Origin of the sequence: Neomegalonema perideroedes DSM 15528 (genome assembly GCF_000374145.1) — a bacterium.
Classification (GTDB): Bacteria; Pseudomonadota; Alphaproteobacteria; order Rhodobacterales; family Rhodobacteraceae; genus Neomegalonema; species Neomegalonema perideroedes.
In genome coordinates this window covers 662,155-777,151 of the sequence record NZ_KB893654.1, presented here as the reverse complement: position 1 = coordinate 777,151, position 114,997 = coordinate 662,155, and the positions used below count along the sequence as shown (strand labels likewise).

Here is a 114,997-nt window from a genome sequence, read left to right as displayed (position 1 = left end):
CTGCGCGATTCGCCGCCGAGGCGGATTTCAATCTCGCCCTCCATGACGAAAAGCGCGGTCTGAGCTTCGGGATCGGGCTCCGGGCGCTCCGAGCCGCCGCCCGGCTGAACCTCCATGACATATTGCGAAAAGGTCTCGGCGAAGCCCGTCAGAGGCCGCGCGAGAACCCAGAGCCGCGTCTTCTCCCAGAAAGGGAGATAGCTCGTCACGATGTCGCGCATCACGCCGCGCGGAATCACGGCGTAGGCCTCTTTGAACACCGCGCGGTCGGTCAGAAGCTGAGTTTGGGGCGGATGGCCGCCGGTGGGAGCGAAATAACCGGACATTTCAGACCTCAGGACATAAAATCGCGCAGACGCGGCAAAAGACGCGCCTCAAGCTCGGCGAGGGCGGCGGCGGAATCGGATTTCTGAATCAGCGCCAATTCCGGCTGGCCCTCCAGAGCCGCCCGCAGCTCGACCGCAGGCGCGGCCCGCAGCACCCGCATGAAGGCGCTCAGCAGGCCGACGGGCGCGTCATGGGCCGGCCCCAGCTCCAGCTGAAAGGCGCGCTCGGCCACCCAAGGCGCGCCGAAGAGTCCGCCGAACCAAGCCACGAACTCCGCCCGGTCCATCCGCGAGGGGCGCATATGCGGCGGACGATAAGGATGGACCTCGCGCCAATGGCGGGCGATCTCCAGACGGGTGGGAATCCAGACGCCCTGATGTTTGCGGATATATTCAAGGAACTTCCGCAAGGCCACGATGCGTCCCGGACGCCCGATCAGGCGGCAATGCAGCCCGAGGCTCATCATGGAGGCCCGCCCCTCGACGCCCTCGGCGTAAAGCGCGTCGAAGCTGTCGCGGAGATAAGCGAAGAACTGATCGCCCGAATTGAAGCCCTGCGGCGTGGCGAAGCGCATGTCGTTGGCGTCGAGGGTGTAGGGGATCACAAGCTGCGGCTTCAGCGGATTCCCGTGGCCGTCATGATCCAGCCAATAAGGCAGGTCGTCGTCATAAGTGTCGGAGATGTAGTCGAGGCCCTCCGCCGCCGTCAGACGCACCGTGTTGACGGAGGCCCGGCCCGTATACCAGCCGCGCGGAGGCTCGCCGACGACCTCCGCATGCAGCCGGATCGCCTCGCGGATCTGGCGGGCCTCCTCTTCGGGGGGCATGTCGCGGTGGTCGATCCATTTCAGCCCGTGGGACGCGATCTCCCAGCCCGCCGCCTTCATCGCCGCCACCTGCTCGGGCGAGCGCGCCAGAGCCGTCGCCACGCCATAGACGGTGGCGGGGATCTCCATCTCGGTCAGCAGACGATGGACCCGCCAAAAGCCCGCCCGCGCGCCGTACTCGTAAATCGACTCCATATTCCAGTGGCGCTGTCCCGGCCATGGGACGGCGCCCGGAATCTCGGAAAGGAAGCCTTCGGAGGCGGCGTCGCCATGCAGGAGGCTGTTTTCGCCGCCCTCCTCGTAATTCACCACGATCTGCACGCAGACCCGCGCGCCGCCCGGCCATTGCGGATCAGGCTTTTCGGGTCCGTAGCCGCGCATGTCGCGGATGTAACGCTTGGGCGCCTTCATGACTCTCCTGACTCCAGACTCAAGAGCTGCGCCGCGACCGCGACCGCCACGACCGCCGGCGCCTTGCCCTTCACCTCGGGCAGCCCGATGGGACAGGCCACGCGGGCCAGATCATCATCAGAGAACCCTTCGGCGCGCAAGCGCCCGAAGAAGCGCGCCCGCTTGGTCGCCGAGCCGATCAACCCGATGAACCGCGCCGGAGAGGCCAAAGCCGCCCGCAGAAGCTCGTAATCAAGGGCGTGGTCATGAGTCAGAATCAGCACATGGCCCCGCGCCGCGCGGGCTTCGGCGCAGAGAGTCGCGCGGTCGGCGGCGAAGACGCCGGGCGGCGATTCCGTCCGCTCGTCGAACCAGCTCAGCCGGAAGGGCAGATCCTCCAGAATCCGCGCCAGAGCCTCGCCGACATGGCCCGCCCCGAAGAGCGCCACCGGCGCGAAGGGCGGCGCGAGGGATTCCACGAAGGCCTCTCCGGCCTTGGGCGCAGGGCTGCGCGCGGAGAGCGGCGCGGAGGCGCCTTCCGTGAAGGCGCGGCGCAGGCCGCCTTCCGCAAGCTCGGTGCGCAGGCCCGGAAAGGGCGGCGGATCGCGCAGGGCCTCCAGCCAGGGCCTTTGCGCCGGATCCACATGCTCGATCAGCACCCGCACCCGGCCCCCGCAACATTGCCCGAGCAAAGGCCCGAGCGGATAATCCTGAATCCGCCAGCTCCCCGGCGAAAGCCCAAGGATGCGCCGCGCCTGCTCCATGGCCTGATATTCGAAATTCCCGCCGCCGATGGTGCCGAAGGCCTCGCCTGAAGCCCCCAGAGCCATGCGCGTTCCCGCCTCGCGCGGAGTCGAGCCCTCCGCCGCCAAAAGCGAGATCAGAGCGCAAGGCTGGCCGTCCATGCGCTCCAGCAGCCAATCCGCCCAAGGATAAGGCTTCATGCCCCCTCCCGAGGCCCCGCCTCTCCGCGTCCGGCCGCCAAAGCCTTCAGGATGCGCTCAGGCGTGGCCGGAGCCTCCAGCGTGGCGCAGGCGGCGCCCGTCGCCGAGGCCACGGCGTGAGTCAGCGCCGAAAACACCGAGATTCCCAGCATGAAAGGCGGCTCGCCCACCGCTTTGGAGCGATGGATGGTCGGCTCGCGATTCTCGCCGCCGCGCCAAAGCTCCATATTGAGGATCTCGGGACGGTCGGAGGCGCAGGGGATCTTATAGGTCGAAGGGGCGTGGGTGGTCAGGCGGCCTTTGGCGTCATAGACCAATTCCTCGATGGTCAGCCAGCCGACGCCCTGCACGAAGGCGCCCTCCACCTGTCCGAGGTCGATGGCCGGATTCAGCGAACGCCCCACGTCGTGAATAAGATCCGTGCGCAGGGTTTTGAATTCGCCCGTGAAGGTGTCTAGCACCACCTCCGAGACCGCCGCGCCATAGCAGAAATAGAGGAAGGGCCGCCCGCTATGGGTGGCGCGGTCGTAATGGATCTTCGGCGTGGCGTAGAAGCCCGCCGCCGAGAGCTGCGTCCGCGCGAGATAGGCCAGACGGCAAAGCTCCGGGAAGGGAAGATCCAGATCTCCCGCCCGCACGCGCCCGCCCTCGAAGACCGCCTCTTCCGGCGGAACCCCCGCCTTCTTCGCCATGACCTCGGCGAGACGCAGCCGGATGGTCTCGGCGCCGTTCCATGCGGCCCAGCCGTTCATATCGGCCCCGCTGGAGGCCGCCGTGGCCGAGGTGTTGGGCACTTTATCCGTGCGGGTGGAGGTCACGCGGATGGATTCCAGCCCCAAGCCGAAAACGTCGGCGGTGATCTGGGCGACTTTGGTGTTCAGCCCCTGCCCCATCTCGGTGCCGCCGTGGTTCAGATGCACCGAGCCGTCGGCGTAGACATGCACCAGAGCCCCCGCCTGATTGAGATGGGTCGTGGTGAAGGAGATGCCGAACTTCACCGGAGTCAGGCTGATCCCGCGCTTCAGATAAGGATGTTCGCGGTTGAAGACCTCGACGGCGGCGCGGCGGGACTCGTAATCGGCGCGGCGGCGCAGATCCTCCACGATGCGGTCCGCGACGAAATCCGTGACCGGCATCTGATATTGCGTCACGTCGCGGCCCGAGCCGGGCGGCCCGTAGAAATTCGCCTTGCGCACCGCCAGAGGATCAAGCCCCAAATGCAGGGCTATGTCGTCCATCACGCGCTCGATGGCGAGCATCCCCTGAGGCCCGCCGAAGCCGCGAAAGGCCGTGTTCGAGACCGTATGGGTCTTGAAGCGATGAGAAATCAGCTCGACGTTTTCGAGGAAATAGCAGTTGTCGGCGTGGAACAGCGCGCGGTCGTTGATGGCTGGGGAAAGATCCGTCGAGCAGCCGCAGCGCGAGGCCAAATCCATCTTCAGAGCCAGCAGCCGCCCTGTTTCATCCACGCCCGCCTCATAGGCGATTTCAAATTCATGGCGCTTGCCGGTGATCTCCATGTCTTCGTCGCGGTCGGCGCGATATTTCGCCGGACGCCCCGTCTTGGCCGCCACCAGAGCCGCCGCCGCCGCGAAAAGCGCGGGCTGAGTCTCTTTGCCGCCGAAGCCTCCGCCCATGCGGCGCAATTCAATGACCACGTCGGCGCTGTTCACATGCAGGGCATGGGCGACGAGATGCTGGACCTCGGAGGGATGCTGCGTCGAGGAGAGGATATGCATCCCCCCTTGCTCCATGGGAGTCGCGACGGCGATCTGGCCCTCAAGATAGAAATGATCCTGTCCGCCCATCTCGAAGCGTCCCGAGACGCGGCGCGGCGCGGATTCAAGGCGACTGACGTCGCCCCGGCGCATGATCTGCGAAGCCTCGATGAAGCTGCCCGCCGCCCGCGCCTCGGCGATGGTGACATAGGCCGGAAGCGGCTCATATTCGATCTTCCCGAGCAAAGCCGCCTTGCGCGCCGCCGTCGCGCTCTCGGCCGCCACGAGGAAGATCGGCTGACCGAGGAAGATCACTTCGTCTTCGGCCAGAATCCGGTCGTCGCCCGCGAAGGGGGCCACGTTATTGGCGCCGGGGATGTCCGCCGCCGTATAGACGCCCACCACGCCCGGCGCCGCCCGCACCGCGCTCAGATCCACGCTTTTGATCTTCGCATGGGCGAGCGTCGATTTCCCGAAGGCCAGATGCAGCAGATTGCGCGGCTCGGCCACGTCGTCGGCGTAGAGCGCCCGCCCGGAGACATGCAGCTTCGCGCTTTCGTGGGGAATCGGCGCGTTCACCCGCGTCGAAGACGCCGGGGGGGAGACAGGAGCCGAGTCAGCCATGGAAAGCTCCTTCCATCAAAGGTTTCTGAGGCAGAACGCCCCCCGCGCCCGCGCGCTCGAACCAGAAGCGCCGCAGCAGATTCCCCGCCGCCTCAAGGCGATAGGCGCTGGAGCCGCGCATGTCGGTGAGGGGCGCGAAATCCTGCGCCAGAGCCTGAGCCGCCGCCTCAAGGCTATCCTGAGATAAGGGTTTTCCGGTCAAGGCGGCCTCGGCGGCGGCGGCGCGTTTGGGAGTCCCGGCCATGCCGCCGAAGGCCAGACGCGCCGAAGCGACCCTCTCGCCCTCCATGCGCAGACGCAGCCCCATGCAGACCGCCGAAATATCGGAATCGAAGCGTTTGGTGAGCTTCACGATGCGGATGAAGTCTTCGGGCGCCGGGCGCGGAATGAAGACCGATTCCACGAATTCCCCGGAGCGGATGTCCTGCTTGCCATATTCGAGGAAATAGCTCTCCAGCGGGAGGCTGCGGCGCTCATCCCCGCGCCGGAGGGTCAAAACCGCGTCGAGGGCGATCAGCGCCGGAGGCGTGTCGCCGATGGGGGATCCATTGGCGATGTTCGCCCCCACCGCGCCGGAATTGCGCACCTGAGTCGCGCCGATGCGCCGGACCAGCTCGCCGAGATCGGCGTGGATCCGCTTCATGGGCGCATGGGCTTCGGCGTAGCGGACGCCCGCCCCGAGCTTCAAGCCTTCCGGGGTTTCTTCAATCTCGCGCATGAGGTCGCCGATATGGAGGATCTCCGGCAGGACGCGATGACGCTTCGTCACCCAAAGCCCGACGTCCGTGGCCCCGGCGACGATCCGCGCCTCCGGGCTCTCCAGACGCGCCCGCGCCAGATCCGCGACGTCATGGGGCTTGATCCAGCGGCGCGCGACGCCCGTGGCGGGATCGGTCCACGCCAGCGTGAGGCGCTCCTTGCGACGCAGCTCCCTGAGCTGGGCGACCAATTCAGGATCGGCGGCGGGTTTCTGAGGATTGCGCCGCGCGGCCTCCAGAATCGGGCCGTAGCCGGTGCAGCGGCAGAGATTCCCCGCCAGCACGTCGCGCGGATCGGCTTCTTGGGTTCCGGCGGCGCCCATCGCCCGCCCCGCCAGAGACATGACGATCCCCGGCGTGCAGAATCCGCATTGCGAGCCGTGCAGCTCCACCATGTCGCGCTGAACGGGATGCTCGCCGCCGAGGGACTCCACGGTCATCAGCGCCTTGCCGTCGAGCATGGGCAGGAAATAGATGCAGGCGTTCACCGCCCGCCAGAGGACTCCTTCGCCCTCCAGCTCGCCGACGAGAACCGTGCAGGCGCCGCAATCGCCTTCGGCGCAGCCCTCCTTGGTCCCCATGCGCCCCGCCGGGCCGCGCAGCCATTCCAGCAAGGTCAGCGTGGGGTCGAAGCCGGAAAGCCTCTCCATCCGGCCGTCGAGGAGAAAGCGGATCGCGTCGGACATATGGAGCCTCCCGCCTGAGGGGCGGCGCGGAGGTCCGCCCCTTGGGTTCCTGAGCATGAGGCCAGACTTTCGGCTGATCCGCCTCAGCCCTTGAGACTTGCGGAAATCCCCGCGCTTGGCGAGAGGAAAAGCGCGTCCCGGAAGGAAATCCATTCAGCGCATAAAGAGGGCGAAGAGGCTCCGCGCAATTTTCCATCTTTTCGCAGCTGCGAAAACTTAGAATCTCGCCGCTCAGATCAATTGAAAGCGGTCCACGTCCACCAGACCGAGATCCGTGATCTTCAGATGGGGAATCACCGGCAGAGCCAGAAAGGCCAGTTGGAGGAAAGGCTCCTCCAGCGTGATTCCGAGGCCCTTCGCGGCGGCGCGCAGCTTCACGAGGGAATCGCGGACGGCCTCAAAGCTCTTCAGGCTCATCAGCCCCGCCACGGGAAGCGGCAATTCCGCGAGGATCTCGCCCCCCGCCGCCACGACGAAGCCGCCTTCGATCTCGGCGAGGCGGTTCGCCGCAAGGGCCATGTCGGCGTAATCGGCGCCCACCACCGCGATATTGTGATGGTCGTGGCAGACCGTCGAGGCCACGGCGCCGCGCTGAATCCCGAAACCTTTCACGAAGCCGCAGGCGCCGCCTCCCCCAGACTCCCAATTGACGCCATGACGCTCGATCACCGCGATGCGCGCGAGGTCGCGGGCGGGATCGGGGCGCTGGTCGCCTTCGGCGGCTTCGACGGCTTCGGTCAAATGCTCGGTGATGATCTTGCCGGGGATCACCCCGATCACCGGAGTCGCATTGCTCCCCGGAGCGCGGGGGGCATGGCGGAAGAACTCCGGCGCGACGGGTCGCGCCTTCACCGAGCGCCGGGCGGGCGGAGATATGGCCTCGCGGGCGGCGAAGGCGGCTTCGTCGGCGATCACGCCGCCGCAAAGCACGAGGCTCGCGCGGCAATCCTCAAGGCTGTCCAAAACCACGAGATCGGCGCGTTTGCCCGGCGCGATCAGGCCGCGGTCCTTCAGCCCGAAGGCCTCCGCCGCTGAAAGACTCGCGGCGCGATAGACCCCCAGCACAGGCCGCCCCATGGCGATCAGGCTGCGGATCATATAGTCGAGATGCCCATGTTCGGCGATGTCCAGCGGATTGCGGTCGTCGGTGCAGAGGCAGAGATAAGGCGCGGTGAGGTCGTTCAGAATCGGCGCGAGGGCGACCATGTCCTTGGAGACGGAGCCTTCGCGGATGAGAACGCGCATGCCCTTGCGCAGCTTCTCCAAGGCTTCCTCGGGGCTGGTGGCTTCATGCTCGGTGCGGATTCCCGCCGAGATATAGGCGTTGAGATCGCGGCCCGAGAGCAAGGGCGCATGGCCGTCGACATGTTGGCCCTCGAAGGCGCGGAGCTTGGCCATGCAGCCCGGATCCCGATGAATCACGCCGGGATAATTCATGAATTCCGCGAGGCCGATCACGCGCGGATGATCCTTCAGCGGCTCCAGATCCGCCGCCTCCAGCCGGGCGCCCGCCGTCTCCATATGGGTCGAGGGGACGCAGGAGGAGAGCTGAACCCGCAGATCCATCACCAGCCGCCCCGAGGCTTCGAGGAAATAGCGGATCCCCTCCAGCCCGACGACGTTGGCGATTTCATGCGGATCGCAAATGGCGGTGGTCACGCCGCGCGGCGCCACGCAGCGGTCGAATTCGAAGGGCGTCACCAGTGAGGATTCGACATGCAGATGGGTGTCGATGAAGCCCGGAACGAGGATCTTGCCCGTCACGTCGATCACCCGCGCGGCTTCATAGCTCTCGCCGACGCCGATGATCACATCCTCGCAGATCGCCACGTCGCCGGAGATCATCCCGCCCGTGATCAGGTCGAAGACCCGCCCGCCCCGCAAGACCAGATCGGCAGGTTCTTCGCCCCGCGCCTGCCGGATGCGCCGCTCAAGATCCGCCATATCTTCCCCCGTTCAGATTCTGCCCAGAGCCTTTTCGCTCGCGGCGTCGAAAAGGTGAAGCGTCCCCGGCGCGGCGCGGACCGGAACCATGGACCCCACCTCCGGCAAGACCCGCCCTGGCGCCGTGGCGACGGCCTGAGCCTCGCCGATGCGGATATGGGTCAGAGTCTCGGCGCCGAGCGGCTCCACGGCCTCGACGAGGCCCATGGCGCGGAATCCCGCGCCCGGCTCTCCCGCGCCGACCTCCAGATCATGGGGGCGGACTCCGACCAGAACCGGCCCGGAGGCGCGGGCGGGGACGCGGCCTGAGATCTCCGCCCCCGCGACGCGCAAAGCCCCGCCCGAGACCTCGCCCTTCAGCAGGGCCATGGAGGGGCTGCCGATGAATCGCGCGGTGAAGACGTCGGCGGGGTTTTCGTAAAGCTCCAGCGGCGAGCCGGTTTGCAGAATCCGCCCCTCCTTCATGACCACGATCTGATCGGCCATGGTCATGGCCTCGATCTGGTCATGGGTCACGTAAACGATGGTCGAGCCGAGCCGCCGATGCAGGCTTTTGATCTCCATGCGCATTTGCGCGCGCAATTGGGCGTCGAGATTCGACAAGGGTTCGTCGAAGAGGAAAGCGGCCGGATCGCGCACCATGGCCCGGCCTATGGCCACGCGCTGACGCTGGCCGCCCGACAAGGCCGCCGGACGCCGGTTCAGCAGAGGCTCAAGCCCGAGGGTTTTCGCCGCTTCGAGGATGCGGGCCTGTTTCTCGGCCTTGCTCAGTTTCGCGGTGTAGAGCCCGAAGCCGATGTTCTGGCCGACGGTCATATGCGGGTAGATCGCGTAATTCTGAAAGACCATCGCGATGTTGCGCTGTTTGGGCTCGCGCTGGTTGACCATCTCCCCGCCGATGAGCAAGCGGCCTTCGGAAATCTCCTCAAGGCCCGCGATCATGCGCAAAGTGGTGGATTTCCCGCAGCCCGAAGGCCCGACGAACACCGTGAATTCGCCGTCTTCGATGGTCAGATCCAGCGCATGGACCACCTGCGCCGAGCCGTAACGCTTGCCGAGGCCCTGAAGCTCGATTTTCGCCATTCAGGCTTCTCCCTTCAGAGCCGCGAGCGCCGCCGCGAGCTTGCGGACGGCCTCTTCGCGGCGCGCGACAGAGGCCGCATGTTCGGCGCGGAAAGCCGCCGCCTGCGCTTTATAGGCCGCCAGAGCCTCGGCCATGGGCTCCGGCGCGGGGCCGCCATAGCGGGCGCGGAGGGAGACGAAATGCTCCGGCGAGACGATTTCGCGGAAGGCGGCTTCGTCCAGCGCCGAGTCGCGGCCCGTCGCGGCGCGGAAGGCGGCGCGGAAGGGTTCGTAGCCCTCCTGCTCCAGCCCCCCGCCTTTGGCGACCACCGCCCGCGCCACGGCGGCGGCGATCTCATGGGCCTCCCGGAAGGACAGGCCCTCGCGGCGCACGAGGCTGTCCGCAAGCTCGGTGATCGTCACGCAGGAGCGGCGGAGATTCTCCCGCACCCGCGCCGGATCGATGCGGATCTGCGAAATCAGCGCCGCCAGAAGCTCCAGAACCCGCCCGGCGCTCGCGAAAGCCTGATAGCCCATGGCCTGAGTCTCGCCTTCGCTGTCGTTCATATCGGTGAAGGGCGTGTTCTGCATCACGTCGAGCATGGCGCGGGCGCGGGCGCGGCTCTGGCTGGCGAGATGGCGCAAATGCTCGATGGGCACCGGATTGCGCTTCTGCGGCATGATCGAGGAGATCTGCACGAGACTGTTCGGAACATAGATTTGCCCGACCTCAAAACTGCTCCAGAATTGCAGATCCTGAATCAGCCGCCCCAGATGCAGGAAGGTCAGATCCAGAGCGCCATAGACGCTGGTGATGTAATCCACGCCCGCGATGCAGCTATAGGAATTGCGCAGAGGCGCCGAGAATCCCAGAAGCTCCGCCACCCGCGCCCGGTCGATGGGAAAGCCCGTAGTGGTGATGGCCGCCGCCCCCATGGGGCTGAGGTCCACGATCTTCAGAGCCTCGAAGATGCGGGTCATGTCGCGGCTAAGGATCTCCACCGCGGCGGAGAGGTAATGGCCGAAGGTGGTCGGCTGGGCGGGTTGGCCATGGGTGTAGGCCACGATGAGCGTGGATTGCTCGCGTTCGGCGGCGGCGGTCATCGCCTCCAGCAGGTTCAGCGCCTGAGCGAGCAGGAGCTCAAGCCGCGCCTTCAGGGCCAGCTTGAAGAGCGTATGATCAATGTCGTTGCGCGAACGCGCCGTATGCAGCCGCCCGCCCAGATCCGGCCCGAGCCGCGTCTTCAACTCCTTTTCGATGAGGAAGAAGAAATCCTCCACTTCGCCGGTGTAGACGAGCTTGGCCGGGTCGATCTCGGCGTCGATGGCGTCCAGCGCCAGAGCCAAGGCGCGAGCTTGATCTTGAGGCAGAATCCCCGTCTCGGCCAGCATGACGAGATGCGCGCGGTCGATGGCCCGGAAACCCTCGACGTAATGGGTTTTGGCGCCGTCGAAGAGCGGCGCGAGAACCGTCCGCTTATAGACCGGATCCGGAAAGACGGAATCATCGGCGAGACGCGGGTCCGTCATCAGGGTCAGCCTTTCAGTCCGGCGAGCATCACGCCGCGCACGATATAGCGTTGAAGCAGCAGGAAGAGGATCAGCGTCGGGATGGTCCCGAGCGCCGCGCCGGTCATGATCATCTCCCAGCGGATGGAGGATTCCGCCGAGAAGCTCGAAATCCCCACCGGCAGCGTATAGAGGTCGCGCGAGGTGGTGACGATCAGCGGCCAGAAGAAGGCCGTCCAGTTCCCGAGGAAGCTGAAGATCGCCAATGCCGACAAAGCCGGCGCCACCATCGGCATGGCGATCCGCCACCAGATCGCGAATTCGCTCAGGCCGTCCACGCGGGCGGCTTCGAGGAAGTCGTCCGGCACGGTCTCGAAGAACTGCTTCATGAGGAAGGCCCCGAAGGCGCTCATCATGCCGGGGAACATGATGCCCCAGTAACTATCCAACCAGCCGAATTGGCTCGACATGAGATACCACGGAATCACCAGCATCTCGGTGGGGATCATCAGCGTGGACAAGATCGCGATGAAGACCAAGGCCCGTCCCCGAAAGCGGAATTTCGCCAGCGTATAGCCCACCAGCGAGTCGAAGATCAGGTTCGAGAGCGTCACCGCCGTGGCGATCAGCATGGAGTTCAGAAACCAGCGCAGAAAGCGCCCGTCCTTGAGCACCTCGACATAATTCTTCAGCGTCGGATCGGCGGGGATCAGCCGCAGATCATAGACTTGCCCGGAGGTCTTCAGCGACGTCGAGAACATATAGAGCAGCGGCGTCGCCATGATCAGCCCGCCGATGAAGAGCAGAGTCCAAGCCAGAATCCGCCCCGGACGGATCAGGCGTCCGCTCGCCTCAAGCCCGGCGCTCATGTCTTCTCCCTCATCACATAAAGCTGGATCAGCGAGACGATGAGCAAAATCGTGAAGAGAATCACCGTCTGCGCGGCGGCGTAGCCCATCTGATAGGAGGAGAAGGCCGTCTGATAGATCATCAAAACCAAAGGCTTGGTGGCGTTCAGCGGCCCGCCGGGATCATTCGTGGTCATATTATAGACCTGATCGAAGATCCGCAGAAAGCCGATGGAGGAGAAGACCACGAGGAAAACCGTCGTCGGCTTGAGCAAAGGCAAGGTGATCTTGCGCAAGATCGCCCATTCGCCGAGCCCGTCGATGCGGGCGGCTTCATAATAGGTCTGCGGAATCGCCCGCAAGCCCGCGAGAAAAATAATGATCTGGAATCCGAGCCCCGCCCAGATCGCCGGAACCAGCACCGCCGGAAGCGCCTGAGTCGTCGAGCGCAGGAAGGGTTGTTGAGCCAATCCGAGCCAACTCAGAAAGCCGTTGATCGCCCCAATCGGCAGAGGCTGATAAAACCAGCGCCAGACCCAGCCCATGGCCGCCGCCGTGGTCAGGAAGGGCAGGAAGTAAAGCGCCCGGATGAATCCATGCATGAACCGCACGCGGTCCAGATGCCAGGCGATGAAGAAGGCCAGCACGAGGCTGATCGGCGTGCCGAGGATCAGATAAAGAAAGGTGTTCTGAAACACCTTCCAGAAGACCGGATCCGCGAACATCTTCGCGTAATTCTCCAGCCCGATGAAGCGCGGCGTCCTGAGCAGATTCCAATCCGTCAGCGAGAGCCAAAAGGCCTGCGCGGTGGGGTAAAACCGAATCCCGACGTAAAAGGCGATGGGCAGGGCGAGGAAGATCCACGCCCAGACCGCCTGTTTCGTCTTGATCCCGAGACGATCCCAGAAGCGAAGACTCTTCGCCTCCGGGACCAAACCTTCCGCCGCGCGCGCAGGCTCCATGGCGCGGCGCTTACTTGCGCGCCGCGTCGATGATGGCCTGTTCGGCCTTGGCGGCTTCGGCGACCGCTTCCGCCACGGGCTGTTTCTGCAGCAGCACGCGGTTCACCATGTCGATGGCGGTCTGACGCTGAGCGGCCTCGTCGTAAAAGCGGGTGGTGTGGGCGTATTCGAGGCCCTTCAGGAAAGGCGCGCGGATGGGATCGTTGAGGTTCTCTTCAGTCAGCGCGACTTCGCGGCGGGCGGGCAATTCGCCGACCGTCTCCAGCCAGATCCCCATCGCCTCGGGCGAGGCGATATAGGCGAGGAATTTCTGCGCCGCCTCAAGCTCTTCTCCCTGAGCCGTCGCGCCGATGGCGTTGGCGAAATAGCTGGAGTAGTTCGAGCGCTCGCCCTTGGCGTCGGCGGGCAACTCGACCACGCCCCAAGCGAAGGGATTGGCCGCGAAGGCGCCGAGCCGGAAAGTGCCGTCGATGGTCATGGCCGCGAGTCCGGCGCGGAAAGCCGCCTGACCTTCATCCATGAAGCCGAGCAGGCCGACGTTCTGTTCAGTCTGGAGATCGGTGTAGAATTTCAGCGCCGCCGCGCCCGCCTCGGAATCATAGGCGACGTTTCCTTCGGCGTCATAAGGCTCGCCGCCGTTCTGACGGATCAGAACCTCGCGCCACCAATGATGATCCTGCCCGGCCATGTCGAGCGTCACGCCCGCCGAGAGGATGTTCCCCGAGCGGTCGCGCTGGGTGGTCGCCTCGGCGACTTTCAGGAAGTCTTCGAGATTGGCCGGGGGCTCGACGCCCGCCTTCTCCAGAAGATCCTTGTTGTAGAACAGCGCCAGAGAGCGCACGGCGGTCGGCAGGCCGTAATAATCCTCGCCGCGCTTCATGGCCTCGACGATGGGGAAGAATTCGCCTTCGATCTCGGCGTGCGGGAAGACCGCCGGGTCTAGGGGCTGAATCAGCTGGCCGGCGACGAAATTATCCAGCCAGCCATAGAAGAGCTGCACCACGTCCGGCCCTTGTCCGGCGGCTTTGGCGGCCACCACGCGGGTCTGATAATCGGCGTAAGGGAAGGTGGTGTGTTTGACGGTGATTCCGGGATTGGCGGCCTCGAAATTCTGGATCAGCTGGTCCATCGCTTTGACGCGGCTGTCGAAGACATATTGCCAATATTCGATCTCGACCGCCTGAGCCGAACCCATGGCCATGAAGCCGACGCCCAAGGCCAGAGCCGCCGCTTTCGCCGTTTTGAACATGCGCGAACCTCTTTTAGGCCGAGGCTGTCCCTGCGGCCGGGTGATCTGGGTTCAGCCTGAGCCGGAAGCCGCGCGCTTGTCAAGGAAACCGCGCGCTTGTTTTTCCGGAAAGCTTTCCCGCTTTGCGCATAAGCGCGCTGTCTGGACTTGCGCCTTGAGGGGCCTATGCTGGCCCGATCATGACCGATTCCCGACGCCTTCGTCTGCAAGCCGCCGCGCCGCGCCTCGTCGCCCTGAGATGGGCCCTCGGACGGCTGGCCTCTCCGCTCACGCTGATGCATGCGGGCGCCCATCCCGACGACGAGCAAAGCGGCCTCGTCGCGCTTTTGCGCCATCAATTCGGGATGCGGGTGGTCCTCGCCTGCTCCACGCGCGGCGAGGGCGGACAAAACATCCTCGGCCCGGAGCGCGGCGGCGCGCTCGGCGTGATCCGCTCGCGGGAGATGGAGGAGGCGGCGCGGATTCTGGATGCGGATCTGCTCTGGCTCGGCCATGGGCCGGAGGATCGGGTGCGGGATTTCGGCTTTTCGAAATCCGGCGAGGACACGCTCGCCCGCTGGGGCCGGGAGCGGATTCTCGAGCGCCTCGTCCGGGCCTATCGGCGCTATAGGCCGGACATCGTGCTGCCGACCTTCCTCGACGTGCCGGGCCAGCATGGGCATCACCGCGCCATGACCGAAACGGTCGAGGAGGCCCTCGGCCTCGCCGCCGATCCCGCCGCCTTCCCGGATCAGGCGCTGAGCGGGCTCAAGCCCTGGCGGGTCGCGAAATTCTATCTGCCGGGCTGGTCGGGGTCGGGGGCGGCCTATGGCGGGGCCTATGACGACGAAGAGCCGCCGCCGCCCGCCACTCTGATCGTCAGGGCGGAAGGCTCCGAGCCCGCCACGGGTCTGGCCTATGACCGGCTCGGCGAGGTCTCGCGCAGCCTCCACGCCACGCAGGGCATGGGGACATGGCGCGCGCCGCGTCTGGAATGGCCGCTGCATCTGCGGGGCGGCGGCGCGGAATCCGATCTCCGCGAGGGCCTGCCGCGTCGTCTCGCGGATCTCGGGGCGAGTCCGGCTTTGGCCGGGGCGGATGAGGCCATAGCCCGCGCCTTCGCAGCCTTCCCGCATGAGGCGCCGCTGATCGAGGCTCTGGCGGCGGCGAAATCCGCTCTGCGGCGCGCGCAGGCCGAAGCTTCGCCGGGAGAACGCGAGGCCCATGGCCATCGGCTGACGCGCAAGCAGCTCGAACTCGACGCGGCTTTAGCGCTGGCGGCGGGATTGCGGGCGGAAGTCGAGGTCGATCCGCCCCGCCCCGCCCCGGGGGCTTCGGCGCGTCTGAGCTTCCGTCTGGAGCCGGGGCTCGCCGAGGAGATCCGGGTTTCGGCGGAGGTCGATCCCTCTCTTGCCGAGGCGGATCCCGAGGGCGAAGAGGGTTTTCTCCTGCGGATGCGTCCGCAAGCGCCGATCCTCAACGACCTCCACCCCCATTGGAGTCCCTTGGGCGAGGGCGAGCCTCTGGCTTTGCGCCTCAAGGCCCGGATCGGCGGAGAAGAAGTCTCGGTTCTTCAGACGCCCGAAAGGCGCTTCGGGGCCTCGCCCGACCGCGTGGCGCGGCTGGAGCCGAAAGCTCTGCTCTTTCGGCTGAGCCGGCCCGGATCGCAGCGCCTGACGATCTCCGCGGCGGAGGGCGCGCGGGTCGAGATCGACCGCACTTATGGCGTGACGGCCGAAGCCGTCGAGGGCGGCCTGATCCTCACGCATATCGCCGATCAGCCCGAGGGCCTCATGCGGCCGGGCGTCAAGATCGACGGCGAAAAGGCTTGGTCCCGCGAGACGTTCTCTTTTCCCCATATCGGCGAAGCGGCATATGTCGCGCCTCTGGTTCTGGAGGCTCTGGCGCTGAAGCTGGAGCTTCCCGAAACCCGCGTCGGCTTTATCGGCGGCGGCGCGGATCAGGTCGGCTTCTGGCTGGAGCGCATGGGCCTCGCGCCGAAGATCCTCGGGCCGGAGGATCTGGCGGGCGATCTCTCGGCCTATGACGCGCTGGTCGTGGGCGTCTTCGCCTATGGGCTGCGGCCGGATCTGCGGGCGGCTCAGCCGCGTCTGCGGCGCTGGATGGAGGCGGGCGGCCATCTGCTGACGCTCTATCATCGCCCCTCGGATCGCTGGGAGGCCTCGGGCCTGCCGCTGACCATCGGAACGCCTTCTCTGCGCTGGCGCGTGACCGATCCCGCCGCCCCGGCGGAGATCCTCCGGCCGGAGCATCCTTTCTTCACCCGCCCGAACCTCATCCGCCCGGAGGACTGGGAGGGTTGGGACAAGGAGCGCGGGCTTTATTTCGCCTCCGGCTGGGACGAGGCTTATGAACCGCTGCTCTCCATGAGCGACCCCGGCGAGGCGCCCCTACGCGGCGCCCTGCTGACGGGGCGTTTCGGAAAAGGCCGCCACACCCATCTCGCCCTGACGCTGCATCACCAGATGGAGAAGCTGACCATCGGCGCCTTCCGGCTTTTCGCCAATCTGCTTCAGCCCGCATGGGAGAAGCCATGACTCGGGCCGTGATCCTCATGGGGCCTTCGGGCGTGGGCAAGACCACCCTCGGCGAGGCCCTCGCGGCGCGTCTGGGCTGGCCCTTCCTCGAAGGCGACGACCTGCATCCGCCGGAGAACCGCGCGAAGATGACGCGCGGAATTCCCCTCGACGACGCCGACCGCGCGCCTTGGCTCGCCGCCCTGCGCGACCGGATTTCAGAAGAGGCCGCGCGGGCTCCGGGGCTGATCCTCGCCTGTTCGGCGCTGAAGCGGCGCTATCGCGACCTCTTGCGCGAAGCGAGGGCCGAGGTCCGCTTTCTGGAGCTGACCGCCGATCCGGCTCTGATCGGCGAGCGCCTGTCCCAAAGGCGCGGACATTTCATGCCCGCCTCTCTGCTGGCCTCGCAACTCGCCGCTCTGGAGCCCCTCGCCCCCGATGAGCCGGGCGCGCGGATCAGCGTCTCAGGCTCTGCGGAGGCGGTCATGGCGCGCGCCTGCGCGGCTTTGGGCCTCTAAACGCTCTAAGTTTTTGTCTGGTCGCCCCAAACCCGCCCGAGCAGCGCCAGCCAATTGCGCGAAGCCAGCTTCTCGATCAGCTCCTCGCCATAGCCATGGCGGCGGCAAGCCTCCCAGAGCCTCGGCAGGCCGGAGACGTCGCGGATCTCGGCCGGAATCTCGGCGCCGTCGAAATCCGAACCGAGCCCCACGCGATCCTCGCCGAGAATCCCAATGAGGTGATCCAGATGGCGCAGCATGTCCTCAAGGGGCGTGTCGGCGTCCTGCCGCCCGTCGGGACGCAGGAAGGCCACCGCGAAATTCAGGCCCACCATGCCGTCGCGCTCGGCGATCTGGCGCAATTGGCGGTCGGTCAAATTCCGGCTCGACGGCGTGATCGCATGGGCGTTGGAATGAGTCGCCACCAGAGGTCCTGAAGTCAGGCGGGCGACGTCGTCGAAGCCCTTCTCGTTGATATGCGAGAGGTCGATCATGATCTTCAGCTCGTCGCAGAGCCGCGCCAGATCCCGACCCGCCGGTGTCAGCCCCGGCCCGGTGTCCGGCGAGGAGGGAAAGGCGAAGGGCACGCCATGGCCGAAGGCCGTCGGGCGCGACCAGACCGGCCCTAAAGAGCGCAGGCCCGCTTCATGCCAGACGTAAAGCGCGTCGAGATCGGGACCTATGGCCTCGGCGCCCTCCATATGGGCCACGGCGGCGATGCGACCCGCGGCTATGGCTTCGCGGATCTCCGAAACCTTGCGGCAGATCTTCAGGTCGCCCGTGCGCTCCAGCCAGAGCAGATGGCCCATCATGGCCAGAGCCATGGGCTGCGCCGTCTCCAGAGGCAATTGCGCGGGCAGAGGCACCTCATAAGGCGGATTGCGCATCATGCGCTGAAAGGCTTCGTCGTCGAAGGCTTCAGGCGAGGGCATGTAAATGGCGAAAAAGCCCCCGACGAAGCCCCCCGCCTTCATGCGCGGAAGATCGAGCTGGCCATGGCCTTCGCCCTCGCGCCAGATGCGGTCCCGCAGATGGGGCGCGCGCAGCAGCCGCAAAAGAAAGTCGTTATGGCCGTCGAAGCTCTGAGGAAGGGGGGTCGTCATGGGGTCTCCTGCGCGGGATAGCCTTCGGAGGCGGCCAGAAGCCGCCGCGTGTAATCCTGCGTCGCGTCGCGGCGCCGGAGGGCGTCGCGGGTCAGAGTCTCGACCTCAAGCCCCTGGCTCATCACCAGAAGCCGGTCGCACATATGCGCCACCACCGCAAGGTCGTGGCTGACCATCAGATAGGTCAGCCCGCGCCGGGCGCGCAGATCGTCGAGCAGATTCAGAACCTCGGCTTGAATCGAAGCGTCCAGCGCGGAGGTGGGTTCGTCGAGCAGCAGAATCTTCGGCTCCAGAATCAGCGCCCGCGCGATGGCCACGCGCTGACGCTGTCCGCCCGAAAGCTGATGCGGATAACGGAAGCGGAAGCTCGGCCCGAGCCCCACCGCCTCCAGAACCCGGCGGATGCGCCCTTCGCGGTCGTCGAAGCGATGGATGGCCAGAGGCTCCGAGAGCACGCGGTCCACCGTATGGCGCGGATGGAGCGAACCATAGGGATCCTGAAAGACCATCTGGACGCTGCGATGGAACTCCGCCGAGCGGGCGGTCTTGCGCAATTCCTCGCCCGCCACCCGGACGCGCCCGCCTGAGATCGGCGCCAGACCGCAGATCGCCCGCAGCACGGTGGATTTCCCCGAGCCCGATTCCCCGACGACGCCGAAGCTCTCGCCCTCGGCGACCCTCAGCGAGACGCCCCGCACCGCCTTCACCCGCCCGAAGGCGACCTCCAGATCCTCGACTTCGATCATTTCGCCCACTCCGCGTCGCGCCGGAGGGTCGGGAGGGGGCGCAGGTCATGGTCGAGATCCGGCGTGCAGCGCATGAGCCCCTGCGTATAGGGATGTTTCGCCGAAGCCAGATCCGCAGCGGCCAGCTCCTCGACCACCCGCCCCGCATACATCACCAGCACCCGGTCGCAGAATTGCGAGACGAGCTTCAGATCATGGCTGATGAAGATCAGGCCCATCCCGCGCTCGGAGACGAGGCGGTCCATGATGCGCAGCACCTCGATGCGCACGGTCACGTCCAGCGCGGAGGTGGGTTCGTCGGCGATGAGCAGATCCGGGTCCGGCACCAGCATCATGGCGATCATCGCGCGCTGGCCCATGCCGCCCGAAAGCTCATGGGGATAGGAATCATACACCCGCTCCGGATCGCGGATCATCACCGCCTCCAGCATGGCGAGCGCCTTCGCGCGCTTCTCGCGGCGGCTCAGGCCCCCCACCCGCCCGAGGGCCTCGGAGATCTGGCGGCCCACGGTCATCACCGGATTGAGCGAATATTTCGGATCCTGCATCACCATGGCGATGCGCCTGCCGCGCAGAGCCCGCCATTGGCGTTTCCCCGCGCCGCGCAGATCCTGACCGTCGAAGCTCAGGGTTTTGGCCGTGGCCACGCCCGGCGGCGGCGTCAGGCCCATGAGCGCCCGCCCCGTCTGGGATTTCCCCGAGCCCGATTCCCCCACCACCCCCAGACGCTCGCGGCCGAGCGTGAAGCTCACGCCGCGCACCGCCTCGCGGGGGCCTTGGCGCGTGGGAAACGTGATCCGCAGATCCTCGACTTTCAAAAGCTCCGTCATCTCGCGGCCTTGGGATCGAGCGCGTCGCGCAGCCCGTCGCCGAGCAGGTTGAAGCCGAGCGAGACCACGAAGATCGCCAGACCCGGCATGGCCGCCACCCACCATTGATCGACGATGAAGCGGCGCCCCGTGGCGACCATCGCGCCCCATTCGGGTTCGGGGGGCTGGGCGCCGAGTCCGAGGAAGCCGAGGCCCGCCGCCGTCAGGATGATGCCCGCCATGTCGAGCGTCACGCGGATCACCACCGATGGCAGACAAAGCGGCGCCACATGGCCCCAGAGAATCCGCGCCGAACTCGCGCCCTGAAGCCGCGCGGCGCTGATGAAGTCGCTATGGCGGATGGTCATCGTCTCGGCGCGGGCGAGCCGGGCGTATTGCGGCCATGAGGTCAGAGCGATGGCGATCACCGCGTTCTCGATCCCCGGCCCCAGAGCCGCCACGAAGGCCAGAGCCAAAATCAGCCTCGGGAAGGCCAGAAAGATGTCGGTGATCCGCATCAGCACGGCGTCGACCCAGCCGCCGAAATAACCCGCCGTGGTCCCGACCAAAAGTCCGATGGGCGTGGCCGTCGCCACCACGAGCGCCACCACCTGAAGCGTCAGGCGGGCGCCGTGGATCACGCGGGTGAAGATGTCGCGCGCCTGATCGTCGGTGCCCATCCAATGAGCCGCCGAGGGCGGCAAAAGCCGCTCCGTCCGCAGATCGCCGCCCATGCGCGGATTCCCCGGCGCGATGACGTCGGCGAGGATCGCGACCAGCGCCAGCCCGACCACCACCGCCAGACCCACCATCGCCAGAGGATTCTCGCGCAGCGCCAGCCAGCCCCGGTAAAAAGAGCCGAGCCGGGCTTGTCGGCGCGAACTGGGCTCCTCGGAGAGCAGCCAAGCGCGGCGTCCGGCCCAAGTGAAGGGCTGCGGTTCGAAAGGCGTCGTCATGAGCGCCTCCTCACGCGCGGATCCAGCAGACGATAGAGCAGATCCGAAATCAGATTGATCAAGACGAAGGCGATGCCGATCACGAAGGTCGCGCCTAAAACCGCGTTCATATCCGCGTTCTGGAGCGAATTCGTGAGATATTGCCCGAGCCCCGGCCAAGCGAAGATCGTCTCGGTCAGCACGGAGCCCTCCAGCAGATTGATGTAGGAGAGGCCGATCACCGTGATCAGCGGCACGGCGGCGTTGCGCAGCGCATGGCGCCAGATGATCCGCGCCTCAGAGACTCCCTTGACCCGCGCCGCCGTCACATATTCCTGAGACAGCTCATGCAGCATGAAGCTGCGCGTCATGCGGCAGATGTAAGCCATGGAGAAATAGCCCAAAATGCAGGCGGGCAGGATGATATGCGAGAAGACGTTGCGGAAGACGTCCCATCGCCCTTGCAAGGCGCTGTCGAGCAGCAGAATCCCCGTGCGGGGCTGGAAGCTGAACTCATAGGCGATGCCGATGCGTCCCGGCCCCGAGACCCAGCCTAAATTCGCATAGAAGATCAAAAGCCCCATCAGCCCGAGCCAGAAGATCGGCGCGGAATAGCCCACGAGGCACAGCACCCGGATGGTCTGATCGATCCAGCTTCCTTTATAAGCCGCCGCCGCCACGCCCATCGGCGCCCCGAAGGCCACCCCGAGGATCAGCCCCAGAGTCGCCAATTCGAAGGTGGCCGGAAAGACCCGCCGCAGATCGTCCAGAATCGGGCGTTTGGTGAGGAAGCTTTCGCCGAAATCCCCCGTGAGGATCTTCTTTAGGTAAATCCAAAATTGCTCGACCAAAGGCCGATCGAGCCCCAATTCCCGATAGACCCGATCATAGGTCGAGGCGGGCGCCCGGTCGCCGATGATCGAGAGCACCGGATCCACCGGCACCACCCGCCCGATGAAGAAGGTGACGACCAAAAGCCCCAACAGCGTCAGAGCCAGCGAAAACGCCAGCTTGCCCGCGCCCCAGACAAAACGGAGCGCGCGCGCCTGCGCGCTCTCCGCCTCAAGCTCCGGCCTCTCCGGCGCCTGTGGGGGCGCCGGGGCCTCTTGTCGCGCCTGCATGGCGCGTCAGTCCTTCGTCACGCCGGCGATGGAGTTGTCGTTGAACGAGGGGCCGATGACGAAGCCGTGCACGTTCGCCCGCAGAGCGATCCCCTCGACCTCCTGAAACATGATCACGAAGGGCGACACCTGCTGATGCTCGCGCTGGAGGCTCAGATACATCTCGGCGCGTTTGGCGCCGTCGGATTCCAGCATGGCGGCGTCGGCCTCCTTGGTCATCTCGGGGATGTCCCAGGCGTTGCGCCAGGCGAGGGGCTTGGCGGCGGCCTCGTCGGAGTTGTCGGCGTTGCGGGCGAAGGTGTCGGCGTTGGTGTGGGGATCCTGATAATCGGCGCCCCAGCGGCCGATGTAGATGTCATGGGTGCGGGCGCGATATTTGGTCAGGGTCTGGCCGCCGTCGCCGGGGATGATCTCCAGCTTCACCCCGCCGAGGGCGAAGGTCTGCTGGATGGCGGTCGCCATGCCGGTGATCTCGTTGGTGTTGCGGGTGTCCATGGTGACGGTGAAGCCGTCGGCCAGACCCGCCTCCGCGAGCAGCTCCTTGGCCTTCGCCACGTCCAGCGAGAAGGGGGTCTCGGTCAGAGCCCCGAGGAATCCGTCCGGCAGGAAGGCCTGATGCACCCGCACGCGGCCTTTCATGAGGGTGTCGGCGATGGCGCCGTAATCCACCAGATATTTCAGCGCCTGACGCACCTCGGGCTTGGCGAGGTTCGGATTCTTCTGGTTCAGGCCGAGATAATAAATCGAGCCCTTCACGCCCTCCTGAATCCGGATGTCCGGATTGGAGGCGAGAGCCGCCATCTCCTCAGGCCCGAGATTGCGGGCGACGTCCACGTCGCCGGCCTCCAGAAGCAGGCGCTGGGCGGCGGGCTCGGGGATATGCCGGTAGATGGCGCGGGCCATGGCGGGCGCCGCGCCCGCATAATGCGGATTGCGCTCCAGAATGATCGCCTCGTTCGGGCGCCATTCGCGCAGGCTGAAGGGGCCGGAGCCCGCGTAATTGGTCTTCAGCCAGCCATAGCCGTAATCTCCATCCGCGACATGCTCCTCGACGAGCTTCTTATCGACCACCGCCGCCACGGTGGCGGTCAGGCAATAGAGCACCAGAGTCGGGGCGTAAGCCTTGTCGGTCTCGAATTCGAAGGCGTAGTCGCCGGTCTGGCGGATCTTCGCCTCGACGTTCTCGGCGGTGAAGCCGAGCTGTCCGAGGATGAAGGCGGGGGATTTGTCGAGCTTCACCGCCCGCACCAGCGAATAGACCGCATCCTCGGCGGTCATCGGATTCCCGGAGGCGAAGACGCGGTCTTCGCGCATTTTGAAGGTGAAGGTCTTGCCGTCCTCGGAGACGGTCCAGCTTTCGGCGGCGCGGCCGAAGATCTTCGAAACGTCCTCCAGCTCATAGCCGATCAGAGTCTCGTAGGTGTTGCCGATGATCTCGGAGGAGGTGAATTCGAAGACCTCCGCCGGATCGAGCGAAATCACGTCGTCGATGGACCAGGCGGCCACCAGAGTGTCCGGCGGGGTGGCGGCCATGAGCGCCGAAGGCGAGGCGCTCCAGGCGAAGGCCGCCAGAGCCGCAGCCGCGATCCAAGTCTTGCCGCGTCTTCCGAAATGCAACATGCCGAACCTCTCCCGTTCTCCCCGCGTCGTTTCGACGTCGGCTTTCATCTCTTCGTCAAGAATTAGCGGACGCCCAAGCGCCGAAGTCAAGGCCGTTGCCGAGCCTTTTCCGGCGCGCGGAAGGCGTGGGGCCCTCAAAGCCGCCTTCTGAAAAGATTCGGGCGCCGCATCGCAAAAAAACCTCAGGCGGGATGTGGCGCCGCGAACGGAACTGTGAAAAAAATACGAATCCGCCCCAGCGCCGGAGAGCTTCGCCATGTCGATCAAAGCCGCCATCCGTCACGTCACGCATTACGCTTACGACCGCCCGGTCACGCTCGGGCCGCAGATCATCCGGCTTCGTCCGGCGCCCCACAGCCGCACGCGGGTGATCTCGCATAGCCTGAAAGTGGAGCCTCGCCCGCATTTCGTGAACCACCAGCAAGACGTCTACGGCAACTGGCTGGCGCGCTTCGTCTTTCCGGAGCCGGTGCGCGAGTTCAAGATCACGGTCGATCTCGTCGCCGACATGACCGTCTATAATCCCTTCGACTTCTTCGTCGAGGAATCGGGCGAGTTCTGGCCCTTCCGATATTCCGAGGACATCGCGCCGGATCTGGCGGCCTATCTTCAGGCCGAAGAGGGCGGGCCGCTCTTCGAGGCCCTCTTCGAGAGCCTGCCTAAAACGCGCGAACGCACCATCGACATGCTCGTCGGGCTGAACCGGCTGGTGTCGAACAAGGTCTCCTACGTCATCCGCATGGAGCCGGGCGTGCAAACCCCGGAGCAGACCTGCGAAATCGGCTCCGGCTCCTGCCGCGATTCGAGCTGGCTTCTGGTGAATCTGCTGCGGCGGCTCGGGATCGCGGCGCGCTTCGTCTCGGGCTATCTGATCCAGCTCAAGCCGGATCGTCAGGCGCTGGACGGGCCCTCCGGCACGGATCACGACTTCACCGACCTCCACGCATGGGTCGAGGCCTATCTGCCCGGCGCGGGCTGGATCGGGTTCGATCCGACCTCCGGGCTTCTGGCGGGCGAGAGCCATATTCCCCTCGCCGCCACGCCCCATTACCGCAACGCCGCCCCCATCGCGGGTCTGGCCAGCTACGCCGAAGTGAAGTTCGACTTCGACATGCAGGTCTCGCGCGTGGCGGAGCATCCGCGCATCAGCAAGCCCTTCTCGGAGGAATCCTGGAAGGCGCTGGATTCCCTCGGGCGCAAGGTGGACGAGGCCCTCAAGGCCGGAGACGTGCGGCTCACCATGGGCGGAGAGCCCACCTTCGTCTCCATCGACGATTTCGAGAGCCCCGAATGGAACGCCGCCGCGGTGGGTCCGCAGAAGCGCGCCCTCGCCGACGTGCTGATCCGGCGTCTGCGCGACCGCTTCGCGCCGGGGGGCTTCCTCCATTACGGACAGGGCAAGTGGTATCCCGGCGAGAGTCTGCCGCGATGGACCTTCTCGCTCTACTGGCGCGGCGACGGCCTGCCCATCTGGCGCGAGGCCGAGCTCATCGCGCGGGAGAAGCCCGGACCGGAGGCCCCCAAAGCCACGCCCGAATCCGCGCGCAGGCTGCTGGAGGCCGTGGCGGAGAATCTGGGCCTCGGGACGGATTACGTCGCCCCCGCCTATGAGGATCCCGCCGATTGGATCCTCAAGGAGGGCAAGCTTCCCGAGAACGTCACCCCGGAGAACTCCAAGCTCAAAGACCCCGAGGAGCGCTTGCGCCTCGCGCAGGTCTTCGGGCGCGGGCTGACCAATCCCACCGGCTACGTGCTGCCGGTCCAGCGCTGGCAGGCTCAAGCCGGGCGCTGGGTCTCGGAGAAATGGCGCACCCGGCGCGGCAAGCTCTTCCTCGCCCCCGGCGACAGCCCCGTGGGCTATCGTCTGCCGCTCGGCTCGCTGCGCCACATCTCGGCCTCGAATTATCCCTACATCAACACGGCGGATCCCACCGCGCCCCGCGCGCCTCTGCCGGATTACGCCGCCGAGATCGACAAGGCGCGGGCCGCGCGGAACGCCGAGGCCGCGCCCGGCTTCGACCCCTCCGGCGCCGGACAGCCCGTCGCCAGCTTCGCCGCCGCCGAGCCCGGCCAGACCCAGACCGAGCAGCAGCTTTCCGAAATCGAGGGGCTGGTGCGCACGGCCATGTCCGTGGAGCCGCGCGAGGGGCGTCTTTGCGTCTTCCTGCCGCCGACCGCCCAGATCGAGGATTATCTCGAACTGGTCGCCGCCACCGAGGCCGCCGCCGCCAAACTCGGGACTCCGGTCCATATCGAGGGCTACGCCCCGCCGCAGGATTCGCGGCTCAACGTCATCCGCGTGGCACCCGACCCCGGCGTCATCGAGGTCAACATCCACCCGGCCCATTCTTGGGGCGACTGCGTCGCCATCACCGAAGCCGTCTATGAGGAGGCGCGGCTCTCGCGGCTCGGGGCGGATAAGTTCATGCTCGACGGCAAACATGCGGGCACGGGCGGCGGGAATCATGTCGTCGTCGGGGGCGCGACCACCCTCGACAGCCCTTTCCTGCGCCGTCCGGATCTGCTGCGCAGCCTGATCCTGCATTGGCAGCGCCATCCGTCGATGTCCTATCTCTTTTCGGGGCTCTTCATCGGCCCGACCTCTCAGGCGCCGCGCCTCGACGAGGCCCGCCATGACGCGCTTTACGAAATGGAGACCGCCTTCGCGCAGATTCCCAATCCCGGCGAGGGCTCGCCGCCCCTGCCTTGGCTGACGGATCGTCTGCTGCGCAACTTCCTCACCGACGTGACCGGCAACACCCATCGCGCCGAAATCTGCATCGACAAGCTTTATTCCCCCGACGGTCCGACCGGGCGGCTCGGGCTGGTGGAGTTCCGCGGCTTCGAGATGCCCCCCGACGCCCGCATGAGCCTCGCGCAGCAGGTGCTGATCCGCGCCTTGATCGCGCGCTATTGGGCGGCGCCGCTCAAAGGCGAGCTGACGCGCTGGGGGACCACGCTCCACGACCGCTTCATGCTGCCTGAATTCGTCTGGGCCGACTTCATGGACGTCCTGCGCGACCTCAGGGACCACGGCTTCGATCTGCGCTCCGAATGGTACGAGGCTCAGGCCGAGTTCCGCTTCCCCTTCTGCGGCGAGGTCGAATATGAAGGCGCCAAGCTGGAGATCCGCCAAGCTCTGGAGCCTTGGCCGGTCCTCGGCGAGACGGGCGCCATCGGCGGCACGGTGCGCTTCGCGGATAGTTCGGTCGAAAGGCTTCAGGTCAAGCTGACCGCCGCCGATCCGGGCCGCTATCTCGTGACCTGCAACGGCCGCAGGACGCCCCTGACCGAGACGGCGCCGGGCGTCCGGGTGGCGGGGGTGCGCTATAAGGCATGGCGTCCCGCCGAGTCGCTGCACCCGGTCTTGCCGGTGAACGCGCCTCTGACCTTCGACCTTTACGACGCATGGTCCGGGCGGGCTCTCGGGGGCTGCGTCTATCACGCGGCCCATCCGGGCGGGCGCAATTACGAGACCTTCCCCGTCAACGCCAACGAAGCCGAAGCGCGCCGTCTTGCGCGTTTCGAACCGAGCGGCCATAATCCGGGCCTCTATGAGCCCCCCCCCGAACGTCCGAGCCGCGAATTCCCTCTGACGCTCGATTTGCGCCGCGCGCCGGGAATATAAGTCATGAGCGAGCCTGTGACGGAGGGAGGAGCCATGGGCGGCTCGGCTTTGGATCGTCTGGACGCCCTGCTGAGGGAGTATAAGCCCCTGCCCGGCGTTCCGGACGAGCTTCTGGACCGGCGCGGCGAGATCCGCCCGCTCTGGAGGCCCTTCATGCGGCGCATCGCCGACATGACGCCCGAGGATCTGGAGGAGCGCAAAGCCCGCGCCGACCAATATCTGCGCGACACCGGCATGTATCAGCGCCAATACGGCGCCGAAGCCGTGGAGCGCGATTGGCCGCTCAGCCATATGCCCATGCTCATGGACGAAGCGGAATGGCGCGAAATCACCACCGCGCTGATGCAGCGGGCCGATCTGCTCGAAGAGGTCATGGCCGATCTCTACGGCCCCAATCGCCTCGTGGCGGAGGGCTGGCTGCCGCCGCAGCTCGTGGCCGAGAATCCGGAATGGCTGAGGCCCATGGTGGGCGTCAAGCCGCGCTCGGGCCGCTATCTGCATTACGTCGCCTTCGACGTCGGGCGCGGGCCGGACGGCGCATGGTGGGTGCTGGGCGACCGCACGCAGGCGCCTTCGGGCTCGGGCTTCGCGCTGGAGACCCGAATCGCCACCACCCGCGCCTTCTCCGACGTCTATAATCAGGCGCGGGTGCATCGTCTGGCGGGGTTCTACCGGGCCGTCCGCGAGAGCCTTCAGACCCTGCGCGGGCCGGAGAACGGGCGAATCGCCATCCTCACGCCCGGCGGCATGAACGAAAACCACTTCGAACATGCCTATATCGCGCGCTATCTCGGCCTGCTGCTGGTGGAGGGCGAGGATCTCGTCGTGCGCCATGGCAAGGTCATGGTGCGCACCATCTCCGGGCTGGAGCCGGTTTCGGTGCTCTGGCGGCGGATGGATTCCGACTGGGTCGATCCTCTGGAGCTGAATCCGGCCTCGCGGCTGGGGGCGGCGGGCATGGTCGGGGCTCTGCGCGCCGAGGGGGTGACCATGGTCAACGCCCTCGGCTCGGGGGTGCTGGAGACGCGGGCCATGCTGGCCTTCCTGCCGCGCATCTGTCGGGCCCTGCGCGGCGAGACCCTGCGCATGCCCAACATCGCGACCTGGTGGTGCGGACACGCCGCGGAACGCGATTACGTCAAAACCCACGCCGAGCGTATGGCGGTCAGCCGGGCGCTCTCGACCAGCCTGCCCTTCGACCTCGTGGACACGGCGGCGGTCGGCGGCGAGTTCCGCGGCGAATTCGCCAAGCGGGCGAAGGGCCTCTCCCTCGCCGACTGGATCGACGCCAACGGCTCGGGCCTCGTGGGTCAGGAGGCGGTGACGCTCTCCACGGCGCCCGCCTTCGTCGAAGGCGTGCTCCAGCCGCGGCCGATCAGCCTGCGCATCTTCCTCATCCGCACGCCCGAGGGCTGGCGCGCCATGCAGGGCGGCTTCCTGCGGGTGGGCGGCTCGCCGGATCCGGGCGCTCTGGCGCTGCGTCAGGGCGGCGCGGTGGCGGATCTCTGGGTGGTGGCGCGCGGCGCTCCCGACATCCAGACGCTTTACGCCCCCGCTCAGGGCCTGCGGCGCGAGACGCCCATGCTCTCGGCGCGGGCGGCGGACAACTTCTTCTGGCTCGGGCGCTATGTGGAGCGGGCGGAGGATCTCATCCGCCTGCTGCGGGCCCGGCATGTGCGCCTCGCCGAAACCGACGATCCCGAAGCGCCGCTGCTGGCCTACGCCGCCGAATTGCTCAAGGAGCGCGGCGCCGAGACGGATCGTCCGATTCCGCAAGGCTTGATCTCCGCCCTCTCCTCGGCGCTGATCAGCGCCGGACAGGTGCGCGAGCGGTTTTCCTCCGACGGCTGGATGGCGCTCTCCGATCTTCAGAAAAGCGCCCGCCGTCTGGCCGCCAAGGTCGAGCCCGGCGCCGACGCCGCCCACGCCCTGAGCATTCTGCTGCGCAAGCTGACCGGCTTCTCCGGCCTCGTCCATGAGAACATGCACCGCAACCAAGGCTGGCGATTCTTGCGGACGGGCCGGGCTCTGGAGCGCACCCTCTCCATGACCGAGGCCCTCGCGTGGTTTGGCGCGCCGGAGGCTCCGGAGGGGGCGCTCGACCTGCTGATCGAGGTCGGCGACAGCTCCATCACCCACCGCATGCGCTTTTCGATGGGCGCCACGCGGGAATCAGCGCTGGATTTATTGGCTTTGGACCCCCTCAACCCAAGATCGGTGCTTTACGAACTCGCGCAATTGCGCGAGCATGTGGCTGCGCTGCCCGGCGCGCGGCCCGAAGCGCCGCAAACGCCGCTGGAGCGCGCCGTGGTGCGGCTGCACGCCGAGGTGGCCACCGCCGCGCCGGAGGAATTGACCCCCGAGAAGCTCGCGGAGTTGTCCGAGCGCATTGGGAGCTTGTTCGGCTTCATCGCGTCGGCTTATCTGCGCTGACGCGGCCGGTCGAAGATCGACGCGCGGAGCCTCCGCGCGCCAAGGCCGGAGACGCGGGATTCCTGTGAGGAGGAAGCACGATGGATCGCCATGCGACCGCAATCTGGAAAGGAAGCCTCAAAGAGGGAGCGGGGACGCTCGCCACGCAGAGCGGCGCGCTCTCCGCTTTGCCCTATTCCTTCAAAACCCGCTTCGAGGACGCCGAAGGAAAATCCGGGACCAATCCTGAAGAGCTGATCGCGGCGGCTCATGCGGGCTGCTTCGCCATGCAGCTCTCGCATTTCCTCGCCGAGAACGGGACCCCCGCCGAAAGCCTCGACGCCAAGGCCACGGTGACGCTGGTTCCCGGAACCGGGCTCACGCAAAGCGCGCTCGTCCTGCGGGCGAAGGTTCCGGGCCTCGATGCGGCGAAATTTCAGGAGCTCGCGACCAAGGCCAAGGAGAATTGTCCCGTCTCCAAGGCCCTCGGCGGAGCCCTGAAGCTCTCGCTCGACGCGCAGCTGGTCTGAGCGCGCGCCGGAGGCCGGACCCCGGCCTTCGGCCGGCAAGCGCGCGAAAGCGCGACAGGATCGGAGCGCCCGAAGATCTGCAGGATCGACAGGCGCGCCCAGATCCGGGGGCGGCCGCCTCCTCCGGACAGGAGACGGCCGAACCCGGGCGCGACGCGGAAGTCTCCGTCGTCGCGCGTCCTCCGCAGACAGGGCGGCCCGCCCGACGCCGAGCGTCGAAAGGCCGCCCCTGCGGAGCGACGTCCTCCCCCCGAGCGCCGGACCGCCGGGGAGAGAAGATCACGCCGGGGGAGTCCCCGGCGGGATGAGCGCAGGCGCAGGCTTCGGAGCCTCGCCGCCTCGGAGCGCGCGCAGCGCGCGATCCGCGATCTCCTCCGGCTTCGCAGGGCGCTTCCCGCCCTCTCAAGCCGCCGCATTCTCGGTGCGGAGCGCCGTTTCGTCGCGGGCGGGGGCGCGCCGCTGCTCTGAGCGGCCGCCTTCGCCCGGATCTTCGCGTGAAGCTCCGCCGAAGCGTTCCCCTATTGAAGAAACGACCCGGGGCCTCTGGCAACCCATGAAATGGCTTCGGCTTTTTCCAATCGCCGGATTGGCGCGCCCTGCATGATTTTTGGCGCGCGCCATGCGGCTTTTGGCGCTTGGGGCATGATCTCGCCCAAGGAGGGGAGCCGAAACCCTGAATTCGGCCCCCAGATGGAAATGAGACTGATTCTCCGATTCCATCTATTTATCTTCATGTCGCACAAAGATTATTTCACGCCGAAAGGGCAGTCCGCATCCCTCTTAGACTGTTGCGAGAATTCACTGGGGGAAACTCCATTCTCCTTTTTAAACTGTCGGGAAAAGCTGGCGAAGTTGCGATAGCCGGAGGCTTCGGCGACTTCGCCCACGCCGAGCCCCTCCGTCAGGAGCCGCCGGGCCCGCTCCATGCGCGCGAGGGTCAGAAGCGCGGAGAAGCTCTTCCCATAAAGAGCGTTCAGCTTGCGCTGAAAGCTGCGCTCGCTCATCAGGCAGGCCGCCGCCGCCTGAGCCAGATCCGCGGTCGGATCTTTCAGACGCTCATTGAGGAAATTTTCGAAGGCGCGCCGCAAGCGCTCCTCTTGAGGCGTCAGGCGGGGCGCCTCCTCCTCCGCTTCGGCGCCGGGGGCCTCCTCCTGAGCGCCGGGCTGAGCGCCGGGCTGAGCGCCGGGCTGAGCGCCGGGCTGAGCGCCGGGCGGGGTTTGGAGATTCTTCAGCATCCAGGCGCGCGTCGCCTCCTGAGCCCGCAGGCGGATGCCGATCTTCGCCACAAGCTCCTCCGCGTCGAAAGGCTTGGTGAGATAATCATCCGCCCAGACGTCGAGCGCCTTGCGGTAGGATTCGAGATCCTTCAGGGCGGTGAGGAAGATCAGCGGCGTATGGGAAAAATCCTCATGGGTCTTGAGACGGCGCGCGAAGTCGAAGCCTGAGCCGTCCGGCAGCATCACGTCGCAGATCACGAGATCGACCGGCGCCTCTTCGAGGGCGCGCTCCGCAGCCGCCAGAGAGGCCGCCGTCCGCACCGGCCCCAGACGCTCCGCGACCAAAGAAGCCAGATAGCTCCGCAGATCCCGGTCGTCCTCGATGACGAGGATGCGCCCCGGCTCGGCTTCGCCCGCCTCCGGCTCCAGATCCTCCGGCGCGGATCCGGCTTCGTCCTCCGGCTCGGGGACGCGCCGCGCGCCCTGCGCATGGGCGGGCAGAAAGACAGCGATTTCATTGCGGTCGCGGTCGATCTTCAACTCTCCTCCGGCTTTGCGGAGGGTCGCCGCGATGAGGTCCACCCCCCGATGCGGCGGAGATTCCGAAGACGAATCCGGCGGCTCCTTGCGGAATTCCTCCAGACGCCGCAGCGCCTCCTCAGGCAGGGGCGGGCCGTCGTCCGAGACGCGGATCTCCAGCCGCTCGCCGTTCAGATCCGTCTCCAGCTTCAGGCGGGTCGGCGGCGCGCGGTGCTTCACCGCGTTGGAGAGCAGATTATGCAGGATGGTCTCCGCCGCTTCGAGGTCGAAGGTGGCGGCCTGAGGCCCGCGGATCTCGCAAGCCAGCTCCAGCCCCTTGGCCCGCGCGGAATCGGCGTAAAGGGCGCAGATGGGATCCAGAAAGGCGCGCAGATCCACCGCCGACCGTCCCGAGCCCATCGGCGCCCCCGCCTGAGCGACTGCGATCATCTCGTCGCTGAGCTGAATCAGACGGTCGGAGGCCCGCCGCACCACCTGCGCCAGATCCCGGCGCTCCTCCTCCTCCACGCCCTCGCCGAGCAGCCTCTGGACCGGCGCCTTGATCAAAGCGAGCGGCGTGCGGATCTCATGGGCGGCGCGGGCGTAGAAGCGGGCGCGTTCGTCGGCGCTTTCCTGAAGCGCCTGATGGCTTTCGCGCAATGCGCGGGTCTTCTCGACGACGGTCTCCTCCAGCTCGGCGTTGATGAGGCGGATCTGACGCGCCCGCAGCAGCGCCAGCCCCGCCAAAGCCAGAGCCCCGAGCAGAACGTAGACGGCGGCCCTGTGCCAACCCTGCACGCCGGGGCGCACGACGAAGCTCTGGACGCGGGTTTCGGTGCGCAGGCCGGAGGCGCTCACGCCGTAATAGCTGAGCTGATATTCTCCGGCCGGCAGGTTGTCGCGGTGCAGGTCGTGGCTGGAGCCGGCGTATTCCTGAAAATCGGCGTCGGCGGGGGCGAAGCGCAGCCGCAGGATGTTGCTCTGGGGCTCGTCGAAATGGCGCACGCCGATCTGAAACCCGAGGCTCTGCGGCTCCACGCCGAGATCCTGCGGCCCTTCCTCCGTCGCCTCGGGGCGTCCGGACAGCCGCATGGAGAGGACCGGCGGATAGCCGTCGCCGGAAGCGACCTCCTGCGGATCGAAGATCGTGACGCCCCGCACGCCGCCCACGGCGATTCGTCCGTCGCTCAGGGTTTTGAAGGCGTTGAAGTTGAACTCCCGGCTTTGCAAACCGTCGCTGGTGCGGAAGGCGCGCTCCTCTCCGTCGGAGAGGCGATAGCGCACGAGGCCGTTGTTGGTCGTGATCCACAGGCAGCCGAGCGCGTCGGGGATCAGGCTGTAGAGCATCTTGCTCTGAAAGGCCTTGGACTGGCGGATGAATTTATCCGGCCGCAGATCCGCGGAGAGGATTCCCAATCCGCCGCCGGTGGCCGTGAAGATTCGCCCGTCCTCCGCTTCATAGACCGCGCGCACGTTGTCGTCGGGCAGGCGCTCCGGCCCGGCGAGGGTCTCGAAGCTTCCGGTTTTGGGGTCATGCAGGACCAATCCGGCCTCGGTGCCGATCCAGAGGCGTCCGTCCCGCCTCTGGGAGAGGCTGCGGATCTGCGCGCCCGGCAGGACCGAAGGCCCCTCCTCGCCCGGCGCCCGACGCGTATGATGGGCGAGGATCCGCAGATCCGCCGAGAGGCGGTAAAGGCCGTTCGCATTGGTGCCCGCCCAGAGGCTCCCTTCGGCGTCGCGCATCAGAACCCGGATCGTGGCGCCCTTCAGCAGAGTTTCGCCGTCCTCTCCGGGGACCGGATAGCTCTCCTTGGTCCGGGGCTCATAGGCGAAGAGGCCGGATCTGCCGCCCACCCCGAACAGCAGACGCCCTTCATGATGGAGGATGGCCCAGACGTCCTTCCCCCAAGCCTCCTCATGGATCTCCACCTCCTCGACCCGTCTTTCGCGCAGATCCAGACGCCCGAGCCCGCCTTGTCCGCCGATCCAGAGCGCCCCGTCCGCCTCCTCCAGAGCCTAGGTCATGGCGGGCAGGCTGCGGCTGCCGGTCGTCGGGGCGGGATAATAGGTCTCGAAGGCGTCGGGCAGCATGGAGAAGCTGTTGACGCCGCCGTTCCAGGTGCCGGCCCACATGCGCCCCGTGCTGTCGGGCATGAGGGCGCGCACGTCGGAATCGCTCAGCCGGTGCGGCTCCCAGTCATGGGCCTGATAATTCTCCAGACGCCCCGAGGAATCGGCGGCGGCGACGAAGATCCCCATCCTGCGGGAGCCGAACCACAGCCGCCCGTCGTCGCCCTGCGCCGCAGCCATGACGCCGTCGATCCCCTCGGGAAAGGAGAAGGGCGAGGGAATCAGCGCCTTGCGGACGGGGTCGTAGATCCTCAGCCCGCCCGGCAGCTCGTCGCCTTCATGGCTGAAGCCGACCCAGACGCGGCCCTCGCGATCCCGGAAGAGCGCGCGCGCCTCCTCGCCCAAGCCCTCGGGCGCCTCGGCGTCGGCGGAGCTGAGGGCGACCAGCTCCGGCGCGCCCGGCTCATAGAGCAGAAGCCCGCGCCGGGAGGAGCCGATCAGAAAGGCCCCATCCTCCAGAGGCAGGAGGGAGAGGATCGTCTCGCCCTTCAGAGCGCGCAAAGCCGGGGCCTCGGCGGCGGCGTCGGAGATCAGGCTCCCGCCCTCCTTGCGGACGACGAAGAGGCCCCGCGAGGAGCCGATCCAGACGCGCCCCTGCGCGTCCTGAGCGAAGGCGAAGACGTCGAGCGACTCCAGCCCCTCGCCGGGGGCGTGTCCGAGGAAGCGCGGCGCGTCGGCGTAGAGCGAGGCGCCCCCGCCCGAGGTTCCAAGCCAGATCTCCCCGTCGCGGTCGACGAAGACGGCGTAGAAATAATCGCTGCGCAGACCCTTCCGCGGATCCTCTTCGCGGAAGAGATATTCCGGCGGGCCGCCGCCGTAGATGGTCACGCCTTCGCCGGTCGCCATCCAGATGCGGCCGTCCGCCGTCTGGGCCAGACCGACGACGGTGGATTGCGACAGCCCTTCGTCGAGGCCGAAGCGCACCGCGCGTTTCGGGGTCTCCGCCAGAGCCGGGGCGCCCAAGAGCGCGCTCCATAAAGCTCCGAGGATCGCCAGCAGGAGCAGAAGCGGCGACGCCCGCCTCCCGCGCCGCTTCGCAGGAAAGCCGCCTGATTCGCCGCGCCGCATATGTCCCCTCCGCTCTCGCCGTCTCCGCTCCGGAAGGAGCCCTCGCGCCGGGCATCCTTCACGCCGAAGAGCGCAGGCGCAAGAAATTTCGCGCGCGGAAGGCGGTCGGGCGCGCGGACTCGCCCTTCAGGAAGCCTTCCCCTGCGCGACGGAGACGAAGCTCAGACCGGAGGCTTCTCGAATACAGCCTCCAGAAGCGGCGAATCCGGACGCCTCAGCCCTTCGAGGATGGAGAAATGATTCCGCTCCGGCTCCTCGACCAGATCGGTCCTCGCGTCGAGCCCCGCCCAGATCATCGCCATCAGCCGCGACTGGCGCAGAAACTCCGGACGCTCCGCCGCTCCGACCCAGCAGGTCAGACGCGGCGCGCCCAGCGGATCGCGCAGGACGGGACTCTCGGCGGCGGCCTCCTCGGGAGTCAGGCGCAGCTTCTCGTTCATCTTCGTGCGGCGCAGAGGCCGCAGGTCATGCACGCCGCTGATGGAGAGGACTTTCTCCACCCGCGCCAGAACGTCGGCGGACAAGGGGCTGTCGTCGCAGATCATGCGGGTCGCGAGATGCCCGCCCGCCGAATGGCCCGTCAGCCGGATCGGCCCCTCGACCAGAGCCGCCGCCGCGCCCAGAGCCTCGCCGATCTCGCGGGTCGTCTGCGAGATCCGGGCCTCCGGGGCCAGCGTGTAGCCCGGCAGAGCCACGGCCCAGCCGCGCGCCCGCGCGCCCTCCGCGAGATGGGTCCAGTCGGCTTTCCCGAAGGCCAGCCAAAAGCCGCCATGGATGAAGACGGCCAGACCCTTCGGCCGCCCCTCCGGGAGAATCAGATCCAGCCGGCGCCTTTCGCCCGCGCCATAGGAAATCTCCCGCAGAGCCCCCCCGAGCCGCGCGCGATATTCCGCCGCCTGCGCCGCCCAGAGGCCCGGCAGAGCCTCCGAGCCGGGGATATGGGCCATATTCGAAAAAGCGTCGTCCCAGTCGATGCGATCCGCGGCCATGCGCCGTCTCCTTGTCAGGCTCCGCGGGTCACAGCCGCGAGCGCAGGCCCCAGAGTTCGGGGAAAAGCTCCACCTCCAGCATGCGGCGCAGATAGCTGACGCCCGCCGTGCCGCCCGTGCCGCGCTTGAAGCCGATGATCCTTTCGACCGTCGTGACGTGGTTGAAGCGCCAGCGACGGAAATAATCCTCGAAATCCACCAGCTTCTCGCCCAATTCATAGCCCGCCCAATGGGTCGCGGGATCGCGGTAAACCGTCTCCCAGACCGCCATGACCCCCTCGTCGGTGGTCCATGTCCGGCGCAGATCGCGGTTCAGCGCCGTCTCGGGGACGGGCAGCCCGCGCCGCGCCAGAAAGCGCAAAACCTCGTCGTAAAGCGAGGGCCGGGCCAATTCCGCCTCCAGCGGCGCCAGAAGATCGGGTCGATGGGCGTGGGGCTTCAGCATGGCGAGGTTGCGGTTGCCCACGGCGTATTCGATCAGCCGATATTGATGCGACTGAAAGCCGGAGCTTTGCGCCAGATCCTCGCGAAAGCCGCCGTACTCCACCGGAGTCAGGGTGCGCAGCACGTCCCATGCGGAATTGAGCTGCTCGAAGATCCGCGAAACGCGCGCGAGGATCTTCGCCGCCTCCGGGGCGCGGTCTCCCGCGACGGCGGCCCGCGCCGCGTCGATCTCATGCAGCGCCAGCTTCATCCACAGCTCGGAGGTCTGATGCTGGACGATGAAAAGCATCTCGTCATGCGCGCGGGAGAGCGGGCGCTGCGCGCTCAGAATCTGGTCGAGCCGAAGGTAGTCGCCATAGGACATCCGGCTTTGGAAATCCGTCTGGGCGCCGTCTTTGGCGGGATCATAGCTCATGGTCTTCTCGTGTTCCGGAATGGCGGGATGCGGGCTCAGAGCGCGCGCGAATCCAGCTGGCGGAAGAGCGAGAACAGGCCGAGCCGCCGCAAAACGGCGATCCATCCCGCCGGACGGCAGACAGGAGGAAGCTCGGCGCGGCGCCTCATGTCACGACGGCCCGGGTTTTGAACTCGGGGCGGTCCCAGAGCTTTTCAGCCATGATCCGCGCGAGGATCTCCACGGCGCGGTCGACCTCCTCAAGCCCGAGATACAGCGGCGTGAAGCCGAAGCGCAGGATGTCGGGGGCGCGGAAATCGCCGATCACGCCTTCGGCGATCAGGGCCTGCATGACGGCGTAGCCCTCGGGATGGCGGAAGCTGACCTGACTCCCGCGCTCCTCATGGACGCGGGGCGTGGCGAGGACCAGATCCGGACAAGCCGCCTCGACTCCGGCGATGAAGCGGTCGCCCAGCTCCAGAGAGCGGGCGCGGAGATCCCGCATGTCCACATGGTCCCAGACCTCCAGCGCGGCCTCCAGAGCCGCCAACTGAAGAATCGGCGGCGTGCCCACCCGCATCCGCTCGATTCCCCGGCCCGGCCGGTAATCGGGATCGAAGGCGAAAGGCGCCTCATGGCCCATCCAGCCCGCCAGAGCCGGACGCGCCGTCTCGGCGTGGCGCGGCGCGACGTAGATGAAGGCCGGGCCTCCGGGGCCGGAATTGAGATATTTATAGGTGCAGCCCACGGCGAAATCGGCGCGGGCCTCCGCCAGACGCACCGGCAGAGCCCCGGCGGAATGGGCCAGATCCCAGAGGGCCAAGGCGCCGACCTCATGGGCTCGGGCGGTCAGAGCCGCCATGTCGTATTTGCGGCCGGTGCGGTAATCCACCTCGGTGAGCATCAGAGCGGCCACGTCGTCGTCCAAAGCGCCCGGCACCTCTTCGGGCGCGACCACCCGCAGCTGATAATCCGGCCCGAGGCTGCGCAGAAGCCCCTGCGCCATATAGAGATCCGAGGGGAAATTCCCCGAATCCGACACGACGACCCGGCGCCCGGCGTTCATCTCCAGCGCCGAGGCCAGGGCCTGATAGACCTTGATCGACAAAGTGTCGCCCATGACCACGGATCCGGGCTCGGCGCCGATCAGCCGGGCGATCCGGTCGCCCAGGCGGCGCGGCTGCTCCATCCATCCGGCCTGAGTCCAGCCGCGGATCAGCATCCCGCCCCATTCCCTCCCGACGACCTCGGCGACGCGCGCCTGCGCCGCCTTCGGCAGGGGGCCGAGGGAGTTGCCGTCCAGATAGATCACGCCTTCAGGCAGATCGAACATCGCGCGCGTGGCTGAGAAATCCGTCTTCATGCGGCTGTCGCTCCCTCCCGAAAACGCTCTTCAGAGACGAATGGGGATCCATCCGTTCCCGGACGCTAGAGGATATTTCCGGCTTCGTCAAAACGCCTCATGCGCCGCCCCCCTGTCCTTGCGCGCCTCTCCCGCTTTCCGCGCAGGAGCGCCGACTTCTCCTTGACTTCGGCGCAGGATCAAGCGCAGGTGCGGTCCTGAGCGCGCCGAAGGCGGAGCCTCGCGGAATTCGGGGTCGAATGCGCGAAAGCTTCCTCCCGATGGGGAAACGGCCGTCTCCGGCGGAGACCTGTCGAGGCTGCGGCCTTCGCGTTCCGGTCGCGGCTTCCGCGACGCTCCCGCTCGATCTCAGGCTTCGACCTCGCGCCCGAAGCCCCGCTTTGCTTTTTTAGGAGTGGTTAAAACGGCATGACGACCTCCAATGACGAGATTCGCGCCCTTCTCCTCGCGCTCGACCAACGTCTGGATCGCCTGACGGTCGAGGTCGCGAGTCTGAAGACGGCCTTAGCCGCCGCCAAACCCTCGGCCCCCAAAACCCCCGAAGCCCCCAAGGCCCCCGAAGCCCCCAAGGCCCCCGAGAAGGCCCCCGCGCCTCAAGCCTCCAAAAGCGCGGCGGGGGCCAAGCCCCCCGCAAAAGCCTCCGAACCCAAAACCTCCGGGCCTAAAGCTCAGGCCCCCGCCCCGGGCGCCAAGCCGAAAAAACCCGCCGAGGCCAAAGGCCCCGAGCCGCTGCGGCTGGTCTTCATCGGCGGCGGCATGCATGGGACCAAGTCGCTCTCGGGCTGGGCGAAGCTGCCGGACAGCCGCATCGCCTATGTCGCCGACGTGGACTCCAAGCGCGGCGCCGCCCGGGCGAAGGAGCTCAAGGCCCTGACCGGCGAGACGCCCGAAGTCGTCGTCGATTTCCGCGAGGCCCTTCTGGATCCGCAGGTGGACGCGGCGGTCGTCTGCACGCCGCATCACTGGCATGCTCTGGCCGCCGTCGAGGCGCTGAAGGCGGGCAAGCACGTCTATGTCGAGAAGCCGGTCACGCACGCCTTCTTCGAAGGGCCGATCCTCAGAGCCGCGGCGGCGAAATCCGGCAAGGTGGTCATGCCGGGCACGCAATTGCGCTCGAACGCCTCTCTGGCGGCGGCGGGCGAATTCATGCGCTCGGGCGGATTGGGCAAGGTCACGCTGGCCCATTGCGTCATCCACAAGAACCGCGCGCCCCTGCCCTTGTCGAACGACATGCAGGTGCCCGAGAGCGTGGATTACGACCTCTGGCTGGGCCCCCGCCCCGACCGCCCGCTGACGCGCTCCAAATTCCATTATCACTGGCATTGGTTCTGGGATTTCGGCAACGGCGCGCTCGGCAACAACGGCGTGCACCGCATCGACGCGGTCCGCATGGCGCTGGGCCTCGAAGGGCGCGGCGATCTCGCGCTGAGCGTCGGCGGCCGATTCGGTCGGCCCGACCCCTCCGAAACGCCCAACAACCAGCTCGCGCTGCATCGTTACGGCGATCTCTGGATTCTGCAGGACGTGCTCGGCGTGGAGCCCCAGCCCTATCGGGGCATGGAGAACGCCGTGGTCTTCCACGGCGAGAAGGGCGTGATCGTCTATAAGTCGGGCGCGGCCACGCTCTGCGCGCCGGACTTCACCCCGATCTCGGTCTTCGAGGGCAAACAGGGCAATCACGCCGCCGCCTTCCTCAGGGCGATCCGCAAGAATCAGGCGGCGGAGGCGCTCGCCGCTCTGGACGACGCCATCGTCTCCGGGGATCTCTGCCATTTCGGCAATATCTCGCATCGCGTCGGCGCCGAGGCGACGGACGCCAAGATCCTCGCCGAGTTCAAAAAGCTGAAGGTTCCCGAATTCGTTCTCGAACGCTTCGCGGCCCTGCGCGAGAACATCCGCGCCGCCGGCGACGGGGAAGCGCCTCTGACGCTCGGCAAGCTTCTGAATCTGCAGGAGGGGCCCAATCCCTTCCTCAAGGCGCCCGCCGCCGCGACGAAGCTGCTCCGGGCGGAGGAGCGTCCGCCCTTCAAACTGCCCGAGATTTCGGAGCTCTGAGCGCGCCCGGAGACGGCTTTGCGCAAACTCCTCGTCTCAGGAATCTCCGCGCCCTCCCCCTCCGCCGGCCTCTGGTCCGGCGGAGGCTTCGGCGCTTTTAGACGGCTTGCGCCCCTCCTTCGGGCTGGCTAACCTCTTCGCGCAAGTCGCGGCTTGCGGGCGCAGAGGGTTGAGCGAAGGACGTCTCCCATCACCGACACACGCCGATATGAGGCGACGCGGAAGAACCGCGCGCCAGCCCCTCGCCTCCGCGCCCTCTGGGCGAGGCTGCGGCGAAGACCGCGTTTTCGTCCATCGCGTTCCCTGTTTCTTCTTTCCGTTCGCGTTCCCCCCGGCGCTTTATGGACGGCGCCGCAACGAAAGTTCTCCCTATGCAGCCTCCCGCCCCCATCGCCGTGCTCGGCGCAGGCGCTTTCGGCACGGCTCTGGCCATGGTCGTCGCCGAGAGCGGAGCCTCTCCCGTCCTTTGGGGCCGCGCCCCGGAGCGCATGAGGGAGATGCGGAGGGTCCGAGAGAACGCCGCCCATCTGCCGGGCCTGCGTTTTCCGGCCTCTCTGCGAATCACGGAAGAGATCGGCGAGGCCCTCGGCGCGGAGGGCGCCGAAGGGGGCGTCGCGCTTCTGGCCGTCCCGACTCAGGCGCTGAGGGGCCTGTTGCGGACCCATCGCGCGGCGCTCGCCGGGCATATGCTCGTGACCTGCTGCAAAGGCGTGGAGCGCGGCACCGGACTTCTGCCGACCGAAGTGGTCGAAAGCGAGATCCCCGGCGCGCGCACGGCGGTTCTGACCGGGCCGAGCTTCGCCGCAGACATCGCCTCCGGCAAGCCCACGGCCCTGACCCTCGCCACGCGGGATCCGGAGGGCGAATCCCTGCAGGCGGCGCTCTCCGCCGGCGCGCTGCGGCTTTATCTGAGCGACGACCCCGTCGGGGCGCAATTGGGCGGCGCGCTCAAGAACGTGGTGGCCATCGGGGCGGGCATGGCCATCGGCGGCGGCTTCGGCGAAAGCGCCCGCTCGGCGCTCATGACGCGCGGCTTCGCCGAGATGGTGCGCTACGCCGCGCGCAAGAAGGCCCGCCGGGAGACGCTCTTCGGCCTTTCGGGCTTCGGAGATCTCGTCCTCACCTGCACCTCGACCCAATCGCGCAATTATCGCCATGGTCTGGCCTTCGGCGCCGGCCGCCTCTCGCAGGAGAACGCCACGGTGGAGGGCGTGATGACCGCCTACGCCGTCTCGGAGGCGGCGGCGGACGAAGACCTGCCCGTGACCCATATGGTTTCGGCTTTGCTGAAAGGCGCGCTGCCGATGGAGGAGGCCGTGGAGCGCCTTTTATCGCGTCCGCTGCGGCGCGAAGCTTAGCCCGGGGCGAAGCTATTGCATCGCACAAAAAATCAATCTGAGGTTGTCTTCGCGGAGAGAATGGCTGAAATCTAGAAATTTACCGATATAAGCCAATTAGAACGTAAATTCTCTCTTCAATCCGCGACTGTTTTGTGACATGGATTGGCATACGGACTTGCTTAGGAGTTTTCATCATCATGCGGCGCGTCATCACCTACGGAACCTTCGACACTCTGCATTACGGCCACATCCGTCTTCTGCGGCGCGCTCGCGCTCTGGGCGACTATCTGATCGTGGCTCTCTCCACGGACGAGTTCAACGCGCAGAAGGGCAAAAAGGCCCTGCTCAGCTATGAAGAGCGCAAAGCCGACCTCGAAGCTTTGCGCCTCGTCGATCTGGTGATCCCCGAACGGGAATGGGTCCAAAAGATCTCCGACGTTCAGACTCATCGCGCCGATGTTTTCGCTATGGGCGACGATTGGGTGGGAAAATTCGATTTTCTTAAGGATTACTGCGAAGTCACTTACTTCCAGCGCACCCCCGGCATTTCCAGCACGCAGATCCGCGACGCGCTCGCCGCGGCGGAGCGCGCCGCCGGACGGTCCTCCTCCATCGCCGCCGAGTGATCGCGAGGCGCCGCGCGCCTCCTTTCAAGGCTGATGATTCCCAAAAAACGCAAAGCGCCCTCAGGCTCTTTGCGTTTTTTGACGTCCTCCCCCCTCCTCCGCCGCCTCTCAGGCCGCCGAACCTCCTGCGCCGCTCTTGCGAGGGCTCATCGGCGATGGGTCAAAATGAGGCGAATTATGGCGAACGCGCGGCGGCCCCTCATTCTTAAAATCCTCCAGTTTTCCACGCCTTTTGTTTGGCGTCCCGCGCATTCCGGGAAGGAAAGCCGCCGCGACGCCGACAAACCTTCAGGTTGCAGAGCCGAAGACGACGCCTGAAGGCGGGCGTCATAAGCCCTCCCGCCGCGCCCGCGCGATCAGATGCAGGAAGAAAGGCGCCCCCACCAGCGCCGTCATCACGCCCAGCTTGAGGTCCCGATCCGGCGCGATCACGCGCACCGCCACGTCGGCGGCCAGCACGAGGACCGCGCCTCCGAGCGCCGCCGCCGGAATCAGCCGCGAGGGCGCGCCGCCCACCGCCCGCCGCAACAAATGCGGCGCCGCCAGCCCGACGAAGCCGATCCCGCCCGCCACCGCCGTGGCGGAGCCGACCAGCGCCGCCGTCGCCGCCACGAGCGTCAGACGCAGACGCCGCAGGCTCACGCCCATGGCCTCGGCGGCGTCCTCGCCGAGGGTGAGCGCGTCCAGCCCCCGCCCGAGCGGCGCCAGAAGCGCCAGCCCGATCAGGAAGAAAGGCGCCATCAGCCCCACATGGACCATCGAGCGGTCCGCCAGAGATCCCATCGTCCAAAAGACGATCTCGGCGGCGGCGAAGGGATTGGGCGAGAGGCTCAGAACCAAAGCGCTCGCGGCCCCGCCCAGAGCCGAAATCGCCACCCCGCCGAGAATCAGCGTCAGCGCCGCCCCGCGCGGCCCCGCCATGACGAGAATCAGCAAGGCCGCCGCCAGAGCCCCCGCCAGAGCCGCCAAAGGCAAGGCCAGAGCGAAAGCCGCCGCCAGCCCCGTCTGCAACGAGATCACCGCCCCGAGGCTCGCCATGGCGGAGACGCCGATCAATCCGGGCTCGGCGAGGGGATTGCGCAAAAAGCCCTGCAAGGCCGCGCCGGAGGCTCCGAGCGCCGCCCCCACCATGACCCCGAGCAAAGCCCTCGGCAGGCGGATCTCGCGCATGACCAGCGTCACGGCCTCGCCGCGTCCGCGCAAAAGCGCGTCGAGGCTGTCCGCCAGACCTATGGCCCCCGGCCCGATCAGCAGAGAGGCGCAGAACAGCGCCGCGACCAAGGCGGCTAAAGCCGCCATGAGTCCGCCATAGCTCATTTCCCGACCTCCAGAGCCCGCCGCGCCGCCTCCAGCCGCCCCGCCGCCCGCAGAGTCGCGGGCAGACCGCAGATCCAGTCGCGATCCGGCAGAACCTCGACGCCTCTGCGCGCCCGCAGAGCCTCCAGCGCGGGATGAACGAGGATCTCCTCGCCCCGCGCGGCGCCTTCGGCGCGCGGACGCCCGGCGATCACCACGTCCGGCTCCGCCAGAACCAGAAGCTCCAAAGGCACGAAGCCGCCGTAATCCAGCCCGAACTCAGCCGCCACCGAGGCGAAGCCCGCCGTCCTCAAAAGATCCGCCGCGAGGCTTTTTTCGCCGGGCGCATAGCCGTTGGCTTCGTAAAGCGCCGCGCGGGGCCGGGTCGACTCCGCCGCTCCGGCGCGCAGAACCGCGAGATCGGCTTCGAACTCCGCCGCCATGGCCTCGGCTTGGGCCTCGCGCCCGAGCAGCCCGCCCATCCGGCGGATCAGAGCGGCGATCTCCTCCAGATCATAGGCGGGCGCGAGGCGCTCCACCCGCAGCCCGAGCCGCTCCAGCATCCCGACCGTGGCCGCGCTGGTGAAAGTCCCCGCCAGCACGAGATCGGGGTTCAGAAGGAAAACCTGCTCGGCCAGCCCATGATTGATCGGCAGAGCCTGCGCCTCTTCGGCCATGACCGAAGAGCGCGGATCGCGGGCCAGCATGGAGACCGAAATCAATTGTCCCGGCGCGGCCAACAGCATGGCGAGTTGATCCGTGCAGAGGTTGATCGAGACCACCCTGCGCGGGGCCTCTCCCGCCGCGGCGGGAGAGGAGGAGCGCGGCGCCGGAGCGGGCATGTCATGGGCGCCCGCCGCAGCCGCGCCCATCAGAAAAGCCCCCGCCCAAAGAAGGGAGGCGAAGCCTGCCCCCCGGCGCTTCATCTCGGCGGCCTCACCAATTCGCCCTCAGGCCGAGGGCGCCCGTGATCCCCGGCGCGGCGTAGCCCCAGACGTCGGAGTAATCCTTGTCGAAGAGGTTGTCGACGCGGCCGAAGAGCTGAAGATTCTCGGTCAGATCATAGGTTCCGGCGAGATCGACCACCGCATAATTGGGCAGCTTGGCGCGGGCGTAGGCGCCCCAGAATTGATCGTCGTGATTCCCCGCCACATAGCGCAGATCCGCCGAAACCGAGGCCCGGCCTTCAAGGAATCTCTGGGTCGCGCCGAGGCTCAATTCATGTTTCGGGCGGCGCACTTCAATGCGGCCGTCCGCCTCTTTGGCGTCGAGATAGGTGTAGGAGAGACGCAGATCCGTGTCCGGAGTCAGCGCCAGAGAGCCCGAGACCTCCACGCCCTGACGCGGGCTGTCGCCGTCGCGGTTGACGTAGGTTCCCTTCCAAGTCACGGGATCGGTCACGTAGGCGATTTCATTCTTCAGCCGCTCGTTGAAATAAGTGACGTCGACCACGCCGCGCCCGTCGAGGAAGCTCGCCTCCACGCCGAAATCAAAGCTGCGGTTGCGCTCAGGCGTGAGGTTCGGATTGCCGTCGGTCCAGGCGTCTTTGGCGTAAAGCTCGTAATAGGTCGGGTTGACCGAGCCGGTCCCCGCCGAGCCATGCAGGCGCAAAGGCGTGTTCGGCACCAGATAGGAGAGGCCGAGCGTCCAAGTGGTCGCGTCTTTGAAGACGCTGTTGAAATCATGGCGCAGGCCCGCCTGAACGTCGAGGCCGAAGCTCAGAGAGCCGCGATACTCCAGCGCCAGAGAAGTGGCGTCGCGGTCGTAATCGGGATTGGCGCTGCTGGAGTCGCGATGATGCTCGGCGAGGAAGTTCACGAGATGCCGCGCCTGCTCCGCCGCTCCGTCCAGCCCGTAGCTGGCGCGATATTTAAAGGCGTCGGTCTTTTGATCGGTCCAATCCGAGCCGGTGGTCTTGCGGTCGAGTTCGCTATGGGTCCAGGCGAGGCGATGGTTCAGACGCCCGTCGAGCATGGCGTATTCGCCGTAAAGCTCGCCGGTCAGCTCGCGGCGGTCGGCGCGCTGATTCGGATCGTCCACGACATAGCTCGCGGCGTCGACGGGGGTCCAATTCGTGGAGTCGAAATCCGAGCGCTCCCGCGCCCCGCGGACCGTGAAGCCGAACTTCAGATCCTCGGTCGCGCGCCAGTCGCCCGCGAGTCCGAGGCTTCCGCGCTCGATGCCGTCCTTTTCGCCGCCGTCGCCGGAATAATCATAACCCCGGTCGTCGCGGCCGCTGAAGTTGAAGCTGAGGCCGCCGCGCTCCGTGCGGGCCGAGCCGTGCAGCGCTCCGGCGTAGCCGTTTCCGACCTCGACTTCGCCGCCGTAACGGACGCCGGGCGTCGTCCCCTTCTTGGTGACGATGTTGATCACGCCCGAGGAGGCGTTGGAGCCGTAAAAGGTCGATTGCGGACCACGCAGCACCTCGATGCGCTCGATATTGGCGGTCTCCAGCCCGGAGAAGGAATATTCGCCGTCGCCCGCGCCCGCCGGAACGCCGTCGATCAGCACGAGGGTGTGGTTGGCCTCGCCGCCGCGGATGCGCACCTGAGTGAAGTCGCGTCCGGCGCCGCTCACCGCCACGCCGGGCACGCTGCGCAGAGCGTCCTGAACGGTCGTGATTCCGCGCGCCTCGATCTCGGCGGCGGTGACGACCGTATAGGCGCGGGCGTAGGTCGCGGCCTCGGCGGGGGTCAGGCCGCCCGAGAGGATGATGGGATCGAGCTGAATGGCGGTTTGCTGGCCGAAGGCGGCGCCCGTCCACAGGGCGGCGCAGCCGACGGCTATGGCCGTGGCGCTGGCTTGTCGAATCATCGTCGTCCCTCTCTCGCGCGGGCTTGCGCCCCCCGCGATTCCCAAACTAGGGCCTGAGCCCGAAAACCTGAGAAGGGAGTCCCTCCCGCAGGCGGCGTGATCTTCACCGCTGCGGAATCTCCGCTTTCGGCCGCGCCCCGCGCCCGAAATGGGTGAGCGCTCCGGGCGGTCTCCTGGCTTGCGGGTCAGGGCTTCGGTCCGCCTTCCCGGAGTCGCCTCCAGTGGCTTTGAGGATCGAAGCTCGCCGCTTACAGTTGCGGGGGCAGCCGCGGAATTGGCCCCTTGAGGGGCCGCACCGACGTTCCCTGAAATCCTGCGTCGCCGAAATGCGGCGCCGCCGAAATCCGGAGCCCTCGTCTCTTGGGGCTGGCGCGGCCCGGAGTCAAGACGGAGTCGGGCGAGCGCTCGGGCGGCTTTTCGCCGCGAAAAGCGGTTTCCAGAGGCGAAGCCGGGCTTTATGAAGCCGAAACGGCCCGCCGCCGGGGCGGAGCTTCAAGGCGGAGCCTCGCGATATGACCTCATCCCCTTCTCAAGCGGCGCAGGAGCTTGAGCGCCTGATCGCGATCATGGCGCGTCTGCGCGACCCCGAGACGGGATGTCCATGGGACCGCGAGCAGAATTTCGCCAGCATCGCGCCTTACACCATCGAAGAGGCTTATGAAGTCGCCGACGCCGTGGCCCGCGCGGACATGCCGGGGCTGAAGTCGGAGTTGGGGGATCTGCTGCTTCAGGTGGCCTATCACAGCCGCATGGCCGAAGAACAAGGCGAATTCGCTTTCGGCGACGTCGCCCGCGCCATTAATGAGAAGATGATCTCCCGCCATCCGCATGTCTTCGGCGAGGCCGCCGCCCGCTCCGCCGGAGAGCAGACCGCGCTCTGGGAGGCGCAGAAGGCTCAGGAGCGCGCCGCCCGCGCCCAGACCGGCGCCCTCGACGACGTGCCGCTGGCCCTGCCCGCCCTCACCCGCGCCGAGAAGATCCAGAAGCGCGCCGCCCGCGTCGGCTTCGACTGGCCCGATCCCGAAGGCGCCCGGGACAAGATCATGGAGGAGATCGAGGAGGTCCGCGCCGAGATCGCGCCCCCCGGAGACCAGAGCCCGCCCTCTGCGGCGCTCGTCGACGAAATGGGCGATCTGCTGTTTTCGGTGGTGAACTGGAGCCGGATGCTCGGGGTGGATCCGGAGGCGGCGCTCCGCGAGGCCACGCGGAAATTCGAGGCGCGCTTTCGCCGCGTCGAGGCCATCGCCGCCGCGCAGGGCGCAAACATGAAAGGCCAGCATCTCGACGTGCTCGAAGATTGGTGGCGTCAGGCCAAGCGCGAGACCCAGAGCTGACCCTCAGGGGATCTTCTTCGCAAGCCGTTCATATTTTTGCGGAATTCCTTTAGGCATGTCCCCTTTCCCCGAATCGGGCGCAGGCGAGAGAGGCCGCATGGAGTTTCAGGAAGGCGCGCAGGGTCGGCTTTGGGAGCGGCTGGGGTCTCTGGCCGCCGAGCCGGAGACGGCTTGGTTTTTGGCGGACGCGGTGATTCTGCTCGCGCTCTGGGCTCTGGGGCGGGCCTTCTGGCTGGAGCTGCGGCCGCCGCCGATCAAAGGCGCCCTCGCGGTCGAGGGGGCGCATCTCACCGACGGCGACAGCCTGCGTCTGAACGGCGAATCCTACCGCCTCACCGGGCGCGACGGTCCTTTCAACGCGCCCGAGACCCGCGCCGGCGCCCGCGGCCGCGACGGCGTGGCCGTCACGCCGCGCGAGGCGGAATGGGGCGCGAAGGCTCTGGCCCATGGGCGCAAGCTGCTCAAGCCGGGCTCGGTGCTGGTCCCGACGGGAAAGCGCGAGCGCTATGGCCGCCCTCTGGCGGCGATCCGCCTGCCGAACGGCCGCGACTACGGCGCCGAGATGATCCGCGCGGGCCTCGCCACCCCCACCGAGCGCCGCGAACACGACCATTGGAACGCCCGCCGCCCCTGATCCGAGGGGGAGTCCCATGGGGCGCCAAGACCTTAGTCGAACCCATTTAGCACCAAAGGCCAATAGGAGGCCCTCCCTCCCGGCTGTTAATTTTCGTCCCGATAGCCTTGACGCAACTCACCACGGCCTCGGGATAAGACATCATGAAGATCAATCTGAGCGCGAAACTGGCCCTGATGGGGCTGGCCCTGTCTTTTGCGGCCTTTCCGGCCTCGCGCGGCTTCAGCCACGGCGACACGGCGCCTCAGGCCGTCGACACCGAAGGTCTGGATTCTCTGGGCGAAGGCGACGAGTGGCTGACCGTCAATCCCTATCGGATCGAGGAAGGCGAGGAGCCCAACGCTCAGCAGACCCGCGCTATCGAGGTCGGGACGGTCGGCTATAGCCAGAACTGCGCGCGCTGCCATGGCCTTGAGGGCGTTTCAGGAGGCATGGCCCCGGATCTGCGCTATCTCGACGCCGACGAATGGGGCGACGAATGGTATCTGGACCGCATCCGCAACGGCGTCACGCAGAACGGCGGCGTGAAGATGCCCCCCTTCGCGGACATCCTGAACCAAGAGGCCGCCTGGGCCATCCGCACCTATCTTGAGACCCGTCCGCAGGACTGAACGCCGCCCGCAAGCCGAAGATCGGCGGCGGGAGCGGATGCGAAGCTCCCGGCCTCTCGAAGGCCTTGAACGAAGATGTGAAGCTTCTCCCCCCGAAGCGGCTTTCCCGCCGCTCCGGCTCTCTCCCCGCCCTGATCTCAAGGCGGACCTTCAGGGCGTCGGCTCCCTTCGGGGACCGGCGCCTTTTTTTCATGCGTCGTCCTTGCGGCGAGGCTCTGAGGACATAGACCTGAACCACGTCGAATTTTCTCGTTCGTAGGCGTTGCCTTCCTCGGGCGAAGTCGGACATATTGCCGGCGACCTCAAAGCCTTCCTCCCGATCCCGCACGGATTCCCGTCCGCACCATACGCCCGCCCCGAAGGAGCAGAGCCCGTGGCCGTAGAGCAATTGTCGCTCATCCTCCTGATCCTCTCGCCGTTCGTCGGCTCCGTGGTCGCGGCCTTTCTGCCCGCCACGGCGCGCAATTCCGAAGCGATCTTCGCGGGCGCCATCGCCTTGATCAATCTGGGAATCGCGATCTGGCTGGGACCCTCGGTGCGCGACGGCGGCGTGGTGCGGATGGAGGCGCCCTGGATTCCTTTGCTCGGCCTTGATTTCGTCCTGCGGCTCGACGGGCTCGCCTGGGCCTTCGTCTGCCTGATCTCGGGCATCGGCCTGCTGGTGACGATCTACGCGCGCTATTACATGTCGCCGCAAGATCCGGTGCCGCGCTTCTTCTCCTTCCTGCTCGGCTTCATGGGCGCGATGCTCGGAGTGGTGGTTTCGGGCAATCTGATTCAGATCGTGTTCTTCTGGGAGTTGACGAGCCTCTTCTCCTTCCTGCTCATCGGCTATTGGCACCACAGCCAGAGCGCCCGGACAGGCGCCCGGCGCGCTCTGCTGACCACCGGCGCGGGCGGGCTCTGCCTCTTCGCGGGCATGCTGGTGCTGGGGCAGATCGTCGGGAGCTACGACCTCGACGTGGTGCTTTTCTCCGGCGAGGTCATCGCCGCCAGCCCGCTTTATCCGGCGGCCCTGATCCTGATCCTGCTCGGCGCTCTGACCAAAAGCGCGCAATTCCCGTTTCATTTCTGGCTCCCCGGCGCCATGTCGGCCCCGACGCCCGTTTCGGCCTATCTGCATTCGGCCACCATGGTGAAGGCGGGAGTCTTCCTGCTGGCGCGGCTCTGGCCGGCCATGGCGGACCATGATCTCTGGTTCTACATTCTGGCGCCCATCGGGGCGATCACGCTGCTCATGGGCGCGGCTCTGGCGCTGTTCCAGCAGGATCTGAAGGGGCTTCTGGCCTATTCGACCATCAGCCATCTGGGTCTGATCACGCTGCTTCTGGCGCTCAACAGCAAGACGGCCGCCGTCGCCGCCGTCTTCCACATCATGAATCACGCGGTGTTCAAGGCCTCGCTCTTCATGGCCGCGGGCATCATCGACCATGAGGCGGGGACGAGAGACATCCGAAGGCTCGGGGGCCTCGCCAAAGCCATGCCGATCACGGCGGCTTTGGCGATGGTGGCGGCCGCCGCCATGGCGGGCGTGCCGCTGATGAACGGCTTCCTCTCCAAGGAGATGTTCTTCGCCGAGACGGTGGAGACCCATGTGCAGGGCTCCTTCCTCGATTCCCTGCTGCCTTACGTGGCGACTCTGGCGGGCCTGTTCAGCGTGGCCTATTCGCTGCGCCTGATCGATCAGGTGTTTTTCGGCCCCAAAGCGACCGATCTGCCGAAAAAACCGCATGATCCGGTGATCTGGATGCTGCTGCCGGTGGGCTGCCTCGTGCTGATCTGTCTGCTGGTCGGCCTCTTCCCCGGCCCGGTGATCGGCGAGTTCCTCGAAACCGCCGTGCGCGGCATGCTGCTGGGCGAAAAGCCGTATTACAGCCTCGCCATCTGGCATGGCGTGAACACGGCGCTGATCATGAGCGTGGTGGCCATGATCGGCGGAATCATCGCCTATGTCGCCCTGCGCGACTGGCTTTCAGGAGATTTCGAGGGCGCGCGCATGCCCGGACGCCTCGCTCTGCGCAAACGCGTCGAGCGGGCGCAGACGGCCCTCGGCCGCGCCTGGGCGCGCAGCGAGGTCTGGTTGGGCCTCTCGCATCTCCAGCCGCAATTGCGCTGGATCGTCTGCGTGGCGATCCTCACCATCGCCTGGCCTTTCCTCTTCCGCTCCTGGGCCATCCAGCCCGGCGCCGCCGAGCAGCCGGACACGGCCTTGCTCTTCGTCTGGCTCATCGGCGGCGCCTGCGCCATAGGCGCGGCCTATCAGGCGAAATACCATCGCCTCGCCGCGCTGATCATGACCGGCGGCGCGGGTCTGGCGGTCTGCATCACCTTCGCCTGGCTCTCGGCGCCGGATCTGGCGCTGACCCAGGTGCTGGTCGAGGTGGTGACCACGGTGCTTCTGCTGCTGGGCCTGCGCTGGCTGCCCAAGCGCAAGGAGGACATCCGCGAGGCCGCCGACCTCAACGCCAAGCGCCGCCGCGCGGCCGACGCGGTGATCGCCTGCCTTGGCGGCGTGGGTCTGGCGGCGCTCTCCTACGCGGTGATGACCGCCCCGACCAACCCCGACGGAATCGCGCGCTGGCTGCTGACCTACGCCTATTCCGAGGGCGGCGGACGCAACGTGGTCAACGTCATCCTCGTGGATTTCCGCGGCTTCGACACTCTGGGCGAGATCACGGTGCTCGGCATCGTGGCTTTGAGCGTCTATGCGCTGCTGCGCCGCTTCCGCCCGGCGGTGGAGAGCGTCCAGGCGCCCACGCAGAAGACCTTCCAGGACAAATACGACGCGCAGCGCCATGAGAGCCACGCCGACGACCGGCAGATCGACGCCCATTATCTGCTGACGCCGGGCCTCATCATGCGGCTGCTCTTCCCGCTGATCGCGATGATGGCGATGTTCCTGTTCCTGCGCGGCCATGATCTGCCGGGCGGCGGCTTCGTGGCGGGCCTGACCTTCGCCGTGGCCTTCCTGCTGCAATATATGGCGGGCGGCGCGCGCTGGGTGGAGGAGCGGCTGACCATCCTGCCGACGCTCTGGATCGGCGGCGGCCTTCTGATGGCCCTCGGGACGGGCGCGGCGGCCTGGATCTGGGATCTGCCCTTCCTCTCGACCTATTTCTCCTACAAGGAGCTGCCCGTGGTCGGGAAAATCCCCGTGGCCAGCGCGCTGATCTTCGATTTCGGCGTCTTCACTCTGGTGACGGGCGCGACGGTGCTGATCCTCGTGGCCTTGGCGCATCAGGCGGTCCGTTGGCAGCGCATGACCGGCAAAGGCGAGAAGATCGCGCTTGAGGAGGACCGCTGATGGAGATCGTCATCGCCATCGCCATAGGCATCCTGACCGCTTCGGGAATCTGGCTGATCCTGCGTCCGCGCAGCTTTCAGGTGATCATCGGGCTTTCGCTGCTGTCTTACGCGATCAATCTGTTCATCTTCAGCATGGGCGGGATCAAGGTCGGCTCTCCGCCGCTTCTGGATCCCTCTCAGACGGATCTGACGATCTACGCCGATCCGGTGCCGCAGGCGCTGGTGCTGACGGCCATCGTGATCGGCTTCGCCACCACGGCGCTGTTTCTGGTGGTGCTGCTGGCCTCGCGCGGCCTGACCGGCGGCGACCATGTCGACGGACGGGAGGACCGCTGAGCCATGACCTGGAGCGATCATCTCGTCATTCTGCCGATTCTGCTGCCTCTGGCGGCGGGGGCTCTGTCGATCCTGCTGGACGGCCGCGTGCGCCATGGGCCGGCGACGGTCAATCTGCTCTCGACGCTCGGCCTTCTGGCGATCGCCTGGATTCTCGCCTGGCGGACGCTCGGCCCCGGCTCGCTCGCCGACGGCGCGCAGGTCGTGCGGGTCTATCTGCTCGGCGACTGGCCTTCGAGCTTCGGCATCGTTCTGGTGCTGGACCGGCTCTCGGCGACCATGCTGGCGCTGTCGGCCACGCTTTCGGTGGGCGCTCTGGTCTTCTCGCTGGCGCGCTGGCACCGGATGGGACAGCATTTCCATCCGCTGTTTCAATTTCTGCTGATGGGCGTCAACGGCGCCTTCCTCACCGGCGACATCTTCAACCTCTTCGTGTTCTTCGAGGTGATGCTGGCGGCCTCCTATGGTCTGGCGCTGCACGGCTCGGGCAAGGCGAGGGTCAAGGCGGGGATGCATTACATCGCCGTGAACCTCGTGGCCTCTCTGGTGCTGCTGATCGGCGCGAGCCTCGTCTACGCGGCCGCCGGAACGCTCGGCATGGCCGATCTCGCCATGCGCGCGCCGCTGCTCGACGAGCGCAGCCGCACGCTGCTGGAGATGGGCGGCGCGGCGCTCAGCGTGGCCTTTCTGGTGAAGGCGGCCATGTGGCCGCTGGGCCTCTGGCTGCCTGCGGCCTATTCGACCGCCGCCGCGCCCATCGCGGCCATGTTCGCCATCATGACCAAGGTGGGCGTCTACGCGCTGCTGCGCTTCGGCTGGCTGCTCTCGGATTCGCGTTCGCCGGATTTCTTCAACGCCCAATGGCTGATGATCGGCGGCTTGGCGACCATCGCCTTCGGCGCGCTCGGCGCGCTCGCCTCCAAAGAGACTCCGCGCGCGGCGGCCTTTCTGACCATGGTCTCCTCGGGCACGCTGCTGACGGTGATCTCCATCGGCGATCTCTCGCTGGTCTCGGCGGCGCTCTATTACCTCATCACCTCGACTTTGGCGGCGGGCGCGCTCTTCTGCCTCGCCGAACTGGCCGAGCGGGATCTCGACGAGAAAAAGCCCGCGGCTGAGGATCAAGGCGAATTGGCCGTGCCGCTGCTCGAAGCCTATGGGCTTCAGGAGGACGAGCCGCAGGACGAAGAGGTCGGCGTGCCGGTGCCCGCGGTTCTGGCGGTGCTGGGAATCGGCTTCCTCGCCTGCACGCTGCTGATGGCGGGTCTGCCGCCGCTTTCGGGCTTCATCGCCAAATTCGCCATTCTGCGCGCCATGTTCGAGAGCGGGCATATGGGCCGGGCGTGGATCGTCACGGCGGCGCTGATGCTCTCGGGCTTCGCGACTCTGGCGGCCATGACGCGGATCGGCATGCGGCTCTTCTGGTCCGACGCCGAGCGCCCGCCGCCGAAGGTGCGGTTCATCGAGGTCGCGCCGGTGGCGATGCTGCTGCTCTGCTGCGTGGCTCTGACGGCGCAGGCCGGGCCCGCCATGGCCTATCTGCGGGGCGTGGCCGAGGGCCTGAGCGCGCCCTCCTCCTATATCGAGGCCGTGCGCAACGCGCCCCGCATGCGCGAGCCGCTCGCCGAGCCGCCGCCGCTCGGAAGCCGGACGCATCAGGAGGGGGCCGCCGTCGCGCCGCTGATCGTGCCCGCTCTCGCGCCCGCCGCGTCGGCGCCTTCCCCGGCTTCGGCGCTCCCCGCCCCGCCCGCCGCCCTTCCCTCCGCTCCGGCCGCAGGAGGCGCGCCATGATCCGACGCATCTTTCCTTATCCGGTCCTCTCCGTCGGATTCTTCGCGACCTGGCTTTTGTTCAATCAGAGCGTCACGCCGGGGCAGCTCATCCTTGCGACCTTCTTCGGCGTGACGAGCCCCTGGCTGCTGCTCCGGCTGGACGTCCCGCCCATTCGGATGCGGCGGCCCCTCACGATCCTCAAGGTGATCTGGACCTTCGCCAAGGACATCGTGCAGTCCAATCTGCGGGTGGCCAAAACCATCGTCGCCTCGCCCCATCCGCCGCCTTCGGGCTTCGTGCGAATCGTGCTGGAGATGCGTTCGCCCTATGGTCTGGCGGCTTTGGCCTGCATCATCACCGGCGCGCCCGGCACCGCCTGGATCAGCTATGATCCGGTGGATAACGTGGTGGTGCTGCATATCCTCGACCTCATGGCCGAGGACGATTGGGCCGCCAGCATCAAGACCCGCTATGAAAAACCGCTGATGGAGATTTTCGAATGATCCTGACTCTCCTGAATCTCAGTCTGACGGTGAGCAAGCTGTTTTTGGCCATGGCGATGATGGCGGCGGGCTATCGCCTGATCGTGGGGCCGCGCGCGCAGGACCGCGTGGCGGCCATGGACGCCTTTTATCTCAACGGGCTTTTGCTGCTGATCGTCTTCGGCATCTCGACGGCCAACGCCTTCTATTTCGAGATCGCGCTGGCCATCGGCCTTTTGGGCTTCGTCTCGACGGTGGCGCTGGCGAAGTTCCTGCTGCGCGGCGAGGTGATCGAATGACCGATCTTCCCATCGACATCCCCGCATGGGCCGCGCTGGTCACCGCCGCGCTGGTGCTCTTCGGCTCGACTCTGGCGCTGATCGGCTGCGTCGGATTGCTGAAGTTCTCGACCTTCTACGAGCGGCTGCACGCCCCCACCCTCGGCTCGACGCTGGGGCTCTGGTCGATTCTGATCGGCTCGATGATCTTCTTCTCGACCTCTCAGGAGCGCCCGGTGGTCTATGAGCTGCTGATCGGGGTCTTCGTCACGGTGACGACGCCCGTGACCATGCTGCTGCTCAGCCAGACCACGCTCTATCGCGACCGTCTGGAGGGCCGCGATCCGCTCTCGGAAAACCCCGATCCCATCGACAAGACGGGCTGAAGCCGCCGCGCAAGCCGATAGAGGGAAGCCGCCTTTCCGAACCGAAAGGCGGCTTTTCCCATGGCCTCAGGAGATCCGGCGCGCGGCCTCCTCCGCGGCGGCCGGGACCGGCGCGGCGAGCGGAAAGACCCGCGCTCCGGCCGAAGCCTCCTTCAGCGCCGTGAGGATGCGCTCGGCGGCGCGGCCGTCGCCATAGGGATTGCGGGCGCAGGTCATGGCGGCGTAGGCCGCCGGATCGTCGAGCAGGCGCGTGGCCTCGGCGAAGACCCGCTCCGCCGAAGTCCCGACCAGCCGCACGGCGCCTTCCGCCACGGCCTCGGGGCGTTCGGTGACTTCGCGCGTGACCAGAACCGGCTTTTTAATCGAAGGCGCCTCTTCCTGAATCCCGCCGGAATCGGTCACGATCAGCGAAGCGCGGGTCATGAGATAGACGAAGGGCAGATAATCCTGCGGCTCGATGAGATGGACCGAAGGCAGATCCCCGAGCGTCCGCCCCACCGCGCCGCGCACCTTCGGATTGAGATGCACCGCATAGACGATCTGCACGTCGGGGCGCTCGGCCAGACGGCGCAGCCCCTGACAGACCCGCTCCAGCCCGCCGTCGAAATTCTCGCGCCGATGCCCCGTGACGAGAATCAGCCGCCGCGCCGGATCAAGGAAGGGGAAGCGCGCCGCCATTTCATCCGCCAGCTTGGAAGCGTCCTCCGCCAGGCGCCCCGAGACGTGCTGAAGCGCGTCGATGACGGTGTTGCCGGTGACGTGGATATGTCCGGCGGGGACGTTCTCGGCGAGGAGATTGGCCCGCGCCTGCTCGGTGGGGGCGAAATGCAGCCGCGCCAAAGGCGTGATGAGGCGGCGGTTGCCCTCCTCGGGCCAAGGGGCGGCGAGGTCGCCGGTGCGCAGGCCCGCCTCGATATGTCCGACCATGGCGCGATTATAGAAGGCCGAGAGCGCTCCGGCGAAAGCCGTGGTGGTGTCGCCCTGCACCAAAACCCAATCGGGCTTCTCCGCGACCATCGCGCGCTCCAGCCCTTCGATCAGGCGGCGGGTCATGGAGGGCAGGCTCTGACCGGCGGTCATCACCGCGAGGTCATGATCAGGACGCAGCGAAAAGGCCTCCAGCACCTGATCGAGCATCTGGCGATGCTGGCCCGTCACGCAGACGCGGCTTTCGATTTGCGGATCCGCGCCCAAAGCCCGAACCACCATGGCCATTTTAATGGCCTCGGGGCGGGTGCCGAAGACGCTCAGGACTTTGATCGGCGCTCCCGAATCCGTCTGAGGCCGCGCGGGCCAGGAAGAGGGGAAAGCCCCGTATGTCGCCGTCATCTCCAGAACCTCCGCGAGCCGTCCGCTAGATCTGAAGAAGTTTTGTCGCCGCGCGCCTTGAATTTAAGTGAACGAGACGGCGAAATTTCAGGATTCGCCTGAAAATTCAATTCTATATACAAGGTTTGACATAGAATTCAGAAAAATCTCGTGAGATTTTCGCCGTAAATTCTTGAGGATGGCCCTGATTTCAGGGCGAATTCTTCATCCTTTCCCTCCGAAGCCGCGCAGGAAGAAGGCCACGCGATAAGCTTTTTCGGCCCGCAGCCGGGCTTGAATCGCGACATGCTCCTGCGGCTCCATCGCGGGGGTGGGCGGCGGCGGCGCGAAAAGCTGAAGGAAGATTTCGGCGTCGCGCATCAGCTCCTCGCCGCCGCGGCCCGCCGCCTCCGGCGCCGAAGCCAGCAGATTCCGCACGCGCTCCACGCCGCGCCTTCTGCCCTCGTCGCGCAGCAAAAGGCCGAGCGAGGGGAATCGCTCGCTCTCCAGCAGCAGAGCGCGGATCAGGGCCTGCACCTCCGGAACGGTCTGAACCTGAATGATCTGCTCGGCGAGGGCCTCCAGCCGGACCCGGAGCGGCAGCCGAACCGCCGAAATCTCCGGCGCCTCCGCGCGCTTCATCAGAGTCTCCAGCACGTCGAGGGCCAGCGCCTGAAACAGCGCCTCCTTATCCTGATGCCGCGCGTAAAGCGTGGCTTTGGAGACCTGAGCCTCGGCGGCCACGGCGTCCATGCTGGTTCCGGCGAAGCCGTGGACGAGGAAGAGCTTGCGCGAAGCCGCCATGATCCGCCGCCCGATCTCCTCGGCGGAGCGGCGCGTGGGGCGCCCTCCCTTGCGGCGAGGAGGGGCGGCGGCGGGGGGCGCGGAGACGTCGTCCATCGGCGATCCTGAAATCTAAACCAAACTAGACCGTATGGTAGGATTTTCAGCCGCGAAACACAAGTCCGCCGGAGCTTAAGCCGAAGAAGGCGGCGGCGGACGCTCCGCGCGACGCCGGGCGAAGTCGCGCAGCATCGGCAGAGAATAGAGGACCAGCGCCGCCCAGATCAGAGCGAAGGCGAAAAAGCGCTCGCGGCTGAAGGGCTCTTTGAAGACGAAGATCGCCAGCAAGAAGATCATCGTCGGGGCGATGTATTGCATGATCCCGATGGTCGAGAGCCGCAGGAGCTTGGCGCCGTTGCCGTAGAGGATCAGCGGAACGGCGGTGGCCACGCCCGAAGCCAGCAGCAGCCAGAAGTCGCCCCACGTCCCGCCCGCCAGCAGATGCCCGCGCCCCGTCGCCTCCAGCCAGACCACATAGGCCGTCGCCAGAGGCAGCAGGATCAGCACCTCCAGCAGAAAGCCCTGATTAGGCCCGATGGGCAGAGTCTTGCGGAAGAAGGCGTAAAAGCCCCAGCTGAAGGTCAGGGCCAGAGCCGTCCAGGGCAGCCCCCCGCCCTCCCAAGTCAGCAAAGCCACCCCCGCCGCCGCGCAGCCGAGCGCCGCGATCTGCAAAGGCTGAAGCTTCTCGCGCAGCAGAACCGCGCCGAGGAAGATGCTGAAGAGCGGATTGATGAAATAGCCGAGGGCGGCGTCCAGCGCCCGGTCGTTCGCGATGGCCCAGATGTAGATTCCCCAATTCACCGCGATCAGCGCGGCGGTGAGGCTCGCCATGGCGAGCATGCGGCGGTCGCGCAAAGCGGCCTTGAGGTCGGACATCCGCCCCAGCGCGTAAAGCAGGGCCGCCGCCAAAGGCGCCGACCAGATCACGCGATGGGCCAGAACCTCGGTGGGGGAGATATGGGCCACCGCCTTCATGTAAAGCGGCAGGAATCCCCAAAGGAAATAGGCTCCGAAGGCGAAGGCGAATCCGCGCAGGGAATCGCCTTGCTGCGCCGGAGGCGCGGCGGCGTCGAGGCTCATGAGACAGCTCGCTGGAGAAAAAAGGGCCCCTCAGCCATAAGCCCGCCCGCGCCGAAGGGCAAGCCGCCTCAGAGGCGGAGCCTCGGACGGGGACCGGAGGCCCCGGCGAGATCCTTCAAAGGCTCTCAGGTTTCGTCCGGCCGCCCCTTCACGACATGGAGCCCTTCCGGCTTCGCTGGTCGCCGTTCATGGACAGCCGCGAAGAGCGCCGCCGCCGCGACCGCGCCCCGAAGCGCCAGACGCGCCCCCAAAACCCCGGACCTCACCTCTCGAAGACCAAAGCTCCGCCGACCCAAGTCGCCTTGACCAGCCCCTGCATGCGGCGGTCGTGGAAGGCCGAATTCTTCGATTTCGAGCGCAAAGCCTTGCGGTCCACGATCCAAGGCGCGCCGAGATCCACGAGGATCAGGTCGCCGGGCGCGCCGGGGGTCAGACGCCCGGTCTCGAAGCCCAGAAGCTCCGCCGGGCGCAGCGCCAGCATCCGCCAGAGCGCTGGAAGCCCGATCAGCTCCTTATGATGAAGATTCAGAGCCGCCGCGAGGCTGGTCTCCAGCCCCACGGAGCCCGTCGCCGCCTGAGCGTAAGGCAGGCGTTTGGATTCCTCGTCCTGCGGGCGATGGGAGGAGGTCAGGGCGTCGATCAGCCCCTCGGCCACGGCCTCTTCGAGGGCGGCGCGGTCGGCCTCCTCGCGGAGCGGCGGCGAGACTTTGCAGAAGCTGCGGAAATCGCCGATGTCGTATTCGTTCAGCGCGTAGTGATGGGCGCTGGCCGAGGCGCTCACCGGGAGGCCCTTCTCCTTGGCCCGCCGCAGAGCCTCCAGAGCCGCCGCCGTGGAGATCTGCCCCGCGTGATAACGCGCGCCGGTCAGCTCCACGAGCCGCAGATCGCGCTCAAGAGCCATGACCTCCGCCGCCGCCGGAGCCTCCGGCAGGCCGAGCTTGCCCGCGAAGAGGCTCTCCGTGGCGCAGCCCTGAGCCGCAAGCGCCGAGTCCTGAATATGATGGACCGTCAGCGCCCCCACGGAGCGCGCGTATTGCAGACAACGGCGCGTCACCACCGGATCGGAGATCTGGCGGTCGCCGTCGGTGAGCGCCACGGCGCCCGCGTCGAGGAGGAATTTATATTCGGCCATCTCGCGGCCTGCGCGGCCTTTGGTCATGGCGGCCATGGGATGGGCCCGCACTTTGCAGACCTCCGCCGCGCGCCGCCGCACGAAGGCCACCAAAGCCGGATCGTCGAGCGGCGGATCCGTGTCGGGCTGGACGACGATGGTGGTGACTCCGCCCGCCGCCGCCGCCTCGCCCACGCTGCGGTAGCTCTCCTTATGCCGCGCGCCCGGCTCGCCGACGTAGACCCGCAGATCCACCAGCCCCGGCGCGAGCGCATGGCCGCCCGCGTCGCGCAGATCGGCGCCTTCGGGGCCGGACCCGGCCTCGCGCAGATGCGGCCCCCGATCCAGAATCCGGCCGTCCTCGCCGAGGATCAGGCCGCCCTCGGCGTCGAGATCGGCGGCGGGGTCGATCAGGCGGGCGTGATGGATGTGCAGCGGCTTCATGAAGGCCTCGGAGGATTTTAGAGAGCGCGTCCCTGCTGGATGTCGAGGATCAGACGATAGACGCTTTCGCCCTCCTCGATGAATTCGAAGCCGTAGCCGCCCTGCCGCATGTTGATCGTCTTCGAGCCGTTCAGAACGGTGAATTCGGCGGGGCTTTTGAACATGATCGTGGAGAGAGGGCCGGAACGGATTTCGACCCCCGTCCCGGAGGCGATGGGGATCGACCCGAATTGAGGGCGGCGTCCGTCCTCGACGATCAGCGCCCGGCGGTCGGTCAGGGCGTAGCGGGTGCGGGCGCGTCTCCGGGCGTCGGTGAAGAAGCGCCCGATGGCGATCTGAAAGCCCACGACGACGAAGGGAACGCCCCAAAGCGTCATAATTCCGCCGCCCCCGTACCAGGCGAGGCCCGTCCAGACCAGAGCAAAGGCGAAGAACACAAGGCCGAAGGGAAGATGAAACCAGTCTTCGCCGCGCCATTTCAGCCCGCGCGCGGGTTCGCCGGTCCAGAGCAGCCGCTCGCCCGATCCGAGGACCGGCGCCCAGAGCGCCGCCTCCTCGCCGTAGCGCGGCGGCGCCCTCAGACGACGATCCGCAGGCGCCGTCACGCGAGGGCCCCGGCGCCGCGCCAGTTCGGCAGGCGCTCGGCGAGGGTCTCCAGCACGGCCATGCGCACGGCCACGCCCATCTCGACCTGCTCCTGAATCACCGAGCGGTTGATGTCGTCGGCCAGTTCGGAATCGATCTCGACGCCCCGGTTCATCGGCCCCGGATGCATGACGATCACGTCCTCCTTCGCGCGGGCGAGCTTTTCGGCGTTGAGGCCGTAGCGGTGGAAATATTCGCGCACCGAAGGCACGAAGGCGCCGCTCATGCGCTCCAGCTGAAGGCGCAGCATCATGACGACGTCGCAGCCTTCGAGGCCCTGCTCCATATCCTCGAAGACCTCGACGCCGAAGCGCTCGATTCCCGTGGGCAGCAGCGTCGGCGGGGCGATGACCCGGATGCGGTTCTCCAGCTTGCCGAGCAGCCACATGTTCGAGCGCGCCACGCGGCTATGCAGGATGTCGCCGCAGATGGCGACGTTCAGCCGATGCAGACGCCCCTTGCGCCGACGGATGGTCAGAGCGTCGAGCAAAGCTTGGGTGGGATGCTCGCGGCGGCCGTCTCCGGCGTTGACCACGGCGCAATTGACCTTCTGCGCCAGCAGGTTCACCGCGCCGGAATCGGCGTGGCGCACCACGAGCAGATCCGGCCGCATGGCGTTGAGCGTCATGGCGGTGTCGATGAGGGTCTCGCCCTTGGAGAGCGAGGAGCTTTTCACCGGCATGTTCATGACGTCGGCGCCGAGCCGCTTTCCGGCCAGCTCGAAGCTCATCTGGGTGCGGGTGGAGCTTTCGAAAAAGAGGTTGATCTGGGTCAGCCCCTTGAGGATGTCGCGTTTCTTTCGCGCTTCCCGGTTCATCTCGACATAGCCGTCGGCGCGGTCGAGCAGCTGGAGGATCGCCTCGGGCGCGAGATCCTCGACGCCGAGCAGATGTCGCTGCGGAAAGGGAATGTCGGTCATGAGGCGGCCTTTGCGGAGAGTCGCGCTTGTATAGGGGCGCCCGCCCATCAGGGCAAGCGCCCCGCCCTTCCGGGCGGGCGCCGAGATCCCGACAGGGCGAGCGCCCCGCCCCATCGGGCGGGCGCCGGAAGATCCCGGCGGGGCGGGCGCTCCGCCGGAAGGCTGAGACCTGCTAAATTTCTCTGGCGGGCGGCGGCGCGCGCCCTTAGACCGAAGCGGACAGCGCGAAAAGGGGCGAGCATGGAGATGGCGGCGAATCCGGGCCCGGAGGCTCTCGGCGCGGCGCAGGCGGCGGCGGCTTTTCTGCTCGCCTATCTGCTCGGCTCGATTCCTTTCGGGGTGCTGCTGACGCGGGCTTTGAATCTGGGCGATCTGCGCAAGATCGGCTCGGGCAACATCGGCGCGACCAACGTTCTGCGCACCGGCCATAAGGGCGCCGCCGCCGCCACGCTCCTGCTCGACGCCCTGAAGGGCGCGGCGGCGGTCTGGATCTGCGGCGCCTTCTGGGGGCCTCAGGCGGCGGCTCTGGCGGCTTTCGGATCTCTGGTCGGGCATTGCTGGCCGGTCTGGCTGAACTTCCGCGGCGGCAAAGGCGCGGCCACCTTTCTCGGCGCGACGCTGGGTCTGGCGCCTTGGGCGGGTCTGGCGGCCTGCGCGATCTGGCTGATCATGGCCGCGATCTTCCGGATCTCCTCGCTGTCGGCTCTGGCCGCGGCGGCGGCCACGCCTTTCGTCGCGGCGGGTCTGGGCGCTTCGCGGACGGTCCTCTGGGCGACGGCGGCCATGGCCCTGCTGACGATCCTCCGGCATCATGCGAACATCCGCCGCCTGCTGAAAGGCGAAGAGCCGCGCATCGGCGCGCGCAAATCCTGAGGCCCCGGTGAAGCCCCCCCGGACTCCGGAGGAATGGCGCGACTGGCTGCGGCTGGCGCGCTCGCAGAACGTGGGGCCTGTGGCCTTTCAGCGGCTTCTGGCGCGCTGCGGCTCGGCGGCGGCGGCTCTGGAGGCGGCGCCTCGTCTGGCGGCGCGGGGCGGACGACGCATTTCCTTAGCTCCGCGCGGCGCGGCCGAGGCCGAGCTTGAGGCGGGGGCGAAGCTCGGGGCGAAGCCTCTGGCGCTGGGCGGGCCGGATTATCCGCCGCTTCTGGCGCAGATCCCCGATCCGCCGCCTTTTCTCTGGCTGCTGGGCCGTCCGGAGCTGCTGAGCCGCCGCGCTCTGGCGGTGGTGGGCACGCGCAACGCCTCGGCTTTGGGGATGCGCTTCACGCAAGGTCTTTCGCGGGCGCTTTCGGAGGCGGGATTCGTGATCGTCTCGGGCATGGCCGAGGGGATCGACCGCGCCGCCCACGCCGGAGGGCTCGAAGGCGGGACCGTCGCGGTTCTCGGCGGCGGGCCGGACGACGTTTATCCGCGCCGCAACGCCGACGTCTACGCCAAGCTGATCGAGCAAGGCGCGGTGCTCTCCGAGGCGCCGCCCGGCTTCAAGGCCCGGGCTCAGGATTTCCCCCGCCGCAACCGCATCGTTTCGGGGATCTGCCTCGGCGCCATCGTGACCGAGGCGGCGGAGCGCTCCGGCTCGCTCATCACGGCGCGTCTGGCCGCCGAGCAGGGCCGCGAGGTGATGGCCGCGCCCGGCGCGCCTCTGGACGGACGCGCGGCGGGCTGCAATCTTCTGATTCGGGAAGGCGCGACGCTGATCCGCCACGCCGCCGACGTGATCGAGGCTCTGGAGGGGATCGGCGGAGCGGTCGAGCCCCCGCCCGCCCCTCTCTCTTTTCCGGAGAGCTTCGGGGCGGCGGCGGAGAGCCCCCCGGAAGACGCCGCGGAAGCCCCCGAAGCCGAAGACGCCCGTTCGGCGCTTTTGCGGCTTTTAGGGCCGGTTCCCGTGGAGATGGACGAAATCCGCCGCCGCACGGGCTTGCCGCCGGGGGTTCTGGCTCTGGCGGCTCTGGAGCTGGAGCTGGCGGGGCGGCTCCGGCGTTCGGCGGGCGACCGCGTGGCCCTCGCGCCTTAGCCGGCCATATGTCGGCCTCCCTATGTTGACGGGGAAGAGTCGGTGGAGTATATCGCGCCTTCACTCTTCAACGCCCTGCCGAACGGTTTCAAGAAACATGGCCAACACGTCCTCCGCCCGCAAGCGCATCCGTCAGACCCAGCGCCGCACCGCCGTCAACGCGGCCCGCAAGAGCCGCATCCGCACCTTCCTGCGCAAGGTCGAGTCCGCGCTCGCCTCCGGCGACGCCGCCGCCGCTCAGGAGGCCTTCCGCGCCGCCCAGCCCGAGATTCAGCGCGGCGTGACCAAGGGCGTGCTGCACAAGAACACCGCCAGCCGCAAGGTTTCGCGCCTCGCCGGCCGCGTGAAGGCCCTCTCCGCTCCTGCGGTCTGAGATGGCTTCGGGAGCGCCGAAGCGCTCCCTTCGATCTCCTGCGACATCGCGAATCCTGACCGGGAGCCGGGCTTGGCGCGGGCGTGAGCCTGTTGCCTCTCGGACGGGGTTCGTCTATGCTCCGGCCCTCGTTCAGCGAGGAGGCGACGGCGCGCCGTCCTGAATTTTCGGCGCCCCGAACGTCCTGCAGCCGTCGCGGATCGGCGTTTTCCCTGAAGACGCAAGATCGCGCGCGATCTCCGAGGCTTTCGGAGTCGCGCGAAGGCGTTTCTCGCCTTGGGCGGTCGCTCCGTCCCCAAAAATGCGGGCTCTGCGTTCGGCGGGGCTCGGGCGTTTTGCAAGGCGGGAGCGAAGCGTGACGGCGCGAAACCTCGATTCCGGCGACGAAGGCTCCGGGGAGCCCGCCCGCGACTCCGCCGTCGAGGCTTGGGCCTCGATTCGCCTCACGCTGCGCGAAGATCTGGGCGAAGCCGTCTTTAAAAGCTGGATCGACCCTCTGATTCTGGCCGAGGCCGGCGAAGGCTGGATCCGCCTCGGCGCGCCCTCGCGCTTCCTGCGCGACGGCGCCGAAGCCCGTTATGGCGATCTTCTCCGCGAGATCTGGCGCGATCACGGCGCCGCCCGGGTGGAATGGGCGCTCGCCGCGCCTCAGGCCGCGGCCGCGCGCCGCGCGTCCGAACCGGGGCCTGCGGCCAAATCCGCGAAATCCTCGGCTCCGGGCGGCAAGCGCCGGGTGGTTCCGGCGGATTCCGACGACGTCGGCCCGCTTTTCGAGGCGGCTTCCGCTTCGGCGGCGGCGGGCGAGGAGGATCCGAGCTTCCTGTCGCCCAAGCTGGACGGGCGCTTCACCTTCGATAATTTCGTGGTCGGCAAATCCAACGAACTGGCCCACGCCGCCGCGCGCCGCGTGGCCGAGGCCGACGGCGCCGCGCCCTTCAATCCGCTGTTTCTCTATGGCGGCGTGGGTCTGGGCAAGACCCATCTCATGCACGCCATCGCCTGGGAGGTGAAGCGGGCCCGGCCGGAGCGGCGGGTGGCCTATCTCTCGGCCGAGAAGTTCATGTATCAATTCGTCAGCGCGCTGCGCTACAAGGAGACGATCAACTTCAAGCAGCAATTCCGCTCGGTGGACGTGCTGCTGATCGACGACGTGCAATTCATCGCGGGCAAGGATTCCACGCAGGAGGAGTTCTTCCACACCTTCAACGCGCTGATCGACCAGAACCGCCAGATCGTCATCTCCGCCGACCGCTCGCCGACCGATCTCGACGGCATCGAGGAGCGGATCAAATCGCGTCTGGGCTGGGGCCTCGTGGCCGACATCCACCCGACGGATTACGAGCTGCGTCTGGGCGTGCTTCAGATGCGCGCCGAGGCCGTGGCCGAACAATATCCCGAAGTCGAGATCGACCCCAAGGTGCTGGAGTTCGTCGCCAGCCGGGTCTCAGCCAACACCCGCGAGCTGGAAGGCGCCTTCAACCGGCTTCTCGCGCAGGCCACGCTGGTCGGGCGCCCGATCACGCTGGAGATGGCCCGTCAGATCCTTCAGGATCTGCTCCGCTCCTACGACCGCCGCATCACCATCGAGGAGATTCAGCGCAAGGTCGCGGAATCCTACAACGTGCGCCTCGCGGACATGCTCTCGCCGAGGCGGGCGCAATCGGTGGCGCGTCCGCGTCAGGTGGCCATGTATCTGAGCAAGATCCTCACGGCGAAGTCTCTGCCGGAGATCGGCCGCAAATTCGGCGGCCGCGACCACACCACGGTCATGCACGCGGTCAAGCGCATCGAGGAGCTGCGCGAGGTGGACGACGAGCTCGACGAGGAGGTCGAGGTGCTCAAGCGGCTGCTGGAGGGCTGAAGGCCCTCCCCGCGCCGCTCAGGCTTTGCGCAGCAGCGCCGCCATGCGCGGCGGCACGCGCCTGACCTCCACGCCGGTGAAGACATGCAGCGTGTTGAGATCCTTGTCGATCACCGCATGATCGCTGACCCATCCCCCCATCGAGAGATAGCCCCTCAGCAAAGGCGGCATGGCCTTGGCGGCCTTGACCAGATCCGGCCGCCGGAAGCGCAGCTTCTTGGCGAATTGAAAGACCCGCGGCGATTTAATGCGCGGCAGCCAGCGTTTGGGCGCGAGATGCTTTTCTTTCAGCAAGGCGAAGACGTCGGCGTAGGGCTCGGCGTCCGAGCCGTCGAAGCTGGAGCAGCCGAACATGAGTTGCACGCCGCGCTCGTCCACATAGCGCGTCATGGCCGCCCAAGCGATGCGCAGAGCCTCGCCGCTGCCCCGATGGTCGGGCCGCACGCAAAAGCGCCCCATCTCGACCATGGGCTCCTGAAAGCCCCTCAGAGCGGAGAGATCATACCATTGGGCGGAATAAGCGCGGTCCACCTCATCCCCGGAGTCGAAGGACATAAGCCGCACGCAGCAGATCAGCTCTCCGGTGGCCGTCTCCTCGACCAGCATATGGTCGCAGAGCGCGTCATAGGGATCCGCGTCGAGACCCGCCGGATCCTCGGAGCGCCCGCGCGCGATCCTGAAGACCGCATGACGCAGAGCCTGCGCCCGCATCACGTCCTCCGGCGCCCGGCTGAGCCGCACCTGATAACGTCCGCGCCGGAATTCGCTCCATCCGCCCAAGCCCATCATGACCGGATCCTCATACGCTCGCCGGAGATCGAGCCTCCGCGCGCCTCACGCTCGCATAAAACCGCGACGCCTCGCTGAAACGCCGCGCGATCTTCATTATATATCCCAAAACGTGACCAGATCAGCGAGGAGTCTATGGTGAAGATTAAAAAAACCGATGAGGAATGGCGCGCTCAGCTCACCCCCGAGGCCTATCGCGTCACGCGACAGGCCGGAACCGAGCGGCCTTTCTCGCAAACGCCCTTTCCGAAGGGCGAAGCGAGGTTTCGCTGCGTCTGCTGCGGGGCGGAGCTTTTCGAATCGGACGCCAAATACGAATCGGGCTGCGGCTGGCCGAGCTTCACCGCGCCCGCCGGGCAGGCCGCCGTCGAGGAGCGCGCGGACCATAGCCACGGCATGACCCGCGTCGAGGTGCTCTGTTCGCAATGCGACGCGCATCTGGGCCATGTCTTCCCGGACGGCCCCGGCCCCGAGGGTCTGCGCTATTGCATCAACGCCGCCGCGCTGAAGCATGAGCCCAAAGACGAAGCCTGACGATTGTCCGCGCTCCGGAGACGACGAGTCTCCGGAGAAGCGGCTTGTCTGCGGAGGCGGCGAAGGCCACATCATCGCCATGAACTTCACGCCCTTGACCGATTGGGGAGATCCATGACCATGACTCGCCGCCGCCTGCTCGAACTCGTCGGAGCGAGCAGCCTCGCCGCCGCCGCCGACCGCGCCGCGCGCGCCGAGGGCTTCCCGAACGCCGAAGCGATGCGCGCTCAGGCCGCTTCGCCGATTCTCTTCGCCCATCAGACGCCGATCCGCATCGGACAGGCCGCGCTGAAGGTGCGCGATCTTCAGAAGATGTCGGCCTTTTATCAGCATATGCTCGGCCTCGCGGAGCAGGAGCGCACGCCGGAACGCGCCGTCTTGGGCGCTCCGGGCGGCGCGCCGATCCTCGTGCTGGAGGCCGCGCCTCAGGCCGCTTTCGCCGCGCCCAATGCGGCCGGGCTCTTCCATACGGCCTTTCTGCTGCCGAGCCGCCTCGATCTGGCGCGCTGGCTGGCCTATGTCGTGACGGAGGAGATTCAGCTCACCGGCTTCGGCGACCATAACGTCAGCGAGGCGGTTTACCTCGACGATCCCGAAGGCAATGGAATCGAGGTCTACGCCGACCGCGATCCGGCGGGCTGGGTCTGGAGCAACGGTCAGGTCCGCATGGGCACCGAGCAAATCGACTTCGAGGGCCTGATCGGCCTGCTGAACGATTCGGTTCCGATCTATACGGAGGCGCCTCGGGAATTGCGCATCGGCCATATGCATCTGAAGGTGGGCGAGGTCGCGCAAGCGGCGGAGTTCTATCAGAAGACCGCCGGGCTCGATCCGACCCAGATGATGGTCTTCCGGGGCGCGGCCTTCCTCTCCTCGGGGCGCTATCACCATCATATCGGGCTGAACAACTGGCGCAGCCAAGGCGTCGGCCCGCGCGATCCTGCGGCGCTCGGCCTCTCCTGGACGAGCTTCGAGACCAAAGACGCCGCGATCCTCGCCGCCCGCGAGGCGGCGGCTCTGGCGGCGGGGGGTCAGGTGGAGAAGCTGGCCTCCGGCGAGGGCTTCGAGACGCGCGATCCTTGGGGAACCCGGCTGCGCTTCGTGAAGGTCTGATCCCCGGCGAACAGAAAGAGCGGACGCCGCGGCGTCCGCTCTTTTTTCATCTCCGAAGCCGGAGAAGGCTTAGAAATCCCAATCCTCGTCCGTCGTCGCGACCGCCTTGCCGATGACGTAGGAGGAGCCGGAGCCGGAGAAGAAGTCGTGATTCTCATCGGCGCCGGGCGAAAGCGAAGCCAGAATCGCCGGGTTCACCTTGGTCGCCTCCGGCGGGAATAAAGCCTCATAGCCGAGATTCATCAGCGCCTTATTGGCGTTGTAATGCAGGAAGCCCTTGACGTCCTCGGTCAGCCCGACTTCGTCGTAAAGCTCGGCGGCGTAGAGCGCTTCGATCTCCTGAAGCTCAAAGAGCAGCGAGAAGGCGAAATCCTTGATCTCCTTGCGCTTCTCCTCCGAAAGCCGCTCGACGGCCTTCTGGAACTTATAGCCGATGTAATAGCCGTGCACGGCCTCGTCGCGGATGATCAGCCGGATGAGGTCGGCGGTGTTGGTCAGCTTGGCGCGGCTCGACCACCACATGGGCAGATAAAAGCCCGAGTAGAAGAGGAAGCTCTCCAGGAAGACGCTCGCCACTTTCCGCCGGAGCGGATCGCTCGTCGCCTTATATTCGTCGAGGATCAGGGCGGCCTTCTGCTGGAGATGCGGATTCTCCTCCGCCCAGCGGAAAGCCTCGTCGACTTCGGCGGTCAGGCAGAGCGTCGAGAAGATCGAGGAATAGGAGCGCGCATGCACCGCCTCCATAAAGGCGATGTTGGCCAGCACGGCCTCTTCATGGGGCGTCTCGGCGTCGGGCATGAGCGAGGGCGCGCCGACCGCGCTCTGGATGGTGTCGAGCAGCGTCAGGCCGGTGAAGACGCGGATGGTCAATTGGCGCTCGGCGGGGCGGAGCGTCCCCCAGCTCGGGATGTCGTTGGAGAGCGGGACTTTCTCCGGCAGCCAGAAATTGCTGGTCAGACGATTCCAGACCTCCAGATCCTTGTCGTCCTGAATCCGGTTCCAGTTGACGGCCTTGAGCGCGGCGCGCTGCGACGGATGGGCGATGTTCATCGGGGGCTTCCTCACAGGCTGCACGAAACGCAGCCCTGCACTTCAGTCCCCTCAAGGGCCATCTGGCGCAGGCGGATGTAATAGATGGTCTTAATCCCTTTGCGCCAGGCGTAGATCTGGGCGCGGTTGAGATCGCGGGTGGTGGCGGTGTCGCGGAAGAAGAGCGTCAGCGAGAGGCCTTGATCCACATGCTGGGTCGCGGCGGCGTAGGTGTCGATGATCTTCTCAGGGCCGATTTCATAAGCGTCCTGATAATACTGAAGATTCTCGTTATCCATGAAGGGGGCCGGGTAATAGACGCGCCCGATCTTGCCTTCCTTGCGGATCTCGACCTTCGCCACGATGGGATGAATCGAGCTGGTGGAGTTGTTGATGTAGCTGATGGAGCCGGTCGGCGGCACCGCCTGAAGATTGCGGTTATAGAGCCCGCCCGCCATCACGTCGGCCTTGAGCGCGGCCCAATCCTCGCGGCTGGGGATCTCCACGCCGAATTTCTCAAAAAGCGCCCGGACTTTCTCCGTCTCGGGCAGCCAGTCGCGATCCGTATATTTCGCGAAGAATTCGCCGCTGGCGTATTGCGAAGCCTCGAAGCCCTTGAAGCTCTCGCCGCGCTCGCGGGCGAGGCGGTTCGAGGCGCGCAGGCAATGATAAAGCACCGCGCAGAAATAGATGTTGGTGAAGTCGATCCCTTCCGGCGAGCCGTAATAAATATGCTCGCGGGCGAGGAAGCCATGAAGGTTCATCTGGCCGAGGCCGATGGCGTGGCTTTCGTCGTTGCCGCGCCGGATCGAAGGCACCGAGTCGATCTTGCTCATCTCCGAGACGGCGGAGAGCGCGCGAATGGCGGTCTCGACCGTGGCGCCGAGGTTTCCGCCGTCCATGCTGGCGGCGATGTTCAGCGAGCCGAGATTGCAGGAGATGTCCGCGCCGAGGTGATCATAACCGAGGTCGTCGTGATAGGTGCTGGCCTCGTTGACCTGAAGGATCTCGGAGCAGAGATTCGACATGGTGATCCGCCCCGCCACCGGATTGGCGCGGTTCACGTTGTCTTCGAACATCATATAGGGATAGCCGGATTCGAACTGGATCTCGGCGAGGATCTGGAAGAGTTCGCGAGCCTTGATCTTGGTCTTCTTGATCCGGGGATTATCGACCATCTCCTGATATTTCTCGGTGACCGAGATTTCGGAGAAGGGAATCCCATAGACCTTCTGCACGTCATGCGGCGAGAAGAGATACATGTCCGCGTTGTCGCGCGCGAGTTCGAAGGTGACGTCCGGGATCACCACGCCGAGCGAAAGCGTCTTGATGCGGATCTTCTCGTCGGCGTTCTCGCGCTTGGTGTCGAGGAAGCGCAGGATGTCGGGGTGGTGGACGTTGAGATAGACCGCCCCCGCGCCCTGACGCGCGCCGAGCTGATTGGCGTAGCTGAAGCTGTCTTCGAGCAGCTTCATGACCGGCAGAACGCCCGAAGACTGATTCTCGATGCCTTTGATGGGCGCGCCCATCTCGCGGAGGTTGGTCAGCATGAGCGCCACGCCGCCGCCGCGCTTCGAAAGCTGGAGCGAGGAGTTGATGGCCCGGCCGATGGACTCCATGTTGTCCTCGACCCGCAGCAGGAAGCAGGAGATGAGTTCTCCGCGCTGCTTCTTGCCGGCGTTGAGGAAAGTCGGCGTGGCGGGCTGGAAGCGCCCCGAAATCATCTCCTCGGTCAGCGCCCGCGCCAGAGCCTCGTCGCCGCGCGCGAGGGTCAGGGCCGCCATGACCACGCGATCCTCGTAACGCTCCAGATAGCGCTGGCCGTCGAAGGTCTTCAGCGTGTAGCTGGTGTAATATTTGAAGGCGCCGAGGAAGGTCGGAAAGCGGAATTTCTTCGCGTAAGCCGCGTCGAACAAGCTTTTGACGAAGGGCTTAGCGTAAGCCGCCAAGACTTCGCCTTCGTAATATCCTTCCTCGACGAGGTAATCGAGCTTCTCGTCGAGCGAGTGAAAGAACACGGTGTTCTTATTCACATGTTCGAGGAAATAGCGCCGCGCCGCCAGACGATCCGCGTCGAAGCGGATGCGTCCCTGAGAATCATAGAGGTTCAGCAGCGCGTTCAGCGCATGATGATCCAGTCCGGCGTATTCCGGCGAAGGCGACTTCAGGCCTTCTCGCGCTGGCGTGTCCAAAATTCTTCGAGCCCCATATTGACGCGGTCGATGTCCGTCTCGGTTCCGGCAAGCTCGAACCGATAGAGCAACGGAACGCCGCATTTCTCCGCGACGACTCCGCCCGCATGGGCGAAGAGATGTCCGAAATTGCGGTTCCCCGCCCCGATCACGCCGCGCAGCAAAGCGCGGTTCGCGGGGTCGTTGAGGAACTTGATCACCGGCTTGGGCACGGAGCCCCTGCCCTCGCCGTCGCCGTAGCTCGGGCAGATGAGGACGAAAGGCTCCGTCGCGACGAGAGGCCCGCCGAGGATCCTCAGGGCGGGCCTTCCGGGCCGCCCCTCGAGTCTTTCGACGAAGCGGCGGGTGTTGCCGGTGGCGGAGGAGAAATAAACCAGCCCCCCCATAGCCGGGCTTCAGGCCAGAAGGCCGATCTTGTCGGGACGGAATCCGGCCCAATGCTCGTCGCCCGCCACCACGACCGGCGCCTGACGATAGCCCAGCTCCGTCACGCGGGCCATGGCCTCGGCGTCCTCGGTCAGATCCACCAGCCGATAGGCCACCCCGCGACGATCAAGCGCCCGGGTCGTCGCGTCGCATTGGACGCAGGCGGGCTTGGAATAGACGGTGACGGCGGCGGGGGTGGTCATTGCTCGGTCTCGCTTGTGATTTTGGGGCGGGCTTGGTCCGCGGAGGCTTTCAGCCCTCGCTCGCCGGGCTCGCCAGCCCATGGACATTCGCGCTCGAAAGGTCTATTCCGCCCTCCGCGCCTTGCGGCGGCTTCAGGAAGACTCCCGGCGGCGGCTTTGAGGGAATCTTCACGCCTCTTACGCGCTTTCCTCTATCCCTTGCGGTTCATCGCCCCTTCGAACGCTAGATATGGTAGCTTCTGGCCATTATTTGTCCATAGATACAAAATAAGAACCTATGGAAAGCGCCCCTTCGGATAGCCCATTCCCGAGCCGCGCCGCGAAAGCCCCCGAGCCGCGAATCTCGGGACCGTCGGGATCGGGCGGAGAAATCAAGCCGTAAGCCTTCGGACCCGTCGCGCGGCGCCTGCGTCGGGGCTTGCGGAGGGCGTCGCAGGAAAACATGGGTCAAGTCCATATTTCGCCCATTCCGCAAGCCTGGCCGGAACCCCGGCGGGAATGAGCGGCGGGCGGAATCCCCTCCCGCCGCCGCCGCTCCGCCCGGAGGCGACTCGGAGAAGCCTTCAGGCGCGCGAATCGAAAAATCCCCTGAACCCTCGCGCTCTGGACAAAATTCCTCATCTGGCGTGAGATGCCTCTCAGAGGCGCCCTGAAGCGCCCGCCAAGCCGCCCTCAGCGGCGCCAGGGAGAAAACATCATGTTCCTCAGCGTGTTCGAGGTCTTCAAGATCGGCGTCGGCCCTTCCTCGTCGCACACCATGGGCCCGATGACCGCCGCCGTCCGTTTTCTGGATCTGCTCCGCCGCTCGCCGGAGGGACGCAACGCCGCGCGGATCCGGGCGCGGCTGCATGGATCCCTCGCCTTCACCGGCAAAGGCCACGCCACGGATCGCGCCGTGGCGCTCGGGCTGCTCGGCTGGACGCCCGAGGGCCTCGATCCCGCCGCCTCCGAGCGCCAGTTGGCGCGGCTCGATCAGGAGAAGCTGCTCCGCCACGTCGGGCTTCCGCCTCTGGCTTTCGATCCGGCGACGGACGTGGTCTTCGATTACGGCCCGCCCCTGCCCGGCCACGCCAACGGCCTCGTGCTGGAGGCTCTGGACCGGCGCGGCCGCCCGCTGCTGACCGAAACCTATTACTCCATCGGCGGGGGCTTCGTGGTCACCGCCGCCGAGAAGGCCGCCCCGCCGCCGCTTCTGACGGAGATGGCCGCCGCGCGCCCCTATCCCTTCGCCAGCGCCGCCGAGATGCTGCGCATGGCTCAGGCGAGCGGCCTCTCCGTCGCGGGGATGAAGCGCGCCAACGAAGCCGCCGCCCGCCCGCCGGAGGAGATCGCCGCCGGACTGAAACGCATCTGGGAGGTCATGGCGGCCTGCATGGAGCGCGGCCTCGCGCAGGAGGGCGTCCTCCCCGGCGGGCTCGGAATCAAGCGCCGCGCGGCGAAGATCCGAGTCCAGCTGGAGCGCGAGAAGCATTCCAACCGGGGCCAGCCCCATCTGGCGGCGGAATGGCTGGCGGTCTACGCCATGGCGGTCAACGAGGAGAACGCGGCGGGCGGACAAGTCGTCACCGCCCCCACCAACGGCGCGGCGGGAGTCGTGCCCGCGGTGATCCGCTATTACCTCGACCATTGCGTCGGGGCGGATCCGGCCAAAGTCGGCGATTTCCTGCTGACCGCCGCCGCCATCGGCGGATTGATCAAGCATAACGCCTCGATCTCGGGCGCGGAGGCGGGATGTCAGGGCGAAGTGGGCTCGGCGGCGGCCATGGCGGCGGCGGGGCTCTGCGAGGTGCTCGGCGGCGGCCCCGAGCAGGTGGAGAACGCCGCCGAAATCGCGCTTGAGCATCATCTCGGCATGACCTGCGATCCGGTGGGCGGATTGGTTCAGGCGCCCTGCATCGAGCGCAACGGCGTCGGGGCGGTGAAGGCCGTGACGGCGGCGGCTCTGGCCCTGCGCGGCGACGGCTCGCATTTCATGCCGCTCGACAATTGCATCCGCGCCATGCGCGAGACCGGCGAAGAGATGAGCGTGAAGTTCAAGGAGACCAGCCTCGGAGGTCTGGCGGTGAATCTGCCCGGCTGCTGAGATTCGGGCGAATCGGGGCCTCAAAGCGCCTTGGAGCCCTCGCCGGCGAATTCGAAGCCGCCCCGGGCCCGCATCCGCGCCCGCATGCGGGCGGGAAAATCCATTTTTGCGCAGAATGCCTGTTGCTATTCCAGATTTGGGATAACAGAATTTCGACAAGACGAAAAACGAGACCAAAAATTCCGGCGCGTCAGGATAAGGCCGTCCGGCTCGACCCGATAAAAACCACGCGGCGCCGTCGCGGCCCTCCTCGCGGAGAGGCTCGCGCCGCGAATGAAAGGCGAGAGGGGGACTATGGAGTATTTCATCCAGCAGACCATCAACGGCGTAACGCTCGGATCGGTCTACGGCATGATCGCCATCGGCTATACGATGGTCTATGGCATCATCGGCATGATCAACTTCTCGCATGGCGACGTGTTCATGCTCGGCACCTTCGCGGCGCTGATCATGTTCCTGATCCTCACCTCTCTGGTGGCGGGGATGGGCGTGGCGGCGATGCTGCTGGTGATGATGGCCACGGCCATCGTCATGTCCAGCCTCTGGAGCTGGGTGATCGAACGCATCGCCTACCGGCCTTTGCGCGGCTCTTTTCGTCTGGCGCCGCTGATCACGGCCATCGGCATGTCCATCGTGCTGTCGAACTTCATTCAGGTGACTCAGGGCCCGCGCAACAAGCCCATCCCGCCGATGGTCACCAAGGTCTACGACGTCTACGGCGTGACGATCTCGCTCAAGCAGATCCTGATCGTGCTGATCACCATCGTGATGATGACCGCCTTCTGGTACGTCGTGACCAAGACCTCGCTCGGACGCGCCCAGCGCGCCACCGAGCAGGACCGTAAAATGGCCGCTCTGCTCGGCATCGACGTGGACCGCACCATCTCCATCACCTTCGTGATGGGCGCCTCTCTGGCGGGCGTGGCGGGCGCCATGTACCTCATGTACTACGGCGTGGCGACCTTCAGCGACGGCTTCATTCCGGGCGTCAAGGCCTTCACGGCGGCGGTTCTGGGGGGCATCGGCTCGCTGCCGGGCGCTTTGCTGGGCGGCTTGCTGATCGGCCTGATCGAGTCGCTTTGGTCGGCCTATTTCTCCATCGACTACAAAGACGTGGCCACCTTCTCCATTCTGGCCATCGTGCTGATCTTCAAACCTTCGGGCCTGCTCGGGCGGCCCGAGATCGAGAAGGTCTGACGCCATGACAGCCGCCGCTCAACCGCCCCGCATCCCCTCGGACGACCGCCTGAAATGGGCGCTCCGCGAAGCGCTTTTCGCGGGATTGATCTCCTTCGGCATGTTCGTGCTCTACGTCGGTCTTGAGACCACGCAGAACATCCGCAACCAGCTGGTGCTGAATCAGCGCTGGGGGCTTCTGGCGATTTTGGTCGCCATCGCCGTCGTCGGACGCTTTCTGATCGTTTATTTCATCGGCCCTTGGTTCGCCGCGCGGAAAGCCGCCAAGGCCGCCAAAACCGAAGTCCCGACGCAAAGCCTCCTCCGGCGCAACATCGGCTGGATCGCGCTGCTCGCGCTTTTGGTCTTCCCCATGGCCATGGTCTGGCTGGTGGGGCCGCAGAAATCCCTGAAATGGGTCGATAATTACGGCGTTCAGATCCTGATCTACGTGATGCTCGCCTGGGGCCTGAACATCGTGGTCGGGCTCGCGGGCTTGCTGGATCTCGGCTATGTCGCCTTTTATGCGGTGGGCGCCTATAGCTACGCGCTGCTCTCGCTCTATTTCGGCCTCTCCTTCTGGACGCTGCTGCCTCTGGCGGGGATTCTCGCGGCCTTCTGGGGGATCATCCTCGGCTTCCCGGTGCTGAGGCTGCGCGGCGATTACCTCGCGGTGGTGACCCTCGCCTTCGGCGAGATCATCCGCCTCGTGCTCATCAACTGGACCGACGTGACCCAAGGCACCTTCGGCGTCTCGGGCGTGCCCAAGGCCTCGATCTTCGGGATCTGGTCCTTCGAGGTCGGCGCGGACAATAACTTCGCCAAGGCCTTCGGCCTGCGGCAATCCTCGGCCTATTACAAGATCTTCCTGTTTTACGTGATCCTCGCCATGTGCGCGGTCACGGCCGTCGTCACCATCCGGCTGAGGAACATGCCCATCGGCCGCGCTTGGGAGGCGCTGCGCGAGGATGAGATCGCCTGCCGCTCGCTCGGCATCAACACCGTGACCACCAAGCTCACCGCCTTCTCCATCGGCGCGATGTTCGGCGGATTCGCGGGCGCCTTCTTCGCGGCGCGCCAGGGCTTCATCTCGCCGGAGAGCTTCACCTTCCATGAATCGGCGATCATCCTCGCGGTGGTGGTTCTGGGGGGCATGGGCTCTTTGTTCGGCATCGCCGTGGCGGCCATCGTGATGATCGGCGGCACCGAGCTTCTGCGCGAGATGCACTTCCTCAAAACCATCTTCGGGCCGGATTTCACGCCCGAGCTTTACCGCATGCTGATCTTCGGCCTCGCCATGGTGATCGTGATGGTCCTCAAGCCGCGCGGACTCGTGAGCGTCCGCAATCCCACGGCCTTCCTGCATGAGCGCAAGGCGGTCTCCAGCGCCTTCACCAAGGAGGGACACGGCTGATGACCCAACACCCCGAGGAACGCCGCCTCTCCGGCGACGAAGTGCTGCGCGTCGAGCATATGACCATGCGCTTCGGCGGGCTGATCGCCATCAACGACCTGAGCTTCTCGGCCAAACGCGGCGAGATCACCGCTCTGATCGGCCCCAACGGCGCGGGCAAGACCACGGTCTTCAACTGCGTCACGGGCTTTTACAAGCCGACCATGGGGCGCATCCTCATGCGCCGCTCCAACGGCGAGGAGTTCAATCTCGAACGCATGAGCGATTTCGAGATCAACCGCGACGCCAAGGTCTCGCGCACCTTCCAGAACATCCGGCTCTTCACCGGCCTGACGGTTCTCGAAAACCTTCTGGTCGCGCAGCATAACGCCCTGATGAAATCCTCGGGCTTCACGGTGCTGGGGCTGCTCGGCTGGCGGCCCTATAAGGACGCCGCCAAAGAGGCGATTGAAAAGGCCCGCTATTGGCTGGAGATGATCAACCTCGTCCATCGCGCCGACGATCCGGCGGGAGACTTGCCCTATGGCGAGCAAAGGCGGCTGGAGATCGCCCGCGCCATGTGCACCGGGCCGGAGTTCCTCTGTCTCGACGAGCCCGCGGCGGGTCTGAACCCCCGCGAGTCGCTGGAGCTGAACACCTTGCTGCGCTCCATCCGCGAGAAGCATGACGTCTCGCTGCTGCTCATCGAACATGACATGTCGGTGGTCATGCAGATTTCGGATCACGTCGTGGTTCTGGAATATGGCGCGAAGATCTCCGACGGCACGCCCAAGCACGTCCAGAACGACCCGCGCGTCATCGCCGCCTATCTCGGCGTGGAGGACGACGAGGTCGACGAGGTGCTCGAGGAAATCGAGGAGGTCGCCGAGGAAGTGAGCCACGAACACGAGGCCGGACAGCCGACGGGAGACGCCCGATGAACGCGCAAACTCCTCTGCTCAAGGTGGAAGGCGTCGAAACCTATTACGGCGCCATCCGCGCCCTCGCGGGCGTGGACGTGGAGGTCCATCGCGGCGAGATCGTCTGTCTGATCGGCGCCAACGGCGCGGGCAAATCCACGCTGATGATGACCATTTGCGGCCAGCCTCAGGCGCGTCAGGGCCGGATCCTCTTCGACGGCGAAGACATCACCCGCGTCCCGACCCATCTCATCGCGCGCAAACGCATCGCCCAGTCTCCGGAGGGGCGGCGCATCTTCCCGCGCATGACGGTTTACGAAAACCTCCAGATGGGCGCGAGTCTCGACAACCAAACCTATTTCAAAGAGGACGTGGAGAAGATCTTCACCCTCTTCCCCCGCCTGAAGGAGCGTCAGGCGCAGCGCGGCGGCACGCTCTCCGGCGGCGAGCAGCAGATGCTCTCCATCGGACGCGCGCTCATGGCGCGGCCCAAGCTGCTGCTGCTGGACGAGCCTTCGCTGGGCCTCGCGCCGCTGATCGTCAAGCAGATCTTCGAGGCCATCAAGCTGCTCAACCAGCAGGAGGGCCTGACGGTCTTCATCGTGGAGCAAAACGCCTTCGCGGCGCTGAAGCTCTCGGGCCGCGGCTATGTGATGGTCAACGGCAAGGTCTCCATGGAGGGGCCGAGCAAGGAGCTGCTCGCCAATCCCGAAGTGCGGGCCGCCTATCTCGAAGGCGGACATCATTGATCCGGACAAGCGCAGCGCAGGAAAAGGGAGCCTGATCCATGCAGGGAATCCTCTATGAAGAACCCTCGGCGATGCAGTTCGTCTTCATCACCCTGGTCATCGGCGGCTGGACGGCCTGGCGCGCCGGAAAGGCCTGCGCCGAGACCTGGCGCAAGCCGCATGTTCTGGCGCTCTACACGCTGCTTCTGGCGGTGGGCGTGCGGTTTCTCCATTTCGCGCTTTTCGGCGGAACCTTCCTCTCGCCGCATTATTATCTGGTCGACGCGGCGATCCTGCTGGCCTTCAGCTTCGCCGCCTATCGCTTTACGCGGACCAATCAAATGACCACCGCCTATTATTGGCTCTACAAAAAAACCTCCCCCTTTTCATGGGCGGAGAAATAGGCGCATGATGCGCCCCGGCATGTCCCGCATGCGCCAAAATTCACGATCCGGGCAAATCCGGACATTCGGAATCAACGTCAGGAGTCCTCTTGTCATGAGAAAACCCCTTCTCTCCGCTCTGGCTCTCACGGCCATGACGGCCTTCGCGGCGGCCCCGGCTTCGGCCGAGATCACGATCGGCGTCGCGGCGCCGATCACCGGCCCGAACGCGGCCTTCGGCGCGCAGATCCAGCGCGGAGCCGAGAAGGCCGTCGCCGACCTCAACGCGGCGGGCGGAATCAACGGCGAGCAGATCCGTCTGCGCATCGGCGACGACGTTTCGGATCCGCGTCAGGGCGTCTCGGTGGCGAATAACTTCGTGGCCGACGGCGTGGGCATCGTGGTCGCGCATTACAACTCGGGCGTGGCCATTCCCTCCACGGCGGTCTACGCCGAGAACGGCGTCCTCGCCATCTCGCCCGCCGCGACCAACCCGACCCTGACGGATCGCGGACTCTGGAACACCTTCCGCGTCTGCGGCCGCGACGACCAGCAAGGCGCCGTCGCGGGCGGCTACATCCTTGAGAACCTGCCTGACGCCAAAGTCGCGGTGGTCCATGACAAGACCCCCTATGGACAGGGCCTCGCCGACGTGACCCGCGCCGCGCTGATCGAGGGCGGCAAGACTCCGCTGCTCTATGAGGGCGTCAATGCGGGCGACAAGGATTTCTCCGCTCTGATCGCCAAGATCAAAGAGGCGGGCGTCGACTTCATTTATTTCGGCGGCCTGCACACGGAAGCCGGCCTGATCATCCGTCAGCTGGCCGATCAGGGCCTGAAGGTGCGCCTGATGTCCGGCGACGGCATCGTGTCCAACGAGCTGGCCGCCATCGCGGGCGACGCCATTCAGGGCACGCTCATGACCTTCGCGCCCGACCCGCGCCTGAATCCCGGCGCGCAGAAGATCGTCGAGGAGTTCCGCGCCTCGGGCTTCGAGCCGGAAGCCTACACGCTCTACTCCTACTCGATCCTCCAGCTGGTGGCGCAGGCCGCCGCGAAGGCGGGCTCCACCGATCCCGAGGTTCTCGCCGAGACGCTCAAGAGCGGCGAATATGAAACGGCCATCGGCCCGATCAGCTTCGACGCCAAGGGCGACGTGACCCAGCCGACCTACATCGTCTATTCGTGGGAGAAGGACGCCAACGGCGGCTACACCTATAAGGCGCTGGAGACGGCGGAGGCCGAGCCCGCCGAGTAAGGGCGCAGGTCTTTGAAGATATCAGCGGCGGGGGCGCGAGCCTCCGCCGTTTTTCATGGCGCCCCCCCCGCGCGCAAGCGCAAAAAAAGCGGGCCCCTGCGCGCCAGCGCAAAAAAGCGCCCCCCTGCGCGCCAGCGCAAAAAAAAGCGGGCCCCTTGCGAGGGGGCCCGTCCAGTGGGGGAGACGACCGCTCGGGAGAGCGGTCAAGCATCAGGAAACAAGCCGGAATCCGGCTTCAGGCCGCGCGCTCGGGCACCTCCAGACCCAGCCATTGCGTATAGAAAGCGTCGATGTCGGGCTCGAAGTCGTGGATGACCGGATACCAAGGCGTCGGAGCCTCGACCTCCAGCAGATCGCCCGACAGCGGGCAGAAATACTCACGGATCACCTGCCACTCGGTCGAGGGCGCCATGAGCCGCGGATAAAGCTTCTCCATCTGCTCGGCGGTGTCGCGGACGCGCACCCGGGCGTGGAGCTTCCAGTTCTCGCGCCAATCGCAGAAGTCATGTCCGGCGATGCTGCGGATCACCCATTTCTTATCGGCCTTGCGCTGCACGATGAAGAGCTTGGGGCCGAGCGGCAGGATGATCTTATCGTCCCAGGGAACCTGCTCCTGCAGGATGTCGATGTACATCTCGAAACGCTCTTTATCCTTGGGCGTCGAGAGCATGGTGTGGAGCGTGTCGCGGTCGATCTTGCCGTCGACCAGATCCTTGATCTTCGCCTTGGTGTAGGCCATGGGTAACCTCCCTGAATTTCCTTGGTTTTCTGCGGCGGCGCCGCCTCGCCTTATGAGGCGGCGCCGGGTTGGAGCGTTCCAACGCTCCAACTTCTTGTGCGGTCGCATGTTCACGACGCGAAGCCTGATCGGCTTCGCTGGACAATGCTCAGGAGATCACTCCTCGACGAATTGCACGGTCTTGACGTCCGGCAATTCGGAGAGGTCCATGGTGTATTCGCGGCCGTAGGAGGGGATCGGAAGATCCGCCTCAAGCAGCTTCCAGTCCTCGGGCAGATCCCAGAATTTGCGGAAATCCTGCTCGAAGCGCGGCCCGAGCTTGAAGCTCGCGGCGAACATCTGCTGGACCTGCACGCCTGCGTCCTTGGCGAGGATCTTCTGACGCTCTTTGGCCATCCATTCCTTGGTCGGAACGGATTCCGCGAGGCGCTCTTTGCGGATCTTGGCGCGCAGCGATTTGGTGCCCGCCTCATCCACGCCGAGCAAGCCGTCGGCGGCCTTCTTCAGCGCCACGCCGTAGACGCTTTCCGCGAAGCGATGCAGCAGATAGCCGCCGTTCACGTCGTCGGCCACGGATTGCGGCTCGCGGTCGAGCGGATCGCCGAAGCCGGGACCGCCGCTCATGGTGTTCAGATAGAGGTCGTAGTCCTTGAACATGGCCTCGGTGGTGATCGCCTGCTTGTCGCGCTTCACCCTGGCGTCCGGGATGAGCGCCTCCCAAAGCGGATGCTCGGGGTCGACGTCGCCGCCCAGCGGGATCTCGCCGCCCTTGGCGATGATCTCCTTGAGGTTGGTGTCATGGGCCTCGAAGCGGTAGCCGGAGGCCGCCGGATAGCCGCCCATGATCCCCCAATCCGAAGAGATATGGCCGTTGCCCATGAAGAACATGGTCCAGTCCTTGGCGTTCCAGACCAGACGCAGGCTCTCGAAGCCGCAGCCGCCGCGGAAGCGTCCGGCGCCGCCCGAAGAGGCTTTGATCTGGCGTCCGAGATAGACGAGCGGCTCGGCCAGCTCCCAGATCTCCATGTCGCCCATGTCGCCTTCGGGGTTCCAGACCGCCGCCGCATGGCTGATGCCGTCGGCCACGGCGCTGGCGCCCACGCCGTTCGCGGCGCATTCGAAGGAGTTGACGGCGTGGATCTCGTCGTACTGGTTGAAGCCGCCGCCCTGCAGCCAGTTGGAGGTGTTGGCGTTGCCCGCGTTGACCTCCTCCAGATAGCCGCGGCCGAAATAGGACCGCGACAAGCCGCGCCAGAGCGCCGTCCAAGCCGAGACGAGGAAGTGCCAAGAGTAGCTGAAGGCGACGCGCCGGTCGTCGGGGTTCATCCAGGTGCCCTTGGGGAGCCTGAACTCCGTGCCGTAGGCGGCGCCGTCGTTGATCATCTCCGAGGGGATCAGCGACTGGGTCATCATCACCCAGATGCCTGAGGTGAAGCTCACCTGATGGGCGTTATAGGTGTGCCAGCCCCAGCGGCTGGAGCCTTCGAAATCGAGGCGCCATGTGCCGTCCGGGCGGATGGTGATCTCGGAGGGCGCATGCATGATCGTGTCGACCTTCGCGAAATCCGAAGGCACGCGCACGTCGTCATGATCATAAGGCACGTCGACGAAGCCGACCTGACGATATTTGCCGGGGATGGTCATCGCCTTGATGCGGTTTTGCAGACCCAGACGGCCATGCTCCACCGACTCGTAAGCGAATTTCCAATAATTCTCGATCCCGTCCTCGGCGATGACCTCTTCGACCAGCTTGCGGATCATATGGCAGCCCGCGACGCGGGTGCGCTCGTCGAGCATCCAGTAGCGGGTCGTGCGGACCATGCGCTGGCTCTCATGGAGCCAATCGCGATACAGCGTGTCGTTCTCGCCGATCTTGCGGCAGGTGATCGAATAGCCGTCGCCGAAGCGCTGGATCTGCCCGGTGGACATCGAGCCGGGGCCAACCGAACCCGTGTCGATCACGTGGGTCACGCCGCCGACCCAGCCGATCAGCTCGCCCTCGTGGAAGATGGGGACGATGGTGTGGATGTCGCAGGGATGGACGTTGCCGATCAGCGAGTCGTTGTTGCAGAAGATGTCCTTGTCGCGGATCGTCGGATTGGATTCCCAATCATTCTCGATCATGTATTTGATCGCCGCGCCCATGGTGCCGACGTGGATGATGATGCCCGTCGAGGTCAAAATGGCGTCGCCGGCCGCGTTATAGAGGGTGAAGCAAAGCTCGCCCTCCTGCTCCACGATGGGCGAGGCCGCGATCTTCTTGGAGGTCTCGCGGGCGTCCACCACGCCGGCGCGCAGGCGCGAGAAGAGCTTGTTGTATTTGATGGGATCGCTGTCGCGCAGCTCCATCTTGGTCAGACCCGCGTAATGCTTGGTCTTCTTGGTGGCCTCCATGAGGCGGTCGCGATGCTGCTTGAGCGTCTCGCCGCCGCGGACGATGCCGCGCGTCTTGGTCTTCGCTTGAATATTCATGTTTTTATCCTCCCTGACCCGTCAAACTTCCTTGAGGTGGAAGAGGCGATGGCCGTCGAGCCAAGTCTCGAAGCCGCCCGGCACGACGAAGGTCGTGGCGTCGGATTCGATGATCGCCGGGCCGGTGATGCGGTTGCCGGGGGTCAGCGACTCCATGTGGTAGAGCTGCGCGTCGACCCACTCGCCCTTGCGGTAGAATTTCCGCGTGCCGAGCCTGGCGCTTTCGGCGGGCGTTTCGGAACCAAGCTCCTCTTTGGGGATCTTCGGCTTCGGAATGGGGACCATGCCGCGCATGATCGCGCCGGTGACCGAATAACCCAGCTCCGGCGAACGGGCGGAGGCGGCGTAGACGCGGCCATAGGTGTCGTTGAAGGCCTCGACGAGCTTGTCCCAATCTTCGGCCGTGGCGGCGGAGGGAATGGGGCTCTCGATCTCTAGATCGTTCAGCTGACCGCGATATTGCATGCGGAAGCCGGGCTGAAGCTTGACCTGCTCGGGCTTATAGCCGTTGATCGCGAATTCCTCGAGGACGCGCTCCTGAAGCTCGGCCCAAGCCTCTTGCAGAGTCTTGGAGGAGGCGGCCTTCTGATCATCCGGACCATCCACGGCGATGTTGATGTCCAGCGATTTGTCGTAACGATATTCGAAATCCGCCGCCGCGCAGCCGAAGGCCGAGAAGCCCGCCGCCCAAGCCGGAACGATGACGTCCTGAAAGCCGAGGCCCTCGGTGTAGCCGTAGGTGTGGACCGGGCCCGCGCCGCCATAGGAGAAGCAGACGAAGCTGCTCGGGCTATAGCCCTTGCCCGAGATCATCGAGCGCAGATAATCGCGCAGATCGCTGTCCAGAAGCTGGATGACGCCCGCGGCGGCCTCTTCGACCGAAAGTCCGAGCGGATCGGCGACCTGCTCCTTCATGGCCTTCCAGGCGCGCTCGCGGTCGAGCTTGACCTGTCCGCCGAGGAAGTTGTCCGGGTTCAGATAGCCGAGGATGACGTGGCAATCCGAGATCGTCACCGTCTCGACGCCCGAATCCGCCCAGCAGACGCCCACCCGATAGCCCGCCGAATCCGGCCCGAGCTTGATCGCCTTGGTGTAGGGATCGAGGCGGATGTAGCTGCCCGCGCCCGCGCCCACCGAATCCATCGCCACGAGCGGCAGAGACAGCACGAGGCGCGCCATATCCGGATCGTTCTTGATGGTCAGCTCGTTCTGCGTGATCAGCGCCACGTCGAAGGAGGTGCCGCCGATGTCGGAGCAGGCGATGTTGGAGTAGCCCAGCACCTCGCCGAGATATTTCGCGCCGATCACCCCGCCGATGGGGCCGGAGACGATGGTGCGCGCCAGCTCTTTCGCCTTCCAAGAGATGGTGCCGCCATGGGTGGCCATCACGCGGAAGTCGAATTTCGACCCATTCTCCTTGAAGGCGCTGGAGATCTTCTTCAGCGTCTGGCGGGAGGGCTCGGCGGCGTAGGCTTCAAGGATGGTGGTGTTGGTGCGGTGGGTTTCCTTGCGCACCGGATAATAATCGGTCGAGGCGAAGACCGGGATGTCCTTGCCCGAAGCCTTGACCTCCTCCAGCACGATGTCGCGCACGCGGCGCTCGTGGTCGGAGTTCTTATAGCTGTGCAGCAGCGAGATCACGATGCCCTCGACGTCGAGGGCGATCAGCTCGCGGGCGGATTTCCGAGCGGTCTCCTCGCGGAGGGGGATCACCACCGTGCCGAACATGTCCACCCGCTCGACCACGCCGCGCGTCAGGCGCCGGGGCACCAGAGGCTCGTCGTAATAATGCGTGTTGAGGTGGATGCGGTCCTCATAGGCGAAGCCGAGATAGGCCTGAATGGCGCGGCCCATGCGGTGGAAGTCCTCCATGCCCGCATTGACGATCAGGCCGACGCTCAGGCCCTTGCGCTGCACCACGCGGTTGAGCATGGCCGTGCCGGAATAGACGCCGGTCTGAATCTCGGAGAGCGCGTCCTCGATCTTCATGCCCCAGGCGCCGAGGCCGTCCTTGCTGGAGGCGATCAGGCCGAGGGCCTCGTTCTGGGGCGTGGACTGCGCTTTGCCGACGACGAAATCGCCGTCGCTGTCCACGAAGAAGGTGTCGGTCATGGTGCCGCCGGCGTCGATGCCGAGCACCTGAACGCGGCGACCTTGTCTGGCCGTATCCATATTTTTCCTCCCTATCCTCGCGCCGTTCGATGGCGGCGCGCAGAGGGAGGATCGCGGCGGGAGGCTCCGGGCGCTCGTCCGATTTTCGGACAAGGCGTCGGACATGCTGCGGACGCGAGAGAAAACGCCGAATTCGCACGGCGATGCGGAATAAACCGCAAGTTCGGCGGCGCAAAACGTCAGATTTCGGAATCTTCCGCCTCATGGATCCCTTCGGCGTAAGGGACCATCCAGACTTCCGGGCGTCCGACGCGATGGCCGCTCCAGCCCTCTTCGCCGAAACACTCGCCATGGTCGGCGCAGAGCACATGCAGCCAAGGCCGCCGACGCGCGGAGGCCCAGAAGACGCCGAAGGCGGCGTCCAGATCGCGCAGGGCCGCGCGCTGAGTCTCGGGGGAATCCTCCGCCGCGCCGGGGAGGTGGATCCGCGTCGGCTCATGGGTGGCGGAGAGGTTCATGAACAGGAAAACCCGCTGATCCGGCGAAGATCGCGCCAGAATCTCCGCCGCGAGGGCGAATTGATTCCGCGCCGATTGCGGATCCGCGACGCCAAGCGCGGGGCTCCAGAAACTTTCCTGAAAGAGCCCCGGCAGAACCCGCGCCACGGGCGTCTGCTGATTGAAGAAACCCACCCCGCCGATGCAGAGCGTCCGGTATCCCGCCGCCGCGAAGCCGCTGACGATGTCCGGCGCCTCGAAGAGGCAGGTGCGCGGACCGGAGGTGAGGCTCCCCGGAAAGCTCAGGGCGAATAGCCGCTCATGGCGGCCCGGCGTGGCGGGGGTGGGCAGGAATCCCGCGAAAAAGGCCTGATGCGCCGCATAGGTGAAGCTGCCGGGCGTATGGCGGGCCTCCCAGCCTTCGGGCGGCAGAAGTCGCGCGAAATTCGGGATCTCGCCGCGCCGGAAGGCCTCCTGAGCCACGTCGAGCCGCAGGCTGTCGAAGGTGAGGAAAAGCACGTCGCAGCGCCCGAGCGCTCCTTTCGCGTCGATCATGTCATATCCCTTTATGGGTTGCGCGGCTTGTCCGAAAACCGGAAACCACTTTTCGGGCCGCGCTCCGCCTCCAGCCACGCCCGCATCCGCTTCACCTGCGCCTCATGCGGATCCAGCCCCTCATGAAGCGCGCCCTTGAGATGGTCGCCGAAGGCGTTGGCCTCCAGCAGGAAAACCCGCTCGCCGTCCTCATGGACCGCCAGATCCAGCCCAAGCGCAGAATGGCGCGGGAAAAGCCCCGCCGCCCGCCGCGCAAGATCCAGAATTCGCGTCCATGTCTCCGCGCCGACCTGCGCCCACAGAGCCTCCGGCGGCAGGCGCTCGCCGCCGAGATGCAGATTGGTTTGCGGAACCCCCGCCCGCCTGACTAAGCCATGAGCGGGCTCGCCGCCGAGAGTCACCAGCCGCAGATCGGCGTTCAGCCCGTCGAGCTTGAGTTTGGGAATCCAAGCCTCGGCATGAGCGCCGAGCCGCCCCAGAGCATCGACCCAGCGGCGGGCCTCGTCGTCCAGAGGGCGTTGCGGGCGGCGTGTGTTGTAAAGCGCGCCGGAAGGCTCCAGCGTGGCGGTGGTCCAGAGCCTCAGACGCGGCCCCTGAAGCTCCACCGCCGCCACCCCCGAAGCGGCCGAGCCGCCGCGCAGCTTGACGAAGGCCCGCCGCAGGTTTGCGGCGCGCATCTTCGCCTCCAGATCCTCCCAGCCCGCGATTGCGCCGAGCAGAGGCGGAACCGGCAGGCCCGCCGCTTTGAAACGGCTCTGGCTCTCCAGCTTTTCAAAGAGGAGCGGAACCGCCTCGGGATCGGTCAGGCTGGGGCGGCCGGTCTCGGCGGCGGCCTGAGCCAGCCGCGCCATGGCGAGGCGCAGCCCCGCCAGAAAGGGACCGGGCGGCGCGATGCGGCCATAATCCCCAGCCTCTGGAAGCGGGCCGGGATCATGGCCCGCGGCTTCGGCGAACAACCGCTGAATCTCCGCCCCGCCGCCGGGACTCTCCGCGCGGAGAATCTCGGCGCGGGCGGCGGCCTCGGTCAGAAGCTCCGGATGGCGGAGCGCCTCGGCGTAGCTCACGAGGAGAGGCTCAGGCGCGCCCATCCTCCGGCAGGCCGCGCGCCATGAATCCAGACGCGGCCCCGGCTCGGCCAGAAGCGCCAGAAGCGGAAGCCTCACTCAGCGACCGCGATATAGCGCCCGTAATCCTCCTCCTTCTGCTGATCCGCCATGACGACCCTCGGGCCGAAAGCGGCGAATTTCTCCATCATGGCGTCGCTCATATAATGATGGCTGAGGTCCAGCAGCTTCAGATTCGCCCCCGGCAGAGCCTCCAGCAGAGCCGCCGCGCCCTCGTCGCCCAAGGTTCCCATGGAGAGGTCCAGAGTCTTCAGACGCGAGAAGATCGGCGACTTGACCACGGCTTTCGCGATCTCGTCGGCGTATTCGCTGTCCTTGAGCCGCAAGCGGTTCAGCTTGGGGAAAAGCTCGCCCGAGAGCAGCGGCGCGAGATCCTCCACCGAAGTGTCGGCGCCGTAATTCTCCGATCCGGTCCAGATCTCCAGATCGACCAGCGCAGGCGCCTCGAAGGCGAGGATCTGGGCGAGATTATCCTTGGTCAGGCCGGTGTTCTCCAGAATCAGACGCTCCAGACGCGGCAGGCTCTGAGCGCCGAAATTCGACACGCGCCCGCGCAGGCCGAAGGCCCGCAGATCGGAATAAGCCTTCAGGATCGGCTCGGCGTCCTGCGGCTCGATCCAAGAGATCTCCGTCTCCTCAAAGGTGATGTCGCCGAGGAAAAGCGCCTCCAGTTTCGGCAAGGCGGCCCGGCGCTCGACCAAAGGCCCGATGGCCATGGCGGCGTTCATGTCGCCCTCATGGCCCTCATAGCTCCCCGCCACGAGATGCGTGACGTCGCCCGCGCCGGGAAGCGCCAGAAGCTCTTCCAGACGCCGCGCCCATGTCACGCCTTCGCTGTAAGCGTCGTAATCCACCGAGAGACGCGGCGCGAAGGCTTGCAGATCGAAGCTCTCGCCGGGTTTGAAGTCGCGGACCGGCTTGCCGAAGAACTCCGTGAGATGCGCGTTGATCGTCATGGGCGTTTCGCTCCTGATCTGAAAGGGTCTCTGGCCTTCGCAAGCCGCTCATGGCATAATGTTCATCTTATGTTTCAAAATCAAGGCAGGATCATGCAGGACAGACTCGCCGATCTGATCCAAGCTTCGCCCTATCAAAGCTATCTCTACGCTTATCCGCACAAGACCGCCTATCGCCCTTTCGCGCAGCCTCCGGCGCTGAAGGATCTCTGGAGCGCGGAGGACCGGAGCAATCTTTTCCTCTACGTCCATGTGCCTTTCTGCGAAATGCGCTGCGGATTCTGCAATCTCTTCACGGTCTCCAACGCCGAGGATTCCGCCGTCGAGCGCTGGCTCAAGGCTCTGGCGCGCGAGGCGGCGGCGCTCGACGAGGCCCTCGGCGCGCGGAGCTTCGCGCTCGGGGCGGTGGGCGGCGGCACCCCGACCCATCTGACGGCGGCGCAGCTGGAGCGCCTTTTCGCGCTGATGGGGAAGCTCGCGCCGGGGCTGCGGGATCTCGGCGTCGAGACCTCGCCGGGCCGGACGACGGCGGATCGGCTGGAGGTCATGCAGGCGCAGGGCGTCACGCGGATCAGCATTGGAATCGAGAGCTTCGACCAAAAGACGCTGCGCGCCATGGGCCGTCCCGCCCGCGCCGAAGAGGCTCCCCGCGCCCTCGATCTGATCCGGGAGGCGAGCGGGGCGCGGCTGAATCTCGATCTGATCTATGGCGCCGAGGGCCAGACCGAAGCCGGATTCCTCGCCGATCTGGAGCGGGCGCTCACATGGTCGCCGGAGGAGATTTATCTCTATCCGCTTTACGTGCGGCCTCTGACGGGGCTTGGCAAAAGACGGGGCCTCGTCGCTCAGAGGGAGGCGCCGCCAGACCCCGCATGGGATGCGCAAAGGCTCGCGCTCTATCGTCTGGGGCGGGATCGGCTGAAGGCGGCGGGCTATGTCCAAGCCTCCATGCGGCGTTTCGAGCGGGCCGACGAAGCCGGCACCGCGCCTCGCGACGATTACGCCTGTCAGGAGGACGGCATGGTCGGCATAGGCCCCGGCGCGCGCTCCTATACGCGGAATCTCCATTACGCCCAGCCCTATGCGGTGGGCCGGGCGGCGATCCTCGATCTGCTGCGGAGCTATGAGGAGACGCAGGATTTCTCAAAGGCGCGCCATGGCGTGATCCTCGGCGAGGAGGAGCGGATTCGCCGTTTCGTCATCAAGTCGCTGCTCAATCTGGAGGGGCTGGAGCTGGCGCGCTGCGCGAAGCTTTTCGGCTTGGCGGCGCGGGAGGCTCTGCCGGAGCTGGCGGCTCTGGAGGCGGCGGGTTTGGCGCAAGAACAAGCCGGAAGGCTGATCCTCACCGAGGCGGGGTTGGAGCGCTCCGACGCCGTGGGGCCTTGGCTGGTCTCGGCCCCGACCCGCGCCCGCATGGAGGCCTACGCATGGCGCTAGAGCGTTTTTCAGCGAAGCCTGAAAGGCTTCGCGTCGCGAAAACGCGACCAGCTCAAAAGCCGGAGCCTTTGAACGATCCGAGAGGATCGGAAAAGGCTCTGGATCTGGATGTTCTGTGGCGCGGACCTCTGGAAAGCTGCAATTACGGCTGCGTCTATTGCCCCTTCGCCAAGACCAAAGACGACCGCGCCGCCCTCGCGCGGGACGCCGCCGCTCTGAATCGTTTCGCCGATTGGGTCTTGGCCCGGCCTGCCGAAGACCGCCTGCGGATTCTCTTCACCCCATGGGGCGAGGCTCTGATCCGCCGCCCCTATCGCGAGGCGCTGATCCGTCTGAGCCATGGGCCGCAGGTTCAGCGCGTGGCGATTCAGACGAATCTCTCCTGCTCCGTGGCGTGGATGCGGGATCTGAATCGCGCGACGGCGAGCTTCTGGTGCAGCTTCCATCCCGGCGAGACTCCGCGCGAGAGCTTCCTGCGCTCCTGCCGCGCCATGGCGGAGATGGGCGTGAGCTTTTGCGTCGGGATCGTGGGGATTCGCGAGCATCTGCCCGAAGCCCGGCGCCTGCGGGAGGATCTGCCGGAAGGCGTTTATCTCTGGGTCAACGCCTATAAGGACGGCGACCCCGATTACGACGACGCGGAAAGCCTCGCGGGCTGGCGCGAGATCGATCCGCTTTTCGACCTCAATCGCCGCGCCTATCCGAGCCTCGGGCGGCCTTGCGCGGCGGGCTCCACGGCGATTTCGGTCAATGGAGAAGGCGAGGTGCGCCCCTGCCATTTCATCGGCGAGAGCATGGGAAATCTCTACGCCCGCCCCATCGAGGAGATCCTCGCGCCGCGGCTCTGTTCGCGGGCCTCCTGCTCCTGCCATATCGGCTATGTCCATATGAAGGATCTTGGGATCGATCCGCTTTTCGCCGACGGCTGGGCCTTGGGGCGTCTGGCGCCTCAGCCGGGCGCGAGGGCCTATGGATAAAGCGGCGGTCTTCTGGCTGACCGGGCCGCCCGCCGCCGGGAAAACCACCTTGGCGCGGGCGCTTGCGGCGCGCTTGGGCGGCCTCGGGCGGGCGGCGGCGGTCCTCGACGGCGACGACCTGCGTCAAGGCCCTTGCCGCGATCTCGGATTCTCCGAGGCCGACCGGCTGGAGAACATGCGCCGCGCCGCCCAAGCCGCCGAAATCCTGAGCGCTTGCGGCGTGATCGCGATTCTGGCGCTGGTCTCGCCTCTGGCCGAGGGCCGCCGCCGCGCCCGCGAAAGCCTCGCGGGGCGCCCCTTCTTCGAGCTCCATCTCGACGCCCCGCCGGAGATCCGCCGCGCCCGCGACCCCAAGGGCCTCTACGCCCAAGCCGCCCGCGGCGAGATCCATGGCCTCACCGGCTACGACGCCCCTTACGAGCCCCCCGAAGCCCCGGATTTGCGGCTGGATTCCGCCGCGCTCGGGCTTGAGGAGGCGGTGGAGGCCGCCTTGCGCCTTCTGGCCTCTTAGCTGGTCGCATTTTCGCGACGCGAAGCCGTTCCGACTTCACTGGAAAATGCTTCAGATGCTTCTCTGGTCGCGTTTTCGCGACGCGAAGCCGTTCCGACTTCGCTGGAAAATGCTTCAGATTCTCCTCTGGTCGCATTTTCGCGACGCGAAGCCGTTCCGGCTTCGCTGGAAAATGCTCTAGCGCCGGGCGGGCGCCCGCCGGAAGCCGTAGGAATCCAGCTTGAGATACAGCGTCGAGCGCGCCACCCCCAGACGTTTGGCCGCCTCGGTCAGATTGCCGTCCACCGCCGCCACCATGGCGAGGATCTCGGCCTTTTCGCGGTCGCGGAGGGTCTCCTCCGAGACCTCGCGGCGCGGCGGCGCGATCTCCGGCGGCAAGTCGCGCAGATCCGCCAGACGGTTCAGCGAGACGCTCGACAGAGTTTCGACGAGATTGCGCAATTCGCGGATGTTGCCGAACCACTCATGCGCCTTGAGCCGCGCCAGAGCCGCGGGCGTGAAACGCAAAGGCTTGTCGCCGGAGCGGGCGGCGGCCTCTTCGGCGAAGCGCAGGATGAGCCGCGGAATCTCCTCGCGGCGCGCGCGCAGAGGCGGCGCGGTCAGGCGCGCCCCCGCCAGACGATAATAGAGTTCGCGCCGGATGCGCCCTCCCTCGGCCTCCGCCGCCAGATCCCGCGTCGAAAGCGTGTAGATCCAGACCGGAGCCTCCGGCCTCAGGCGCACCGCCCGCAGAAGCTCCATCAGCGCCGATTGCGCCTCAGGCGGAGTCTCGGCGGGCTCGTCGAGGCAGAGCGCCCCGCCCTGACGCGCCAGACGCTCCGCGAGGCCGCGAGGCCCCGCCTCCTCGCGCAGGCGCTCCACCGAGAGCAGCCCGCAAGCGAGGATCTCGAAGACTCCGCCGCGATCTCCCCCCGCCTCCTGATGCAGGGCGCGGGCGAGGGTCTCTTTGCCGGCGCCCGTCTCGCCCTCGATGAGGATGGCCCGGGAATCGCGCGCCAGACGCCGCGCGTCGGCGCAGAGCCGCGCCATCTCGGCACCGCCCCCCGCGATCCACGCGAGATCCGGCTCGCCCGCCGCGGCTTTGGCCTCAGGGCTTCTTCCGCGCGCCCGGGCCCGCCTCAAGGCGATGAGCAAGCCCAAAGGCTCCTCGCGCTCCTGAATCACCTCCACTTGAGCCCCCGGCAGAGCCGCCGCGAGGTCTTCGCGGAATTTCTCGTTCAAGACCCCCTCGCCCCAAGCGGAATTCGCCCGCCAGCCCTCGAAATCGCCGATCTCGGAGGCGGTGCGCGCGAATCGCTCGGTGGCGTAGATCTCGGCGCCGAATCGGTCGAAGAGAATCAGATCGTCCTCGCGCCAGAGGCTCCGGCGGCGCAAGAGGCCCTCCAGCAGACGGCGGCGCTCGCTCTCCATCTCATGTCGGAGCGCCTCCTCCATCTGAAGCGCCAGAGTGCTGGAGAAGGCGAGGCCGTGCGGCTGGCCGCTTTCGACCGGGCCGGAGACGTCGATCACGCCGAGGACGTCGCCGGTGGCCGGGTGCAGGATGGGCGCGGCGGCGCAGGTCCAGCGCTGGATCTCTTCGGCGAAATGCTCCACCCCGGAGATCTCGACCGCCCGCCGCGTATGCAGCGCCGCGCCGATGGCGTTGGTGCCGATGGCCGATTCGTCCCAGCGCCCGCCCTCGGCGAGATGATTTTCGCGGCCGCGCTCCAGCACGCCCGGATCCCCCGCCATGTCCATGACCACGCCTTCGCGGTCGCAGAGCAGCAGCATCGCGCCCGCGTCCTTGAGCAGATAGCCGGAATGATCGAGCGCCGAACGCGCCGCGCGGCGCAGGCTGCGGTTCTCCCGCCTCGTCCGCGCGAGCGCCTCCTCGCCCACGCAGGGCGCGCGCTTTAAATTCGAGACGCCGCCGAGCCTCTCGGAGCGCCGCCAGGATTGCAGGACGATTTCACGAATGCTGGGCGGCACGCGGCCGACGGCTCGAAATCGCTCCCAGTCCTCTTTCCGAATGCTTTCCGTCATCAGACTTCCGCCTTCCAGAGAGAATCTCCGGAGGGGGCGACGCCGTGGACTTCCAGCCTGCGCGGACTCAAGCCAAGACGGCCTCTCCGCGTGGGGGAAAGAGATTAGGAAGCCGCATGGCCCGTCCTCCGCGAGCCGGGCGCCGTTGTCCGGCGCCTTCGTCTTGGCGCAGGAGCTTAAGCGGCGCCCCGCCCGGACGCAAGCGCCGCGTGGCGAGGCGGAGGCTTCAGCTCCCGCGTCCGGCGAGCACGGCCAAGACGTCCTCGGCGCGGATCACTCCGATGGGGCGGCCATGTTCGCGGACCTCGACGTGATCCACGCCGCCGCCGAACAGAGGGATCACCCGGCCCAAGGTGGCGTCGGGATCGGCGAAGCGCCCGGAGCCGGACGAGCCGTCGGAGGCGGTTTCGCCGGGCCGCATGGCGTCGCGGGCGGTGAGCGCCTCCAGAGGATTGGCGTGGGCCACGAATTGCGCCACATGGGGCGTGGCGGGCGCCGAAAGGATCTCGCGCGCCGAGCCGCATTGCACGAGGCGGCCCTCCTCTAAAAGGGCGATGCGGTCGCCGATCTTGAAGGCTTCGTCCAGATCGTGGCTGACGAAGACGATGGTCCGCTTCAGCCGCGCCTGAAGTTCGAGAAGCTCGTCCTGAAGCCTCGCGCGAATCAGAGGATCAAGGGCGGAGAAAGGTTCGTCCATGAGCAGGATCGGGGCCTCGGTGGCGATGGCCCGCGCCAGCCCGACGCGCTGCTGCTGGCCGCCCGACAATTCGCCCACCCGGCGCTCGGCCAGAGGCGAAAGCCCCACGAGGTCCAGCTGCGCCGCCACGCGCTCGCGGCGCTCGGCGGGCTTGAGCCCCGCCAGCTCCAGCCCCAGCCCGACGTTCTCGGCCACGCTGCGCCAAGGCAGAAGCCCGAAATGCTGAAACACCATGGTCACGCGCTTCAGCCGCAGACGCCGCAAAGCCGCCGGATCGGTCGAGGTCACGGGCGTCATTTCGGCGCCGTCGCGGATGCGGACCTCGCCGCGCAGAGCGGGCGCGAGGCCGTTGATGCTCCGGAGCAAGGTGGATTTGCCCGAGCCCGAAAGCCCCATCAGCACGAGGATCTCGCCGCGCCGGATGGTCAGCGAGCAATCATGCACGCCGAGCGTCAGGCCGGTCGCCTCGCGCAGCTGGATGCGGTTCGCGCCCGCGTCCAGCAAAGGCAGAGCCCTGCGCGGGCGCGGCCCGAAGACGACCGTCAGGCGGTCGATCTGCACGGCGGTCTCCTCGTCGACCGGGGCGGGGAAGTCGTCGGGAGTGAAAGCGACGCTCATCGGGCGGGCCTCGCGCGCAGCATGCGGTCCAGAAGGATGGCCAGAACCACGATGACGAATCCCGCCTCGAAGCCCAAAGCCGCGTTCACCGTGTTCAAGGCCCGCACCACCGGCACGCCCAAGCCGTCCGCGCCCACAAGGGCGGCGATCACCACCATCGAAAGCGAGAGCATCACCGTCTGGCTGAGCCCTGCGAGGATCTGCGGCGTGGCGTGGGGCAATTCGACCTTCCAGAATTTCTGACGCGGGGTGGCTCCGAAAGCCGAAGCCGCCTCCAGAAGATGGGGCGGCGTGGAGGAGACTCCAAGATGCGTCATGCGGATGGGGGCGGGCGCGACGAAGATCGCCGTCGCCAGCAGCCCCGGCGCCGTGCCGATGCCGAAAAACACGATGGCCGGAATGAGATAGACGAAGCTCGGCAGGGTCTGCATGAGGTCGAGCATGGGCCGCATGAAGGCGTAGAGCTTGGGCCGGTGCGCCGCCGCCACGCCCAAGGGCACGCCCAGCGCCATGCAGATGGCGCCCGAGCAGAGCACCAGCGCGAGGCTCTCCATGGCGGGCTTCCAATAACCCTGATTCAAGATGAAGGCGAAGCCCAGGGCCACCAGAAGACAGACCTTCCAGGAGCGCTGCAGCAGCCAGGCCAACCCGGCGAAGATCAGGATCAGAACCGCCGGATGCGGCGTCTGGAGCAGCCAGAGCGCCCCGCCCACCATGCGCTCTAGTCCGGCGCCCACGGCGTCCATCGCGCCGGCGGCGTTGGCTTGAAGCCAGTTGAAGAAATCCTGAGCGGCGCGGCCCACCGGGATCTTATGCGCCGAGAGCCAGTCCGTCACAGAATCCATGCCCGTCTCCTTCTCGGCCCCAGCGCCGGCCCGACCCCGCCCCGAACTTCACCCGCGAGGCTCCGCCCCGGAAAGAGGCGAAGCCGCTTGCGGATTCCGTTCAGTCGAGCGCCGCGTCCAGAGCGGCGACGCCGTCTCCGCCGTCTTTGGCGGTCACGCCCGCCAGCCATCCGTCGGCGGTTTCGCGGTTCTGCGCGATCCACGCCTTCGCGGCGGCGCGCGGCTCGGCGCCGTCGTCGAGGACGGCGCCCATCAGAGCGTTCTCCATCTCCAGCGAGAATTCAAGGTTTTCGAAGAGCTTCCCGACGTTGGGGCATGCTTCCGCATAGCCCTTGCGCGTGACGGTGCGCACTTCGGCACCTCCGAGATTCGGGCCGAACCACTCGTCTCCGCCTTCGAGATAAGCCATGTCGTATTTGGCGTTCATCGGATGAGGCGCCCAGCCGAGGAAGATCACCGGCTCCTTGCGGCGGGTGGCGCGGTCCACTTGCGCCAGCATGCCTTGCTCGGAGCTTTCCACGACCTGAAAATCCTTCAGGCCGAAGGCGTCGGCCTTGACCATGTCGAGGATCAGGCGATTGCCGTCGTTGCCCGGCTCGATGGCGTAGATCTTGCCGCCGAGCGCCTTGGACTGGGCGGCGATGTCGGCGAAGCCCGCGATCCCCAGCGCCGCGCCCGGCGCGTTGGTCGCCAGAGTGTATTTCGCGCCCGCGAGGTTCTGGCGCAGATCCGCGATCCGGCCGTCGTCGAGATAGGGGCGGATGTCGGCCTCCATGCTCGGCAGCCAGACGCCGAGGAAGACGTCCACGTCTCCGGCGGAGAGCCCCGCCAGCGTCACCGGCAGAGCCAACAGCTTCACGTCGGGCTCATAGCCGAGGGCGTCCAGCAGGGTGGCGGCCACGGCGGTGGTGACGGTCACGTCGGTCCAGCCCACGTCGGCGAGCGTGACTTTCGAGCAATCTTCGGCGAGGGCGGGAGAGGCGGCGAGGCCCGCCAAAGCGGCGGCCAGAAGAGTCGAGCGCAGGGAGGTCATCGCGGCTCCATTCAGAGGTCTGCGGATGATCGGCTTGGGCGGGCCCGCAGAAGCCCGCGATTTCAGCCTGACGAGCCCAAAAGGCCGCCGGGCGGGGCGTTGGGCCATAAACGCCGCAGGCGCCCCCTTGGCAAGAGTTTTCTACTCCGCGGAGGCTCTGCTTTTCGTCGCAGAGGCTGAGAGGGCGCTCGCCTTTCGGGAGATTGCGCGGCGCCCTTCGCCCGCTTGCGGCCGGGCGCGCGCGCCCTCTGGCGGAGCCGCCCGGCGCGGCCTATGACTCGCGGGAAGGGACGCGTTCCCCGCCGCGCAGGAGTCCTGAGATTGACGCCCCTTTCCCCCTCCGCCGCGCCTCAGGCGCGAGCCGCCCCTGCGCTGGCCGCGCTCTTCGCCCTGATCTCGCTGCAAGTGGGGGCCGCCTTCGCCAAGGGGCTTTTCCCGCTGGTCGGGCCGGAGGGCGTGGCGGCTTTGCGCATCGGCATGTCGGCGCTTCTGCTGACGCTGATCCTGAAGCCTTGGCGGCTCCGGCCCGACCGCAGGCGCGGTCTGGCGCTGCTCGGCTACGGCCTGACGCTCGGGCTGATGATTCTGCTGATCTACCGGGCTTTCGCTTACATCCCGGTGGGGATCGCCATCTCCATCGAGGTTCTGGGGCCGCTCGGCGTGGCTTTGCTCGGCTCAAGGCGGCGCAAGGATTTCCTCTGGATCGCTTTAGCGCTGCTCGGCGTGGCTTTGCTGCCCTTCGGCGCGGAGGAGGTCGGGCTCGACTGGCGCGGCGTCGCCTTCGCGCTGAGCGCGGCGCTCTGCTGGGGGCTTTACGTCGCCTTCGGCTCGGCGGTGGCGGCGGAGGGCGGGCGCGCCGTGGCGGCGGGCATGAGCATCGCCATGCTCTTCATCCTCCCGCTCGGGATTCACGGCGCCGGATGGGCCTTGCTGGAGCCTAAGGCTCTGATGATCGGGGCGGCGGTGGCGCTGATGTCGAGCGCCCTGCCCTTCCTGCTCGACATCTACGCCATGAAGCGCCTGCCGCCGAGGATCTTCGGCGTGCTGATGAGCGCCTCGCCCGCCGTGAGCGCCCTCGCGGGATGGGCCGTGCTGGGCGAGAGGCTCGGCGGCGCGCAATGGCTCGGGATCTGCGCCATAGCCGCCGCCTGCGCGGGCGGCGCCCTCGGGGCGGCTCAGGACTCGCCCAGAACCTCCTGAAGATCCGCGAAGACCTCCTCCCATTCCGGCTGGCTCACCGCCATCAGGCCGAAGAAGCGCAGCATGAAGAGGCCCTCGGTCGCGAAAAAGGCGATCCGCGCCTTGCGTCCGGCCTCGGTCGCCGGATCCAGCCCCTTGAGCCGATCCGCATACCAGAGGCGGGTCGACTCGAGCTGATCGGGCGTCTGGAGCAAGGCCGCTCCGAGGCTGGCCATGCGGGCGTTGGAGATTTCATCGGAATCGCCCGTGGCCTTCACATGCGCCCAGACCCGGGCGACGGGGCTCGGGGATTCTCCCGCCGCGGCCTCGAAGATCGCCTCATAGCCCGCGCCCCAACGGTCGAAGAGCGCGTCCACGAGGGCGGCTTTAGTCGGGAAGCTGTATTGCACGCCGCCTTTGGTGATCCCCGCCTCTTTGGCCACGGCGCCGATGGTCAGAGCGGCGGCGCCTTTGGTCGTGGTCAATCTTTCGGCGGCGTCGAGGATCTTCTCCCGATCGATGGTTTTGGGTCTGGACATTCCACGGGCGTTTTTCTATTTCAATACGACCGTATTGATACGCGCCCGGCGAGATCCGGGCAAGGGTGAATTCACATGTCGGCCCATCACAAAGACCCGAAACGCTGGGTCGCGCTGGGCGTCCTCTCCAGCGCCTTGTTCCTCATCGTCGTGGACATGACCGTGCTTTATACGGCCCTGCCGCGCCTGACTCACGACCTCGGGGCGAGCGCCTCGGAGAAGCTTTGGATCGTCAACGCCTATGCGCTGGTGGTCGCCGGTTTGCTGCCCGGCGCCGGAGTCCTCGGCGACCGCATCGGCCATCGCAAGATGTTCCTCGGCGGGCTGGTCGTCTTCGGACTCGCCTCGCTCATGGCGGCTTTCGCGCCGAATCCTCAGGTGCTGATCGCGGCGCGGGTGGTCCTCGCGCTCGGCGCGGCCATGATGATGCCCGCCACGCTCTCGCTCATCCGGCTGCTCTTCGAGGATGAAGCCGAGCGCGCCTTCGCCATCGGCGTCTGGGCGGCGGTGGCCTCGGGCGGCGCGGCCTTCGGCCCGCTGATGGGCGGCGCGCTGCTGGAGTTCTTCTGGTGGGGCTCGGTCTTCCTCATCAACATCCCGATTCTGCTGATCGCGGTGGTTCTGACGCTGAAGATCATCCCCGACCGCCCCGGAGACCCGAGGCTCCCTTGGGATCCCATCGCCTCGATCTTCGTCACGCTCGGCCTGATCGGGCTGGTCTATGGCGTGAAGGAGTTCGGCAAGGCGACGCCCGATCTCGGCGCGGCGGCTCTGGCGGGCGCGCTCGGCGCGGGCTTCGTCGCGCTTTTCGTGCGCAGGCAAAACCGCGCGCCTCTGCCGATGATCGATTTCAGTTTGTTCAAAAATCCGATCTTCACGGCGGGCGTCCTCGCGGCGGTGGTCTCGGCGGGGGCGCTGATCGGCGCTCAGCTCGTCATCAGCCAGAGGCTCCAGCTCGTGCAGGGCTTCACCCCGCTGCAAGCCGGATTGGCGCTGATGCCCGGCTCTCTGGCCTCCTTCGTGGCGGGGCCTCTGGCGGGCTCCTTCCTGCCGAAGCTCGGCGGGCCGAAGGTCATGGGCTGGGGGCTGGTCCTCTGCGCGGCGGGAGTCCTCGGCTATCTTTGGGCTTGGGAAGGCGCGAGCCTCGCGGCTCTGGCCTCTCAGGCGGTGCTGGGCTTCGGCGTCGGCGCCACCATGACCGCCGCCTCGGCCACCATCCTCATGAACGCTCCGGCGGAGCGCGCGGGCATGGCCGCCTCCATGGAGGAGGTGTCTTACGAACTGGGCGGGACTCTGGGCGTGGCTCTGCTCGGCAGCGTGATGCTCGGCGTCTATACGGCGCGGATCGGCGCGGCGCCGGGCTTTCCGCCGGAAGTCCGCGACGGCGTGGACGAAGCCTTGCGCGCCGCCGAGACTCTGCCCGCCGAGGCCGCCGAGCGGCTGATCGGCATGGCGGGCGAGGCCTTCCACGGCGCCTTCGCGGCGGTGATGCTCACGGCGGCGGCGGTTCTGCTGCTGGCGGCTCTGGGCGTGGCCTACGCCGGATGGCGCGCGACGGCGACGCCCCGCCCGGATTCTGAGGTCAAAGCTCCGCTTTGAGCCGATGGCCGGGCGGATGCAGCTGACGGGCGAAGGTGATGGGCGCGGGCTCCTCCTCTTCGCCCCTTCGCCACGTCGTCCGCTCGACGCTGAGCAGCGGCGCGCCGGGAGCCGCCTTGAGGATTGCGGCGGCCTCCGCCTCGGCGGCCTCGGCGCCGATGGACATTTCGCCGAAATCGTAAGGCGCATGGCGGAGAAGCCATTCATTGGCGCTGATCTTCGTGAAATCCGCCTCCAGAACCCCCGGCGCCCCCGCAGGCGAGATCCAGCGCGCTTCATAGGCGTAGGGCGCGCCGTCGGCGAGATGCAGCGTCCGCAAATGCAGAAGCTCCGCCGCTTCGGAGAGCTTCAGCCTTCCCCGAATCTCCAGAGGCGCGGGCGCCAAGGCGCGGGCGAGCAGCAAATGTCCATAAACGCCGCCCCGCGCCTCGACCTCTTGGCGCAGAATGGGGATCTCCAGCTTGGGCCGCCGCACGGGATGATCCGCCACCCGGGTTCCGCCCTTGCGCTTGCGCTCGACGACGCCTTCGGCGGCCAATTCCTGAAGCGCGCGATTGACCAAGCCGCGTCCGCAGCCGAACTCCTCCGCGAGATCCTCCTCATAAGGAATCTGCGCGCCCGGCGGCCAGATCCCGGTCCGGATGCGCCGCAGGATCTCCGCCCGGGCCTCGCGCCAGGACAAGCGCCTCTCAACCATCAGAAATCGCTCTTGAGGCGGCGCATCGTCGCCGCATAGCGCGCCGTGATCGCCGCATGGTCTTTATGCCGTCCTTCGCTCACCACACGCCTTCCCGCCGCCCAGACGTCTTTCACGAGCCGATCATCTCCGGCGAAGATCCATGTGTCCAGCATGGCGTCGCCGGAACGCCCGATCAGATCCACGGCTTCGGCGTCCAGCGCGAGGAGATCCGCCCAAAGCCCCGGCTTGAGCGCTCCGCTTTCACGACCGCCCGCCGCCGCGCCGCCCTTCAACGCGCCTTCGTAAAGCACGCGGCCCGTCGAAAGCTCCGCCGTCGCCAGAGCCGCGCGGCTGCGGTCGCGCAGACGCTGGGAATAATCCAGCGTGCGCAGCTCCTCGGACAGCGCGATGCGGATGTTCGAATCCGAGCCTATGGCGAAGCGCCCGCCCGCGCCCAGATAACGAACCCCGTCGAAGATCCCGTCGCCGAGGCTGGATTCCGTGAGCGGGCAAAGACCCGCCGTCGCGCCGGAGGCCGCAAGAGCCAGAGTCTCCTCCGGCGTGGTCTGGGTGCAGTGGATCAGAGTCCAGCGGTCGTCCGCTTCCGCATTCGCCAAAAGCCATGTGACGGGACGGGCGCCCCAAGCGGCCTCGACCTCCTCCACCTCCGCGACCTGCTCGGCGAGATGCATGTGGATCGGTCCTTGCGACGCAAGCTTCACGACCTCGGCGAGGCTTTCCGGAGCCACGGCCCTCAGGCTATGGGGCGCGACGCCTAACCGCGAATCCGCCCGGCCCAAAGCCGCCAGAGCCCGTCCGGCCCCCTCATGCAGCCGCGCGAAACGGTCGAGGTCATTGCCGAAGCGGTTTTGTCCGGGCGCGAGGGGCCGCTTGTCGCAGCCGCCATATTGATAAAGCACCGGCAGCAAGGTCAGGCCGATTCCCGTCCGCGCCGCCGCCGCGACGATCCGGCCCGACATCTCCGCGAGATCGGCGTAGGGCGTCCCGCCCGGCGCATGATGCAGATAATGGAATTCGGCCTGAGCGGCGTATCCGGCCTCCAGCATCTCCATCTGCACGAAGGCCGCCACATCCTCGACGTCCTCCGGCGTGAGCTGGTCGAGGAAGCGGAACATCAGGCGGCGCCAAGTCCAGAAGCTGTCGCGCGGATCGGGGCCGCGACGTTCGGTCAAACCAGCCATGGCGCGCTGAAAGGCGTGGGAATGCGCGTTGAGCGGCGCGGGCAGCAGAACGCCGAGGCGATGGTCTCCCGGCTGAGGCTCGACGCCCGCCTCGACCGAGGCGATGCGCCCCTCCGCGCCGATGATCAGCCGGACGCCCGAACGCCAGCCCTCCGGAGTCAAAGCCTGCGAAGCCCAAAGCGCGACCATCGGCGAATCTCCCTTGACGCGGTGAATATGTGCGGACATATTAATTTCAAATCAGAGATAATCAAGCATCGCGAGGGGAGACATGGCGCAGGGAGAAATCCTGACCGGAGCGCGCTTCGCCAGCCTGCTGGGCGAAGCGCCCTATGGCCTGATCGAACAAGGCGCTTTGGCGCATGAGGGCGGCGTGATCCGCTGGATCGGCCCCGCCGCCGAGCTTCCCGCCGAATTCCGCCCATGGCCCCGGCGCGGGCTTGAAGGCCGCCTCGTCACGCCCGCGCTCATCGACTGCCATACGCATCTCGTCTTCGGCGGCGACCGGGCGCGGGAATTCGAAATGCGGCTCGAAGGCGCGAGCTACGCCGAGATCTCGGCGGCGGGGGGCGGCATCGTCTCGACGGTGACCGCCACGCGCGGCGCCTCGGAGGATGAACTCGTCGTCATGGCGCTCCCCCGACTCGACGCCTTGCTGGCCGAAGGCGTGGCCACGGTCGAAGTGAAGTCCGGCTACGGCCTCGACCACGAGACAGAATTGCGGATGCTGCGCGCGGCGCGGCGTCTGGGCCGCGAACGGGCCGTGGAGATCCGCACGAGCTTCCTCGGCGCTCATGCGGTTCCGGCGGAATATAAGGGCCGCCCCGAGGCCTATCTTGAAGAGATCTGCCTCCCGACCCTGCGCGCCGCTGCTCAAGAGGGCCTCGCGGACGCCGTGGACGGCTTTTGCGAAGGCGTCGCCTTCACGCCGGAACAGATCGCGCGGGTTTTTCAAGAAGCCAAGCGGCTCGGGCTGCCGGTGAAGCTCCATGCGGAGCAGCTTTCGCATCTCGGCGGAACGAAGCTTGCGGCGGAGTTCGGCGCGCTTTCGGCGGATCACGTGGAATACGCCACGGATGAAGACGCCGCCGCCCTCGCCGCTTCCGGGACGGTCGCCGTGCTGCTGCCCGGCGCCTTTCATATGCTCCGCGAGGAGCAGGCGCCGCCCGTCGCGGCCTTCCGCAAACATGGCGTTCCCATGGCGCTCTCGACCGACTGCAATCCGGGCACCTCGCCGCTGACCTCGCTGTTGCTGACGCTGAATTTCGGCTGCGTGCTCTTCGGCCTGACCCCTGAAGAGGCTTTGCGCGGCGTGACGATCAACGCCGCGCGGGCGCTCGGGCTGAAGGATCGCGGGACGCTGGCGCCGAGACTGCGGGCGGATCTCGCGGTCTGGGACGTCGAGCGCCCGGCGGAGCTCGCTTACCGCATGGGTTTCAATCCGCTCCATGCGCGGATTTTTGGGGGAATCTGGAATGGCTGAACGCCTCACGCCCGGCGCCGCGACGCTCGCGCAGCTTGAACGCATCTGGCGCGAGGGCCTCGCCGCGCGGCTCGATTCCGCCGCCCGCCCCGCCGTCGAGGCCGCCGCAGGGCGCATCAAGGCCGCCGCCGAAGGCGAAGCCGCCGTCTATGGCGTCAACACCGGCTTCGGCAAGCTGGCCTCGGTGAAGATCGCCGCCAAAGACGCCGCTCAGCTTCAGCGCAACCTCATCCTCTCGCATTGCTGCGGGGTGGGCGCGCCTCTGGAGCGCGCAACGACGCGGCTGATGATGGCGCTGAAACTGCTCTCGTTAGGGCGCGGCGCCTCGGGGGTGCGCTGGGAGGTGGTCGCGCTGATCGAAGGGCTGCTCGACAAGGGCGTGACGCCCGTGGTTCCGGCGCAAGGCTCGGTGGGCGCCTCGGGAGACCTCGCGCCTCTGGCCCATATGGCCGCCACGCTCATGGGCGAGGGCGAGGCCGAACTTCAGGGCGAGCGCCTGCCCTCCGCCGAGGCTCTGCGCCGCGCCGGGCTGAAGCCTGTGGTCCTGGGGCCTAAAGAGGGGCTCGCGCTGATCAACGGCACGCAATTCTCGACCGCCCTCGCGCTGGTCGGGTTGTTTGAAGCGGCGCGGGCGGCGGGAAGCTCGCTGACGACCTGCGCGCTTTCCACGGATGCGGTCATGGGCTCCACGGCGCCTTTGCATCCTGAGATCCACAGCCTGCGCGGCCATCAAGGCCAGATCGCGGCGGCGGAGATCCTGCGCGGCCTCATGGAGGGCTCGGTCATCCGCGAGAGCCACCGCGAAGACGACAAACGCGTGCAGGATCCCTATTGCATCCGCTGTCAGCCTCAAGTCGTGGGGGCGGCTCTGGATCTGCTGGCCTTCGCCGGGCGGACGCTGGAGATCGAAGCCAACGCCGTGACGGATAATCCGCTGGTTCTGGCTGACAGCATCGTCTCGGGCGGCAATTTCCACGCCGAGCCCGTGGCCTTCGCCGCCGATCAGATCGCCCTCGCCATGGCCGAGATCGGCGCGATTTCTCAGCGCCGCATCGCCCTGATGGTGGACCCCACCCTGAGTTTCGACCTCCCGCCCTTCCTGACCGCCCATCCGGGGCTGAATTCGGGCTTCATGATCGCCGAAGTCACCAGCGCCGCTTTGATGAGCGAAAACAAGCATCTCGCGAATCCCTGCTCCACCGACAGCACGCCGACCTCCGCGAACCAAGAAGACCATGTGAGCATGGCCGCCCATGGCGCGCGGCGGCTCGGGCGCATGGCGGAGAATCTGCAAGCCATCCTCGGAATCGAGGCTCTTTGCGCGGCTCAGGGCGTGGAGTTCCGCGCGCCCCTCGCCACCAGCCCGAAGCTTCAGGCGGTGATCGACGCCCTGCGCGCCGAAATCCCGCATCTGGAGGAAGACCGCTTCATGGCCGGAGATCTCGCCAAAGCCTCGGCTCTGGTGAAGCAAGGCGCTTTGCTTGAGGCCGCCGGGCTGAAGGGATGGACGCCATGGGCCTGATCGTCGAACGCGGCGTTAGCCCGGTGATCCTCGGCTTCCCCCATGTCGGGACGGAACTGCCGCCTGAGGTCTGGAACGCTCTGAACGCCCGCGGGCGCATCCTCTCCGATACGGATTGGCATGCGCATGAGCTTTACGCGGGGCTCCTCCCCGGCGCGACCATGGTTCAGGCGACGACCCATCGTTATGCTCTGGACGTCAATCGCCCCCCGAACGACGCCAGCCTCTATCCGGGCCAAAACACCACCGGCCTCGTTCCGTTGACCGATTTCGACGGCGCGGAGATCTGGCTCATGCGCCCCGACGCCGCCGAGATCGCGCGCCGGATTCCCTGTCATCACACGCCCTATCATAAGGCCCTCGCCGCCGAGATCGCGCGGGTGAAGGCGATCCACGGCGTGGCGATCCTCTTTGACTGCCATTCCATCCGCTCGCGGATTCCCTTCCTTTTTGAAGGGGTTTTGCCGGATTTCAACATCGGCGACGCCATGGGGACGACCTGCGCGCCGGAGATCTCCGCCGCGGTTCTGGAGGTCTGCTCCGGCGCCTCCGGATATTCGACCATTCATAACGGGCGCTTCAAAGGCGGCTGGACCACCCGTCATTACGGCCGCCCGCAAGAGGGCGTCCACGCCATTCAGATGGAGCTGGCGCAATCCACCCATCTGGCGACGGAAGCCCCGCCCTTCGCGCTGGACGCCGCCAAAGCCGCGCGCCTGCGCCCCATCCTCGCCGAGATCCTCGCGCGCCTCGCCGATCTCGCTCCGCATTTGGCTCAAAAATAATCCGGGAGGACCGCCATGACCGCCCCCAATCCCCGCCTCAACCGCCGCGACGTCTTCCCGCCCACCGGGACCGAAATCACCGCCAAGAGCTGGATGACCGAAGCCCCCATGCGGATGCTGATGAACAACCTGCATCCCGACGTGGCCGAGAATCCGCATGAGCTGGTCGTTTACGGCGGCATAGGCCGCGCCGCCCGCACTTGGGAGGATTTCGACCGCATCGTCTCGACGCTTCAGAAGCTCGAAGAGGACGAGACCCTGCTCGTGCAATCGGGCAAGCCGGTGGGCGTCTTCCGCACCCACGCCGACGCCCCGCGCGTGCTGATCGCCAACTCCAACCTCGTGCCCCATTGGGCGACTTGGGACCATTTCAACGAACTCGACCGCAAGGGCCTCGCGATGTACGGCCAGATGACCGCCGGGTCATGGATCTACATCGGCTCGCAAGGCATCGTGCAGGGCACCTACGAGACCTTCGTGGAGGCCGGGCGCCGCCATTACGGCGGAGACCTCAAGGGCCGCTGGATTCTGACGGGCGGCCTCGGCGGCATGGGCGGCGCGCAGCCTCTGGCGGCGGTGATGGCCGGCGCCTGCTGCCTCGCGGTGGAATGCGACGAGACCCGCGCCGATTTCCGCATCCGCACCCGCTATGTGGATGAAAAAACCCATAGCCTCGACGAAGCTCTGGAGATCATCGCGCGCTGGACGGCGGCGGGCGAAGCGAAATCCCTCGCTCTGATCGGCAACGCCGCCGAGGTCTATCCCGAGTTGGTCCGCCGGGGCGTGAAGCCCGACATGGTGACGGATCAGACCAGCGCCCATGATCCGATCCACGGCTATCTCCCCATCGGCTGGACGGTGGCGGAATGGCGCGCCAAGCAATCCAGCGACCCCAAAGCCGTCGAGGCCGCTTCGCGCCCCTCCATGCGCAAACAGGTCGAGGCGATGGTCGCCTTTCATCAGCTCGGCGTCCCGACTTTCGATTATGGCAACAACATCCGCCAAGTCGCCAAAGAGGAGGGCTTCGCCGAAGCCTTCGCCTTCCCCGGCTTCGTGCCCGCCTATATCCGCCCGCTGTTCTGCCGGGGGATCGGGCCTTTCCGCTGGTGCGCGCTCTCGGGAGATCCGGAGGACATCCGCAAGACCGACGAGAAGGTCAAGGAGCTGATCCCCGACGACCCGCATCTGCATAATTGGCTCGACATGGCCCGCGAGCGCATCGCCTTCCAAGGCTTGCCCGCGCGGATCTGCTGGGTGGGTCTGGGGCAGCGCCACAGGCTGGGGCTGGCCTTCAACGAAATGGTGGCCAAAGGCGAACTCAAGGCGCCCATCGTCATCGGCCGCGATCATCTGGATTCGGGCTCGGTGGCCTCGCCCAATCGCGAGACGGAAGCCATGAAGGACGGATCCGACGCGGTTTCCGACTGGCCCTTGCTCAACGCCCTGCTCAACACGGCCTCGGGCGCGACTTGGGTCAGCCTGCATCATGGCGGGGGCGTGGGGATGGGCTTCTCGCAGCATTCCGGCGTGGTCATCTGCTGCGACGGCTCGGAGGCGGCGGCGAAGCGCATCGGACGGGTGCTCTGGAACGACCCCGCCACGGGCGTCATGCGCCACGCCGACGCGGGTTACGACATCGCCCTCGACTGCGCCCGCGAGCATGGGCTGAATCTGCCTTCGATCCTCAAAGATTAAAGCCCGAAAAAGGCAGATAGCGCACAAGGTCGCCGGGGCGGATCTCGCGGAGGTCTTCGGGCAGCTCCACGAGCCCCCCGGCCCAGGACAGCCCCGAGACCCGCCCCGAGCCCTCCGAAGGGAAGGCTTGGGCGCGGCCTTGGGCGTCGATCCGCGCCCGCAGATATTCCCGCCGCCCGAATTGCTTGCGGCGGGCGAAATCCGCGACGACCTGATAGGCCTCGGGCTCGCGCCAAACCGCGCCCGCCCGCAGAGCCAGTCCCGGAAGCGCGAAGATCAAAGCGCAGATCATCGCCGCTACGGGGTTCCCCGGCAGACCGAAGACCGGAACGCCCCGCCAATGGGCCAGAGCCAGAGGCCGCCCCGGCTTGATCGCCACGCGCCAGACCTGAAGCTCGCCTTCCTCGCGGAGCAGAGCCGAGACGTGATCCTCATCGCCCCGCGAAGCGCCGCCCGTGGTCAGGATGGCGTCGGCGCGGGCGGAGGCTTCATCCAGAGCCGCGCGGATCGCCGGACGCGCGTCGGGGATGACGCCGAGATCCAGAACCTCATAGCCTTGGCGCTCCAAAAGAGCCCGAAGCATGGGGCGGTTGGCGTCATAGGTGCGGCCTTCGGCGGGCGCGCCCGGATCCGCGAGTTCGTCGCCGGTGGAGAAGATCGCCGCGCGCAGCCTCGGCCTGACCGGAAGCCGATCCAGCCCCACCGCCGCCGCGAGCGCCAGATCTCCCGGACGCAGGATCGCGCCCGCCGCCAGAGCCTCGGCGCCCGCCCGCATGTCCTCGCCCGCCGGACGGATGTTCGCCCCGCGCCGCGCCGGAGGCCGCTCAAGGATCAGCCGCCCCGCCTCGATCCGGGTCAGCTCCTCAGGAACCACCACGTCCATCCCTTCGGGAGGAACCGCGCCTGTCAGGATGCGCAGAGCCTTTCCGGGCGGCAGAACGCCCGCGAAGGGGGCTCCGGCGGCGGAGCGTCCCGGCTCCAGAGGGATCGGCCGCGCCATGTCCACGGCCTCGAAGGCGAAGCCGTAGCCGTCCACGGCGGAGTTGTCGGTGGGCGGATGGCTCCGCGCCGCCGCCATAGCGCGCGCGAGAACCCGTCCCGAAGCCTCCGCGAGCGTGATCTCGGCCTCGCCCGCGAGGGGCCGGATCGCCGCCTGCATCCGCGCCAGAGCCTCGTCCGCGGAGGCGTCCGGCTCGAAGGGCTTCCCCGCGCCGGGGCTCGGGCGGGGGAGGAGCCCGACCTCCCTCAGGATGAAATCCGCGACGGCCTGCGTGTCGTCGAGATGGAAGACGGGAAGGCCCAAACCCGGATCGCCGTAATCCGAGGCGAAGGCGCGGATGCTCCGAATCTCGCGCGCCAGAGGCTCGGTCCCGGTCTCGCGGCGCAGAGCCTCGATCTTGGGATGATCGCCATGTTTGAATCCCTCGACGAGAATCAGGTCCACGGGCGCGAATTTGGCGAAGACCTCCGCCGGAGAGGGCTCCGCCGCGCCGCGCAGCTCATGCATCAAGGCCCAGCGCAAGGGCGTGGCGAGCAGAACCTCCGTGGCGCCCGCCATGCGATGCCTGTGGCTGTCGCGGCCCGGCTGATCGACGTCCGTGACGTGATGGGCGTGCTTCACCGTCGAGACCCGGAAGCCCCGCCCGACGATCTCGGCCACAAGGCGCTCCATGAGCCCGGTCTTGCCCGAATTCTTGCGCCCGGTCACGCCATAGACCCGCATGCGGCCCTCCCTTCACTCCAAACGGAGCTTCTGCCAGAGGCGGCGCGCCTGCGCCAGATCGTCAGGATGGTTGATGTTGAAGAAGGGATCGAAAGGCTCGGCCGGGAATTCGGCCAGAGCGGCGCCATGGCCCTCGGCCCATGAGCGCACCCGCGTCACGCCCGCGCCCAGAGCCGCCCGCAGATCCGCGCGCAAAGCGGCGGGCCAGAGCCCGAAAGTCGGATGAGGCATGAGCCGCCCCTCCATGCGCGTGGCGGCCATGGCGACGGGTCGGCCTTCGCGGGCGGCGGCTTCGGCGAGCTTCTCGCCCAGATCGCGCGGCGGAAAAGGCGTGTCGGAGGCCGCCGTCAGAACGAAGGGGAGGCCCAATGCGGCGGCGTGGTCCATCCCGGCCAGGATCCCCGCCAGAGGCCCGAGGAAGCCCGGGACTCCATCCGGGACCACCTCCAGCCCGAGATCTTCGAACCGCGCGGGATCGCCGTTGGCGTTGAGGATCAGCGCGGCGCATTGCGGCTTCATCCGCGCCGTCAGCTCCGCGAGCGGCGTCCGGCCGCCGAGATCGAGACGCCCTTTGTCGCCGCCGCCCATGCGGCGGGCCAATCCTCCCGCGAGGATCACGCCCAAGGTCTTTTCGCGCATCTTCGCCCTCCCGCTTCTGCGCGGCGAGAGAGCCCGGAAGCGCGTTTCAGGTCAAGCCGCCGAATCGCAGCAGGGGGATGCGGAGGGCGGCCGGGCTCCTGCGGCGCGCAGGGGACGGCTTGGCGGAACGCGCGGCGGATCCTGTCGGAAGGCGGGCGGATTGGCGATTCGCGACGGATTTGATTTTATGGGAAAAACCGTGGCTGGGGGACCTGGATTCGAACCAAGACTAACGGAGTCAGAGTCCGCTGTTCTACCGTTAAACTATCCCCCAGCGGGATCACGGTGGGCGCTTAGATAGCCGCGTGACGATAGGGTGTCAAGCGTCGGACGGAGGATAAAATTCGTTCTTTGTCAGATGGGCCTTCGGACGCGGCGCCGCGGCTCTGCGCAGGCGGTCGTTCAGCGCGCGGCCGAGCCCCCCCTCCGGCAGAGGCGCGACCGCGATGAAGCCCCCCGCCCCGCCCGTCAGAGCGGCCAGCTCCTTATCCATCTCGCGCAGCAGAGCGAAAAGCCGCGCCGCCGCCTCCCGAAGATCGCCGCCTTCAGATAAGTTCCGCCGCAAGATCGCGCCCTCCGCCTCGGCGGGATCGGGCCCGAAGCCTAACCAAGCCTCGCCCGGCGCCGGAGCCGCCGCATCCAGCCGCAGACCCGCGCGCGGCGCGTAATGGCTCTTCAGACGCCCCGGAGACAAAGGCGCCGCTTCATCCGCCTCGTCCTCCGCGAGGATCGGCCCGCCCGCGACCGACTCCAGATCCTCCAGCGCCAGACCTCCGGGACGCAACAACCGCGCCTCCCCGCCCTCGACCAGCAGAATCGTGGATTCCAGCCCCACCACGCAGGGCCCGGCGTCGAGAACCGCGTCGATGCGGCCGCTCAGGCCCTCCAGCACATGATCCGCCTCGGTGGGGCTGACGGCCCCGGAGCGATTCGCGCTCGGCGCCGCGAGAGGCCCGCCGAAGGCCTCCAGCAAGGCGAGGGCCGTCGGATGGGCGGGAACCCGCAGACCCACCCGCGCCCCGCCCGCCGTCACGACTTCGGAGAGGCCCGCCTCCGGGCGTTTGGCGAGGATCAGCGTCAGAGGCCCCGGCCAAAAGGCTTCCGCCAAACGCCGCGCCAGAGGCGGAAACTCCGCCAGATTCTCCGCCGCCTTTAAAGAAGAGACATGCGCGATCAATGGATTATGCGAAGGTCGCCCTTTGGCTTCATAGATCGAGCGCGCGGCCCGATCCGAGCGCGCGTCCGCCCCGAGTCCGTAAACCGTTTCAGTCGGGAAGGCGACCAGCCCCCCCGCGCGCAAAATCCCCGCCGCCGCCGAGATCCCGCGCGGACTCGCGCTCAGACGCACCGTGTTCAGCGAGGCCATGATGAAATTCCCGCCGCCTGACGCGGCGTCCCTGTTGCGCGGCGGCGCAAACCCGCCATGATCGGCGCCCAGAGATAAGCGCTTCGCCTTCAGGCGTCAAAGCGCCTGGGCTTGGAGTCGAGGGAGACCGCTATGAGTTATCGCGCGCCGCTGGACGAGATCCGTTTCGTGCTCGACGAAGTGCTGGGGATCTGGAGCGGGCCGGAGGCCCTCAGCGCCGCCGAGCGATTCGCCGAACTCGACGCGGATTCCGCCGCCGCCATTCTCGGCGAGGCGGGCAAAATCGCCGAAGAGACCCTCGCGCCTTTGCGCCGGGGCAGCGATCTGCAAGGCGCCGTGCTGGAGAACGGCGTGGTGCGCACCAGCCCCGGCTTCAAGGAAGCCTATAAGGTTCTGGCCGAAGGCGGATGGACCTGCGTCTCGGCGCCCGCCGATCATGGCGGCATGGGCTTGCCCATCGCGCTGCAATCGGGCGTGAACGAGGTCTTCGCCGGGGCCTGCATGGCCCTGAGCCTCTGCCCCTTGCTGAGCCAAGGCCAGATCGAGGCTCTGGAGGCCCACGGCTCCGAGGAGCTGAAGGCGCTGTATCTGCCCAAGCTGATCTCGGGCGAATGGACCGGCAGCATGAACCTGACCGAGCCTCAGGCGGGCACGGATCTCGCGGCGCTGCGCACCAGGGCCGAGCGCAACGGCGACGGCACTTACAGCCTCACGGGTCAGAAGATCTGGATCTCATGGGGCGACCATGACGTGGCGGAAAACGTCTCGCATCTGGTGCTGGCGCGTCTGCCCGACGCCCCTCCGGGCGTGAAGGGGATCAGCCTCTTCCTCGCGCCGAAGTTCATTCCCAACGCCGACGGCTCCCTTGGAGAGCGCAACGCGCTTCAGGTGGTTTCGCTGGATCATAAGATGGGCCTGCACGGCTCGCCGACCTGCGTCATGGCCTATGAGGGCGCGAAGGGCTGGCTCGTCGGCGAGGAGAACAAGGGCCTCGCGGCCATGTTCACCATGATGAACAACGCGCGTTTAGGCGTGGGTCTGGAGGGCGTCGGAATCGCCGAGGCCGCCATGCAGCACGCCGAAGCCTTCGCCCGCGAGCGCGTGCAGGGCCAAGCCGTGATTCCCGAGGGCGCGGCCCGCACGGGAACCATCGTCGATCATCCCGACGTCCGCCGCATGATCCTGACCATGCGCGCCAAGACCGAATCCGCCCGCGCCATCGCCTATGACTGCGCCCGCGCGCTGGATCTGGCGAAGACCGCCGCCTCGCCGGAGGAGCGCGCCCGCTGGGCCGCCTGGGCCGGACTGCTGACGCCCCTCGCCAAAGCCTATGGCACCGACGTCGGCAATGAAGTCTCCTATCTCGGGATTCAGGTCCATGGCGGCATGGGCTTCATCGAGGAGACCGGCGCCGCCCAATACGCCCGCGACGTGCGCGTCACCGCCATTTACGAAGGCACCAACGGCGTGCAGGCGGCGGATCTCGTCGGGCGCAAGCTCTCGTCGGACGAAGGCGCTCAGGCTCTGGCTCTGACCGCCGCCGCCTTCGACGAAGCCGACGCCCTCGCCGAAGCGGGCTTGGGCGACATGGCGCGCGGGCTGGCTCAGGCGGCCTCCGCCGCCGAAGAGGCCACGCGCTGGATGCTCGACCGCCCGGCGGCGGATCGTCTGGCGGGCTCCTCGGCCTATCTCGGGCTGATGTCTCTGGCTCATGGCGGCGCCCTGCTCGGCAAGGGGGCGCGTCTGCTCTCGGCGCCGGAGTTCTCCGGAGACGCCGAATTCAAAGCCCGCAAAATCGCCACGGCGCGCTTCTTCCTGACCGTCCTCGCGGCGGAGGCCCCCGCCAAGGCCGCCCAAGCCATGAGCGGCGCGGCTCTGCTCTATGAGGCCGGGGCGTGAGCGTGACGAAAGACCTCGTTCCGCCTCAGGCGGGCGAGATGAAGGAGATCGCGGAAGGGATCCTCTGGGGCCGGGTGAGCATGCCCTATACGCTGGGCCATGTGAACGTCTACGCCCTCGCGGATTCCGACGGCTGGACCTTGGTGGACACCGGCGTTCCCGGCGACTCCTGCAAAGAGGAATGGCGGGTTCTGCTCGCCGGACCTCTCAAGGGACGCCCCGTGCGGCGGCTGATCGGCACCCACGCCCATCCCGACCATATGGGCCTGACGGGCTGGCTCATGCGCAAGACCGGCGCCGAGCTTTGGGCGCCCCGCGCCGTGGCCTTCGGCGCCGTCGCCATGAGCCGCGCCCGCTGGACCGAGCGTCCGCCGGAGCTTGAAGTTTTCTACCGGGGCCTCGGCTATGACGCCGAGAATCTGGAGAAGACCCTCCTCGGGCTGGATTCGGGCTACGGCCATCTGATCGGGCCGATGCCCATCGGATTCACGGCCTTGACCGAAGGCGCGGAGGTTTCGCTCGGCGGGCGGCTCTGGCGGGTCGCCTTCGCGCAAGGCCATGCGGCGGATCAGCTTCTGCTGACCAGCGCCGAAGAAGACCTCATGATCGCGGGCGACGCCATTCTGCCCGAGAATCCCGCGCCCCTCTCGGTTTATCCGATGGAGCCTCTGGCCGATCCGGTGGCCGAGTTCTTCGCTTGGGCGGAGGCCGCCGCGCCGGGCCTGCCGGAGGGCGCCCTCGCGCTGCCCGGCCATGACCTGCCCTTCCGCGATCCCCGCGCCGGATTGCGCAGCATCATGGCGCGCGACCGGGGCCGCTCCGAAAAGCTCCGCGCCGCGCTGATCGCCAGAGGCGGCGAGGCTCCCGGCCTGCGCGCCGTGGACGCCTTCGAGCATCTCTTCCGCCGCAAGATCGGGCCGAAGCTCTATGGTCTGGCGGCGAGTCAGGCCATCGCGCATCTGCGCCATCTGGAGATCCGGGGCGAAGTCGCGCGCACGACCGATTCCGAAGGCGCATGGCGCTTCGCGCCGACGCCCGAACTTCTCGAAGAACAAGCATAATCAGGGAGGAAGCCATGAGCCTGAAGGGCAAGAACATCTTCATCACCGGCGGCAGCCGGGGCATCGGCCTCGCCATCGCCAAACGCGCCGCCGCCGAAGGCGCGCGGATCGCCATCGCCGCCAAGACCGACAGGCCCCATCCCAAGCTCGAAGGCACCATCCACACCGCCGCCGAGGAGATCCGCGCGGCGGGCGGCGAGGCTCTGCCGATCCTCTGCGACATCCGCGACGAAGCGGCGGTGAAAGCCGCCGTGGACGAAGCCGCCGCCGCCTTCGGCGGGCTGGACGTCCTCGTCAACAACGCTTCGGCGATCAGCCTGACGCCGACCCTCGCGACGGACCCCAAACGCTTCGACCTCATGATGGGCGTCAATGCGCGCGGAACCTTCATGACCACGCAGGCGGCGCTTCCGCATCTGCTGAAGGCCGAGAATCCGCATGTGCTGACCCTCTCGCCGCCGCTGGACCTCAATGTGGGCTGGTTCAAGAATCATGCGGCCTATTCTCTGGCGAAATACGGCATGAGCCTGCTCACCTTGGGTTGGGCCGGAGAATATCAGGGCAAGATCGCCTTCAACTGCCTCTGGCCGCGCACCACCATCGACACGGCGGCGGTGCGCAATCTGCTCGGCGGCGCGGAGATGGCCAGTCAGTCGCGCAAGCCCGAGATCCTCGCCGACGCGGCGGTCGCGGCGCTGAAGAAGCCCGCCCAGAGCTTCACCGGCTGGTTCCTGCTCGACGACCTCTTCCTCGCCGCCGAGGGCGTGACCGATTTCGCGCCCTATTCCGTGACTCCCGGCGCCGAACTCTTCCCGGATTTCTTCGTGCCCCATGACGCGCCCTCCCCCGAAGCCGCGAAGGGGATGATCGGCTGGCGGGCGCAAGGTTTGAAATGAAGCGAGTCGGCTGAAAGTCGCGGCGCGAGAGGCCGGACGCCGCATTGCGATCCGCGCCGAGACCGCCTAATTTGCCCGCGTCGAAAGCCGGAGAGGGAGCCAGATATGTCCGACCACGACCACGCCGCCCATCATGAACATGGGACCATGC

General features: G+C 66.9%; 95 protein-coding genes, 1 tRNA gene and 1 riboswitch (2 of these 97 running past the window's edge). Of the genes, 43 read left to right on the top strand and 53 right to left on the bottom strand.

What is annotated here, in order from left to right; genetic code table 11:
• From B161_RS0110825 to B161_RS0110775, 11 genes are all read right to left on the bottom strand, one after another.
• On the bottom strand, positions 1–326 hold the 5' end (the start) of the coding sequence (locus B161_RS0110825; RefSeq protein WP_018633418.1) for a bifunctional allantoicase/(S)-ureidoglycine aminohydrolase. 499 nt of this gene lie to the left of the window's left edge; the window shows 326 of its 825 coding nt (coding positions 1–326); its start codon is at positions 324–326; the stop codon falls past the left edge of the window.
• An 8-nt stretch (positions 327–334) separates the two neighbouring features.
• Positions 335–1,564, bottom strand: coding sequence for an allantoinase PuuE (puuE, locus tag B161_RS0110820; RefSeq protein WP_018633417.1), 1,230 nt, complete (start codon positions 1,562–1,564; stop codon positions 335–337).
• On the bottom strand, positions 1,561–2,487 hold the full coding sequence (gene xdhC / locus B161_RS0110815; RefSeq protein WP_018633416.1) for a xanthine dehydrogenase accessory protein XdhC: 927 nt from the start codon (positions 2,485–2,487) through the stop codon (positions 1,561–1,563). Before xdhC ends, puuE begins: the two co-directional genes overlap by 4 nt.
• Positions 2,484–4,829 (bottom strand): xanthine dehydrogenase molybdopterin binding subunit, encoded by a 2,346-nt coding sequence (gene xdhB, locus B161_RS0110810; protein WP_018633415.1) that lies wholly within the window; start codon positions 4,827–4,829, stop codon positions 2,484–2,486. The genes xdhC and xdhB overlap by 4 nt, the downstream gene beginning before the upstream one ends.
• On the bottom strand, positions 4,822–6,273 hold the full coding sequence (gene xdhA, locus B161_RS0110805) for a xanthine dehydrogenase small subunit (RefSeq protein WP_018633414.1): 1,452 nt from the start codon (positions 6,271–6,273) through the stop codon (positions 4,822–4,824). Before xdhA ends, xdhB begins: the two co-directional genes overlap by 8 nt.
• A gap of 231 nt (positions 6,274–6,504) precedes the next feature.
• Positions 6,505–8,217, bottom strand: coding sequence for an adenine deaminase (gene ade, locus B161_RS0110800; protein ID WP_018633413.1), 1,713 nt, complete (start codon positions 8,215–8,217; stop codon positions 6,505–6,507).
• A gap of 12 nt (positions 8,218–8,229) precedes the next feature.
• Positions 8,230–9,300, bottom strand: a complete 1,071-nt coding sequence (locus B161_RS0110795; RefSeq protein WP_018633412.1) for an ABC transporter ATP-binding protein — start codon at positions 9,298–9,300, stop codon at positions 8,230–8,232.
• Complete coding sequence (argH, locus tag B161_RS0110790) at positions 9,301–10,809, bottom strand: argininosuccinate lyase (protein WP_018633411.1); 1,509 nt, start codon at positions 10,807–10,809, stop codon at positions 9,301–9,303.
• Positions 10,810–10,814: 5 nt separating this feature from the next.
• On the bottom strand, positions 10,815–11,657 hold the full coding sequence (locus B161_RS0110785) for a carbohydrate ABC transporter permease (RefSeq protein WP_018633410.1): 843 nt from the start codon (positions 11,655–11,657) through the stop codon (positions 10,815–10,817).
• On the bottom strand, positions 11,654–12,598 hold the full coding sequence (locus B161_RS0110780) for a carbohydrate ABC transporter permease (RefSeq protein ID WP_018633409.1): 945 nt from the start codon (positions 12,596–12,598) through the stop codon (positions 11,654–11,656). The genes B161_RS0110785 and B161_RS0110780 overlap by 4 nt, the downstream gene beginning before the upstream one ends.
• A 10-nt stretch (positions 12,599–12,608) precedes the next feature.
• Entirely contained in the window at positions 12,609–13,847 is a 1,239-nt protein-coding gene (locus B161_RS0110775; protein ID WP_018633408.1) for an extracellular solute-binding protein, read from the bottom strand.
• 179 nt (positions 13,848–14,026) lie between these two features.
• On the opposite strand from B161_RS0110775, the gene B161_RS0110770 reads away from it, so the two are divergent.
• Positions 14,027–16,384, top strand: coding sequence for a PIG-L family deacetylase (locus B161_RS0110770; RefSeq protein ID WP_018633407.1), 2,358 nt, complete (start codon positions 14,027–14,029; stop codon positions 16,382–16,384).
• The gene (locus tag B161_RS0110765) at positions 16,381–16,881 is read left to right on the top strand and encodes a gluconokinase (protein WP_018633406.1); all 501 of its coding nucleotides are present in this window, start codon (positions 16,381–16,383) and stop codon (positions 16,879–16,881) included. The genes B161_RS0110770 and B161_RS0110765 overlap by 4 nt, the downstream gene beginning before the upstream one ends.
• 5 nt (positions 16,882–16,886) lie before the next feature.
• Here the strand turns inward: B161_RS0110765 and B161_RS0110760 are convergent, their stop codons facing one another.
• The 6 genes from B161_RS0110760 to B161_RS0110735 are packed head-to-tail and all read right to left on the bottom strand — an operon-like array spanning position 16,887 to position 23,194.
• On the bottom strand, positions 16,887–17,963 hold the full coding sequence (locus tag B161_RS0110760) for a dipeptidase (protein ID WP_018633405.1): 1,077 nt from the start codon (positions 17,961–17,963) through the stop codon (positions 16,887–16,889).
• Positions 17,960–18,709: an ABC transporter ATP-binding protein gene (locus B161_RS0110755; RefSeq protein ID WP_018633404.1), complete on the bottom strand. Its 750-nt coding sequence runs from the start codon at positions 18,707–18,709 to the stop codon at positions 17,960–17,962. Before B161_RS0110755 ends, B161_RS0110760 begins: the two co-directional genes overlap by 4 nt.
• Positions 18,706–19,539, bottom strand: coding sequence for an ABC transporter ATP-binding protein (locus B161_RS0110750; RefSeq protein ID WP_018633403.1), 834 nt, complete (start codon positions 19,537–19,539; stop codon positions 18,706–18,708). The genes B161_RS0110755 and B161_RS0110750 overlap by 4 nt, the downstream gene beginning before the upstream one ends.
• Positions 19,536–20,474 carry an ABC transporter permease gene (locus tag B161_RS0110745; RefSeq protein ID WP_018633402.1) on the bottom strand — a complete coding sequence of 313 codons (939 nt, stop codon included), beginning with the start codon at positions 20,472–20,474 and terminating at the stop codon, positions 19,536–19,538. Before B161_RS0110745 ends, B161_RS0110750 begins: the two co-directional genes overlap by 4 nt.
• A complete protein-coding gene (locus tag B161_RS0110740) occupies positions 20,471–21,574 on the bottom strand; it encodes an ABC transporter permease (protein WP_018633401.1) in 1,104 nt (367 codons plus the stop codon). Before B161_RS0110740 ends, B161_RS0110745 begins: the two co-directional genes overlap by 4 nt.
• Positions 21,575–21,580: 6 nt before the next feature.
• A complete protein-coding gene (locus tag B161_RS0110735) occupies positions 21,581–23,194 on the bottom strand; it encodes an ABC transporter substrate-binding protein (RefSeq protein WP_018633400.1) in 1,614 nt (537 codons plus the stop codon).
• Positions 23,195–23,450: 256 nt separating this feature from the next.
• On the opposite strand from B161_RS0110735, the gene B161_RS0110730 reads away from it, so the two are divergent.
• The 3 genes from B161_RS0110730 (at position 23,451) to B161_RS0110720 (ending at position 29,764) form a co-directional block, all read left to right on the top strand.
• Positions 23,451–26,822, top strand: a complete 3,372-nt coding sequence (locus B161_RS0110730) for a transglutaminase family protein (protein ID WP_018633399.1) — start codon at positions 23,451–23,453, stop codon at positions 26,820–26,822.
• 3 nt (positions 26,823–26,825) lie between these two features.
• Entirely contained in the window at positions 26,826–29,255 is a 2,430-nt protein-coding gene (locus tag B161_RS0110725) for a circularly permuted type 2 ATP-grasp protein (RefSeq protein ID WP_240471606.1), read from the top strand.
• Positions 29,256–29,335: 80 nt separating this feature from the next.
• Positions 29,336–29,764: an OsmC family protein gene (locus B161_RS0110720; RefSeq protein ID WP_018633397.1), complete on the top strand. Its 429-nt coding sequence runs from the start codon at positions 29,336–29,338 to the stop codon at positions 29,762–29,764.
• Positions 29,765–30,510: 746 nt separating this feature from the next.
• On the opposite strand, the gene B161_RS0110710 is transcribed toward B161_RS0110720, so the two are convergent.
• From B161_RS0110710 to kynU, 5 genes are all read right to left on the bottom strand, one after another.
• Positions 30,511–33,429, bottom strand: coding sequence for a hybrid sensor histidine kinase/response regulator transcription factor (locus B161_RS0110710; RefSeq protein WP_018633395.1), 2,919 nt, complete (start codon positions 33,427–33,429; stop codon positions 30,511–30,513).
• 87 nt (positions 33,430–33,516) lie between these two features.
• Complete coding sequence (locus B161_RS0110705; RefSeq protein ID WP_018633394.1) at positions 33,517–34,698, bottom strand: ligand-binding sensor domain-containing protein; 1,182 nt, start codon at positions 34,696–34,698, stop codon at positions 33,517–33,519.
• Between the two features lie 161 nt (positions 34,699–34,859).
• Positions 34,860–35,687 (bottom strand): alpha/beta hydrolase, encoded by an 828-nt coding sequence (locus B161_RS0110700; protein ID WP_018633393.1) that lies wholly within the window; start codon positions 35,685–35,687, stop codon positions 34,860–34,862.
• Between the two features lie 28 nt (positions 35,688–35,715).
• Positions 35,716–36,546 (bottom strand): tryptophan 2,3-dioxygenase, encoded by an 831-nt coding sequence (gene kynA / locus B161_RS0110695; protein WP_018633392.1) that lies wholly within the window; start codon positions 36,544–36,546, stop codon positions 35,716–35,718.
• Between the two features lie 145 nt (positions 36,547–36,691).
• Complete coding sequence (kynU, locus tag B161_RS0110685; protein WP_018633390.1) at positions 36,692–37,888, bottom strand: kynureninase; 1,197 nt, start codon at positions 37,886–37,888, stop codon at positions 36,692–36,694.
• A gap of 408 nt (positions 37,889–38,296) precedes the next feature.
• Between kynU and B161_RS17815 the strand changes: the two genes are divergently transcribed.
• The 3 genes from B161_RS17815 to tagD all read left to right on the top strand — a co-directional run bounded on the left by B161_RS17815 (position 38,297) and on the right by tagD (position 41,909).
• On the top strand, positions 38,297–39,943 hold the full coding sequence (locus B161_RS17815; protein ID WP_018633389.1) for a Gfo/Idh/MocA family protein: 1,647 nt from the start codon (positions 38,297–38,299) through the stop codon (positions 39,941–39,943).
• Positions 39,944–40,314: 371 nt separating this feature from the next.
• The gene (locus tag B161_RS0110675; protein ID WP_018633388.1) at positions 40,315–41,301 is read left to right on the top strand and encodes an NAD(P)H-dependent glycerol-3-phosphate dehydrogenase; all 987 of its coding nucleotides are present in this window, start codon (positions 40,315–40,317) and stop codon (positions 41,299–41,301) included.
• Between the two features lie 179 nt (positions 41,302–41,480).
• On the top strand, positions 41,481–41,909 hold the full coding sequence (tagD, locus tag B161_RS0110670; RefSeq protein WP_018633387.1) for a glycerol-3-phosphate cytidylyltransferase: 429 nt from the start codon (positions 41,481–41,483) through the stop codon (positions 41,907–41,909).
• Positions 41,910–42,236: 327 nt separating this feature from the next.
• Here tagD and B161_RS0110665 read toward each other — a convergent pair whose 3' ends face one another.
• From B161_RS0110665 to B161_RS0110655, 3 genes are read right to left on the bottom strand one after another with little or no spacing between them, the layout of a single operon-like run.
• Complete coding sequence (locus B161_RS0110665) at positions 42,237–43,226, bottom strand: FecCD family ABC transporter permease (protein WP_018633386.1); 990 nt, start codon at positions 43,224–43,226, stop codon at positions 42,237–42,239.
• On the bottom strand, positions 43,223–44,131 hold the full coding sequence (locus B161_RS0110660; RefSeq protein ID WP_018633385.1) for an ABC transporter substrate-binding protein: 909 nt from the start codon (positions 44,129–44,131) through the stop codon (positions 43,223–43,225). The genes B161_RS0110665 and B161_RS0110660 overlap by 4 nt, the downstream gene beginning before the upstream one ends.
• Before the next feature lie 10 nt (positions 44,132–44,141).
• Complete coding sequence (locus B161_RS0110655) at positions 44,142–46,019, bottom strand: TonB-dependent receptor plug domain-containing protein (RefSeq protein ID WP_018633384.1); 1,878 nt, start codon at positions 46,017–46,019, stop codon at positions 44,142–44,144.
• Between the two features lie 146 nt (positions 46,020–46,165).
• Positions 46,166–46,383, bottom strand: a riboswitch (cobalamin riboswitch).
• Between the two features lie 148 nt (positions 46,384–46,531).
• On the opposite strand from B161_RS0110655, the gene mazG reads away from it, so the two are divergent.
• The 9 genes from mazG (at position 46,532) to mnhG (ending at position 55,159) form a co-directional block, all read left to right on the top strand.
• Positions 46,532–47,353, top strand: coding sequence for a nucleoside triphosphate pyrophosphohydrolase (mazG, locus tag B161_RS0110650; protein ID WP_018633383.1), 822 nt, complete (start codon positions 46,532–46,534; stop codon positions 47,351–47,353).
• A gap of 97 nt (positions 47,354–47,450) precedes the next feature.
• Positions 47,451–47,987, top strand: coding sequence for a thermonuclease family protein (locus B161_RS0110645; protein ID WP_018633382.1), 537 nt, complete (start codon positions 47,451–47,453; stop codon positions 47,985–47,987).
• 143 nt (positions 47,988–48,130) lie between these two features.
• Entirely contained in the window at positions 48,131–48,598 is a 468-nt protein-coding gene (gene pedF, locus B161_RS0110640; protein ID WP_018633381.1) for a cytochrome c-550 PedF, read from the top strand.
• 373 nt (positions 48,599–48,971) lie between these two features.
• Complete coding sequence (locus B161_RS0110635; RefSeq protein WP_026310362.1) at positions 48,972–51,902, top strand: monovalent cation/H+ antiporter subunit A; 2,931 nt, start codon at positions 48,972–48,974, stop codon at positions 51,900–51,902.
• Positions 51,902–52,240, top strand: a complete 339-nt coding sequence (locus B161_RS0110630) for a Na+/H+ antiporter subunit C (RefSeq protein ID WP_018633379.1) — start codon at positions 51,902–51,904, stop codon at positions 52,238–52,240. The genes B161_RS0110635 and B161_RS0110630 overlap by 1 nt, the downstream gene beginning before the upstream one ends.
• Positions 52,241–52,243: 3 nt before the next feature.
• Complete coding sequence (locus B161_RS0110625; RefSeq protein WP_018633378.1) at positions 52,244–54,031, top strand: monovalent cation/H+ antiporter subunit D; 1,788 nt, start codon at positions 52,244–52,246, stop codon at positions 54,029–54,031.
• Positions 54,028–54,516, top strand: coding sequence for a Na+/H+ antiporter subunit E (locus B161_RS0110620; RefSeq protein ID WP_018633377.1), 489 nt, complete (start codon positions 54,028–54,030; stop codon positions 54,514–54,516). The genes B161_RS0110625 and B161_RS0110620 overlap by 4 nt, the downstream gene beginning before the upstream one ends.
• Positions 54,513–54,794 (top strand): K+/H+ antiporter subunit F, encoded by a 282-nt coding sequence (locus B161_RS0110615; protein WP_018633376.1) that lies wholly within the window; start codon positions 54,513–54,515, stop codon positions 54,792–54,794. The genes B161_RS0110620 and B161_RS0110615 overlap by 4 nt, the downstream gene beginning before the upstream one ends.
• Entirely contained in the window at positions 54,791–55,159 is a 369-nt protein-coding gene (gene mnhG / locus B161_RS0110610) for a monovalent cation/H(+) antiporter subunit G (protein WP_018633375.1), read from the top strand. The genes B161_RS0110615 and mnhG overlap by 4 nt, the downstream gene beginning before the upstream one ends.
• 66 nt (positions 55,160–55,225) lie before the next feature.
• Here mnhG and wecB read toward each other — a convergent pair whose 3' ends face one another.
• From wecB to B161_RS0110580, 6 genes are all read right to left on the bottom strand, one after another.
• Complete coding sequence (gene wecB / locus B161_RS17810) at positions 55,226–56,488, bottom strand: non-hydrolyzing UDP-N-acetylglucosamine 2-epimerase (RefSeq protein WP_018633374.1); 1,263 nt, start codon at positions 56,486–56,488, stop codon at positions 55,226–55,228.
• Positions 56,489–56,692: 204 nt separating this feature from the next.
• Entirely contained in the window at positions 56,693–57,367 is a 675-nt protein-coding gene (locus B161_RS18930) for a TetR/AcrR family transcriptional regulator (RefSeq protein ID WP_018633373.1), read from the bottom strand.
• Between the two features lie 75 nt (positions 57,368–57,442).
• The gene (gene rarD / locus B161_RS0110595; RefSeq protein ID WP_018633372.1) at positions 57,443–58,390 is read right to left on the bottom strand and encodes an EamA family transporter RarD; all 948 of its coding nucleotides are present in this window, start codon (positions 58,388–58,390) and stop codon (positions 57,443–57,445) included.
• A 262-nt stretch (positions 58,391–58,652) separates the two neighbouring features.
• Entirely contained in the window at positions 58,653–59,945 is a 1,293-nt protein-coding gene (gene pyrC / locus B161_RS0110590; protein ID WP_018633371.1) for a dihydroorotase, read from the bottom strand.
• Between the two features lie 17 nt (positions 59,946–59,962).
• On the bottom strand, positions 59,963–60,550 hold the full coding sequence (locus tag B161_RS18925; protein ID WP_018633370.1) for a hypothetical protein: 588 nt from the start codon (positions 60,548–60,550) through the stop codon (positions 59,963–59,965).
• A complete protein-coding gene (locus B161_RS0110580; RefSeq protein WP_026310361.1) occupies positions 60,547–61,500 on the bottom strand; it encodes an aspartate carbamoyltransferase catalytic subunit in 954 nt (317 codons plus the stop codon). Before B161_RS0110580 ends, B161_RS18925 begins: the two co-directional genes overlap by 4 nt.
• Positions 61,501–61,755: 255 nt before the next feature.
• On the opposite strand from B161_RS0110580, the gene plsY reads away from it, so the two are divergent.
• From plsY to dnaA, 4 genes are all read left to right on the top strand, one after another.
• Complete coding sequence (gene plsY, locus B161_RS0110575; protein WP_051085762.1) at positions 61,756–62,382, top strand: glycerol-3-phosphate 1-O-acyltransferase PlsY; 627 nt, start codon at positions 61,756–61,758, stop codon at positions 62,380–62,382.
• A gap of 7 nt (positions 62,383–62,389) precedes the next feature.
• Entirely contained in the window at positions 62,390–63,523 is a 1,134-nt protein-coding gene (gene dprA, locus B161_RS0110570) for a DNA-processing protein DprA (RefSeq protein ID WP_018633367.1), read from the top strand.
• A 97-nt stretch (positions 63,524–63,620) separates the two neighbouring features.
• On the top strand, positions 63,621–63,896 hold the full coding sequence (rpsT, locus tag B161_RS0110565; RefSeq protein WP_018633366.1) for a 30S ribosomal protein S20: 276 nt from the start codon (positions 63,621–63,623) through the stop codon (positions 63,894–63,896).
• 355 nt (positions 63,897–64,251) lie between these two features.
• Positions 64,252–65,757 (top strand): chromosomal replication initiator protein DnaA, encoded by a 1,506-nt coding sequence (gene dnaA / locus B161_RS0110560; RefSeq protein ID WP_018633365.1) that lies wholly within the window; start codon positions 64,252–64,254, stop codon positions 65,755–65,757.
• A gap of 18 nt (positions 65,758–65,775) precedes the next feature.
• Here dnaA and B161_RS0110555 read toward each other — a convergent pair whose 3' ends face one another.
• Complete coding sequence (locus B161_RS0110555) at positions 65,776–66,546, bottom strand: GNAT family N-acetyltransferase (RefSeq protein ID WP_018633364.1); 771 nt, start codon at positions 66,544–66,546, stop codon at positions 65,776–65,778.
• A gap of 135 nt (positions 66,547–66,681) precedes the next feature.
• Here B161_RS0110555 and msrB point away from each other — a divergent pair, with 135 nt between their 5' ends.
• Both msrB and B161_RS0110545 read left to right on the top strand, forming a co-directional pair.
• Positions 66,682–67,080: a peptide-methionine (R)-S-oxide reductase MsrB gene (gene msrB / locus B161_RS0110550; protein ID WP_018633362.1), complete on the top strand. Its 399-nt coding sequence runs from the start codon at positions 66,682–66,684 to the stop codon at positions 67,078–67,080.
• Between the two features lie 120 nt (positions 67,081–67,200).
• The gene (locus B161_RS0110545; protein WP_205619239.1) at positions 67,201–68,193 is read left to right on the top strand and encodes a VOC family protein; all 993 of its coding nucleotides are present in this window, start codon (positions 67,201–67,203) and stop codon (positions 68,191–68,193) included.
• A gap of 69 nt (positions 68,194–68,262) precedes the next feature.
• On the opposite strand, the gene nrdF is transcribed toward B161_RS0110545, so the two are convergent.
• Genes nrdF through nrdH form a run of 4 tightly spaced genes read right to left on the bottom strand, consistent with a single transcriptional unit; the run spans position 68,263 to position 72,043 of the window.
• A complete protein-coding gene (gene nrdF, locus B161_RS0110540; protein WP_018633360.1) occupies positions 68,263–69,243 on the bottom strand; it encodes a class 1b ribonucleoside-diphosphate reductase subunit beta in 981 nt (326 codons plus the stop codon).
• Between the two features lie 11 nt (positions 69,244–69,254).
• On the bottom strand, positions 69,255–71,414 hold the full coding sequence (gene nrdE / locus B161_RS0110535) for a class 1b ribonucleoside-diphosphate reductase subunit alpha (RefSeq protein ID WP_018633359.1): 2,160 nt from the start codon (positions 71,412–71,414) through the stop codon (positions 69,255–69,257).
• On the bottom strand, positions 71,387–71,800 hold the full coding sequence (gene nrdI / locus B161_RS0110530; protein ID WP_018633358.1) for a class Ib ribonucleoside-diphosphate reductase assembly flavoprotein NrdI: 414 nt from the start codon (positions 71,798–71,800) through the stop codon (positions 71,387–71,389). Before nrdI ends, nrdE begins: the two co-directional genes overlap by 28 nt.
• 9 nt (positions 71,801–71,809) lie before the next feature.
• Complete coding sequence (gene nrdH, locus B161_RS0110525) at positions 71,810–72,043, bottom strand: glutaredoxin-like protein NrdH (protein ID WP_018633357.1); 234 nt, start codon at positions 72,041–72,043, stop codon at positions 71,810–71,812.
• 697 nt (positions 72,044–72,740) lie between these two features.
• On the opposite strand from nrdH, the gene B161_RS0110515 reads away from it, so the two are divergent.
• The 7 genes from B161_RS0110515 to B161_RS0110480 all read left to right on the top strand — a co-directional run bounded on the left by B161_RS0110515 (position 72,741) and on the right by B161_RS0110480 (position 79,984).
• Complete coding sequence (locus B161_RS0110515; protein WP_018633355.1) at positions 72,741–74,126, top strand: L-serine ammonia-lyase; 1,386 nt, start codon at positions 72,741–72,743, stop codon at positions 74,124–74,126.
• A 294-nt stretch (positions 74,127–74,420) separates the two neighbouring features.
• A complete protein-coding gene (locus tag B161_RS0110505; RefSeq protein ID WP_018633354.1) occupies positions 74,421–75,323 on the top strand; it encodes a branched-chain amino acid ABC transporter permease in 903 nt (300 codons plus the stop codon).
• 4 nt (positions 75,324–75,327) lie between these two features.
• Positions 75,328–76,716, top strand: coding sequence for a high-affinity branched-chain amino acid ABC transporter permease LivM (livM, locus tag B161_RS0110500; RefSeq protein ID WP_018633353.1), 1,389 nt, complete (start codon positions 75,328–75,330; stop codon positions 76,714–76,716).
• Entirely contained in the window at positions 76,716–77,636 is a 921-nt protein-coding gene (locus B161_RS0110495; RefSeq protein WP_018633352.1) for an ABC transporter ATP-binding protein, read from the top strand. Before livM ends, B161_RS0110495 begins: the two co-directional genes overlap by 1 nt.
• Positions 77,633–78,364 (top strand): ABC transporter ATP-binding protein, encoded by a 732-nt coding sequence (locus B161_RS0110490; RefSeq protein ID WP_018633351.1) that lies wholly within the window; start codon positions 77,633–77,635, stop codon positions 78,362–78,364. Before B161_RS0110495 ends, B161_RS0110490 begins: the two co-directional genes overlap by 4 nt.
• 38 nt (positions 78,365–78,402) lie before the next feature.
• Complete coding sequence (locus tag B161_RS0110485; RefSeq protein WP_018633350.1) at positions 78,403–78,747, top strand: DUF6867 family protein; 345 nt, start codon at positions 78,403–78,405, stop codon at positions 78,745–78,747.
• A 94-nt stretch (positions 78,748–78,841) separates the two neighbouring features.
• Positions 78,842–79,984: a branched-chain amino acid ABC transporter substrate-binding protein gene (locus B161_RS0110480; protein ID WP_018633349.1), complete on the top strand. Its 1,143-nt coding sequence runs from the start codon at positions 78,842–78,844 to the stop codon at positions 79,982–79,984.
• A gap of 235 nt (positions 79,985–80,219) precedes the next feature.
• Here B161_RS0110480 and B161_RS0110475 read toward each other — a convergent pair whose 3' ends face one another.
• The 6 genes from B161_RS0110475 to B161_RS0110450 form a co-directional block, all read right to left on the bottom strand.
• On the bottom strand, positions 80,220–80,723 hold the full coding sequence (locus B161_RS0110475; protein WP_018633348.1) for an acetone carboxylase subunit gamma: 504 nt from the start codon (positions 80,721–80,723) through the stop codon (positions 80,220–80,222).
• Between the two features lie 156 nt (positions 80,724–80,879).
• Positions 80,880–83,195, bottom strand: coding sequence for a hydantoinase B/oxoprolinase family protein (locus tag B161_RS0110470; RefSeq protein WP_018633347.1), 2,316 nt, complete (start codon positions 83,193–83,195; stop codon positions 80,880–80,882).
• Between the two features lie 21 nt (positions 83,196–83,216).
• Positions 83,217–85,367: a hydantoinase/oxoprolinase family protein gene (locus B161_RS0110465; RefSeq protein WP_018633346.1), complete on the bottom strand. Its 2,151-nt coding sequence runs from the start codon at positions 85,365–85,367 to the stop codon at positions 83,217–83,219.
• Between the two features lie 179 nt (positions 85,368–85,546).
• On the bottom strand, positions 85,547–86,359 hold the full coding sequence (locus B161_RS0110460) for an STM4013/SEN3800 family hydrolase (RefSeq protein WP_018633345.1): 813 nt from the start codon (positions 86,357–86,359) through the stop codon (positions 85,547–85,549).
• Between the two features lie 11 nt (positions 86,360–86,370).
• Positions 86,371–87,522: an STM4014 family protein gene (locus tag B161_RS0110455; protein WP_018633344.1), complete on the bottom strand. Its 1,152-nt coding sequence runs from the start codon at positions 87,520–87,522 to the stop codon at positions 86,371–86,373.
• Positions 87,519–88,439, bottom strand: a complete 921-nt coding sequence (locus tag B161_RS0110450; RefSeq protein WP_018633343.1) for a hypothetical protein — start codon at positions 88,437–88,439, stop codon at positions 87,519–87,521. Before B161_RS0110450 ends, B161_RS0110455 begins: the two co-directional genes overlap by 4 nt.
• A gap of 93 nt (positions 88,440–88,532) precedes the next feature.
• Here B161_RS0110450 and B161_RS0110445 point away from each other — a divergent pair, with 93 nt between their 5' ends.
• From B161_RS0110445 to cysC, 3 genes are all read left to right on the top strand, one after another.
• A complete protein-coding gene (locus tag B161_RS0110445) occupies positions 88,533–89,876 on the top strand; it encodes an STM4012 family radical SAM protein (RefSeq protein ID WP_018633342.1) in 1,344 nt (447 codons plus the stop codon).
• Positions 89,877–89,944: 68 nt separating this feature from the next.
• Positions 89,945–90,853 (top strand): STM4011 family radical SAM protein, encoded by a 909-nt coding sequence (locus B161_RS0110440; RefSeq protein ID WP_018633341.1) that lies wholly within the window; start codon positions 89,945–89,947, stop codon positions 90,851–90,853.
• The gene (cysC, locus tag B161_RS0110435; RefSeq protein ID WP_018633340.1) at positions 90,846–91,364 is read left to right on the top strand and encodes an adenylyl-sulfate kinase; all 519 of its coding nucleotides are present in this window, start codon (positions 90,846–90,848) and stop codon (positions 91,362–91,364) included. Before B161_RS0110440 ends, cysC begins: the two co-directional genes overlap by 8 nt.
• Before the next feature lie 177 nt (positions 91,365–91,541).
• On the opposite strand, the gene B161_RS0110425 is transcribed toward cysC, so the two are convergent.
• The 4 genes from B161_RS0110425 to choX form a co-directional block, all read right to left on the bottom strand.
• Positions 91,542–93,332, bottom strand: a complete 1,791-nt coding sequence (locus B161_RS0110425) for a sigma-54-dependent Fis family transcriptional regulator (protein WP_240471605.1) — start codon at positions 93,330–93,332, stop codon at positions 91,542–91,544.
• Between the two features lie 280 nt (positions 93,333–93,612).
• Positions 93,613–94,701, bottom strand: a complete 1,089-nt coding sequence (locus B161_RS0110420) for a quaternary amine ABC transporter ATP-binding protein (protein ID WP_018633337.1) — start codon at positions 94,699–94,701, stop codon at positions 93,613–93,615.
• Positions 94,698–95,546: a choline ABC transporter permease subunit gene (gene choW / locus B161_RS0110415; RefSeq protein ID WP_018633336.1), complete on the bottom strand. Its 849-nt coding sequence runs from the start codon at positions 95,544–95,546 to the stop codon at positions 94,698–94,700. Before choW ends, B161_RS0110420 begins: the two co-directional genes overlap by 4 nt.
• Before the next feature lie 100 nt (positions 95,547–95,646).
• Positions 95,647–96,579 (bottom strand): choline ABC transporter substrate-binding protein, encoded by a 933-nt coding sequence (choX, locus tag B161_RS0110410; RefSeq protein WP_018633335.1) that lies wholly within the window; start codon positions 96,577–96,579, stop codon positions 95,647–95,649.
• A gap of 321 nt (positions 96,580–96,900) precedes the next feature.
• Between choX and B161_RS0110405 the strand changes: the two genes are divergently transcribed.
• Positions 96,901–97,779 carry an EamA family transporter gene (locus tag B161_RS0110405; protein ID WP_018633334.1) on the top strand — a complete coding sequence of 293 codons (879 nt, stop codon included), beginning with the start codon at positions 96,901–96,903 and terminating at the stop codon, positions 97,777–97,779.
• On the opposite strand, the gene B161_RS0110400 is transcribed toward B161_RS0110405, so the two are convergent.
• Positions 97,755–98,297, bottom strand: coding sequence for a TetR/AcrR family transcriptional regulator (locus B161_RS0110400; protein ID WP_018633333.1), 543 nt, complete (start codon positions 98,295–98,297; stop codon positions 97,755–97,757). The two genes, B161_RS0110405 and B161_RS0110400, sit on opposite strands and share 25 nt — an antisense overlap.
• A 75-nt stretch (positions 98,298–98,372) precedes the next feature.
• Between B161_RS0110400 and B161_RS0110395 the strand changes: the two genes are divergently transcribed.
• Complete coding sequence (locus B161_RS0110395; RefSeq protein ID WP_018633332.1) at positions 98,373–99,896, top strand: MFS transporter; 1,524 nt, start codon at positions 98,373–98,375, stop codon at positions 99,894–99,896.
• Here B161_RS0110395 and B161_RS0110390 read toward each other — a convergent pair.
• Together B161_RS0110390 and B161_RS0110385 are read right to left on the bottom strand one after the other, a co-directional pair.
• A complete protein-coding gene (locus B161_RS0110390; RefSeq protein WP_018633331.1) occupies positions 99,880–100,593 on the bottom strand; it encodes a UTRA domain-containing protein in 714 nt (237 codons plus the stop codon). The genes B161_RS0110395 and B161_RS0110390 overlap by 17 nt on opposite strands.
• On the bottom strand, positions 100,593–101,966 hold the full coding sequence (locus tag B161_RS0110385) for a formimidoylglutamate deiminase (RefSeq protein ID WP_018633330.1): 1,374 nt from the start codon (positions 101,964–101,966) through the stop codon (positions 100,593–100,595). The genes B161_RS0110390 and B161_RS0110385 overlap by 1 nt, the downstream gene beginning before the upstream one ends.
• 82 nt (positions 101,967–102,048) lie before the next feature.
• Between B161_RS0110385 and hutI the strand changes: the two genes are divergently transcribed.
• From hutI to hutU, 4 genes are read left to right on the top strand one after another with little or no spacing between them, the layout of a single operon-like run.
• Positions 102,049–103,260 carry an imidazolonepropionase gene (gene hutI / locus B161_RS0110380; RefSeq protein WP_018633329.1) on the top strand — a complete coding sequence of 404 codons (1,212 nt, stop codon included), beginning with the start codon at positions 102,049–102,051 and terminating at the stop codon, positions 103,258–103,260.
• Positions 103,253–104,782, top strand: coding sequence for a histidine ammonia-lyase (gene hutH, locus B161_RS0110375; protein ID WP_018633328.1), 1,530 nt, complete (start codon positions 103,253–103,255; stop codon positions 104,780–104,782). Before hutI ends, hutH begins: the two co-directional genes overlap by 8 nt.
• Positions 104,773–105,567 (top strand): N-formylglutamate deformylase, encoded by a 795-nt coding sequence (hutG, locus tag B161_RS0110370; RefSeq protein ID WP_018633327.1) that lies wholly within the window; start codon positions 104,773–104,775, stop codon positions 105,565–105,567. Before hutH ends, hutG begins: the two co-directional genes overlap by 10 nt.
• Before the next feature lie 15 nt (positions 105,568–105,582).
• Positions 105,583–107,262, top strand: coding sequence for a urocanate hydratase (hutU, locus tag B161_RS0110365; RefSeq protein ID WP_018633326.1), 1,680 nt, complete (start codon positions 105,583–105,585; stop codon positions 107,260–107,262).
• Here hutU and mobB read toward each other — a convergent pair.
• From mobB to B161_RS0110345, 4 genes are all read right to left on the bottom strand, one after another.
• Positions 107,252–108,985 (bottom strand): molybdopterin-guanine dinucleotide biosynthesis protein B, encoded by a 1,734-nt coding sequence (gene mobB, locus B161_RS0110360; protein ID WP_018633325.1) that lies wholly within the window; start codon positions 108,983–108,985, stop codon positions 107,252–107,254. The two genes, hutU and mobB, sit on opposite strands and share 11 nt — an antisense overlap.
• A 12-nt stretch (positions 108,986–108,997) precedes the next feature.
• On the bottom strand, positions 108,998–109,624 hold the full coding sequence (gene mobA / locus B161_RS0110355) for a molybdenum cofactor guanylyltransferase MobA (protein ID WP_018633324.1): 627 nt from the start codon (positions 109,622–109,624) through the stop codon (positions 108,998–109,000).
• 200 nt (positions 109,625–109,824) lie between these two features.
• Positions 109,825–109,898: transfer RNA gene (locus B161_RS0110350), tRNA-Gln, on the bottom strand.
• Positions 109,899–109,943: 45 nt separating this feature from the next.
• Complete coding sequence (locus B161_RS0110345; RefSeq protein ID WP_018633323.1) at positions 109,944–110,990, bottom strand: L-threonylcarbamoyladenylate synthase; 1,047 nt, start codon at positions 110,988–110,990, stop codon at positions 109,944–109,946.
• A gap of 132 nt (positions 110,991–111,122) precedes the next feature.
• On the opposite strand from B161_RS0110345, the gene B161_RS0110340 reads away from it, so the two are divergent.
• From B161_RS0110340 to B161_RS19235, 4 genes are all read left to right on the top strand, one after another.
• Entirely contained in the window at positions 111,123–112,889 is a 1,767-nt protein-coding gene (locus B161_RS0110340) for an acyl-CoA dehydrogenase (protein ID WP_018633322.1), read from the top strand.
• Entirely contained in the window at positions 112,886–113,950 is a 1,065-nt protein-coding gene (locus B161_RS0110335) for an MBL fold metallo-hydrolase (RefSeq protein WP_018633321.1), read from the top strand. The genes B161_RS0110340 and B161_RS0110335 overlap by 4 nt, the downstream gene beginning before the upstream one ends.
• 14 nt (positions 113,951–113,964) lie before the next feature.
• Positions 113,965–114,846, top strand: a complete 882-nt coding sequence (locus tag B161_RS0110330) for an SDR family oxidoreductase (RefSeq protein WP_018633320.1) — start codon at positions 113,965–113,967, stop codon at positions 114,844–114,846.
• Positions 114,847–114,951: 105 nt separating this feature from the next.
• Positions 114,952–114,997, top strand: partial view of an aa3-type cytochrome c oxidase subunit IV gene (locus B161_RS19235; protein WP_018633319.1) — the beginning only. It continues 107 nt past the right edge of the window; 46 of the gene's 153 nt are visible here — the first part of the coding sequence; its start codon is at positions 114,952–114,954; its stop codon lies beyond the right edge, outside the window.

Excerpts from the sequence above, each read along its gene's own strand:
- choW (WP_018633336.1), bottom strand. The coding sequence starts at position 95,546 with ATGGATTCTGTGACGGACTGGCTCTCGGCGCATAAGATCCCGGTGGGC.
- B161_RS0110345 (WP_018633323.1), bottom strand. The coding sequence starts at position 110,990 with ATGGCCTCGCTGAACACGGTGCGTCTGAGCGCGAGTCCGCGCGGGATC.
- B161_RS0110490 (WP_018633351.1), top strand. The coding sequence starts at position 77,633 with ATGAACGCGCAAACTCCTCTGCTCAAGGTGGAAGGCGTCGAAACCTAT.
- B161_RS0110485 (WP_018633350.1), top strand. The coding sequence starts at position 78,403 with ATGCAGGGAATCCTCTATGAAGAACCCTCGGCGATGCAGTTCGTCTTC.
- hutH (WP_018633328.1), top strand. The coding sequence starts at position 103,253 with ATGGCTGAACGCCTCACGCCCGGCGCCGCGACGCTCGCGCAGCTTGAA.
- hutU (WP_018633326.1), top strand. The coding sequence starts at position 105,583 with ATGACCGCCCCCAATCCCCGCCTCAACCGCCGCGACGTCTTCCCGCCC.
- pedF (WP_018633381.1), top strand. The coding sequence starts at position 48,131 with ATGAAGATCAATCTGAGCGCGAAACTGGCCCTGATGGGGCTGGCCCTG.
- B161_RS0110475 (WP_018633348.1), bottom strand. The coding sequence starts at position 80,723 with ATGGCCTACACCAAGGCGAAGATCAAGGATCTGGTCGACGGCAAGATC.
- xdhB (WP_018633415.1), bottom strand. The coding sequence starts at position 4,829 with ATGGCTGACTCGGCTCCTGTCTCCCCCCCGGCGTCTTCGACGCGGGTG.
- nrdI (WP_018633358.1), bottom strand. The coding sequence starts at position 71,800 with ATGGGGGGGCTGGTTTATTTCTCCTCCGCCACCGGCAACACCCGCCGC.
- B161_RS0110420 (WP_018633337.1), bottom strand. The coding sequence starts at position 94,701 with ATGAGCGTCGCTTTCACTCCCGACGACTTCCCCGCCCCGGTCGACGAG.
- nrdF (WP_018633360.1), bottom strand. The coding sequence starts at position 69,243 with ATGAACATCGCCCATCCGTCGCAGCGCGCCGCGCTCAAGGCCGTCAAC.
- B161_RS0110765 (WP_018633406.1), top strand. The coding sequence starts at position 16,381 with ATGACTCGGGCCGTGATCCTCATGGGGCCTTCGGGCGTGGGCAAGACC.
- wecB (WP_018633374.1), bottom strand. The coding sequence starts at position 56,488 with ATGACGGCGACATACGGGGCTTTCCCCTCTTCCTGGCCCGCGCGGCCT.
- B161_RS0110725 (WP_240471606.1), top strand. The coding sequence starts at position 26,826 with ATGAGCGAGCCTGTGACGGAGGGAGGAGCCATGGGCGGCTCGGCTTTG.
- pyrC (WP_018633371.1), bottom strand. The coding sequence starts at position 59,945 with ATGAAGCCGCTGCACATCCATCACGCCCGCCTGATCGACCCCGCCGCC.
- B161_RS0110385 (WP_018633330.1), bottom strand. The coding sequence starts at position 101,966 with ATGGTCGCGCTTTGGGCTTCGCAGGCTTTGACTCCGGAGGGCTGGCGT.
- B161_RS0110780 (WP_018633409.1), bottom strand. The coding sequence starts at position 12,598 with ATGGAGCCTGCGCGCGCGGCGGAAGGTTTGGTCCCGGAGGCGAAGAGT.
- B161_RS0110760 (WP_018633405.1), bottom strand. The coding sequence starts at position 17,963 with ATGACGACCCCCCTTCCTCAGAGCTTCGACGGCCATAACGACTTTCTT.
- B161_RS0110625 (WP_018633378.1), top strand. The coding sequence starts at position 52,244 with ATGACCTGGAGCGATCATCTCGTCATTCTGCCGATTCTGCTGCCTCTG.
- B161_RS0110515 (WP_018633355.1), top strand. The coding sequence starts at position 72,741 with ATGTTCCTCAGCGTGTTCGAGGTCTTCAAGATCGGCGTCGGCCCTTCC.
- puuE (WP_018633417.1), bottom strand. The coding sequence starts at position 1,564 with ATGAAGGCGCCCAAGCGTTACATCCGCGACATGCGCGGCTACGGACCC.
- B161_RS0110615 (WP_018633376.1), top strand. The coding sequence starts at position 54,513 with ATGATCCTGACTCTCCTGAATCTCAGTCTGACGGTGAGCAAGCTGTTT.
- cysC (WP_018633340.1), top strand. The coding sequence starts at position 90,846 with ATGGATAAAGCGGCGGTCTTCTGGCTGACCGGGCCGCCCGCCGCCGGG.
- B161_RS0110480 (WP_018633349.1), top strand. The coding sequence starts at position 78,842 with ATGAGAAAACCCCTTCTCTCCGCTCTGGCTCTCACGGCCATGACGGCC.
- choX (WP_018633335.1), bottom strand. The coding sequence starts at position 96,579 with ATGACCTCCCTGCGCTCGACTCTTCTGGCCGCCGCTTTGGCGGGCCTC.
- B161_RS0110795 (WP_018633412.1), bottom strand. The coding sequence starts at position 9,300 with ATGGCGAAAATCGAGCTTCAGGGCCTCGGCAAGCGTTACGGCTCGGCG.
- nrdH (WP_018633357.1), bottom strand. The coding sequence starts at position 72,043 with ATGACCACCCCCGCCGCCGTCACCGTCTATTCCAAGCCCGCCTGCGTC.
- B161_RS0110705 (WP_018633394.1), bottom strand. The coding sequence starts at position 34,698 with ATGCGGCGCGGCGAATCAGGCGGCTTTCCTGCGAAGCGGCGCGGGAGG.
- B161_RS0110665 (WP_018633386.1), bottom strand. The coding sequence starts at position 43,226 with ATGAGCTATGGCGGACTCATGGCGGCTTTAGCCGCCTTGGTCGCGGCG.
- B161_RS0110775 (WP_018633408.1), bottom strand. The coding sequence starts at position 13,847 with ATGTTCAAAACGGCGAAAGCGGCGGCTCTGGCCTTGGGCGTCGGCTTC.
- B161_RS0110675 (WP_018633388.1), top strand. The coding sequence starts at position 40,315 with ATGCAGCCTCCCGCCCCCATCGCCGTGCTCGGCGCAGGCGCTTTCGGC.
- B161_RS0110460 (WP_018633345.1), bottom strand. The coding sequence starts at position 86,359 with ATGATCGACGCGAAAGGAGCGCTCGGGCGCTGCGACGTGCTTTTCCTC.
- B161_RS0110750 (WP_018633403.1), bottom strand. The coding sequence starts at position 19,539 with ATGACGGAGCTTTTGAAAGTCGAGGATCTGCGGATCACGTTTCCCACG.
- B161_RS0110745 (WP_018633402.1), bottom strand. The coding sequence starts at position 20,474 with ATGACGACGCCTTTCGAACCGCAGCCCTTCACTTGGGCCGGACGCCGC.
- B161_RS0110770 (WP_018633407.1), top strand. The coding sequence starts at position 14,027 with ATGACCGATTCCCGACGCCTTCGTCTGCAAGCCGCCGCGCCGCGCCTC.
- B161_RS0110740 (WP_018633401.1), bottom strand. The coding sequence starts at position 21,574 with ATGCAGGCGCGACAAGAGGCCCCGGCGCCCCCACAGGCGCCGGAGAGG.
- rarD (WP_018633372.1), bottom strand. The coding sequence starts at position 58,390 with ATGAGCCTCGACGCCGCCGCGCCTCCGGCGCAGCAAGGCGATTCCCTG.
- B161_RS0110400 (WP_018633333.1), bottom strand. The coding sequence starts at position 98,297 with ATGTCCAGACCCAAAACCATCGATCGGGAGAAGATCCTCGACGCCGCC.
- B161_RS0110470 (WP_018633347.1), bottom strand. The coding sequence starts at position 83,195 with ATGAATATTCAAGCGAAGACCAAGACGCGCGGCATCGTCCGCGGCGGC.
- B161_RS0110450 (WP_018633343.1), bottom strand. The coding sequence starts at position 88,439 with ATGACGATCAACGCGCATCTCACGGAGTTCTTCGGCAAGCCGGTCCGC.
- B161_RS0110645 (WP_018633382.1), top strand. The coding sequence starts at position 47,451 with ATGGAGTTTCAGGAAGGCGCGCAGGGTCGGCTTTGGGAGCGGCTGGGG.
- B161_RS0110495 (WP_018633352.1), top strand. The coding sequence starts at position 76,716 with ATGACCCAACACCCCGAGGAACGCCGCCTCTCCGGCGACGAAGTGCTG.
- B161_RS0110700 (WP_018633393.1), bottom strand. The coding sequence starts at position 35,687 with ATGGCCGCGGATCGCATCGACTGGGACGACGCTTTTTCGAATATGGCC.
- B161_RS0110620 (WP_018633377.1), top strand. The coding sequence starts at position 54,028 with ATGATCCGACGCATCTTTCCTTATCCGGTCCTCTCCGTCGGATTCTTC.
- kynU (WP_018633390.1), bottom strand. The coding sequence starts at position 37,888 with ATGAAGACGGATTTCTCAGCCACGCGCGCGATGTTCGATCTGCCTGAA.
- B161_RS0110505 (WP_018633354.1), top strand. The coding sequence starts at position 74,421 with ATGGAGTATTTCATCCAGCAGACCATCAACGGCGTAACGCTCGGATCG.
- mnhG (WP_018633375.1), top strand. The coding sequence starts at position 54,791 with ATGACCGATCTTCCCATCGACATCCCCGCATGGGCCGCGCTGGTCACC.
- argH (WP_018633411.1), bottom strand. The coding sequence starts at position 10,809 with ATGACGGACCCGCGTCTCGCCGATGATTCCGTCTTTCCGGATCCGGTC.
- xdhA (WP_018633414.1), bottom strand. The coding sequence starts at position 6,273 with ATGTCCGACGCGATCCGCTTTCTCCTCGACGGCCGGATGGAGAGGCTT.
- B161_RS0110395 (WP_018633332.1), top strand. The coding sequence starts at position 98,373 with ATGTCGGCCCATCACAAAGACCCGAAACGCTGGGTCGCGCTGGGCGTC.
- B161_RS0110755 (WP_018633404.1), bottom strand. The coding sequence starts at position 18,709 with ATGATCGAAGTCGAGGATCTGGAGGTCGCCTTCGGGCGGGTGAAGGCG.
- B161_RS0110465 (WP_018633346.1), bottom strand. The coding sequence starts at position 85,367 with ATGGATACGGCCAGACAAGGTCGCCGCGTTCAGGTGCTCGGCATCGAC.
- B161_RS0110720 (WP_018633397.1), top strand. The coding sequence starts at position 29,336 with ATGGATCGCCATGCGACCGCAATCTGGAAAGGAAGCCTCAAAGAGGGA.
- B161_RS17815 (WP_018633389.1), top strand. The coding sequence starts at position 38,297 with ATGACGACCTCCAATGACGAGATTCGCGCCCTTCTCCTCGCGCTCGAC.
- kynA (WP_018633392.1), bottom strand. The coding sequence starts at position 36,546 with ATGAGCTATGATCCCGCCAAAGACGGCGCCCAGACGGATTTCCAAAGC.
- B161_RS0110655 (WP_018633384.1), bottom strand. The coding sequence starts at position 46,019 with ATGATTCGACAAGCCAGCGCCACGGCCATAGCCGTCGGCTGCGCCGCC.
- msrB (WP_018633362.1), top strand. The coding sequence starts at position 66,682 with ATGGTGAAGATTAAAAAAACCGATGAGGAATGGCGCGCTCAGCTCACC.
- B161_RS0110735 (WP_018633400.1), bottom strand. The coding sequence starts at position 23,194 with ATGTTGCATTTCGGAAGACGCGGCAAGACTTGGATCGCGGCTGCGGCT.
- plsY (WP_051085762.1), top strand. The coding sequence starts at position 61,756 with ATGGCGGCGAATCCGGGCCCGGAGGCTCTCGGCGCGGCGCAGGCGGCG.
- B161_RS0110785 (WP_018633410.1), bottom strand. The coding sequence starts at position 11,657 with ATGAGCGCCGGGCTTGAGGCGAGCGGACGCCTGATCCGTCCGGGGCGG.
- B161_RS0110340 (WP_018633322.1), top strand. The coding sequence starts at position 111,123 with ATGAGTTATCGCGCGCCGCTGGACGAGATCCGTTTCGTGCTCGACGAA.
- mobB (WP_018633325.1), bottom strand. The coding sequence starts at position 108,985 with ATGCGGGTCTATGGCGTGACCGGGCGCAAGAATTCGGGCAAGACCGGG.
- B161_RS18930 (WP_018633373.1), bottom strand. The coding sequence starts at position 57,367 with ATGGACGACGTCTCCGCGCCCCCCGCCGCCGCCCCTCCTCGCCGCAAG.
- B161_RS0110730 (WP_018633399.1), top strand. The coding sequence starts at position 23,451 with ATGTCGATCAAAGCCGCCATCCGTCACGTCACGCATTACGCTTACGAC.
- livM (WP_018633353.1), top strand. The coding sequence starts at position 75,328 with ATGACAGCCGCCGCTCAACCGCCCCGCATCCCCTCGGACGACCGCCTG.
- rpsT (WP_018633366.1), top strand. The coding sequence starts at position 63,621 with ATGGCCAACACGTCCTCCGCCCGCAAGCGCATCCGTCAGACCCAGCGC.
- tagD (WP_018633387.1), top strand. The coding sequence starts at position 41,481 with ATGCGGCGCGTCATCACCTACGGAACCTTCGACACTCTGCATTACGGC.
- hutI (WP_018633329.1), top strand. The coding sequence starts at position 102,049 with ATGGCGCAGGGAGAAATCCTGACCGGAGCGCGCTTCGCCAGCCTGCTG.
- B161_RS0110545 (WP_205619239.1), top strand. The coding sequence starts at position 67,201 with ATGACTCGCCGCCGCCTGCTCGAACTCGTCGGAGCGAGCAGCCTCGCC.
- hutG (WP_018633327.1), top strand. The coding sequence starts at position 104,773 with ATGGGCCTGATCGTCGAACGCGGCGTTAGCCCGGTGATCCTCGGCTTC.
- B161_RS0110445 (WP_018633342.1), top strand. The coding sequence starts at position 88,533 with ATGCAGGACAGACTCGCCGATCTGATCCAAGCTTCGCCCTATCAAAGC.
- B161_RS0110660 (WP_018633385.1), bottom strand. The coding sequence starts at position 44,131 with ATGAAGCGCCGGGGGGCAGGCTTCGCCTCCCTTCTTTGGGCGGGGGCT.
- mobA (WP_018633324.1), bottom strand. The coding sequence starts at position 109,624 with ATGCGCGAAAAGACCTTGGGCGTGATCCTCGCGGGAGGATTGGCCCGC.
- mazG (WP_018633383.1), top strand. The coding sequence starts at position 46,532 with ATGACCTCATCCCCTTCTCAAGCGGCGCAGGAGCTTGAGCGCCTGATC.
- B161_RS0110630 (WP_018633379.1), top strand. The coding sequence starts at position 51,902 with ATGGAGATCGTCATCGCCATCGCCATAGGCATCCTGACCGCTTCGGGA.
- B161_RS0110390 (WP_018633331.1), bottom strand. The coding sequence starts at position 100,593 with ATGGTTGAGAGGCGCTTGTCCTGGCGCGAGGCCCGGGCGGAGATCCTG.
- xdhC (WP_018633416.1), bottom strand. The coding sequence starts at position 2,487 with ATGAAGCCTTATCCTTGGGCGGATTGGCTGCTGGAGCGCATGGACGGC.
- B161_RS0110555 (WP_018633364.1), bottom strand. The coding sequence starts at position 66,546 with ATGATGGGCTTGGGCGGATGGAGCGAATTCCGGCGCGGACGTTATCAG.
- B161_RS0110330 (WP_018633320.1), top strand. The coding sequence starts at position 113,965 with ATGAGCCTGAAGGGCAAGAACATCTTCATCACCGGCGGCAGCCGGGGC.
- ade (WP_018633413.1), bottom strand. The coding sequence starts at position 8,217 with ATGGCGGATCTTGAGCGGCGCATCCGGCAGGCGCGGGGCGAAGAACCT.